Here is a 115343-nt window from a genome sequence, read left to right as displayed (position 1 = left end):
TATATTATAGTGGAAGAGTGCTTTCTTTATGAATATGAAACCATAACTCTGGAAAATCTGGCGGAAAGGCTTGGTTTAAGTGTACGACAGACGGAACGGTTTTTAAAGGATTATTACGGCAGAACCTTTCTTCAGAAAAAAACAGAAGCCAAGATGTCTATGGCGAAGATTTATTTAAATGATGAAACGATTAATATATCGGAGATTTCTGACAGGCTGAACTACTCTTCCATTCAGCACTTTTCCTATGCATTTAAGCAGTATTACGGGATCTCGCCGAGTAATTATAGGAAGAAGAACATGATAACTAAGTCTTGACAGATATAAACAGGAATGATATCCCAGAATCATAAAAGGAACAACCGTCCACAAGGTGGTTGACCATTACATGAGTAGCATACCCACCCCCGTAACCGCCAAGTTAACCAGGGTGGTTTTTGCTATGTATTACTACTTACGAATGTAGTAAGCAGGGTGCCTTTTCTTATAAATGTATATTCAAGTCCATCAGATATGTTTCCCCAGCCATAGTAAGATATCCGCAATAATCTCATCTCTACACGGTTCATTTAAAATTTCATGAAAGAGATTTGCATAGATATGCAGGCTCTTATCCTTAGAACTGATCTCTTCAAAGAGATCCAGGGAATCTTTTGCAGCAACCAGGCCGTCATTCGCTCCATGGAGAATCAAAACCGGTTCGGAAAAGCTTTTTATATTAGCCTTCAGCCACTGAACTCCCTCATAAATCTGATTAATCAGTCCGGTGCTGATCTGCTTTTCCACAAGAGGATCCGAAACATACGCTTCAATCACCTTCTTATCGCTGCACACACCATCTCCTAGTTCGTTGGGCAGATATGTATCATCTGGTGCCTCAATGGGGAACTGGTTTCCCATAACCGGATGGTTATAATGTGTCAGCGCACCAGAAGTAATAATACCATCTGCCATACCCGGATTCTTTGCACCAAACAGTGTTACTGTCTCCCCTCCCATACTGTGCCCGAAGAGAAAAACCTTCTTCCCGCCGCTTTCCTCTCTGGCAAGTGCAAGAATCTGTCCCAGATCATCAGGCATCTCATTAAAATCTTTAAAATAAACCTTTTTCCCCTCTGATTTTCCATGTCCCCTCTGATCATACCGGTAAACGCTGTAGCCGTTCTCGTTAAGCTTTTCCGTAAAGTAATCATACCGGTTTAAATGCTCACACAAGCCATGAGCAATGACAATCAGCGCTTTTGGATTCTCCACTTCATCTTTTTTAAATCTCAGTTTTGTTCCATCGAAGGATGAAATCATCCTTTCCTCCATTATTTTGTTTTCCCCATTCATAATGCCTTCTCCTTCCTTGTTTTAAATTCATCATACTACAGGAATCACTTTGTGGCAATTATGTTTAAAATCTAACGAAAAAACTGGTTTTCCCTTTCATGCTCTCCACTTGAATCTGTGCATGATGCCTGTCTGCTATCTGTTTTGCAATGGCAAGCCCCAGCCCGGTTCCGGAACGGTTTTGAGGGCTGTTGGTTTTATAGAACCGGTCAAACAGGAAGGGGATTGTTTCGGCAGGAATCTCTTCACCGCTGTTGGTCACAGTAATCAGGCAGCCTTGTGATTCCTTTGAAAGAATAAGTCCCACTTCCCCCTGATGCGGTGAAAATTTAACCCCATTGTCCAGAAGAATCAAAACAAGCTGGCGAAGCCGGCCATAATCCCCGGCCACAACGCACTCATCTTCCGGGCAGTTCACCAGAAGCTTAAGCTCTTTCTCCTCTGCTTTACGGCGTATTGCCCTCTGAGAATCCCGGACTACATCACATAGATTTACCTCCCCTATATCAAGGGAAAACTGGTCATCCTGAAGTCGTGATAAATCCAGCAGATCATTGACCAGTCTCTCCAGATGCCGGCTCTCTGCTAACATCTGATCATAATAATCCCTGATCTCCTCCGGAGTATCCACAGTCCCGTCCCAAAGCACCTCCAGGGAACCGCGAAGAACCGCCACCGGTGTACGAAGCTCATGAGAGACATTTGCCACAAAATCCTGTTTCATCTGATCCAGAGCAGCCTGCTGCTTTCTAGCCTCAGTCAGGCGTATGGATAGCAGATCAATGGTCTGAGCCAGCTGACCGATCTCATCTTCCTGGACAACACCGGTTTTAGCCGTATAATCACCATCTGCCAGGCAGTTTGCCGCATCCTTCATGCGCCGCAGAGGATTGGTAAAACGATAAGACAGCCACACTGCTGCCATACCTGCAAGAACCAGCGCTATGAAAGCTCCTGCTGCCAGCGCAGACATTCCCTGAAGCACAGCTTCATTGACTCCGCTCACCGGGGAGTGAAGAAGAACAGCGCCGGAAATTCCGTCAGCAGTACGGATTGGTACACCTACCGTCAGCGTCGGCGCATTTAACAGCCCTGAAAATTCTTCTCCATAAGTAATTTCTCCTTCCAGGACACGGCTGATGATTTTATCCGCATTCTCAGGAAGTTCTTCTCTGGTAGCAACCCCGTCATGACTTGCAGATATGAGAGTCCGGTCGTTATCCACGATCCACACCGTTGCCATGGCAATCTGATCTATAAAACGAAGATAGGAACCATATCCTCCCATACCATGACGCCCCATACCCATACCCATTCCCATACCTGTTTCCGGTCCCTGCTCCCCGCTTTCATACAGTGCCAGGGTTTCAGCAATGGAAACCGCCCGTTTTTCCATGGAAGACCGGTTAATTGCAATGGTATGCTGCCGGAACATAGACACAAACACCGTTCCCAATATGGCAGTAAACAAAAGGAGCACTGCGGCAAAAGAAGCAACCAGCTTCCATATTATTTTCTTATTCATGGCAGTACCTCAAATTTATAGCCCACATTCCGTATGGTACGGATCTCCCACGCAGGATGGGGGGCGTCTTCCAGTTTGGCCCTCAGCCGTTTCATATGAGAATCAACCGTGCGGGGATCACCGTAATAATCATAGCCCCACAAAAGATCCAGAAGCATCTCACGGGTATAGGCCCGGTTCTTTCCGCTTGCAAGGGTCCAGAGCATGTCTGTTTCCCGCTTTGTCAAAAATATGGGTTTATTATCAACTGCAACGCTGTAATTTTCAAGATTTATCATCAGATTCTCAATTTTAAGGATCTTCTCCGGTTCCCCGGCGCCTTTCTCTATACGCCGCATCACTGCCCTCACCCGTGCCATAACCTCACCTGGTGAAAATGGTTTTACAATATAATCATCGGCCCCGATGTCCAGCCCCATGATCTTTTCAAAATCCTCTCCTCTGGCAGTTACCATAATAACCGGAACATCGGACTGGCTGCGGATTTCCCTGCATACCTGGAAACCGTCCAGTTTCGGCATCATCACATCAAGCAGAACAACCTGTGGGTTTCTTGCATTGAATTCCTCCAGTGCCTGCTGCCCATCCTGTGCAAGTACCGTTTCGTAGCCTTCTTTCCTGGCTGCGCTGTTTAAAATATTTAATAACTGGGGACTGTCGTCCGCAATCAGCATAATAGACATATGACATACCTCCTGTGATCTTATTATAAATATAACAGCCAAATAAGGCAACTTCGTGGCACAAAAAATAAAATGACAAATAAAAAGACGATTTCTGACACATGAATGCCATATACAAAGGTTATTATGAACGTACCGAAAGGAAAATAACACAAACCGAAAGGAGTTAACAAACTATGAAAAACAACAAAAAAATGATGACTGGATTTGCAATTGCAATTGCACTTTCAGCCGCAACCATGACCTCATTTGCAGCTGCCGCTTACAAAACACCTGCCGAAGCAGTATCAGGTATTACTGGTAAAACAACAGATGAAGTGACTGCAGAACGCAGATCTGGAAAGACCTATGGATCAATGGCTGCTGAGGCAGGAAAATTAGATGAATTCCAGCAGGCAGTAGCTGATATCCACGAAGACAGGCTCAATCAGGCAGTTGCAGACGGCACACTTACCCAGGAACAGGCAGATGCACAGCTCGCCGCAATCCGGGAAAGGCAGGCAATCTGTGACGGAAACGGCACCGGCGCAGGTACCGGCTATGGTGCCGGCGGCTGTAACGGCACCGGTATGGGCTATAACCGCAGAGGAAACGGATTTGGATACCGGAATAATTAAGAGAACAATTTAAGATATTGACGCAGCCGCCCCCTTCCGGTCAAAACCCGGCAGGGGGCGGCTGCAGTTTCTTCTAACGCTGATTTTCTTCTCTGAACCATACACGCATTTCATTCTCGCCTCTGTTGGCCCAGCTGTAATAAGGAATCCATCTGATCTTTTTTCTGACTTTCTTTTCTGCTGCATTGCTCTGTCTGTAAAGCCATGAGTCTTCCCTGTCCGCTTCTGTCTTCCAGCCGGAAGCAGTCAAAACGCCCACGCCTCCCAGCAGATCTTCCTTAAATTCATATTCCAGTGGTTCCTGTTTTTCCACGGACATGAGATTCAGGTTCTTTCCATTATCCACTTCTTCCGCACAATAAACGAAAGGACCTCTGGAAACTGCAAATTTTCCATAATCGCTTTCCACCATGGGATTGGCATACCAGCGCTTTGGTTCCATATCCAATTCCAGTCGTATGGTATCCTCTTTGAAAACCTGATTAATATAGATAAAACCATGTTCTGCAACTAAATCAGTGCTTTTCCCGTTGATCTCCACACCAAAGGTATCAGACCAGGACGGTACCCGGATTCCCAGGCAGGCGCTTAAAGTTCCGCTGAAGTTTACCTTGATTTCCACAGATCCGGTCCATGGATATCCGGTCTTTAGTTCTATGTCCAGAATGCCATCCTCTATTTCAAAGCTCCCCTTACATTCCATAAAAAGATTCACCAGAAGCCTGTTTTTCTTTTGGACAAAAGCATACTGCTCCACTGAGGCTAAAAGCCTTGCAAGATTTGGAGGGCAGCACGCACAGCCAAGCCACTGGGGACGTACGCATTTTACATGACTCTTCCCCGGATCCTTCCTCGATTTTTCCGGAACTGCTTCCAGAGGATTTACATAAAAGAAATGTTTTCCGTCAAGTGCCACACCTCCCAGCACCGTGTTGTAGAGAGCACGCTCCATCACATCTCCATATTCCCCATTCTCCTCTGATAAAAGCATACGGTATGCAAAGAATACCAGTCCCACAGAGGCACAGGTCTCACAGTACATGGTATCATTCGGTAAATCGTAATCCAGGGTAAATGCTTCCCCTGATACAGTTGATCCGATTCCTCCGGTGATATACATACGCCGTTTTACAATGCTCTTCCATAACTGCCTGCACGCATTAAGAAGCTTCTCATCCCCTGACTCTGCCGCCACATCCGCCATGGCAGTGCAAAGATAAACCAGTCTTACTGCGTGTCCCTCGGCACTCTCCTGCTCCAGAACCGGAAGATGGGCCTGATAATAGGTCAGAGGAAGATGCTTAGAACCCATAACTGCCTGGTCTGTCCCCCGTATCAGTAAAAAGTACCGGGCCAGTTTTAAATACCTGTCCTCATGAGTCAGATGGTATAGACGCATCAGACCGATTTCAACCTCTTCATGACCATCATAGCCACGGTTCTTTCCTTCCTCTTGTCCAAATACGGAATCTATGTGGTCAGCCAGCTTACAGGCTGTCTTAAGAACCTTCTGATTACCTGTTGCTTCATAATAAGCCGCTGCCGCCTCAAAAAAGTGCCCTGCACAGTATAATTCGTGACTCTGCCACAGGCGTTTGTATTTCTCATCAGGTTCTTCAATGGTGAAATATGTATTCAGATATCCGTCGTCTTCCTGGGCTTCACTGATTAAGTCCACGGCGTCATCAGCCAGACGCTTCAATTCCTCATCCATCTGCTCCCCCAGGGTATAGGCAACCGCTTCCAGCCATTTATAAAGATCGCTGTCCTGGAACACCCAGCCATAATGTTTCCCTTTTTTTCTGCCGGCCGCAATCCGGAAATTTTCTATTACATGGCTCTTTTCGTTTGGGATGGAATCGTCGTTGCGCTCCCGTTCAATGATGATATCAATCTCATCGTTTAATACCTTCCACTGATAAGGAATCATCTCCTTTCTGATTAATTCTTTGTACCTGGTGAAAAATCTGTCACGTATTTCTACTTTGTTCATACTGCACCTCCTGATTGACTCTCAAAGTGACGTCGGCATAAACTGCCGGCGCCACTTCCTTTTAATTGTATGTATATCTATTTCTTAATAATACCATCAATAACGGCCTGTGCTTTCGCTGCGGCTTCCTCCGGTGTACCGGAGTCTGTCATTACCTCATTAAATGCTAACGATATGGCATCGGAAATATCCGGCCATTCCGGTAATGGCCCTCTTGCATTAGCATACTGCATTTCTTCCACAAATGCATCATAAACCGGATCTCCCTTAAATTGTTTTTTTGCAATGACAGAATCAGAAGAGATATATCCCATTGCATTCATCATATATAGACAGGTTTCCTCGCTGGTGGCATATTTAAGGAATTGAACAGCACCTTCCTCGTTGCCTCCCTTAATCACTGCGTAATTTTCTCCGCCAAGACCAGAGGCCTGTTTCTTGTCCATTGGAATCGGGGCAACGTTCCATTTTAAATCAGGCGCTTCCTGACGCATGGTGGGAACCTGCCATGTTCCGTTAATCATCATGGCTAAATTTCCGGAGATAAACTGATTCATGGTATCTCCCTGTGTCCAGTTAATTGCCTCTTTTGTCATGGCACCGGAATCAACCAGCTTTTTCACCATTGTAAGCGCTTTGATTCCGCCTTCGGAATTCATTTCGTATGCTGTGGCACCCGTTGACCATACCCATGGAAGGAAATTAAAGGTACCTTCTTCATTTTGCAGGCTGCAGTGTGCAAATCCCGATACCTGACCGGTTGTACAGGCTTTCGCTGTCGTAAGCAGTTCATCCCATGAGGTTGGGACTTCACAGCCTGCTGCCTTTAGCATATCTTCATTATAGAAAAGGAGCAGACAGTTGCTTCCAAACGGCACTCCATATAATTTACCGTCTAAGGTGCAGGAATTTACAGGGCCGGGATAATAGGTGCTGACATCGAATCTTCCGGTTAAATCTGCGAAGATACCCATGGCTGCATAGGAAGCATGGTCCGGATTATCAAGAATGACCAGATCCGGAAGTTCATCAGCAGAGGCCCCAATGGAAAGCTGTTTCTTAAAATCGGCAAATGGTACGTACTTTGCCTGTACTTTCACATCACTTTGTGATCCGTTAAATTCCTCGATAATATGATTCAGTGCTTTCTGATGACCTTCCGTCTCCCAGTAGTACCAGATTGTCACATCACCAGCGGTTTTGCTCTTCTCCGTCTCCGAATCCTTTTCACTTCCTGTTTCAGATGCATTCTCACTGTTTTTGACTGTTTGAGTCCCACTCTCCGTCGCTGACACAGCTCCGCTCCCAGAGCTGCAGCCAGTCACTGCTCCCCCAAGCATCGCTGCAAAAAGTAAGGCTGTCATTAACTTTTTCATGTTTTTCCTCCTTAAATTTTTCTTGTTTCAACGACTTTATTATAACGGTTATGCAGCCTGGAAAAAACTCAACAAATCTTAGAAAGGGTAAATTTTCTTAAGTGGGAATATGTAAAATCACCTCCGTTCCCCTCCCTTCTTCGCTGTTGATCTCGATTTTCACCTCTTCTCCGTAGTACATACGAAGTCTGTTAATGGCATTTTCCATCCCAATATGAGAACCGGCATCTGACTCTCCGAAGATTCCTTTTCTGATTAATTCCAGCTTTTCACGTTCCATTCCTATTCCATTATCCCGAATAAGAATCCGCAGTTTTTCTCCTTCCCGGCTCACCCCTACTTCCAGTACATGATTGGTCCTGGTCCCTTCAAATCCGTGAAGGATGGAATTCTCCACAAATGGCTGAAGCAGCAGTTTGTGTATCCTGCAGTCCATCAGATCCGGATCCACATTGATGCTGCAGGTAAAATTGTTCTTCAGCCGGAACTGCTGTAAATAAATGTACTTTTTCAGCCAGTCGATCTCATCCTGCACACAAACCTCCCCGCTGCTGTCCGCAATTGCATAACGCAGTATGGTCGCCAGGGAGTTAATTGCATTGCTGATATCAAATTCATCCTTGTCAATGGCCATCCAGTTTATAGTATCCAGTGTATTATAGAGAAAATGCGGATTAATCTGTGCTTCCATCGCCTTTAACTCTGCCTGCCGCTGCATCTGTCCTGCTCTCTTTTCTTTTTTCAGAGCAGTCTCCAGCTTCTCTAACATGTCATTGAACTGGACAGCTATGGTCTCTATTTCCACAGGCATTTTCCTGTCCGTATGAACGCGGACCTTTAAATTCCCCTCTCTTGCAGTCTGCATGGATGCCACTACCATCTTCACCGAATCCACGAGACGGTCAAGCACCCCATACGTCAGTAATACAGTGACTATAAGAAGGATAATACTTAAAGCGACAATCAGAAAAATCTGGGTGTTTAAATTCTTCATTAAACCGCCCTGATCCATCACATTCACCAGATCCCAGCCCAGGGTTTCATCATGATAAAGCCAGACAGAGGTATAGCGTTCCTCATATAACCCCTCCTCCCTGATAAACTTTTTGCATGCTTCCACCCTTGCCTCTAAAGGTGCCCCCTTACGGTAAAGCACTTTTCCGATTTTTTCCGGTTCCCGGTAAGCAATGATACGTCCTGCCTCGTCAAGAATAAAGTTAAAACTTTTGTCCCTGTCCTGACCGTGAACCTGACATACACTCTGAAGGAATTCCTTGTCAAGGCTGATAATCACAATCCCATTCTCTCTATTTAGATTTCTGTAGTCTATAATCCGGTGCGCCAGGTGCAGCAGATAGTAGTCCTCATTTGCAAATCTGGTTCCGTATTCCGTAGGAAAAATATGTGTCTCATTATCCGAGGAAACCTCCCCATAAAGCTGCTCCTGAGACAAACTGAAGTTATTCATCCATGAATTTTCATAGGTAGACGCAGACAGCTGGTTATATGTGATGCTTAAACCTTCCGGCGAAATGACCGTTATGGACTTGATGTATTCTTTGGTATTTAAAAGTCCTCTTAAATACCTTCGCAGCTGGTTCTTTGCGACAGAGGCATTCTGCTTCTGGTCCAGCCGGTCCACCCATACTACCACATCATCATTGGTATAAATCTGAAATAAAAGATCCTCATATGCTTTCAGGCGGATTAGTAAATTATTATCCATCTGCATCAGGCTGACACTGGTCAGCTCCTGGGTGTTCTTTTTTAAAGTAAACGAGATGTTATAAAAATAAAAAAAGCTTAATACAAGAATAGGAATTGTTGAAGTTGCCCAGAAAAGACGAATTAATTTTTTCTTTAAACTCACTTTTTTCATAAGGCTCCTTTTTCGGCACATTATCCCTTAACTGCACCGTTTGTCATTCCCGTAATGATATACTTCTGCATAAACAGAAAGATCAGTGCAACCGGAATAATGGTCACAATGGCAAAGGCAGTTAAATAACTCCATTTTGTTCCGTACTGCCCCATAAAATTAAAAATACCGGCTGTAATCGGCCTCTTCTGCTGATCCAGAATAAATGTCATGCCATAGGCTAAATCTCCCCAGCCATACAGGAAAGAAAATATGGCGCATACCACCACTCCTGGTTTGGCAACCGGAAGCAGAATCCTTAAAAATGCCAGAAAGCGGGTGCATCCGTCAATATAGGCTGCCTCTTCAAGCTCCCTGGGTACAGATGCAAAATAATTTTTCAGAATCAGCACCGAGAATGGAATGCCAAGTGTGGCATCGGATAATATGGCAGCCAGCCAGGTATTGTATATATGCATCCCCTTAAACATAATAAACATAGGTGTCAGAAGGACTGAAACCGGAAGCATCTGAGTGACCAGAAAGCACAGCAGCATACCGTTTCTCCCTTTGAAATGATATCTTGCCACTGCATAGGAAGCCGGAACTGCCAGGATAACGGCAATTGCCATGGCGCCGGAGGATATGATCAGGCTGTTTGCAAAGGAACGGAACATATTGAAATCGCCGTTATCAACCTGGACCGCATAAGACTTCGTATTTAATACATGGGGATAAAAAGTGGGCGGAATCTGGAAGATCTCCTTCTCTGTTTTCAGTGAAGTGATAAATATCCAAAACAGAGGAAACAGCAGCAGGCATAAGATCACCACCGAAATAATACATAATAAAAATTCTTTTTTTCCTGTTTTCCTTTCCTTTTCCATCACGCTTCCTCCCCTTTCATTGTAATTTTTAAATAAACAACGCCGACCAGCAGCAAAATTACAAGCAGTACATTGGCTGCTGAGGAGCCGAGGCTGTACTGGAACATCTCAAAGGACAGTTTGTAAGAATAGGTGGACAGCAGATGAGTGGAATTTACAGGCCCTCCCCCAGTCATTACATAGACCATGTCATAAACCTTGAACGTATAAATAAATCCCAGAACCAGAAGGGATTCAATTGTGGTTCTCATCAGAGGAAGGGTGATTTTAAAGAATTTCTGCCTTCCATTTGCGCCATCAATGGCTGCACTTTCATACAGTTCCAAAGGGATTGTGGTAAGTCCGGTTGATATGAGAATTGTATTAAAGGGAATTCCGATCCAGATATTGGCAATAATAACGGCTGTCATGGCAGTTGACGGACTGGTAAGCCACTGTATATTTTCGGAGATCAGCCCTGCGCTTTTTAAGAAATAATTGATAATACCCACATCGGTGGAAAACATAAACTTAAAAATCAAAGCCGTAACTGTCATGGGAATCATCCATGGTATCATAAGGAGACCTCTGACCGGTCTGGCAAACGGAAAATCTTTCTGGAACAGAAGTGCCAGCGCAAAGCCAATCAGAAACTGAACCACCAGACAGCTGACTGTAAACAGCAGTGTGTTAAAAAGCGCCCTTAAAAAAACTGCATCCTGCATCAGTTTTATGTAATTATCAAAGCCTATAAACTCTTTGGATCCACGGACTAAATTCCGGACCGTCACATTCTGAAGGCTTAAGATAATGTTACTGACAATGGGATAACCCGCAAAATACAGCATATAAAGAAATGCCGGCATCGCATACAAAAGCCCGACATTCTCATATCGGAAAAAACGTTTCATTTGTTTCACTGAATAAAATCCTCCTTTTCATTTATTTCCGCTGAAATCATCTTACACTGTATAACAGTTTCCATAAATGAGTGAAACCTTGAAAAGGAGGAAAAACCTAAGCGCTTTGCTCTATTTTAACATCTTTCTGTAATCAGCGGGAAGCTGTCCTGTCATCTCCTTAAACACCTTGCTGAAGTATTTGGGATCGGAATAGCCTACTTTTGCGGCTATTTCATACAGCTTCAGATGAGTTGTGCACAGCAATTCCTTAGCTTTACTGATCCTGAAATTTTTCATGTATGTACTGTAGGTCATTCCCATTTCCTTATGAAATTGTGTCCCCAGGTATTCCGGAGTAAGATTCAGTTTTGAGGAGATCTCGTCCAGTGTGATACCGCTCTGATAAAATTCCCGGATCAGGCTTCTGACCCGTTTTATAGTCAGATGGTTAATCTCCTTATCCTCCGGTCTTGATCTTATATATCCAAAAAGGTAATCTGCCGCATATGCCAGTTCTTCCCTCCGCTTTGCTTCCATAATCATCTCCAGAAGCTTCTGCTGTTTTAAAGATTCGAAATTGATACAGCCCAGTTCCTTGGCCATCCCCATGACCGCCCATAAAAAGCGCACATAACATTCCTTAATTTCCCTGGGTTCATAGATCCTGCCATCTACAAAGCTGTCGTGAAATTCCTTCATAAGCGCCTTTGCCTTCTCCCAATTGTCCGAGCAGATAGTCACTTTCATCCTGGTTTCCAGCTCAATGGGATAGATACAGGGCAACGTCTGAACGTGCATTATCTTGGGATAGGAGATTAAAATTTCTTCATCAAACGATATATTCCAGTCCATGCAGGGGCCAAGACAGTCCAGCCCAATCTTCAGCTCCTCTGGGCCTGTAACCTCCATCCAGCCAAAGGTCATACTCCTGGGTCTGGATGTTAAAATCTGCTGCTGCAGCCATCGCTCCAGATCATGGGCATCCTGATAATGGTAAAGAACCACAGCCAGGGATTTTTTATATAAAAGATCCAGAATGCAAAAAGAAAGATCCGGATACGTGGAAAACATATGGCGTAGATGTTTCACTGCTCCATTCCGTTCCTCCTTATAACGTCTTCCCAGATATACAGAAACAAATACTAATTTCTGAGCCCGCTCTATCTGGTAGCTATGATGCAGATAAGCGCTGATATCCTCGTCCATCTCCAGTCGTCCATTCAGGAAATCATAGAAAATCTGCTCCAACGTTCCGATCTTTGCAGGCTTTTCCTGCCTGTCTTTTTCCACCTGCAGCTCCACATGCTCCAGTGCTTTCGAAAACTCATTGAGGGAAATCGGCTTCAGCAGATATTCCGTCACTCCAAGCTTCATAGCCTGACGGGCATATTCAAATTCCGAATAGGCACTTAAAACGATGGCTTTTGCAGTAACTCCATCTTTTACCGCATTGGTCATCATCTCCAGGCCATCCATCTTTGGCATACGGATATCAGTAATCACGATATCGGGCTTTAACTCCCTGAGCATAAGAAGCCCGTCTTCTCCATTCTCCGCTTCCCCTGCTATCATGTAATCCTGCCTCATTTTGCCTAAAAGCTTCCGGATCCCTTCTCTGATCCGAATCTCGTCTTCTACAATCAGCAACCTCATGATTCATTCCCCTTTTATAGAATTGCTCTCCGGTCTTCCCCATATAACCGCTGTTTTCATATTACTTGAATCTGATTGAGCTGTCAATCCTATCCATGTCATAGCAGCAGGTCTTAATCTATCCTCATATTAAACAACTCTACGAAGCGTTTATTGAAAAGATCATAATCAGGAGCTACAATCATGTAGAAAAGACCGTAAACAGATTTTTTCAGAAAGATGGTGATAAAATGGAAAATCCAACCAGAAAAGCTTTAAAGGAACAGTACAAAAACAGAATTCTTACCGGGGGAATATACCGCATTCAATGCAGTGGTGATAAATCATACTGGTTACGTGCCAGTTTAGATATGCAGGGATCTTATAATCGATTTGCGTTTTCAAAAAAAACGGATTCCTGTCCTGAAATATGTATGCTAAAAGCCTGGAAACTATATGGGGCGGACGCCTTTTCCTTTGAGATTGTGGAGGAATTAGAAAAAAAGGAGACACAGACACAACGGCAGTTTTCAGATGACATAAACACACTCCTTGAACTGTGGGAAGAAAAATTAATGGAAGGGGGACAATAAACATGGAACGCACCATTGATATCAGTAACTTTCTTGATGATTCCGGAAAGATTACACAATTATCTCAAAAGAACCGTTTAAGAACAGAAATACTCTGCTATCTGGCTGAAAAATTCCACCCAGGACGCAGCTATACTGAGAAAGAAGTAAACTCTATCTGTGATGAATGGCATACATTCGGAGATTATTTCCTGCTCAGAAGAGAACTGATAGACAAAGGGCTTCTGTGCCGCGAAACAGATGGCTCGCGGTACTGGAAGCCTGAGTCTGAATAATAGAAAGGGGAACACAAATGCCGGATAACCCTGAGAAATAGGTCTATTAGCTGGAAGTTCCCTTACCTGATAGATTAATCAGGTATTGCCCCAGTTCTTTGTTCCACTCCCTGTACTTTAATTCACTGCGGTGATCCGTCAGGTTATAATGTGCAGCCAGATAACTGCCCAGATACCGGCTTACCTTTTCGGCTCCGCTGGTATTTAAGTGATCCCCTTCATCTCTGCTGTCTCTGCTCCAGTCCATCTTTAATTCCTTCGTAAAAAGATTTAGATCCAGATAGGGAATTTTATTTTTGAGGGCATAATCATTCACTGTATTATGACGGCTATAGTCCCAGTTTTTAGGCGCTGTGACTCCAACTAACAGAAGGTTAATGCGCTTATCCCTGCACAGCTTTACGATTTTGTCTGTCCAGAAGGTTACTGTATGGTTAAGGGGCTCTCTTCCATCTGATTTGTTCATGTATTCGCCTCCTTTATAAGCCGCAATCTTTTTACTGGGAAGAAATCCTTTCATACAATCTGTCTTGCTGAAGTCCCACTCCTGTTTCCAGTCCCGGGCTGTCAGCTTTTTCCACCTGTCATGATACCGGAAAACCGGCAGATAGTACTGGGAGGTTTTTTCAAGTGCATGAGTTAATTCTGTTTGTAAATCCCGGTGATGATAGAATAAATCCGTTTCAAGAATTACCAGTTTGGGATTTTGGCGTTTTAATGCTTTTTTAAGCATATAATATGCTTCTACAGAGCGTTGTCCCGACTGGCTGCAGACAAAGGATGTTATACCATGCTCTTTCCACATCACCATTGGAGAAATTGCTGAGAATCCTTCACTATCGCCCACAACAATCACATCCAGAGTATTGGAAGGTTCTTCCATCACGCCATTTGCATGAATGTCTCTGTCTGCCATTCCATCTTCCACAGTATTTTTTTTAGGCATAAACAAATAAGAACTCTGAATTAACAAAAGGAGAAAAATTCCCCAAAATCCAATTATTCTTCCAAATTTTCTCATTGTGACTCCACTTTTCTTTAACGTCTTAAACAGGCAGCTTCCTCTATCAGAATTCTGCCTGCTTAAAATCTTTCAGATACTTTTTTATTTTTTTTTAGTAGTGCTCATATCTGTCTTTTTATTATCTGCACTTTTAGCCGGCTCGGTTTTCTTAACGGCCTGTGTTGTTTCCTTCTCTTCCTTCTTCACTGCAGCACTTGTTTCCTTCTTCACTGCAGCACTTGTTTCCTTCTTCGGTTTTGGAGCCTTTTTCTTTTCTTTTGTAACCTTTGAAGAGAGGGTTGTCTCAGGCTGCTTTTTCCCATCCGCTTTCTTATCCTGATTACCACATGCTGCTATTGATACCGACATCACTGCAACCATCAAAAAAACTCCCATTTTTGTTAATAATTGTTTCATTATTATCCTCCTGTTTTATGTTTTGTCAAAGTTCTTTTGCTTTGATAATTCACATTCTATCAGTCTTTCCTTAATTATTTGTGATTCATATCTTAACAATTCTGAACTTATCTCAGGAACAAAAATGTGTCCTTCTTACTCTCCTACAATTGGTATGGAAACAGAAGCCGAAGCCTGTATATTTCTTCATCTATTTCTTCCAGGCATTCTCCATTCATTGCTTCCATCATATAGCGCACATTTTCCATGCCGATTTTTGAAGATTCCATAGGCTCTTGCTGATGCCGTATGGTGTTACAGATTTCTATTCCAGTTGCATTATTCTCATAAACAGTGCGGATCCTGATCATCTTTTCACGACTGGCATAGCGTACAAGATTCATGCTTAAATTATCTATAATTCGCGCTATATAATCCATTCTGACTACAACAGCAGCTTTCTTCCAATCCAACTCAGTCACTGTATGTAATCCCTGACTTTCCAGAAACAATACCATCTCTGATAAATAATCACTGAATACACTTTGGAATGTCCTGGTTTCTTCCAGATTTTCTTCTTTGCTTTTATCCATGACCTGACAGTATTCAAACAGGCGGTCTGATAATTCCTTCATCTGCACTGCTTTCAGCATAACTTTATCCAGATAATACTGATTCATATTTTTATCCTTACAGACATCAGTCATAAGTATCTGCACATACATGGTCAACGCAGTAAGCGGAGTTCTCAAATCATGGGCAACGCCTATGATCAGATTCTGATTTGCCTGCCGAAGTTCATTCTCTTTTTCAAAATTATACATAAGTGAAAGCCTGAGCTGATTTAAGTCATCTGCAAGTCCTGCCAACTCATCTTCACCTGTCACAGTAACCGGATGTTCCAGACAACCGCCCTGCATAATACCAACCTCATTCTGAAGGATCTGGATATAATATATCCGCTTTCTGACTCCCAGAATAAATAATATCATAAATACAAGAAAACTGATTAAAAGTTCCGTAACAAGAGCATACATATGGTACCGATAAGCAAAAGCACCCTGTAAAAAGACCTCTGCTTTTCCATCCGCAAATATGAGCTGATAATAACTATCTCTGTAATAGGGAACTTCCATTTCATTATAATCATCTTCGTCACCTAACAGATCTGATACATATAACAAAGTATCGTTCCGATATATTTCCATATATATCACAGATTGATTTTTCACCCATTCTGATAATTTACGGCTGTCAGAAGGTCTAAGATTATTTTGTATCACATAATCCTGCAATTTCTGAACAGTTTTTAATTCTACACTTTCAAGGTAAGATGTATTTGTAAAAAAACAATTAATAACTGCTCCCATAGCTATATTCAGTATGAAGAAAAGGAGGCATGCGGCAGCTGCGCTTACAAAAAGCAGAAGAACCAGTTCTCCAACAAGACTTTTTACAAAACAGCACACTTTTTCTTTTGCAGATATCCAAATTTTACCCAATCCGATACCCCTTTCCCCACACGGTACAAATCCGTTTCGGTTCCTGAGGATTTTTCTCGATTTTCAGTCTTAGCTTTCTTATATGCACCATAATGGTATTGTTGGAGCCGTAAAAATACGGTTCCTTCCACACACTCTCATATATATTCTGGGCAGAAAATATTTTGTTTGGATACTGCACCAACAGTTTTAAAATCTGATATTCAATCTCTGAAAGTTCCACATTTTGTCCTTCAATTAATACTTCATTATAAGCAGTGGAAACACGTATTCCCTTCCATTCCACAAAAGATAATTCTTCTGTTTTTTCATGGTTTTTCCCCTGATATACATGATACCTGCGCAGCAATGCCTTAACTCTTCCCAAAAGTTCTGCATAAGAAAATGGTTTGGGCAGATAATCATCTCCTCCTGCCATTAATCCCAACAATTTATCCGACTCTCTGGCTTTTGCTGTTAAAAAAAGGATAGGAACATTGGAAATTTTTCGGATTTCCTCGCATGTCCGGATTCCCGATATTCCCGGCATCATAATGTCTAAAATAATCAGGTCGTATTCCTCATTGAGCATATCCAATGCTTTGTTTCCTGATTCTGCCTCCGTAACCGTATATCCTTCACTCCCCAGCAGTACTCTTACGCCTTCCCTGATATCCGGGTCATCTTCCACCATTAAAATATTTCCGCTAATCATATTTTATCACCACCACTTTCATTATACTTTTTTTATCATAAAAATCTGCTAAATAATTCTTAAATTTTCTGAAGATCTATAATTTTACTTTCCGTCTACTTGATACGCTTCAGAATTGTTAAGAATCAGTTCAGAAATGATTAATATTTCCATGCAACAATATTTACAATGGAGTGAGGATAGAATGAATTCAAATATGATAAATAACTTTAAATACGACTTTATGACAAAAAGGAAAAAGATAGCAACTGCAGGGTTTCTACTGCTGTTGACCGCTGTTTTACTTTTCTTTATAAACGCATATGCACAGGGACAATTTCATTCCCTTGATTCTCTCAGGAATTTTATAAAAGGATTTGGAATTATGGCTCCTGCAGTACTGATATTATTGCAGGCGGCTCAGGTAGTGCTACCGGTTCTTCCGGGTTTTTTGGGTTGTGCAGTCGGCGCACTCCTCTTTGGCTCCTTCGGCGGTTTTTGGTATAACTACATTGGAATCAGCATCGGCTCCATTATTGCCTTTTTTCTGGCGAGACAATACGGCATCGGTCTGGTCAAGGCCTTGTTTACAAATAAACAATATGAAAAATGGTCCGCCAGGTTTGGTGACAGCAAGCGTTTTACCATTCTTTTATTCGCCTCAATCCTCCTACCGCTGTTCCCAGATGATTTTCTCTGCTATTTTTCCGGGCTGACCAATATAAGTTCAAAAAAATTTATCTGGATTATCATTTTAGCCAAACCCTGGTGTATTCTGGCCTACAGCCTGATTTTTGCAAAAATCTTATAAATGGAATGGAGAGGGAATCTTATGAACAAACATCTGTTAGGATTTTATAACTATACTGTTATATTGACGTATTCAGGAATGCTGATTGCATTCCTAGGAATAATTTTTTTAATAAACAGTATCCCAAAGCCAGCAATCCTATGCCTCATGATTTCCGGCCTTTGTGATATGTTTGACGGCAGCATCGCCGCAACAAAACAGCGAAACCAAATGGAGAAACAATTCGGTATTCAGATAGATTCCCTTAGTGATTTAATCGCTTTTGGAATCCTGCCTGCATTATTTGTATATTTTATTCATCCCGGAAGCTTTTTAAACATGCTTGCCTCCTGTACATATACATTGTGCGCTTTGATTCGTCTGGCATATTTTAACGTTGTGGAAGAAAAGCGCCAAAACTCCTGTACGGAAACACGAATTGAATATGATGGGCTTCCTGTCACCAGTATATCTCTGATTCTTCCGGCAGTGTATATACTTCAAAAAATATGGTCCGGGCTGACACCCGGTATCTTTACAGCTCTGTTGTTTATCATGGCTGTTTTATTTATTTCCCCTGTTAAAATAAAAAAACCAGAGATAAAGGGCAAAATTGGATTAATTGCTGCAGGTATCATTGTAATTATAAATATACTGCTGGAGGTACCAGGATGAAAGAATCATTCTATATACGATTTCTTTATGAAACAGCATTGGGACGTTGTTTTCTCAAATTGCTGATACAGCCTGGTTTTTCCAGAATGACAGCCAGCTATTTAAATTCACCCGCATCCAGATGGATGGTTCCACTGTATATCAAAAAATATCATATACCGTCAGAATCCTGTGAAAGTCAGAATTACACCAGCTTTAATAAATTTTTTACCAGAAAGAGAAACATTCAGCAACAGGATATTGAGCAGGCGGATTTCAAGTTAATCAGCCCGTGCGACGGCTTCCTCAGCGTTTATCCCATTCAGCCCGATATAACTTTCCGGATTAAGAATATATGCTATTCCATCGAACAATTACTTCAAAATCAGAAATTAGCAGCTGAATATCAGGATGGCACCTGTCTGATCTTTCGTCTGGCTCCTCATAATTATCATAGATACTGCTATATAGATAATGGTCTGGCAGTGAAACAGGCGTCGATACCGGGCATTCTTCACTGCGTGCGGCCCATAGCTTTAAATACCTACCCTGTCTATATTCAGAATTCAAGGGAATATACGATTATTAATACGAAGAACTTTGATACTGTTGTACAAATGGAAATCGGAGCGCTTATTGTCGGAAAAATTCACAATCACAATCACCATATATATACGGAACGCGGCGCTGAAAAAGGATATTTTGAATTTGGAGGATCTACAATTATAATTCTTCTTAAAAGCGGAATCATACAAATGGAGAAACGTATAATAGAAAATATGAAAAAAGGAATAGAAACAACTGTTAAATACGGTGAGTATATTGCAGTTAGACAACATTAAATCCACTTATCTTGATTCCATTTATTATAACCGGTGTTCCTTCTTATTAATAAATGTTTTGATATCATTATTTTTACAGCAGAAAAACTGCTGCACACGAGTGTTTCTCCGCCTGCAGCAGTTTTTCTTTTAGCTTATAAGACTCATTTACTCCAACGAGAAGGATAATAAACTGGCATTTCCGTTTCCCCGGTAAGTCAGATAAATGGCCTGCTTCCCATTTTCCATCTCCAGATCAGCCAGGTAGCTTTCCCACACATTGGTGTACTTTATCTGTATTTCAGCAAGTACTTTTCCGTCCCATGCATTTTTCACTTCAAAATATCCGCCTGCATAACCTCTTGTAGTAATCGTGATACGCCTGACATCCTCACATTCAAAATATTTAAATCCGGCAGTAACTCCATCTGTAATATTGGCAATATATCCCGGCTCTTCGTCACCATCTCTGCCATCCTGTGTGATCTTAGGGATGGGAACTTCCGGTTTTTGTTCTGTCTGAAACAAATTACACGCCAGATAAGCGCCATATTCTCCTTTTCCCGGCAGAACACCTCCCATTCCACCGGTTGTGATCTCCGCCTGCAAAATCTTCCCGTTCTCCAGAATGGTAACAGGCTCCGCACAGCCCTGACGGCTGTACCAGGTTCCATTGGTATGCCTGTGATAGAAAATATACCATTTCCCCAGAATCTCCACCAGACTTCCATGATTATTGGCTGCAAATGCCGTATGCATTCCTGCCGGCTTATATGTATCAATTCCCTCGTCACAATTGCTGACTATAACCCCTCCATAAGTAAATCCACCTGCCGGACTGTCACTGACTGCATAGCACAGCTCATGCATTGCTACTGAGGAATAGATGAAATAATAGGTACTGCCCTTTTTTCTGATGGAAGGAGCCTCAAAAAATTCGTGTCCTTCAAAGCCAGTTCCTGCGCTGTATGGCTTACTGGGCGCAATCACAACGGGATCCTCTAAAACAGTTACCATATCATCCGATAACACCGTCATAACAGCACCTTTTCTCGCAGCATCCTCAGGACCACAGAAACCACAGTAGAGATAAACTTTGTTCCCCTCTCTTAAAACCCCCGGATCAAACTGGGGCGGATCTCCCGGCCGTTCTCCCAGGCGTCCTCCTTTCTGATCCCTGACATAACCGTAAAACTCATAGGTACCTGCCGGGGTATCACAGACTGCAACCGATACTACCGGTACCTTGTCAAGAACATAGTAAAGATAATATCTTCCGTCTGATCCCACAACCACATCCGGTGCATACAGACACATCTTCCCCTCTTTGTTCATGGGGTCACTGGTTTTCGGATAAATCACACCTTCATACCGCCAGTTTCCAAGATCATCAACCGGTGCAGACCAGCAGACATAATCCCCCAGACAGAAAACATAGCCATTAAAAAAATCATGGGAACCATAGACATAAACTCTGTCCCCAAACACATAAGGTTCCCCGTCAGGGATATATTCCCAGGACGGGAGATATGGATTCATTGCATATTTTTTCATCTTATCTCCATTCTGACAGTCACCTGCTGTAATTAAAATTTCTCCTTCAGCCTGTTTAACAGAAATTCCATGACAGGCTGTACCTTTTGTTCCTGCATACCTGTTTTTTCAGTGGAAAACAGCATTCCCAATGGGGTTTCCTCTGTAAACGGCAGCCACTCAGGCATTGGCTTCCCATTTGCATCTTCTCCGTTTGGATCACCTGTTTTTACAAAATTCACCCAGTAATCAGCCATATGTCTTGCCAGATCATAATGCTTCCCTTCAAACGGCCTCCAGCATTTTGCCAGTGTCTCAAAAAAGAACCATAAATCTACGGAATGGAAGTTCCCCGGATTATCCCAGCCAGGAATATCTGCATCAAAGGTATAATAATAACAGGGAACCGGATTATTTTGCTGATAATTCCGATGAAACAGCCCTCTTACAGCAAATTCAATGCTGCTCACTGAGCCTGCATTTCCCTCCGAATCCCGTGGGTTATCTCCCAGCAGGCGAAGAAATTCTTCTTCCTGTCCGGGAAAGAGCATTTTAACCTTTTCCTTCAGTTCCTCATCAGAGTCCGCATGAATGGAATCAAAAAACTCGTCGGAGGTATTTCCCGCCATAACCGGAACCATTGCTCTTTTATTCTCCATAAAGCGCTGGTAAGAATTGCCAAAACAGAACTGTCCATCAATAACCGTCCCCATAAAACCGCCAAATTCCACATACTTTTCATACAACTCTTTCCCGTCCATGGCTCTGGCCTGGGCAAGGTCTTTTATTCCGATAAATTTAAAGAAATCTTCCCCTGTTTTTTCTGCATCAGCCAGTGTATGGCTGAAGGGATCCGGATTTTTGTCATATGGCTGACAGAAAACTCCGCTTAACACAATTGCTTTTTGAAACAGCCCCTCACTTCTCGGTGTGGTTAAATGTGTCATTACACTGCCGCCGCCTGCTGATTGCCCGGCTATTGTTATATTCTGGGGATCGCCGCCAAATGCCTCAATATTTCTGATCACCCATTTTAAACCTTCCAGCTGGTCCAGATGACCGAAATTGGCGGGAGCCTCAGGCTGACTGGCAGTCAGCTCCGGATGAGAGAGAAATCCAAACAAATTCACCCGGTAATTGACGGAAACAACAATGATTCCTCTCCGCGCCAGTCTCTCTCCGTCAAATTCCATCTCAGCGGTATATCCGCATTGCAGTCCGCCTCCAAAATACCATACCAGAACAGGACGCTTTTCATCCGTTTTTTTTGCTCCGGTCCATATATTCAGATAAAGACAATCTTCGCTCATTGCTATGTCCGGGTCGACATGCCATTCCCTGTCATAGATATTATCACTAAGCCCCGGCACTCCCTGCATGGATATAGGTGCAAACCGGAAGCAGTCACGGATTCCCTCCCAGTTTTCACATGGTTTGGGCTCACGCCATCTGTTTTCCCCCACAGGAGGTGCTGCAAAGGGAATTCCCTTAAACGCCGTAATCCTGGGATCGGCTGCTTCGATTCCTCTTACCAGCCCATTTTCAGTTTTTGCTACACGTATCATGATAACCTCCATTTCTGGCTTTACCGTTTTCTTGGATCAATATGAAAGACTTTGCCGGATTCCAGTTCTTTAAATGGACCAGGCCTGCAGGTGTCACTTCCCAGAGGCGTCCCAAAGAAATCATTGGAAACCAGCACATCTTTTCTGACTGATTGGATATCTTCTATTTTCATTACGTACTGATGATGTTCTCTTCCTCTCATGGTATCCCACGGGGTTTGATCCGCACTACGGAACACCAGTGTATAATCATTGGTATCCAGCTCAATGGAAAAGGCTGCCTCCTGCCCTTCTTTATCAAATCCATAAAATTCCTGCCATGCAGGAAGATCAAGACAACAGGGAGGTGCCGGATATAAAATTCTTAAATATCCACCGTTCATGGAAACGTAAAGATTCCCTTCTGCCTCATTCTTCTCCGTTGGCATCTTAATGGCTGCTTCTTCACATTCATAAAAAATATTGTTAATAAAATGGGCATCTCTCGATGTTCCGCCTCTTAAATTCCCATGCATACGGAATGCGACCGGTTTTGCAAAATATCCGGCACTCCGGCATCTGCCAATCAGGTTATTGGCGATATATAAGTGGTCGGTGCCTTCGGCGTAAATCGCATATCCATTTACAATTCCATCCTCTTCCATCTTATACCAGCCCGAAGAACCGGTCTCCTCCGGAACTTTTGCCGCATCAAATCTGCCTTCCACATTCCAGAATATATTATTGTCAATTAGATTAACGCCGTCTCTGGTGCATTCAATGAATACCGCTTCCCTCTGCTCTAAGCCGTCTAAAAACAGATTCTGTGTAATCCGGTTGTTTTCATTGTTACAATCCAGCCACAAATGACCTGCACGGAATGTCTTTGTGAAAATATTTCTTCTGATCAGACTGTTCCTGCAATTATGTATTTTCATACCTCCGGCTTCCCAGGATAGTTCCATCTTCTGCCAGCCTGTACCCTCGATCAGATTGTCTTCTATCAGAAGATTCTGGGCAAATAATCCGGCGATACCGCATACCCCTGTATTCTTAATCCGGCATCGGCGGATTATGGTATTGCCTATAATCTGGTCTTCCGGTACGCAGTGATGCCAGCACTCATTCCCAATATCGATTCCTACGCCATTGGCCCAGTCCACTTCACAGTCTTCAATGATCCAGTGATGTCCTCTGAAACAGGAGATAGAACCTCTCTGGGGAACCGGGGCTCCTGTAGCTGCCTGTGCACAGGTAAGTCCTTTTACCTTTATATAAGATAAGAAGGGAATCTCCGGAGCAAAGCATTGCTCCCGGCATGTAATCTCTATCAGATGTTCTCCCGGGTCATCATCATTGCTTAATCGAAAATGGACCTTCTGGCCATTGGCCTCCACCCAATACGTATTCTCCTGTGTACCCATCTGTTGGTAAAGCGATACCTGCATCAGAGGCTTTCCGTCGCAGAATACCATTCCCCGCCTGTTTAAATACGTGGTCATATCGGTTTTGTCATATTCCAGAAATAATCTGTCATGAAGTATATTCACGGCACAAAATGGATTATATCCTTTAAAGTCCTCTGGGTTCAGCTTTATCTCCCATATGGAAACACCTTCCTTAAGCGCATCTGAGGAAAAATGATTCAGTCTCCAACCCTGGCTTGGTGTGAAATTTCTTATCTCCTGGGAGGCTTTAATATATACCGGCTCGTTCTGCCATGCCTCATAGCAGATCATGCAGTCCGGTCCGGTTCCGCCCATGGCGGGGTGTACACATTCCCTGTACACCCCGCCATGAATCCAGACCCTGGTTCCAGGAACTGCTGCTGCCGCTGCTTCATTGATGGTCGGAAATGGGTTCTCAATACTTCCGTCATGCTCCTTTGACGTTCCGGCCAGATTGCAGTCCACATGCAGTTCCTGCTCATATTTTTGTTCCTGCTCCCAGAACGCGAAACTTCTGCCTTCCGGAAGAATTGACGTCAGATCCATAAAATCTCCTCTTATATGTGTCCTTATTTTTTATTGACAGCCAGCTTTGCTTCTAACTCAATCTGATATTTGTCTTTATCGAACTTAACCAGATCATCAAAGCCCATTCCCTGCATCTGTGTACACATCTCATCCCAAAGGGAATCAAATTCTGCGTCATCCTTGGCATAGATCATTCTCCATGAATAATCACAGAGCAAATCGTTGCACTGCTTGCGGATTATGGATATATCTGCAGGATCACTTGGCAGAGATACGCTTACGTTGGGGCTGATTAACAAAATTTTATTATCCTTCATATAATCAACCGGTTCCGCAGCTCCGAATTTAGCTGCCCAGTCCTTTTTCATCTGTGTCATTGTAGCTGCTTTATAGGTGCTCCAATAATCTTTGTTATAAGCCTCCCCTGTATCCGGGTCTGTGCTGATGGCATCCACCATCCATTGGTTGATTGCATTCATGCCATCATTATATCCACCGCCGCCCAGTTCTTCCGGTACCGGTATATTATCCATCAGTGCATTGTCATTGATTAATGTATACTTTCCGTCACTTCCCACGGTATAATTAAAATCTTTTAATCCATCATGCTGGTAGGTCAGACCTTCCGGACTTGCATACCAATCCAGGAAATCCATAATTCTCTTATACTTTGCATCATCCACCTGAGAACCTACTGCAAAAACACGGCCGCTGCCATAATACGTATCTGCATCTGCATAGTATGTCTGGTCTTTAATTGGTGTATAAATAAATGCCGTTCCATTTTTTAAACGGTCCTGTGTATTCCAGAAGCCTACCTGCCAGTTGTACCACATTAAATATACTCTGCCTGTTTTCATCTTATCACAGGCTGTGTTCCAGTCCTGTGTACCGGAATCGGGATCTACAATTCCTCTTTTGTTGGCTTCATTTAAGAAATGCAGCATCGTATAGTATGTACCGTCTTTACTGTTTACCGGTATAAAAGTATTATCCGGTTTTAAAAGAAGAGACCCTTTGATTTTTTCCCCATACCAGGTTGTTAACTGTGTCACATTGGCAATTCCCAGCATTCCGTCTCCGCCATCCCAGTCAGACCATAAGGATAATGGATAAGCCGGATCTCCAGCGTCGTTGGTAGGATGTGCCTTCATCATTTTTTCCAGTATATCTAAGAGATCATCCATATTCTTAATTTCCGGACGTCCCAGTTCCGAATACAGATCCCATCTTAAAAGCGGACTGGAAGCAATCACATCCTGAGAATAGGAGGTTGGTGATGTATTCGTCATCTGGCATGGAATTCCGTAGGTTTTTCCATCTTTATTTTCAGGAATGGCCTTGTTTAACACATCAATCTGATCCTGATACGACATTAAATTGGGATAATTTTTGATATCTGCCGTAATATCCTTAATTAAACCTGCCTTTACACAATCCGTAAAATCGGTGCGTTCCAGCACAACAATATCTCCCAGATTTCCTGTACTGCAGCGGGTCTGGTAGATCCCATCCCCAGCTACCTGGGGGGATATCATATTCAGTTCAATGTTGAACTTATCCTTTACCACCTTTGCAAACCAGCCTGACTGAGTCCCCTGATAATTCGCTGCTACATCGTAGATATCAAAGGTCATCGGTTCATCATAGCTGCCCGTTCCTGTTCCTGTGTCTGTGCCGGCAGCGGCGGCTGTTGTCTGTTTGGTTGCTGCAGGAGTGCCGCACCCTGCAACCATAACTGCGGCCATGGCTGCTGAAAGTATTTGTAAAGCTCTCTTTTTCATTTTCATATACTGCTCCCTTCTTTAATTTGCAATTTATTAACCTTTCACAGCACCGATCATAATCCCTTTTACAAAGAATCTCTGGAAAACCGGATAAACCAGTATAATCGGCGCTACTACTACAATGGTAACGGTCATACGTATGGAGGTTGCGGTCTGGGCGTGTGCCAGACTTGCCGCCATCTGTGCTGAGGAGGCGTTGTTATTGGCAAGAGCTTTTAAAGAGCTTGCCTGGTTGATATACTGATAAAGGGTAAACTGCAGGGTATACAGCCGTTTATCCGTTACCAGAAGCAGCGTATCCTGAAATGCATTCCACTGTGTCACAGCTGTAAATATCGCAACGGTGGCAAGGATGGGTTTTATTAAAGGAGTGATAATCTGAAAGAATATTTTCAGTGTGCCCGCTCCGTCAATTTCCGCCGCATCCTGCAATTCACGGGGAATGGATTCCACAAACGTCTTGCACAGGACAATATAAAACGGTGATACTGCAACCGGTAATATGTAGCCCCAGAAATTATTGGTTAAATGAAGATTCATCATGGTGATGTACCATGGAATAATACCGGCATTAAAATACATGGTTGCAACCACAAAACGATACCAGAATTTTCGCTTCCACATGGACTCTTTGGTAAACATATAACCAAGAAAAGCAGCAATAAATACAGTAACAACTGTCCCTACCACCGTCCTGGCTACAGAAACCTTAAGAGCTGAGAACAGTCCCTGAATCTTAAGAACAGAGGCATAATTATTAAAATGGATTCCGACCGGCCAGAAGAGAACCTTTCCTCTTTCGCTTAAATCATTGGCACTGATGGTATTTATGAATATATAGTAGAATGGATAAACACATATAAATGTAAAAAACAAATAGACAATGCAGGTAATTGAATCAATCATAATATCTTCAAAGCTCAGCTTTTTTTTATGCTTTCCAACCTTTACTCTCATTGCTTCTCCTTTCCGCCTCATTAAACAAACCCTTCCCCTCTGACCATTTTGGAAATCTGGTTTGTTGCACACAACAGCAATACGCTTACGATACTCTTAAACATGCTGATTGCAGTGGACAGAGAATATCCCCCGCTTCCCATTGCAATGTTGTAAACGTACAAATCCAGTACCTGTATGTAATCCTTATTGAAGGCGTTCTGAAAAACAAAATACTGTTCCATTCCGTTTGTCAGGAAATTAGCGAGATTTAACATCACCAGCACAAAAAAGGTAGGAAGTAATCCGGGGATGGTGATATGCCAGATCACCTGCAATCTTGAAGCACCATCTACTCTGGCAGCTTCTTTTAGCTGTTCATCAATTCCGGATATGGCCGCTATATACATAATTGCAGCCCACCCTGCATTCTTCCATGTAAGCCACAGCCACATCTTAAACCAGATATGATCTGCAGACTGAAGATAAAGCTGGGGCGTGGAAATAATTCCTAAATTCATCAGTAAGCTGTTTATTACACCGGTGCTGGAAAAGACGCAGTATGCGATGGAATACACCAGGACCCAGCTGATAAAATTAGGTAATGTGGTAGCTGTCTGGACAAATACTTTAAATGGTTTCCATTTAATTTCATTGAGAAAGACCGCAAAAATCATGGGAAACCAGGAAAAGAGAAGGCTCAGCCCGCTGATTGCAAAGGTATTCCTTAAAACAGCCAGCAGCTGCCTTACCTTTATATCGTTGGTAAACAGGGATATAAACCATTTGAATCCGACAAACTGTTCCATACGAAGTGGAAACGGGGGCTTATAGTCAAAAAACGCATAAACCCAGCCATATAGCGGATAATACGAAAACACAGCTACTAAAATCAGAAACGGTAACACATACATAAACTCTCTGAATGCCCTTGCCTTTTTTCTGTCAGAAAACATTCTCATGAAAACCATCCTTTCCTGTTCTTACAGTTTCACAACATTTTAAAGGATCCGTATCCTCTTTTGTAAATCGTTTTACCTATTAATTGGAATTATATTCCACTATGTGAATGTAGTCAACAAATATCGTCATTTAATTGTATCTTTTGTATATTTTTAACAAGTATTTTTTGAAAATATTATACTTAATTACTATGTTTTTTTCTTGTTTTTTATGTATGTATCGTTTTACTCTTTTCCATTTATGTTATTAAGATCACCAAAAAAAGCAGATGCATTTTGAATCTTTGGCATCTGCTTTTGTATTTATTTTTTATTTGAAATTATAACAATTTTTTCACTGATTTTCTGAATATCAGAGAACATGGCATGGCGATTTCGTTAATTTCCGGTCCCATTTCTTCTTCCTGGTCTAATGTCTGAATTAACAGCTCTGCTGCCTTTTTCCCAATCTTTTTTAAAGGAAGGGCTGCCGTAGTCAGAGAGGGACGGAAATATTCAGCCATTATCTGATCGTCAAATCCCACGACTGATATATCCTCAGGCGCTTCCAGTCCGTTCTCTTCCAGATAGTCATAAACTCCCCCTGCAATGATGTCAGAAAAGCAGAAAATTGCAGTAACGTTCTTTTTTATCAGGGCTTTTGCGCCTTCATAGCCGCATTCCCGGTCCCAGTTCCCATAGCACACCAGATCCGGATTGTAAAAAATCTTCCTGTTATACAATGCTCTCTGATATCCGGTGAGCCGTTTGTCCATATGTATGTTATCTTTTCTACCTCCGATAATTCCAATTCTGGTATGCCCCATATGAAGAAGATATTCCGTCATATCATAACCGCCCTTTTCATCATCAATCACAACGGAGGGAACTCGCGGCGTATGGGTATACCCGTATGTCATGACTGCAGGAATCTCCAGATCCTCTTGAAAACAGCTCATATTTCTCGCATGGCCAGGTACATAGATTATCCCATCCACCTGAATCGACAACAGTTCCTGGAGTGCCGGATTCATAACTGAATTGTACTCCTCCTCATCATGATACCATTGTTCATTCCATCTTGCATACAGACGTAGATTCACCATAATCGTCCTGTAATTTTTTGATTCACAATAAGACATAATGCTCTCAATAATAATTGGCGTGGAAAATAACGTGATATCTTCTGCGATGATCCCGATTAACTTTGTCTTCTTCTTGCGCAGACCCTGGGCTATATAGTTGGGCTGGTATCCGGTTTCCTTTATTACCTGTAGAACCCTCTGCCTTGTTTCCTCGCTTACTTTTGGTATACCATTTAAAATGTTTGATACCGTGGATACGGACACATCACATTTCTTTGCAATCTCCTTTAATGTCACCATAGGCACTCTACCCCTTCAACTTAGCTGGCATTGGACTCAATCAGACCCTTTAAGAAAACCCTGATATAACGGTCTCCGCACACCTTGTAATTGCGCTGCCCCTCTCTCCTTAACAGGGCACTTAATTCCCCGTTTGACAATTCCACTCCTCCAGCCTTAAAAGCCGCAAGCATGTCCTCGCCGGTAAAAGCCAGTGCTATCTTAACTTTTTTCAGAAAGACGTTGTTGACATTCCGGTCATCTTCTATCAGAAAATTTGGTTTGTCAGATTCCCCTGGTTTCACTTCCTTTCTCCCCCGTTTAAATATGATAAAACCATTTAAAAAGGATTCCAGCATATGATTATTACAAATATTTTTTAAGGAATCTGCTTCAACGCCGGCACTATATGCTAACAGTTTCTGCACATCTGCCTTTGTCACTATTATTCCGCCCAGTTTAAAAATCTCCACCATATCACTGTCTTTGATATCCAACGCATATCTTAATCTCTTTAATATATCTATGTTTTCCATAGGAACCTCTTTTACTTTTTAAATTTACATTCATTCTTTACTATAACACGTCTCTAATATTTATCCAATGCTTTTATTACCTTTAATTGTTTTCCATTTATTGTGGTATGGTTCATCGCTTCCAGTACCATGGGACCTTTTCCGTTTAATATTTCCACATAGGTAAGTGTATCCTGAATTGTTATAATTCCGATATCCTCTGGTGTCATGCCTTCTAAATTAGACAGCACCCCCACAAAACTGGCAGCTCTGAGTTTCTTTTTCTTACCGGCGTTAAACCGCAGTTTCATGATCCCTTTATTTAACTGATCGCTTTTTAACTGCTTAATCTCAGGTGCCTCATTTATTTTCTTGTCAAAAATAAGCCTGGCCTTTAATACCTCAGCCTTCTCATATACTGCCCGTTCCTTAATCTGAAATCCGACGAACTCTTCAATCTGCCTGATGAACCGGTCCTGTGTGGGAGTCACCAGCGAAACCGCCTTTCCTTTGTGCCCAGCCCGTCCGGTTCTTCCAGTCCGGTGAACATAGGTTTCCGCCTCCAGAGGTATATCGTAGTTTATAACAAGGGATATGTGATCCACATCTATGCCTCTGGCAGCGACATCCGTGGCAACCAGATACCGGTACTGCCCTCTTTTAAACCGTCGTATGACAGAATTCCTGTCCGCCTGTTCCATTCCTCCGTGCAGCTTTTCCGGGCGGTAATTCATCTTTTTCAGCTGTTCCCATAAAAGATCCACCCGGTCCTTTGTGCTGCAGAAGATGATACAGCTATCCGGATTCTCCATAACCGTAATATCTGTGAGCAGTCCGAATTTGTCTTCCTCTGACGTGATAAAAAGAGAATGGTCGATATCCGCTGCAAGACCGCTTTCCTCAAGTATATCGACCTGGACCGGCGTCCTGCGCTCATTTAATGATAAATCTTTAATTTCCTGAGGCATTGTGGCAGAAAACAGCATGGTAACCCTGTCCTCAGGCAGCTCTTTTATTATCTCCTTTACCTGGTCGATAAATCCCATGTCCAGCATCCGGTCAGCCTCATCAATGACCAGGAACCGGATCATGTTTAAAGGCAGAGTCCCTTTTCTTATATGGTCTATGACTCGTCCGGGAGTGCCAACTGCCACATGTGTTTTTTGCTTTAATTCCATTTTCTGAGCGGCAAATGGATGGCCGCCATAGATCGCCGCAGCCTTTATCCGTTTAAACCGTCCGATGTTGGTGAAATCCTCTTTCACCTGAACCGCCAGTTCCCTTGTAGGTGTAAGAATCAGTGCCTGGGGTTTATTTTCCAGCCAGTTGACCATCTCACAGATGGGAATTGCATAGGCAGCGGTTTTCCCGCTGCCTGTCTTTGCTTTTACGATAAGATCATTTTTTTCCAATGCCAGCGGCATGACACGTTCCTGAACTTCCGTGGGTATTTTATAATCCAAAACGCGAAGTGATTTTTGGATATCGTCGCTTAATGAAAAACTGCCGAAGGTTTTATGAATCATTATTGTTCCTCTCATTCCGTTTATACGGTGCAGCCACTTAATTTTAAGACTGCATGTGAACATTTTACCATTTCATTGAGTAACTAACAACCGTAACTTAATTTTCTTCTCTGATTGTATTTACATATACCCCTAGACTTGGCTTGGGGTATATCATTATTATATTTATCCCTTAGTAAAGGATATCATCTTTTTTATATCCCATGAATTCAACACATATTCACTATTGCTATAATTAAATCCTGTAGGCTCCCATAAATATTTTCCACCCTCTTGATACTTTCCATAATATTTTATCTTTCCTATAGAAGTATCCATAACATCATTTATAGATAATCCACTTACAGGCATATTCATATAAAATAAAAGACCATTAGGTCCTTCACTCTTTTTACCAATAGCTCTATAATATATTTGAAGTTCCCATTTATCCTTACTAATAGTATAATACGGCATATTCTCATTATAAAAATCATCTTCATCATCAAAAATGTTTATATTTAAATATTTAGTTTTTATATCAAATAATTTACCACTCATTATAAGCCTTCTTCATTAACCTTACTTACTATAATATTCTAAAATAGAGTATATTGTTAACATTATTTTTTCCTGTCACAGACGAATCCAAGCAGCTTTGTGTTCTGCGCCCGTACCTCCCGTTTCACATTTTACGATGTGTAAACATACATGCAAAAGCACCCTGTCCAGATTTCAGACAGGATGCCCAGTTTAAAACATTCCAATTATGGCGCTGTAATCTGCCACTGCTGATTATACCCGTTGTTGCTGCTCCACTGAATTACATTTCCTCCATCAGCCGTTGAGCCCTTTTCCACATCCAGAAGCTTACCGCTGTTTACATTTACAAGATTGTAATAACCATTTCCAAGATCAATTAAATTCCACCTCTGGTTATTCTGTCCATTGTCCGTCCACTGAATTACATCAGCTCCGTCCTCTTTGGAATTCTTATAAACATCCAGAACCTTTCCGCTCTTTATATTGCTCAGCTTATACCCATTCCCTGTATCTGTCAGGACCCATTTCTGATTATTCTGGCCGCTATAGCCCCACTGAATCACATCAGCACCGTCTTCGGCAGATCCATTGGTCACATCCAGAGCTTTGCCGCTGCCTCTGTTAATCAGTTTATAAGTCTCTCCGGAAACAATCCCCGTATTTGTTCCTGTTCCAGGAGTGATATAAATCCGGTAGCCGGAGCTGTTATTACATCCGGACAAATTTACGGAAATCTGCCCGTTTACCACGGGATAAGTGGAGGAAGACAGAACTACTGGTCCTCTGGATACGGTATCCTTGCTTACCCAGTCTATCTTTTCCACTTTTACAGATGCAGTGGAGCCAATAAAGGAAGGCAGGTTTTTAAAGGTTGTATTCACAGTTCCGTCATTGGGACCTCCAAAAATAAAGCTTACGTATTTTGCATTGGAATCAACGCAGGCTGCGCCATCCACCAGATCGCTGTCATCGTTAGGCGGAGTAACAAAAACCATGTTTCCGGTCATATCTCCATACCATTTATAAAAATACCAGCCTGCACCTTTTTCTGTATTGGTTGCAAGAAGACTGCCAAGCCTGCCTGGAGTCGGTACAAACCACCATGTGATACAGGCACTTTCAACCTTGTGACGCTCAAATTTTGCAATAAAACGTGCGGAAGAACCTGGCTGGCCTTCCAGATTATGATCCGGATCACAGTATTCATTGATGCTGATTGGCAGCGGACTAATTCCCAGAGAGGCTTCCAACGCCCGATAGGTTCTAAGGTTGGGAGCAATTGTCTTCGGTCCGCCTGACAGCTCATGCCAGCTCATAATATCAGGCATGCAGTGATTAGCTTTACAAAAAATCAGGAAATCCTTCATGCGGGAATTGTTGTAATAGCTCTCACAAGGGCCTATGATTTTGGCACCCGGGTCATTGGCGCGGATTACATCATAGGTCTGTTTCCACATATCATTAAAACTTCCGTTGGCTGAATTCCAGGTACCCCCTGGCTCATTCCAGATTTCATAACCATAATAATTATTGCGGCCTGATGCTTTTTTATCATTAATAAAAGACCTTACCTGATTCAGCCAGCTGGTCATTCCAGGCCAGCGGTACGGCCAGCCAGGCAGCATATCTGCTAAATCAATGGATACCCTCGCGCTGGGAACAGACGCCAGCTTCTGGGATACCAGAATTGCATCCCCAAACGGATGCTGATTTCCGTTTCCGCCCCTGGCAGGATTCCTCATAACATAGGGCTTTAAGGGCGCTACAAGTCCATTTACATCAGCTGGAATATTCTCTGTCATACCATACAGAGAACCACTGGCACAATGAGTCACTTCTCTTACTACATTGGCACAATCCACTGTCATCGTATTCGCTGCCAGTGCCGGAATCTCCGGAACCATTGATATCACCAGCAGAATACTCATCAGAAAGGCCAACACTCTTTTCACTTTTAACATACATATTCCTCCTGTTATTTTTATTGAATGCATTCATTTCATAAAAAGGAAAAAGGTCTGAATATGTAAACTGATACTGAAAAATTATTTTATCTCACTACAATACTTTTCTAAAGCCATAACAGATTCGTCACTGATAAAATGCTCTATTTTACAGGCATCCTTACTGGCTGTCTCCTCATTAACCTTACAGCAGGCTACCAAAAATTGTTTCAGCAGCTGATATTTGGAAGTAATTCTTTTCCCCTGTTTACGCCCTTCATCAGTAAGACAGATTTCACCGCCTAACGGCTTTATTACCAGTCCTCTCTCCTGAAGGATTGTTATGGTATTATTTACACTTGGCTTGGAAACTCCTAAATAAACGGCAAGATCTATGGAACGCACTGCATGCTCCTTTTCCGACAAAAGGAATATAGCCTTTAAATATTCCTCCTTTGACGGGCTGAGTTTTTTACCTGAACTATAATGCATATTTTGATACATCGTAAATCCTCCATAATGTGAAATGTGTATGGTTGCCATACTCTTTATTGAAAATTTTAGTCATCTTGTTCACTCAATTCATCATCTGATGCGTTAAACGGTATGGAAAATGTGAATTCATATGGATTAAAGTTTAAAAAAGGGCCATAAGAAGTAAATGCATGATAAATTGTTTGTATAGCTCTTTCTTCTGCTGCAAATTTTTGTTTATACTGCCTCTCATCCAATTTTTTGTCGCCAGCTATTCCAGATGGTTTTGATAAATATTTCTTTTTAATGTTAGTACCTCCTAACTAAGCGGCGTAAAATGTGTATGGCTACCATACACATTGTTAAAATTTTACTCCTCTAAATTATCGTTAAAAACTTTAACCTTGCTGATCAGGGCTGACAAAAAGTCTGATAAAAATTTCAGATCATGCTCTGAAGCATCTTCCAGTTGTTCTTCAACCATACTGTTTAAGACCATATGGTAATGCATATGATTACTATGAGCCTTTTTACCCTTGGCAGTCAGATGCAGCGTATATCTGGACAAGTTAAGTTCATCAACTTCCTTTATAATCAGAGCCTTTCTCTCCAACTTTTTAAGTATCTCAGAAACAGCCCCTTTCGTCACTCCCAGGATATCGGCTAATCCGCCTACATGGATGCCGGGATGCTCAGCAATCGCCATTATTACATGTATCTCAGAATGAAAAATAGGCACATCTGTTCCATAGTAACGAGTTTTCTTATCCAGCTCAATTAAGGCAAAAGCAAAATGAAGTGAATCATATGCAATTTGATGTTTGTTTGCTATTATTTTATCCATACCACAAGTATATGGCTGCTATACACTTTTGTCAAGCCGGAATCTGCGCGTTGTCCCTGTTATTAATTCCCTTCATACTTTGTACAGTTCCAAAACTGCTTTATCCAAAAAAGAAGATATCTTAACCCGGTCATTCTCTGAGCCAAAAAGGTTGACACTCAGTACAGGCCTATTATCGAAGGTATTAATACTACGTTTTTTCGGGACTTATATGAGTCCTTCTTTCCTTGCTTTTTCCACCGCAAGCATCCGGGAGGATACTCCAAGTTTGCCAAATATACTGAGCACATGGGTTTTCACCGTAGCCTGGGATATGCAAAGCTTCTCAGCAATCTCCCGGTTGGTAATACCTTGAGCAAGCTGGCTTAACACCTCATTTTCACGGGCTGACAGCAGCTCCGGCTTATTCTCCTTATAAGTCTGGCCTCCGCAAATCACAATGGTTTCACCTAAGAAAGCCGTTTCCGCAGCACTCAACAACTGGTTTCCAGCTGATTTTTGATATATTTCCCTCAGCATAGGCAGTAGTGTATTACGGTCAAGATAAAATGGCATAAGAATTCGGTTTTCCTGCGCATAATGAATGGCTTCAACCAGCAGATTTCTGATTTCCCGCTGGCTGGCAGACTTATCAGGCAAATGGAAAAGCATATAAATTTTCAAAATATCAGCTTCCACAAGTCGAAGCATATTATGGTTTAAGCGGGAGGAGGTCAGTATTTCTTCTGTTTCTTTCAATGCCTCAGCCGTACTGCCTAGCTTAAACAGAATCCGTCCACGCAGCAGTTTCATAAGCGGCTGCTTACTATATTTGTTTGTTGCATCCAGCTCTTTTAAGATATTATCAGAAAGGCTTTCCGGGAGTCTGTCAATACAGGCAAGCTCATAAAGCAGACGTCCCAGAGTAAGCACACTATAATTAGGATACTCAGTCAAAATACCTTCAACATAAGAAACTGCTGTGTCGTTATCACCGTGTAGAAACTTCATCTCAGCAAGATGGTAATCCAGCGTCATATCAGTGATATCCACATGAATATGACGTTCTTCCAACAGGCGTTTGGAATACTCCAGCTCTATTTCTGCCTGCTCCAGCTCCATTCTGCGCATATATACTCCAGCCAGACCAAAGTAATAATTAGTTTCTATCCCCATTAATCCATTGATTGGTTTCAGTACTTCTTTTGATTTGGCATAACAGGAAAAGCTGTCATTTAACCGTCCCATCTCTTCGTAAACCTGACCCAGCTGATTATAAGCAAAAAAGCCAATAAAAGGATTCAAACCGGCAGCAATTTTAATCCCCTTTATGATGCAGTTTTCCGCTTCCTCATATTGCATTTTTTCCAATAATGCGCCGGCATTTTCAATCAGCAGCACAGCTTTTACCACAGGTCCATAAGGAATCTTATCAATCTGTTTATCTGTCAGTGCCGGATATTGAGGCAAAATCCCATTTTCATTGGTAAAATAGATCTGCGCAAAGTCTACAATACTAAACAAATCAGAATCTTCATACAGTTCCTTAAACTTCTCATATATAACATGGCAGCGTTCCATATTTAAATTTCCCAAATTATAAATAAAACACTGGGCAGCAAGATCCGTATCCTGAAATAAAAGCTCAATCGGAACCTTATCAAGATAATTCCATGCTTCTATCCTGCCTTCCATTGATTTTGCCAGACGCATTACCTCATTATAATTACCAGCCTCACAATACTCTCCTAAAGCTTCCTCATAATCCCCCTTTTCTTCAAAAGCTCCTGCCGTTATCCGATAACATTCTGCCTTTTGTTCTTCAGAAAGGCAGAGAAACTGCTGTTTTAAATATTCCGATAAAATATTGTGATAGCGATATATTCCGTTTTGTTCGTCCAGGCAGATGACAAACAGATTTTTTTCCATGAGCCGTTCCATCATCTGATTGAAATCCGGTTTTGTAAATCCCACAAATAGCTTACTGCAGATATCTGCATCAAAATAAGACAGATAACCTGTTTTTATCAAAAAATCCCGTTCTTTTTCCGTAAGAGCATCAATAATTTCACGGGTCAGATATTGGGAAGCAATTCCGCCCCCGGCACGCAGCAGCTGACCAGAGTACTTTCCCGCCGCTTTGGCTGCCGCCGCAAGCTGAAGCCCTCCAATCCACCCCTCAGCATAGTGGTTCAATTGGTTTAATTCTTCCTCACTGTCTGCCAGCTTCATGGTGCCTCTGAGAAATTCCATTCCCTCTTCTTTCGTCAGCTGCAACTGTTTTCCGTCAATGAACAGCAAACGGCCGGATACTGCCATGGGGCCTAAATAAACAGGTGGGTCATCCCTGGAAAGCATAAAGAAATGAAAATTAGAAGGCATCGCCTCAATAAAAAATTCAAAAGTTCGAATAAGAGCTTCATCACGAATGTAGTGAACATCATCTAACACCATATAATATTCATCGTCGCCCCACAAACGGTTAATCAGCGTAATCAGCACATTCTCCATATATTTGGTGTCCGGATTCATTCTCATCAGATCCAGAAGGTTTCCTTCATCCTGTAAAAACTGGCTGACTGACGCAGTAAAATAGAGCCAGAAAGAATAAACATTGGTATTGGCAAAATCCAGTGACAGCCAGCATACATTTTTAAGCTCCTTCTCATGAATAAAGGATGAAAGAAGCGTTGTTTTACCAGTGCCGGCACCCCCGCTTAGAAAGATAATGCTCATATCCCTGCACTTGGAGAGCTGCTCAAACAACCCATGGCGCACAATGTAATTCTTGCGGGGTGCCGGTATTTTTAGTTTTGTAGTTAGAAGTAATATTTCTGTAGAATGCTCCATCATTTATTCACCTGTCGTTTATTTGTTACTGACATTGTAATGCAGGAAACCGGCTTTGACAAGAAATGTCTCGCTTTCATACCCTTTTCATATATTTCATTCGTAATACGGAGCAGGAAACCATAAACATGACAGCGGAAACCGCAATCACATATATAATGCTGAAACTGTGATGCCATGCCTCTCCCCGTTCCATGTACTCAACAAAATTCATTAACTGTTTTTGAGGCAGTATCTTAATAATCAGATCCAGTAAAATATTTTTTTTACTGAGCAAATAAAAGCTGCCTGCAAGCATTGATGTTAAAACAACAATGGATCTGCCAAGCATGGAAGCATTATCCGGTTTGTTAATCAGTGTATATAATAAGAGTGCGAAGGAAATTCCAAATAATTCCATTACGACTAACAGACCAGCATATTGTAAAAGCGTAAAGCCAATATCAAATCCCCAGAGTTTTAATATAATTAACAGGATATATTCCGGCAGAAACATGGACAGGCAGTAGGCACAATGTGCTGCAAGATAACCGCCAAAGGAAACCGGTGCTGCTGTAATCCGCCGCATTTGTTCCTGCTCCTTATCATCTGCAAATGCAAACAGACTGCCAAAAACCTGTATGAGAATAAACATCATCATGAAACCTATAATATTTGCGCCCACACCCCTGGGTATTTTACTATCCTTAAGAACGGCGTCCGGATTTTTCATCAGTGTAAGCACCATGTTTTTATAGTCGTCATCCCGAAGTGTCTGAATCTGATAATCACCGTTTGCTCCGATTGTTACATAAGCATCATACTTTTGTTCTACCAGTGCAGAATAAGGCGGTTTTTCTGCGGAGACAGCGATGTTAAGTCTTGAAGAGCTTTTAGGTAACATTTCAGCAGATTTATCCGTTACCAGAACAATCCGGCCTTTTACCTGCTGAACATCCGTCAAATGAACTGCAAGCACCATGGAGGCAAGGGTGAATACTGTTAATAAAATCATGGAAACAAGGCGGGGAATCGTCCGTTCATAAATGTTAATAAAGGTGGTTGTAAAAGTTCTCATATATAATCCTCCGTTCTGAAAAATAAACCACAGCCCATTGTCAGCAGCACAGAAAGTACTGCTGCAGTGATAAATACCGGCCAGAAATACTGGAAACTGTTGTCGCAGGATAGCGTAAAGAACGCTTCATTCATCCACCTTACAGGTGATATCTTTGTAGCAAAGGCCATTACACTGCCCATTCCATCGAGGGAAAAGAAGGTTCCTCCCAAAACACAAAGCAGACTGATCACCGTACTAAGCAATGTACTGGTGATCTCTTCACAATGGAATACACAGCAGAAGAAAATCCCAAGAGCCGATGCTGCAAATTCTACCGGTGCCATTAAAATAATAAAAAAGGCCGGATTGCTCCCAAGGCTGACATGGAGCAGCGGGCACAAAATTATAAGCAGCAGTGAATGCAGGATATAATTAAAAAGAAATGACGCAGTCATTTTGGAAAAATAAACCGAAAAACCTCCGGCCGGGGAATAAATAATCCGAAGATTTGCCCGTTTAATATCCCGTTCCATAAAACAGTTGGAGGCAGTCATTGCACCGTTTAACATACCATAGATGATAAGAGAAATTGTATAATACTGATATGCAGTGTTACTGTCAGCATAATCCCCTCCGCACAAATAGCCCAGGATTAATATTAATAAACCTGCAAATGCAGTATTATATCCAACAAGAACCGGATTTTTAAATAAATTGCCAAAATCCATTTTAAAAATTGTTATAAAACGACGCATATCTAACTCTCCTTTCTCAGTCACGCAGCTTGCGTCCCGTCAGCTTTAAGAAAACCATCTCAAGACTTGCAGCCTCGCTTGTAATATTTCGTATTTTTTCGCCATGATCACTTAACAGGGTGATGATACGGTCAAGATTTTCTATGCCTTTCAGAGATGTGATCTCGAAAATATTACCATCTATTTTTACCGACTTAACACCTTCAACCGAAAAAAATTCATCATGCCCCATTGTGCCATTTTCCTCAACCTCTATGATATACCTCTTTTCATTCTGAATATCCTCTTTCAAACTTTCCTTGGTTCCTTCTGCAATGACAGCGCCGTGATCCATAATAATGATCCGTGATGATATCACTTCCACCTCTTCCATGTAGTGAGTGGTATAAATAACTGTCATACCCTGATTTTGCAGCTTTTTAATGGAAGAAAGAATATGATTGCGGCTCTGTGGATCAATTCCCACCGTAGGCTCATCCATAATGACCAATTCCGGATGATGGGCTATGGCACATGCAATATTAAGGCGCCTCTTCATACCGCCTGAAAAGGTTTTTACCTTGTCCTTTCTGCGGTCTTTTAAGCCAGCAAACGTAAGTGCCTCCTCTACCGCTTCATTTAGCCTGCTGCCGTAAAGTCCGTATAGAGAAGCAAAAAATCTCAAATTACGTTCTGCGCTTAACTCTTCATATAGTGCTATATCCTGGGGAACAATGCCGATTGACTGCTTATAGTTGCGAAGAATTTTACTGATTTTTGTGCCTTTAAAAAAAATATCCCCCTCATCACTTCCCAGTACAGCGGTTAGAATATTAATGGTGGTACTCTTTCCTGCACCGTTGGGACCTAAGATACAAAGCACTTCCCCCCGGCGTATCCCAAAGCTGATTCCTTTCAGGACAATATTTTCTTTAAAACTCTTTTTTAAATTGCTGACTGTCATTAGATTATCCATAGATTTTATCTCTCCTTATTTGTTTGCTATGGATATCATACGGGATTTCATCAATAAAAAAATCAACCGTTTGGCTGATTGTAATGGTTGATTTTTTCAGCGTTTCTTTGCGTTACATCAGCATAACAAATAAACTCTGACATAAGAGTGTCAGAGTTTAAATAGTAATTTCACATTTAATGGTTAAAATTTGTGGAAATAAATTCTTTAGTCATTTCAGCTATTTTATCGGCATTTGTCCAGTGCAGATAATGTTCACCAGTGAGCGTTTCAATCTTTTGTATCGAGGAATTCGTAATTAACTGTTCATGAAGGGGAAGCCAGTCTTTATCCGTATCCACCGTATCCTTTGCCAGAAATGCAAGAACAGGCAGAGTGTCTGGATATTTTACATCATATAGTTCTTCTGTATTTGTATTTACCATATTAAATTCATTTATCACAGATACATTTACGCTGTTCCATGCTGTTGCCATTTTTTTAATTTTAACCTGCTCAGCGGAATAATAATTATTTTTGTTCATACCATCATCAGTCCCCGGCAAAAGATACGTGATATCCCTTATAATTCCAAAGGTGTTAAGCAGAGTCAGATTGTGAGACATATCGGGATCTTTATTGATTTTCGTTTGATTAGGTACTGACCCATCAATTCCAATTATTGCCTCCACTTCATCAGGGTATTTTATTGCATAGTACATAGAGTATATACTCGATATCGAGTGGGGCATTAATATATATGGTCCGCTTATTTCTAATTCTTTCAGTGCAGTTCTTATTTCATTTACAATATTTTCATTCGAACGTTCGTCTTTTGTCGTATCACTGAAGCCGTATCCAAAATATTCAAGAATAACAACTTTATAATTCTTACTTAATCGTTCTGCCAGGGGCATAAAATCCGTAATTGGTGAGGCAGTACCTAAGCCGCTCAGTAATACAATCGTCTTTTCTCCCGAGCCTGTCACATAAGCCTGCATATGCTTCCCATCTATATCTATGGTCTTTCCGATTTTATATTTGTTCTTTTCCACAGGCTTAAGAATATTGTGAGTTAGTGCTGAGATTATTACCAGGCCAACGATAATCACAAAGATCCAAAGTAATAACTTCCCGGTTATTCTAATTACTTTCTTCATCTAAATCTCCTCCGTGATTGCTTCAGGCAAGAATAAGACTATGTCCTGGATGGCATAGAACCAACTTACATATTTCATCTTTATAAGGGGTCCTGACAGTCAGATGCATCCTGCTTTCTATGGATTGTACCTCTGCATATTGGAGGTAGACATCATCTTTGATGATCCTGTAAACCATCTCCAAACTGCAGCTCTATAAGTGAAAAGCGCCTGGACTCTGTGGTGTTTCGCTCAGGATGGTAATAACTTAGCTGCAGATCGCTGGACTTCCACAACGCCTCTAATATGGGTTTTAAAACATCATCTGCGTAACCCTTGGGTATTATCCGCAATATGTCAAAATTTATGTGTGATATAACCTGAGCAGCCTTTTGCCTTTCTTCGTCCGGCATAACATTAAGTAACTTACTGCTTAGCAGGTTATAATCAGTAGCCATATTGGGAATGCGAAACTCTTCCCCTGCTTTTAACACCATCAAAAGCATTAATATTTCCTGCTCGCTAAGTTTAATACTTGGCAGAAAATAGGAAGAATCTATTTCGTAACCGCCACCCAGTCCCTCATAGGAAATAATGGGAACATGAAGCTGACTGAGTGCATCAATATCTCTGTATACAATATTGTATCACTTCAAACAGTATATAACAGATACAACAAATATCAAAGATATTTTTTACCACATAAGAATGGTAAACACATAATAATATTTTGTAGCATACTCATGACGGAGAAAGGCGAAAGCCTTATTCCCATCGTACTCGCCATGTGCCAATGGGGAAAATAGAATATGAAACTTTTGGAATGAATTGAAATAATTAATAAAAGATGGTATGCTACCAGAGGTAAATTCACACATGGAGGAATTACATGATAAAAATTGAAAATCTATCCTACTCATTTCCACAGAAGGATTTGTATCATAACATATCGTTCACATTAGAAGAAGGTCAGCATTGTGCTTTTATCGGCACAAGCGGCAGCGGAAAAAGTACGCTTGTCAATATCCTTATGGATCCCGAACAATATATGTTTGATGGAAAACTGGACATATCTCCCAATTGCAGAATTGGTTATGTAAGCCAATTCTCTAAGCTTGATGATACAAAGGAAATAACCGTATCCGAATATATCGGTGAGGAATTTATGAAACTGCAGAATGAAATAACATCGATCTGCACTGAGATGGAAACTTCGTCAGACATTGATACTCTTCTGGAAAAATATCAGCAGGCCCTGGATGCCTTTCAGGCGATTGACGGAGATAATTTTGAAAGCAATATGAATAAGCAGTTAAGTCTGGCTGACTTAGACAAACAGGAGAATCTGACTGTTTCCCAGCTCAGCGGCGGAGAATTCAAGCTGGTACAGGTAATAAAGGAAATGCTGACTCAGCCTGACTTAATCATTATGGACGAACCCGATGTGTTCCTGGATTTTGAGAATCTGAACTCACTTAAAAATCTGATCAATTCACACAAAGGCACCCTGCTGGTTATTACCCACAACCGGTATTTATTAAACCACTGTTTCAACAAAATCATCCACCTGGAAAATAAACTGCTGCAGGAATTTGACGGTCGGTATATTGATTATAACTTCACTTTGCTTCAAAAGAAAATTGAATTACAGGAACTGGCTGTGGCTGACACAGAAGAAATCAAAAGAAATGAAATTATCATTAACAATCTAAGATCTCTGGCTACCACACATACAGAAGCAGCCAGAGGAAAATCCTTAAAAGCTAGAAAGAAAATCCAGGAAAGGCTAATTGCCCGAAGAATTCAGGCTCCATTTGTGGATATCAAACAGCCGGATATCCATTTTACAGTTGGCAGTGAACTGAAAGATGAGACCGTTTTAAAAGTCAGCGATTACAGTGTGGCATTTGATGAAATGCTTTTAGAAAATGTTAACTTTGAGATCAAATCCAACGAAAAAGTTGCCCTGATCGGTCCAAACGGAACAGGAAAAACCACATTGCTGCGGGAAATCTATAAAAACGACCAGGACTCCATTGAGATTAAAGAAAACGTTAAAACGGCATTTTTATCCCAGCTTCAGGGTGAAATGCTAAACGAGTCAGAAACAGTTTTAGATGAGTTTTTTGGCCTGGGCTTCAAAACATATGAGGAAATCAGTTCCTATCTTTCAACTTTTGCATTTGACGAATCTGTCCTTCATCAGAAAATAGGTGCTCTGTCCGGCGGCGAAAAAAATATTCTGCAGCTAGCCAAAATTTCTGCAGGCAAAGCAGATTTGCTTCTTCTTGATGAACCGACCAGTCATTTAGACACCTATTCACAACTGGCGCTGGAAAAAGCAATTGGGGATTACAAGGGATCCGTTCTGATGATATCCCACGATTTTTATTCTATCGTTAACTGTGCGGATTATGTCTTAATTATTGACGATAAGACTATCCGTAAAATGAGCATGCGTAAATTCAGACAAATGATTTACGCCAGACATTTTGATAAAGACTATTTAGAATTAGAACAAAAGAAAAAAACAGTGGAAACAAAAATCGAATTAGCTTTAAAAAATACAGATTTTGAGCTGGCAAAAGTTTTATCCGAAGAATTGGAAACCATTATTCAGCTCCTTTAAATTCATGACATACCTCCTGCCATCTAACAAATAAGTTAGTATCTAACTAAAATGTGCATACTTTTCTAATTGAGCATAAGGATATATAATTTATCTATTAAATCAAGTTGGAGGACGTAACTATGAAAGTGATTGCAATCAACGGGAGCCCCCGTAAAAACCACAACACCGCTGCTCTGCTAAATAAAGCACTGGAGGGAGCGCAGGCAAATGGGGCCAAAACAGAGCTTATTCATTTATATGATTTAAACTATAAAGGCTGTACCAGCTGTTTTGCCTGTAAAAGAAAGAATGGACCGAGCTATGGAACATGTGCCTGGAAGGATGAATTAAGCCCCATTCTAAATAAAATCAAAGAGGCCGATGCCATTATTCTTGGTTCCCCTATTTATCTTTTTGATGTTACGGGACAGATGCATGCTTTTTTGGAGCGACTGGTTTTCCCTTATTTAACATATACAGAAGGCTACAAAAGTCTGTTTGAACGAAAAATTAAGACCGGACTTATTTATACCATGAACGTGACTGCCGAACAAATGGAAGGAAGGGGGCTGCGCCCGGCATTAGATGGTATTGAGGGCTTCCTGAAAAGAACTTTCGGCTATAGCGAATCATTGTTTTCCTGCGATACTTACCAGTTTGATGACTATGATAAATACGTTGCAACAATCTTCGATGAGCACCATAAGGCATTGGTCAGAGAAAACCAGTTCCCAGAAGACTGTCGCAAGGCTTATGATATGGGGCAGCGTTTTGCCGGGCAGGAATAATATAATCCTGCCAACTATACTGCTTTGACGGCATCGAACTTGATAAACTTCAGCTCTCCTGATTCGTGATATACTTACAACGATCTCATGGAGAGCTATGATCTAATATTTTAACCCATATCCTACTGGAAACAGGACCTGATCTGTTCTGATATCCTTAACCCTTGAGTAATATGGCATAGGCAGAGTTCCTTTAAAGTTTTTCTTTCCTGTCAGCACATTGGCTATACCATCCCCTTCACTTCCTGGAAGATAGCACATAACAGCACCGTCCCACTGTTTCATATAATCGCTGATAGAACCAATTACTTTTTTCTATCTGCATAAATAATTAATTTTTGAAAGGATTTTTCAAAACATTTATCATCGTCTTTTGTTCTTTTTGAGGGTCCTCTGAGATGATTTTTAGATTTTGCTCTTCTCGCTTCTTTTGCTATGTGCCGTTCCATCAGGAGCTGATCGATATTATCATCGGTATACCACTTTCCTGATTGATGAATTCCATACGCTCCTTTTCCCAGTGCCATCGCAGCTACACCATAATCCTGTGTTACCACAATATCACCTGATCTGCATAAATTGACTAATGCAAAATCCACGGCATCCGCTCCCGCACCAATAATTTTGATCTCACTGTAATCAGACTGCAGTACATGATTGGTATCACATAAAAGACACACCTTTATTTCATGTTCCTTTGCTGCTTTTTCTACGATACGAACCACCGGGCAGGCATCTGCATCCACATAAATTGTCATATATTTCACCTCATTTTCAATAGGTATTTTAAAAGTCATATTAATTATATATGTCCTGTCGTCTGTGGTCAATTTGAAGAGGGTCATGCAGGAATAATTTAAGAATGGGACGGCTGACTTCAACCACCCCATTCTTAGTTATTCTAACCTTTGCAGCCATTTTTAGTATATAGATAATTATATAAAATCCCGTGTCTGAGCTCATCTGTTATAATTTCAATCATCATATTAATATCCTCGCGAAACTGCATTGCGTAGAGAATTTTACGATATTTCGCCACAGCATTCTGTTCTCCTAACAGAGCGCGGGACAATCCGGCACAATAACTTTCCGGCGGTACAAACTGCTCACCAGGAAGCTGCTGGGGCACCGACCCGGTAATATTGCTGGACAGCTGTTTAAATAAATCATAATGGCCAATCTCATTGTCTCGAATTCCAGATATTATCTGTTTGTCTTCCTCTGATGGAGCATTATCAATCAGCCACGTATAAAACATTCTGTCTTCTGTTTCACCTGAAAGTGCCTGCTGAATTAAAGAAAGTGCGTTCGGCAGGTTTTGCGGAAAGGTAAATATATCATCTGTTTGCTGTCCTCCCAGCATCATTGATGCATTCATAGCAGAAATATATGGATTTGTATAACCATAATTATTATAGGGAACGTTACCTCCATATTCATTATAATTCATCATGTTTCTCCAGAGAATATACTCTAGTTATTATATGAAATATTATGGAACCGGTGTCTGTCAATGTACCTATGACATAATAACTGTCCCACAAATGTGTGATGCCCCTTTAATACCCCAATTTACAATGATATCCGCTGTCATACATGCCCTTTCATTAGAAAAAATCAGCCCATAATATCAATGGAAGCCGCAGAACTGCCATTCGCTGCCCCCAGATTCCCCTTGCTTGCTTTCGCCGCTTGACTCCATGCCTGATTATATATCCCCCACAGTTCAGATTCCCGGGCATCTTCCGCTTTTGTTCCATAGGATATCCATCTGCCGTTGGAATAAGAAGCCACCATTTCTCCGTTGCTGTCGTAAAATTCAGCGTAAGATACATCATCTGCTTCCTTGCTGTATTTTACAGAACCAAACAAATAATCCAGCAGATTAAAGGTTTTTGGTTCCTGTCTGGTATTTTTATATATTGCTCTTAAGCCCTGGGAAATAATACTTTTTCTATCAGGTGATACTGCTGAGACGTAGCTTTTTACCAGATTGCGAAATCCAGCGGAATCTGACTGGAATTTTCCAGCTGCCTGGTCCTTTTTCGCCTGCTCAATAATAGCTGTTTTATATTTATCATCACTCATGGCTGGTGCAGTCTTTGTGTTAAAATGAAAATCAGTATAATCTGGTGATATCACATTTTCCCGGCTTCCGGATTTTGTAAGCGGATGAAACTGTGCTATAGATTTCTCATTTCCTATGCGCATCTTATGTACTCCTTACCTGTTAATGATAGACTTTCATATGGGCTGGTCATATGAAAATCACTCTTACAATGTATTTTTTTATGATATCAGGAATTAAAAAGAATCATCCCAGTAAATAGTAATGTATGGACTGGAATATGTTTTAGAACCAATATCCAGTATCATACCGTGGGAAAGAGCACCGCTTATACAAGTAGCATTAAATGAAATAGTATACGTACCATTCGCTTTTGAAGCTAAGAATCCGCTTGTTCTCAAAGTCAAATTTTCTCTTCCGTTCCAAGCCACTTTCTCAGCTGAGCTTCTGTTACTGCTTGACACTGTCAGGTAATTGGTAAGCACAGCTCCTGAATAGCTTTTCAGTGAGCCGGGATTTACCTCCAGCTTCGTAATAACAGCATTGGCAGGCAGACCGGAAACCCGGAATGTAACTTCACTGGAATTACCGGTTTGTCCTTTTTTTAACGCCAGACCCATGGTTCTGGAAGAAGTCACCTTCTTAGTTCCTGTAGCGGCATATGCTGAAGTGGTTGTAGTAAATGCCATTGTCATGATTAACAAAGCGCTGAAAAGTAATTTTAAAAACTTATTTCTACTCATAAAAATACCCCCTGTTTCGGTTTTTTCAGTGACTGTCAGTAACCAGCCTGCTGCATCACATACTATATTTATCGGACTCTTTAAGGTATTTCTAATATTATTTATAATTTTCTATATTCCATTTCAGCATAATGGTCAAGAAACATCTCCTCCAGCACTCTGCCGTCACAAGGTCCAAACTCAACGCCAAGGATGGCTGCAATTGTCGGAGCAATATCAACCATATGGACTTCTCCCAGCTGGTATCCTTTTTTTATCCCTTTTCCTGACACAACAAAGCAACAGCCATATTCTGGCTTATCCGGAGAATATCCATGAGTCGCATATGTTTTATTCTCTTCCTTTAAATCCGACACCAGGGGGCCCGCAATACTGTCATCAAAGCTATAACCTAATTTTGCTTCCAGCATGCAGCCAGAAACCGGGAAGGCATGGAACTGTTTAAGTTCTTCACCAGTATAGATTTTCTCTATACCTAAGTTTTCCTCTTCTGCCGCTTTTTGAAGAATAACCAGCGCGTGTTTCTTCGCCTCCTCATCATTATCCTTTACGTGCAAATAGGCAGATCCGCCTGTGGACTGCAGATAAGCCCTCCAGTGCATGCTGCCCTTTTCTTCATAAATAAGGCCGTTTTCTTTGAGTAATTGATTCAGCCTTACTTTATATCTGACATTTTTCTGACCATGGTCACCTAACACCATGAAAACCGTTTCCTCTGAAATACCTGCCTCAGTAACTGCATCCACCATCTTTCCGATTCTTTCATCCATTCGGATCAACACCTTGTCAATCTCAGGACCGTCTGTCCCATGGTGATGCTTTGCATCATCCAGATCAATAAAATGAATCATCAAAAGCTCTGGTTTTTTTCTTAAAATGGTATCTCTTCCACACATGACCGTAAAATCATCCAGATACGGCTGTTCAATCCCTTTTCTTATTTTTCCATATTTAAGCTCAAGCCCTGCACAATAAAAAGGATTTCCGTTTTTTAATATCTTCAGAGCCTGATTCTCATTTCCAATTGCCTTTATCTCCGGCATGTTATAGCGAATGGCTGCCTTTCCGGTTACAGGCCACAGAATACCAGCTGATTTCATCTTGTGCTTCTTCAATGCATCATACACAGCAGGCACCCTGATATCTTTTCTAAACCAGAACCACGCCTGATCTTCTTCGCTGATAAATGGCTGAAATGGGTTATTATGATAGATACCGTGTTTATCAGGATAAACTCCGGTCACCATAGTGGTATGGACAACGTAGGTAAGAGTCGGATACACACTTTTTAACTTGTTGCTGAAAGCTCCGTTTTCTATTAATCGGGAAAGATTGGGAAGACGGCTTGCTTTTTCCCAGTTATCTTCAGAAAATGCATCATAAGAAATCACAATCAAATGCTTTGCTTTTCCCTTGCTCATTTTAATTCACCACTTTCATTTAATTTTTTCCACAGGAAGTCTTATAAAAATCAGGAATCCCACTAAAAAGAGGGGAATTATTCCAAGAATACTCCACCTTGCATTACCGGTAACAGCTGTCGTTAAGGACATCAGTGTTGGTCCCATAATAGCTGAGAATTTACCAAATATATTATAAAATCCAAAAAATTCATTGGATTTATCCTTTGGAATAATTTTCGCAAAATAAGACCGGCTGAGTGCCTGAATCCCGCCCTGTGCAGAACCGATCATAGCTCCAAGTATGAAAATATGCCATACGGTAGTCACAAAAAATGCCGCAATGCAGGAAATAATATAAGTAAAAATCCCTATGATGATCATGGTTCTCGCAGAAAAACGTTTTGCCATATTACCATACATAATAGCACAGGGAAAGGCGATGATCTGTATAATCAGTAAAATTGCCAGCAATGAAAACGTATCCAGTGCTCCATTTCCCATAACAGCAGTAGCATAGGGAATCACCATCTTAATGATAGTATCCACACCATCTATGTAAAAAAAATATGCGCCAAGGAAGCTGAAAACTATTTTATACTGTTTTATCTGCTTAAATGTATCTGCCAGTCTAATAAAACTGTTTTTCACCATATTCTGCCTGGGTTCCACATAATGAATCTGCTTCACATCTCTGATCATGGGTATGGTAAAGAGCCCCCACCATAAAGCAGTGATGATGAAACCAATCTGATAACCGGTTGATTTTTCCATTCCCAGAAGAAATATAAGCACCAGACTGATGCCAAAGGGGATTACGCTGGAGATATAGCCAAATGCAAAGCCAAGTGAAGATATCTTATCCATTCTTTCATCATTGGTGACATCGACGATAAAAGCATCATAAAAAATATTGGATCCTGCAAAACCAATTGCGGATAAGATAAAAAATAGAATTAAAAGCTGCCATTGTCCACTGGACGGTGGTATAAACGCCAGCGACGCAGTTGAAAGGACACCCAGACAGGTAAAGAATACAAAAAAACGTTTCTTTTTGTCTTTATAATCCGCAGCAGCACCTAAAACAGGGCTTAAAGCGGCCACCAGAATACTGGCAATGGAGTTGAAATATCCCAGGTCCATACTGCGTTTCACATTGTCAAACATTCCGAACATGATCGGCAGTAATGCGGTGGTGACTGCCATGGAATAAGCTGAATTACCGCAGTCAACCAGTATCCATGATTTCTCTTGCCTGCTTAACTTTATCATTGAACCCTCCTATTTCTGGTCCATACCGCCCTGCACTCTCCCTACAATGCCTCCTTCTAACATCACTTTAATGCCTCGCGGATGAGTGGGAGAATTGGTTAGTATTCTCTGGACCACACCTTCTGTCAGCTTGCCCGTTCTCTGATCCTGTTTTTGTACCACCATAACCCGGTCACCGATTTTAATATCTTTTCTTACTGTTCCGTCCATCTTTGTTCCTTTCAATACTGAAGTTTGTCAGGGGGCTCCTCATACCCCCTAATTTAATAACCGTTACATAATAATATCCAAATAAATCAATAATAAGCCCAAACTCAATATTTTGGAGAGGAGATCATGTAATGGATTATAGTTTAATCTGGAAAACAATTGTTATATTCTTTGCTGGAAAACTTATACTGCGGTTGGGAGGTCGTAAATCAATTTCACAGATGACAATCACTCAGACCATTGTTATGGTTGGCATCGGTTCTCTTTTAATACAACCTATCGCCGGAGATAAAATCTGGAGCACATTAATGATTGCATTTATTTTCACTATGCTAATGGTTTTTTCAGAGTATCTGGAAATAAAATTTGACATATTCGAATCTCTATTTTCTGGCAAAGCTGTCATTGTAATTGAAAATGGATCAATCATTATAAAAAATCTAAAAAAATTACGTCTTACTGTAGACAGACTTGAAACACGCCTGCGTCAAAACGGTGTAAGTTCTATAAAAGATGTAAAAACAGCTACTATAGAGGTAAGTGGTCAAATAGGCTATGAACTAAAAGATGATAAAAAACCACTGACAAAGGAAGATTTTATTACTATAATGGCAGAATTATCACAGCAGAACCAATTAATGGCAGGTTACCATAAAACTAAAAAAAACGATTCAGACAATATTTTCCGGGAGGTTGCGACTAAAGACAGTGAAGGCAAAAATGAACCTTAATATTTTTATATTTTAACATAATTAAGAGTCATTTCCTGCTGTGAAGTCAATTGCAGAACCATCCTTTTTCTATCCTCGCTAAACGTAAACTTGAGTTTTGTATTCAGTGGTGTCTCATAATGCCAGATACAGGCTGAAAACTCCTCATGATTCCACTCTCCATAGCAGACTGCTCTGAAAAAGGATTCTTCTTCCCAGTACGGTTTTGTGTTCTCCACCCATTTTTTTTCTGTAAAACGAACCACATATATGGGCTGAGAATTTTCTTCGTTATACAGGGCAAGCAGACACTCTCCGTTTTCAAAATTAAATCCGATCTTCTTTATTTTGAAATCTTTCTCCGACCCGGTATCACTAGAAAGCTTATAGGAAGCCCGAAATACGGGATAAGATACTGCATTTTCGTTCACCTTCATATGTGTCTGACATGCCACAAACTCAGCCAGTTTATGATAATCATCACACTGAGGCAGAGCAGCTTCCCCTTTAATCGCCGGAAGAAGATCACTCCAGATCAGTTTCATGAATTTACCCATGTCGGCATTGCTTGTTACAGCAATCACACAATTATATTCAGGCATAACAATACAGTATTGTCCATACATGCCATCTCCGCGGTACACTCCTTCAGGTACACATCTCCAGAACTGGTAACCATAGCCCTGAGCCCAATCATTGTCCGCCTCGTCTCCGTTGTCAATCTGTTTGGACGTTGCTTCCTCTATCCATGCAGCAGGTAACAGCTGCCGTCCGTTGTATTCTCCTTTTTGCAGAAGCATCTGCCCAAAAACGGCGATATCCTCTGTTTTTATGTTTAACCCAAAGCCACCGTAACTGATACCTGAATTATCTTCATCCCAGACGGGGTCAATTCCCAGCGGCTCAAACAGCCTGGGCATAAGATAGTCAACAAGTTTCTGGCCGGTTAATCTTGTAATAATTGCAGAACACATATAGGTAGCCATGGTATTGTAAAAAAATGCGCTCCCCGGCTCATTCTTCACATGGGAACTTAAGAATCCCAGGATGTTATTATAATTCTCATCATCCCAGTTCCAGTTCTCATATACCATTCCGGTTCCCATTGTCAGAAGGTTTTTCACGGTCATTTTCTTAATTTTCTCGTCAACCTTCTCCCCCAGTTCTTTCATTTCAGCCGTAAAAATGTCAGCAATCCGTGTTTCTGTCGTCAGCAGTCCCTCCTCAATTGCCAGGCCAATTGCCATGGATGTGAAGCTTTTGCTTAAGGAAAACAGTTGGTGTCTGTACTGGGGACCATACGGCTTCCACCAGCAGTCTGCAATATTTTTGCCGTTCTTAAGCAGCATAAATGAATGAAGTTCTAAATCCTGTCCGTTTACCTTGTTTAAAAATTCCAGAATCGCCTGGGAATGAACTCCCTGTGATTCTGGTGTCGCTTTTTCAAGTCTCATACATTACCTCCCAGATTATAATCAGATCCTTTTGTATTACCATTGTATGATAAATTGGGAATTAATACAATTAAAGATGTTTACATTTTCATATCAGTATTAAGACTGGTTTTTCCTAATCTTGATATTAATTAAATCATTAATGGCACTATCAGGTTATGACCAGTCAAAACTCCCATCTATTCTAATGAACCATCATAGGGAATCATCACCTTTTCATATTGATACTGCCCTGCCTCCACAGTCATCCGGCTCATCGTGATCTCTAAATTAAATCGCCTCTTACCGCAGCTGCCAGGATTAAGAAACAATATTCCTTCTATGACTTCAGCAAAATATTTGTGAGAATGTCCGTAGATCACTACATCCACTTCCGGCAAAGGTTTGGGAATATCTTTCCTGTTGTGAACAATAAAAAATCTTACCCCTTCAATGGTGACAGTAATACTGGCGGGCAGATCTTTGGCCCAGTCCATGTCATTATTGCCGCGCACCATATAGGTCTCCCCCAACCGCCGGACACAGTCAGCAATATAAGGGGTATTAATATCTCCAGCGTGTATGATACAATCTGCTGCATCCAGTTCAGCCATGGCCTGTTCTCTCAGGATGCCATGAGTATCCGATATGATCGCAATGCGTTTCATTGGCTTAACTCACCTCATCAGATCAGCAAATTGCATTATGCTATCTTCAGCAACCCGTGACTGGCTCTGTTCAGATCCTGTAATCTTTTTCATGATAAACTTCTCCAGAAAATTCATTTTGTCATAATTGCATTCCCCTCCAAAGAAACCTTTCGCAGCACATACTGCCAACAATTCTTTGGGGAAAGAGGAGCCAAGCTGCTTTTGTGCATCATCTTCCTTTGCCATTCCACATATAAAAAGCCCCAGTTTTTTCCCTTTAAGAGTACTAAGATTTTCTGAGCAAAAACGCATTACTGGTTTTCTTATCTTCCCTGCATAGACCGAGCCACCTATTATGACTTTATCATATTTTTTCAAATCAGGTATAGTTCTGTTTAAATCACAGATATCAATATTTTCCCCCAGCTTTTTTGCAAGTATCTCAGCGCACGTTTTTGTAAATCCATATTTCGTTGCATATGCTATTAATGTACTCATTTTAATACCTCCCATATAATCATATTGTCTCATTTCTCTATTTCATTCAATGCTTTATGACTCGCCGGCTGGCTGTTTCTTCAGGAAGCATCTTATCAATTTTCATTCATTTTTCCTTTTTAGTTATTCAAACAGATAGCTTGTCATGGATAAAGAACCAAGCATGCAACTATTGTTAAATACGGTTATCTTATCCTCTTCATCAGCTGCTCCAAGCAAATATAAGATGGGATTAAAATGGTCCGGCGCAGGTACAGCTGATTTTGCCGCCTCTCCCTGGCTCATATAGTGAATGACATTTTCATAATTTTTCTTTTTAATATTTTCTTTAACAAAATCATCAAACTGATATGCCCAGTCATACCCCTGGTCTTCCATCCCCCAGTCAATCATTCTTAAGTTGTGTACCTGCAAATATCATGGGCATTTTTGACATACCGTTAACTCCTTTCTCTTCTATATGTATCAATTTATATCCAATAATTTCTGAATATTCTTGCTGCATACGCATTCAATTTCATCTTTATTCATTCCGGCTTCACGCATTTGACTGATTGCAAGATTTATATTATCTATCCCATAAGGAGCATCGCTGCCAAGCAATATTCGTTCGGCGCCAAAGTTTTTCCATGCCCTTACCAACATTTTAGTCGAATGAAGTAATGGACACGAAATATCGAAATATACATTTTTTCCTATTGAGTCATCAAATTCTTCTATTCCGATTAAATGAGCCAGTATAAACGTCACTCCAGAAAACTTTTTTGTTAAAGATATAAACTTTTTCACCTGACTTTTTGATTTTAAATGAATGAATATAGGTTTCTGATTAGATTCCGCCCATTCACAAACCTTAAAAATCCGCTCATCTCCTATATCAAACTTAGTCCAGCACTGATGCATCTTTAACATGCAGATTGAGTATTTTTTTATAAATTTTTCTATTTTTTCTATACAGTCAACTTCAACAGGATTTATCCAATAAGTATTTAATATATAATCAGGAAATTTCTGCGCCATCAATGCAACTGTTTCATTTCCCTGATTTATATACCTGTTCATTTTACTGATTCCTATAATCTTAGCGGTCAAAGCATTATTCATATAAATCAGCCCGGATCCAGAAAAAATCCTCGCTAAATATGGTAGCTTATAAACCTTACTGCTATCAGGTTCACCTGCTGTAAGTACCATTTTATAAACATTATTTAATTTCATATAGCGCACAGTATCATCTGCATTTAAAAACATCCCGCATGCATGGGCATGTCCATCTATTATTTTCATACTCGTTCCTGTTCTCTAAACTAAAATATAGAAATTTACCATATGAAACCCCTATCATAATTTAGAATAAATTAATTCTGCAAATTGCCCATATTGTTTCACTTCTTGCAAGTCAAACCGCTTTAATGCTTCCTTTTGAGTAAACAAGGGAATCCCAGCGCCCAATATTACAGGTGCAATCTGTATTATCATATTGTCTATCATGTTATGATCTAACAATGGAGCTACAATTGTGCCGCCCCCAACAATCCAGATATTTTTATCCTTTTCTATCTGTTTAACAAATTCAACAACATCACTATCGACAGGAATAAAACCACGGATTGATAAATTCTTTGCGTGTGTAAATACATAGTTTTTAGTAGTTGGATAAAAAGTATCTATATTATCCATCTTTTCAATTTCATTAAATGTCCTTTTCCCCATAATAGTAATATCCATGCTGTTGTAAAAACTGTCATAATCTGTTTCTTCTGTATCTCCAGTCTGATAAAGCCATTCCAGGTTATGGTTTCTATCAGCCAGATATCCATCCAAAGTTATACAGCCATAAAAAAACACACTCATTTCACTACTCCTTTCAAGAACTATATTTTAACTCACGACAGATCAAAATATATATTATGATTCTACTACGAAAGCATTTTCTATTCAATTATTTAATTCAATTATCTGTGATGCACTAATAAATTAATATAAAATCACCCTATGCTTTGTCTTCTTTCATAGCATAGGGTGATCATTACAACAAAACTATAGTTATTTACTTTTTAAACTGACTGAGCAATTTCATATGCATCCCAAACAGCTCCCATTAAATTCGATACTTTTGATGAATCTCCAATTAAATGCACATCTGCACCACAATCTTTTATTGCTTCGTATAAAGATTGATCACTGACGTATCCAATACTTGTGATAATTGTGTCGGCTTCTAATTCAACAACACTGCCATTTTCTTCAAACTTAACGCCTCTCGATGTAACAGCAGTAACCTTTGCATTAGTATGAATACCAATTTTGTAAGATGATACAAGATTTTGGAGCATCGTTTTATTTGCAGCATTTAAACCCTGTACCTTTAAAATTTCAGGAAGCATCTCCAGTATTTCAACATGTTTTCCTTTATCTTTTGTCAGACTATAGCCAAGCTCAACGCCAGTAAGCCCTCCGCCTATAATAACCACTTTATCTCCAACAGGTTTTGTCTCCAATAATGCTTCCACGGCGGTAATAACTTTTTCTGAATCTGCTCCTTCTACATTTAGATTTCTTGCAGTAGAACCAGTTGCTACAAAAATAGAATCCGGCTTAGAAGCTTTAATCGTGTTTTCATCTACTTCTGTGTTCATATGAACAGTTACTCCAGTATCTTTCAGTTGTTTCACATACCATTGTATTAATTGCACATGAAGTATCTTTACCAGAGAAAAATCTCTCCAGACAGCCCGCATGACAGCCTATGCAGGGTCTTATATCATCATAATGCCGGGTTTGTACTTTATTTGCCCATTCCGGGTCAGCAAGAAGTGCACGCCCAACTGAAATGGCATCAATACTACCACTGGCTACCGCTTCCGCTGATATTTCAGGATCATCCATTTTACCTGCACAGATCACAGGAATATCAACAAATTTCTTTATATACTGAGCATCAGCCAGATTACAAGCTTTTGGCATATAGACTGGTGGATGTGCAAAATACCAGGATTCATATGTTCCATTGTCTGAATCTAAAGCATCATAACCAGCATCCTGAAGCATCTTTGCAATCTTAGCACTCTCTTCTAAATCGCGGCCAAATTCTTCAAAGTTCTCCCCGGGAAGTGCCCCGTTATCTATGCCAAATCCTTTCATATAGCTTTTAACACTGAATCTGATTAAAACCGGAAAATCTTTTCCGCATTTTTTCTTTATTGCCTGTACTGTTTCTGTAGCAAAACGAAGTCTGTTCTCTAAGCTTCCCCCATACTGATCTGTACGCCGGTTGGTACATTACATAGAAAACTGATCCATTAAGTATCCTTCATGAAGAGCATGAACTTCCACCCCATCAAAGCCTGCCTGTTTTGCAACAAAAGCACCATCGGCATAGGATTGTATAAGAAATTGAACCTCCTCTGTTGTTAAAGCACGATGCATAACCTCTGGGTGCCATACATTGGGATTTTCCGACGAGGAAATTGGATCATTGTCCAAAAAGAAACCGTCTTTACGATTTCTGCCGGCACCGTTTGCTATCTGAAGTACAATTTTGGCTCCATTCTTATGTACTTCGTCGGTAAGCTTTTTGTTGGACTCTATATAAGAATCACCAGCTGTCGCCAATGTAGCACGCATAGAATCCAACTTGTTCTGACATGCGATGCCCGTTGTTACAATAAGTCCTACTCCTCCTTTTGCACGTGCAACGTATAAATCTATGGCATCCTGATTAAAACTTCCGTCAGGATTCTTTGAATGTAACCCCATGGGAGCCATTGCTATTCTGTTTTTCACTTCCATTGTACCTATTTTCATTGGCTGGAATAATGCATTAATGTCACCTTTCATAAAAAACACCTCTCTCTAATAAGTAATATTTATTTTTGTTACCGTGGTATACCTCAATTGTATACCGCAGTATACCATTTGTCAATATTTTGACAAAGATTATTTTATTATTTTAAAAAGTATGATATAATTCTTCATTGACAACATAAATCAAAAACTGCCACAATGGCTTATTTAAACCGGAGGGATAAATTTGATAGAAAATATAAAACATACAATATTAGTGAATGCTATTGAACTTTTTAAGAAAAATGGGTTTGATAATGTAACTATTAATGAAATTTGTGAATCCTGTAATATTACAAAAAGAACATTCTATTATCATTATCATTCAAAGAATACTCTGCTTTTAGATTACTTTTCTTTAGTTGATGAGAATATAGAATCTGCACTGAAGGAGATCGATAAAGAAACAACTTGGCTTGATAAATGCTGGAAAGTGAAGGAAATTTTTTTAAGAGGTATTGCAAATCTGAATACTGATATATTAAAGAATTTGATTAAAATTGATATGGAACAGCAAAATGATATGTTCAGCTTCAAATTAAATAACTTTGACCCAAATCTCACAAGATTGCGGCAAATAGTTATTGAATATACACTTAAAGCACAAGAAGCAGGGGAAATTGACTCTCACTCCTCGGCTGAAGAATTATCCTATTGTTTTGCATCTGCATTTTTGGGTCTTGCTGTAAACTGGAGTTCAACAGGAGGACAATATGATCTGGTGGAAGCATCAAAAAAATACTTCTATCTAATATATAAATAAACTTCGGCTACTAAATCAGTTTTTAACGATACAAAAAGGGCTTCCATTGACTGGCAATTTAATTTAGAAAGGTCTATATTTAAACTTCAATTTCAGTTAAAACCATATTCTTTGCATTCCCTCCAACCCTGACTTCCTGGATTTCGTTTTCATTTACTGATAAGGAAACCAGAATTTCAGATGGCTTTTTCATGGAATATCCCTGTTCAAATACAATGTTGGATTCCTGCCCGCTGTTAATTTTGCCATAGTGGTAAAGATAGCACCCCAGTGCTCCGTTTGAGGTTCCTGTTGCCGATTCTTCCGGGATTTCATATAATGGAGCAAAATTTCTGCAACTGGCATTGGCTCCGTACAGGGATTGGAGGGTAAAAACATGGTAACCAACTGCATTATATTTTTGGCTGATCATTTTTATCTTTTCCATATCCGGTTTCATTGCATTTAAAATCTCAATACTTTTTACAGGTATCATAATATCCCGAAGTCCTGTAGATACGATCTGGGCCGGTAAATCTTCCAGCATTTGCGAGGAATCGATATTTAATGAATCCGCAAGTTCCTCTTTCTCTATTATTACTGAATATACGGGAACCGTTTGGTTCATCATAACGGAATGATCTTCTTTTATTTCAATGCCCAGAATTCCGGCTTTTGTCTCCTGCTTATACTTACCTGGCTTTAATAATCCCAGATGTGCCATTGTATGAAATACAGCAATTGTTGCATGACCACATAAATCAACCTCTTCCTTTGGTGTAAAGAATCTCACTCTAAAATCCGCCGCTTCTGATGGCAATATAAAAGCAGTTTCACTAAATCCCAGAATTGCAGCAATTTTTATCATATCCTTTTCCGATAATGAATCTGCATTTATCACAACCCCTGCAGCATTGCCGCCTTCTTTCGTTTTAGCAAATGAATTTAATTTATATACTTTAACATGCATGGTCATTTCTCCTTATATACTCTGCTATCCAATATGCTATTCACACCCATTTCCTAAAAGGGAAACATATTCTATTGTTTCCGGTTCTATTGTCAGCTTACTATAATAATGAATCAGGGATATCATTAATTTTTTGTTCAGGGGTGCTTATGGGTGAAGTGGTTCATGGAGATACGAAAAAAGATTCCTGCTTTAAAGTCAGGAACCTATAAACAAATATCCATCGAATATCAAAAGCCATTCATTTTCCAACGTGACCTGGGTGAAGAACATGTGATCGTTATGATTAACGTAACTCCCAATGATCACATCGTAGATCTGGAGCAATAATCGTTATATTTCCCTTTTAAAAAATCCGGTGGCATTATAAGCCCAGGTACCTTCTGATAATTCAATTGTTTTTGTTATATCAGAATTGCCAAAGGTTAGTTTCTGACCGTCTTCTGCCTGAAAGCTCCCGGACTGAACAACCACCCCGCTGCCATTGTTGCTGATTATAAAAGCCGGAGTCCCTGTCTGAGGGCATATTAAATCTGCCTCTGATTCTGACAAAGGCTTCTGTGATACACCGGGACCAGCATCAGCAAAGGATACCATATTTGTACGAATTAAGGTGCCTATCACAATCAGGCAAAGTGCGATTATTCACAGAAATTTTTTCCTTCTTCCAAGTTGTAATGTAATCATAAAATCCCCCTTTTTATCTGCAAATGCAGTATATTTATATCCTACACCTGCAGTTAACCTTCGTCAAGTTCATATCTTATCTTACAAGCCTTTCTTCTTGCCTTTCGTACCACTGAGCCTGTGCTGCCCACATATCAGCGTATTTGCCCGAACGGGAAAGCAGCTCTGCATGTGTCCCCATGTCAACGATTTTTCCATGATCCAGCACTACAATTCGGTCTGCAAGCTTTGCAGAGCCGAGACGGTGGGTCACCACAACTGCGCATTTCCCTTCTGCCAGCCGTTGAAATTGTTTATAAATCCTGGTCTCCTCAATCGGATCAATGGCAGATGTGGGTTCATCCAGAACAATAAAACCATTCACACGGTATAACCCTCTGGCAATGGCAATCCGCTGCCATTGTCCTCCGGATAAATCAATTCCGCCAAATTCAGGTGAAAGCATATCATCCATCCGGATACTGCCCTTTTCAAAACCGGCCTCACGAAGGGCATCTTCCGCCTGACCGGAACCGGCTCTTGCCAGGCTGTCACTGATAGCCACATTCTCTTCAAGCGTCATTTTGTACCGCTGATATTTCTGGAATACGCCAGATATGCCCTTAAATAAAGAAACAGGAGCAATCTTTGAGGTGTCAAGGCCACCGATTGTTACCCTGCCTTCCGTAGGGCGGTATATCCCAGTCAGCAAACGCACAAGTGTACTCTTCCCCGCTCCATTTTCTCCTACTATGGCGATGGTCTCCCCCTCTGCCATATTCAGTGACAAGTTCTTAACCGCCGGTTTCTCTCTGCCCGGATAGGTATAACTGACTGCATAAGCAACAACACCTTTCGTGAAATCCGGCACCCCGCCAGAACCTGTGCGTTCCTCCATGTCAAGCAGATGAAGAAAGTTGTTAACCTTTCCGATATCCCGATTCATACTGCTGATGTGCTTTCCCACGATTTCATCCATAATAGCGAAAATCTGTCCCAGCGCCGCAAACACAGCCGCAAACATCCCGATGGTAATTTCCCCGTCCATGGTTGCAGTAAAGAGCAGATAGGCCGACGTGCCCATACCTGTAAATGTTGTAATGTTCAGCATCAGCTTTAGCAATGCAGTTTTCCTTTCTGCCTGCCATATCTTACAGGTAAGTAATTCCATTGTGTCTGTAAACAGCTGATTAAAAAATGAAAACGCTCCTAATATACGGGTTTCTTTAAAATACTCTCTGTCACAGATTGCCTTCTGGTAATATTCATTCTCCCTGCGCAATGGCGCACTCTGTTCTTCCAGTCTTGTGAACACTCTGACATGAATGGTCTGCGCCAGTATGGCAGGGATAAAAGCCAATAATAAAGTAATTAACAGCAGTGGCTTTAACGTAAACAGATAGGCCCCGATCGACAGGAAATATACTCCATAAAAAGAGATACAAAGAAATAAAATCATACAGAATAAAGGGATTGCCAGGATTCCCTCCCTGGCCTTGTTTAAATCATCCAGAAAATCTGTGTTCTCAAATTGGGCGGGATCGATATTCTTAAGCTTCCGGTGAAGCAAAACAGTCAGTTTTCCGGTTGATTTCGGAAAAAGAATACCAGTTCCATGAAAGTTATGAACACCATTTAAAATCTGCTGTCCAAATGTTACACCAGACAATAGTAACAGAGAAACCAGACATTCCGGGAATCCCGCTTCATTAGCAGCTGCTTTGGAAATCGTATCAAAAAGATGCTGCGTTGCTATAACTGTCAGCGAAAATGACAGCCCATGCATAACAGCCAGCAGGTTTTCAAGGATGCAATTGAACGGTGCTGTCTGAAACTCTAATGGTATAATCCGGCCAATAACTTTAAAGAACGTGTAATTCTTCTTTTCTTCATTCACAGATACCACCCCCTCTGAGCCTCAAACATCCCGGCATACGCTCCGTTTGCTGCCATCAGCACTTCATGAGTTCCTCGTTCTATAATCCTCCCGCTGTCAATAACCAGTATCTCGTCAGCCAGCTTGGTCGATCCAAGACGGTGACTGACAAAAACTGTAGTCTTACCTAGCATCAGCTTCTCAAAATCTCTGTAAAGCAGGCTCTCACTGATGGGGTCCAGAGCAGAAGTGGGTTCATCCAGCATTTTAACAGGAGCTCTGCTGTTCAATGACCGTGCGATGGCCACACGCTGCCACTGACCACCGGAAAGATCCTGTCCGCCAGCCATTATCTTACCTAACGGAGTATCCAGCCCATGATTCAGCGAGCTAACCGTCTCATCTAAACCGGCCAGATGTGCCGCCTGCTGCTCATTTCCTTTTCTATGTACATCGCCAAGAGTTATATTATCTTTCAACCGTATATAGTATCTGGCAAAATCCTGATATACCACAGAGAACAGGGCCTTGACCGTGCTGGCCGGATATTCCCGAAGTTCCTTCCCATTTATCAGAATCTCACCCTCATATTGTGTAAACAATCCTGTTAACAGCTTGGTAATGGTGGTTTTGCCTGCACCATTTTTACCAACAAAGGCATAATGACGCCCTGCCTCCAGTTTAAAAGAAAGTCCGTCCAATACCAGCCGTTCACTGCCCGGGTATCGAAAGCTGACATTGCGAAATTCCAGTGAATCAAATGCCAGAGGATTGGCATCCGGTTCAGTCAATGCATCTTTTGTCTGACTCATTGCAGCAAATTCAGTTAAATCCTTCATATATTCTCCCACACGGGATATGTTTTCAAGGGCTTGTGTCATCTGATAACCCAGTTTCTGAATCATGCCAAATACTGCACTTACGATACCCATAAACCACCCCGCTGTCATATGACCGGACACCACCGGTCCGATCAGTGTCAATGCCACCAGCAGGGAAATCAGAACCATAAGCAGACTGGAGCACTTAATAGTCAGGAACATTCTGGCCGTCACTTTCAGCTGTAATTTCCGTCCTGCTTCATACTGGCTGCACCACTTATCATTGATCGCATCGCTATAGCCGAACAGGGTACGCTCGTCCACATTATCTCGCCCGGTCAGCACTTCTCCCAGATAATCTGTGCGCCGGTTGAATTTCTCAGCCTCGCGCCCTGCCTGATAGGTCTTTTTTCCGGCACGCACCGACAACCAGAACATGGGTGCTGAGAAGATTAAGATGATAAATGCCGCCCACCAGACCTGCGTTATTATTAAAATCAGAACAGAAGACAGGGAGATAATAATCTGCGTAAACTGTACATACGCATCCACACCTGCCATAACGGAATTAACCGGATCCCGGGATACACGTGAAATCAATTCCCAGCTGGTGTTATTCTCAATATGTCTGTAATCCAATGCAGCATAAATTCTCACCACAGACGGCATCAGTCTGCGTTTAAGGTTTAACCGGATACGGGAACCCGCCAGCTGGACCAGCGCACCAATCGTGGTGGTCACACCAAGCGTCACTAACAATAATATCAATGGCAGATAAATATCATCACGCGGGCGTGCTCCCCTTAATATATCAGACGCAGTATCCACAAAACCAGCTGTAGCCAGAGCCAGAGCCGCCGTCTGAATAATAGCTTGGATAACAGATAAGAGTATCACTGATACCATACAGACAGGGGACGCTTTAAATGCCAGCCTCACTGTGTCAAAAGAATGATAGCTTTTCTTATTTTCAATCATACCCACTCCCCTAGTTTTTTTGATTAATAACTTTATTGATATTATAAGTCATATGACACACAATGTCATTAACATATAAAAATGATTGTATCAGAAAATGCCCCCGGAGTTTATAACATCCAGGGGCCAACACACCTTTTAGAAGCTGGGAATAATTACAGCATCTTCTTAAATTTCCTGATTACCTTTTGTTCATATTCCGGATCGCTGCCACCCCTGCCAATCCGGTCACAAAGCCCAAGCAGTGCAACTTCACTGACATCGGTTTCCTGTTTCATCCTGCCGGCATCGCCAAAAGGAAGTCCTTCCGTTATATACATCACGTGCATATGATAACGGACCAGTTTTACAACTGACTGAATCCATAATGCATCACTGGAAAAACAGGACAGAAAATCTTCTGCCAGTTGTTCTCCTTCAGAATCATGATTATAAGCTGTGATTTTTTCTTTTTTTATTCTTGTCACCACTGGTTTACCAATATCATGAAGCAGCGCTGCCCACATCAGAGTTTTTTCTGACTTACTTTCCTGTTTCCGTTTTGCCGCCTCATCCACCACCATCATCGTATGCTTCCATACACTTCCTTCCGGGTGGTAACGTTTTGACTGAGGTGTATCCTTCATTCTTAACAGCATGGAAAAGGGATAATCAGAAAACCATGGTTCCATGCTGATCTGTTCAAGATAATCAGATGGAGATTTATCATGAAGCAGATGATATTCTATTTGCTGAAACTGAAGTTCCATAGTATTTTTCTCTGACATAAGCTCTGCCTTTCTTTATAATTCATTTACGTTGACATTCTTTTTTTGAATTAGCTTTTTCCCACCTAAAGTAAATGCATTCCGGGGGCAGTAATTGACACACCTCATGCAGTCGATGCACTGGTTATGGTGGATTTTCATACACTGATTATCCGTAAACTCAATGGCATGAACAGGACAGTGTTTTTCGCAAACCCGGCATCTGATACATAATGTATCGTCTATCCTGATAAACTGACTGGTTTTTTCCCAAATAAAATGACCTCTGGAAATAAGTCTCATCAGATCGGACAGTACTGGTATCCGCTTCCACTTAGCACTTCCATCTATCAGTGCCTGTACATATTCTTCTGCCTGAAGTAAGGCTGTTTCATTTTTCTTCTTTCCTGTATCTGCCTTTTTTTCTGTCATCTGCATGCTTGTCGCCATTTTAAACTCACGTGCACCTATACATTGATATCCTTTCGCTGTCAGGGCCTTTTTCATAGGTCCTACAATACCACCGGAAAAGCTTTCCATGGTATCTGCCAGAAAAACGTTTCTTTTCTTCCCTTCCGGTAATCTTTTTACAAAATTCCATACAATTGGAAAGGTAGACTCCATGGCTACCGGAACCACAATACCCAGATGACAGTCATTTTCCAGCTCTACCGATTCAGACGTGGATATATTTCTCAATGTGACAGAATATTTCTGCTTCTCAAATGCTTCTTTTATCTTTTTTGCAAGAAGAAGAGTGTTTCCTGTCCCTGAAAAATAATAAATTATTATTGGTTTTTCAAGCAGCATGGTCACACCCCCACTCCAATTACAGAAACAAATATAAATAGCAGCACAGCAAACGATGTATTTACAATTTCAAGAAGCATTAATGTCTTTGACATCTTATCAGGGGATTTAGGGAAAATTCTCCTAAATCAATCATATATACAATAAAATAAAGCACAGAAATTATTTTAGCCATTGGTAACGCATAGGAATTCTCCACTAAAAGTAAATAACTTGTTATATAGGAAGTAATTCCTAATGTAATAAGAAACACGTTAAACCCCCAAAATACAACGCCCTTCAATCCCCGAAAGTTTCTGTTTTCAATTGGTCCTCCCGGAACTAATATAGTCAGTAATGTCACATTAATAAACATCAGTATGCTTGCTAATATCTTAATACTTTGCATATCAACCATCCCTTTCTGTTTTAGATAATATAATCTTACCAATCAGGCGGTCCGGTTGTATTGTAAAAAATCGGCGTTACTACTATTAACAGCAATCATTCACTCCATTACTATTTAAAATATGCTGCAATGTTAATTCACTATTTACATGTTCTAATTCATTGGCCGTTTTGCCCGAAAACTTCTTTGCATTCTTTATCAGGTGAGATTGATCATAATAATAATTCTGCATATGTTTTCTACGATCTTCGTTCTCAATATTTTTTCTGAATTTGATAATGTTACCATATGTTTTCGGTGTCAATCCCACACTCTTTTTAAAAAAACGCTCCAGTGCACTGATTGAGAGGCGGAAGAACTCAGCCATCTCGTTAATATTTAAATCCTCGTAATTGGATTCAATATAATCGGTCATTTCACTAATTCGACGGGAATTCTTATCAATAATCATTTTAGCTTTAAGATATTCGTAAATCTTATCTACTTTTTTATCAATCCCATTTAATTTTTCTATTTGATGATATACTTTATGAAGTGTCAAATCAACTTCCTTCGCATCTATTATCCTGTCCGCAATGGAAGTTCCCGGGATATGAAAGAATGATATTAATCCTGCTGGTTTTAAGGAAATACCGATTTGTTCCAGCTTACTCCCGTATCGAACATGTCTGGCACTTTTTATCTGGCCTATGATTGCAGTATCTGGAATCAATATTTCCCTTTCCCGCTCAATCAGCTTATAATCTGATCCATAATTAAATATAAGATTGATGTGCCCCAGAGGCATAATAATATCTTCCCGCTCTTCCTCCTTAAGCAACTCCGATTCTACAACCCATATATAATCCACAAAGTTCTGCAGCATACCGGAAGGACCGAATTGTTTTATCTCCATATCCAGTTCTCCTTTTCTGTCGTAATTATTTTTAGCTTATAGGAAAGTTTTATTCATGACCATACACACCACTTCCTAATCCCGGTGGACTGGTACAGCTCTCGCATATTCTAATATAGGGCAAATTCTCAAGAATTATCTCTTCACGAATGGGTTCCAGGTTCTCATGTTCAATCTCCGCTATCAGTACATCTGCTATTCTTTTAATCCAGAATTCAAATGGCTGGTATACACTTGTTAATCTGGGTTTTATCTGCTGACCCAGAGGAATTCCATCATATCCAATGATCGATATCTCGTCAGGTACGGTAATCCCTCTCTGAAATAAAGCGGATATCATTCCAATTGCCAGTTCATCCGATACACAAAACAATGCACTTGGTCTGTCATCTGTTTTACTTATTTCATTTACAATATTCCAGCCATTATGCATTCTGATATCACTTTTATAAAAATAATTTTTATTAATGTTGATATTATGGTCTTTCAAAGCCTGTTTAAAACCGTCATATCTGGCATCCAGATAACAGTTTTTACCATAATACTCAAAAAAAACGCAGCCAATTTTTTTGTGTTCCAATGAGATTAAATACTCTCCAACCTTGTAGGAAGCATCGTAATTAATCTGATTGTAACTAACCCCTTTCACCAGAGGTTCTGAATGCAAAAAGGGAACTTTTGATAGACTTTTCAGACGCTTAGCGGATAATTCATCTAAATGAAACAAAGCAATGATACCTTCAACACGGCGGGCAGTAAGCTCATGAATGGCAGTTTCTTTTTGCTTCATGCTTGTACCAACAATATTGATGAGTGCCTGATATCCTGCCTGAGCAATATGCTGAGTGATCTGGGGTAAAATTTCAGAGTGAAATTGATTAATATGGTCTTCTATCAGGATACTAATCATAAACGTACGCTTAGAAGCATTAAAACGGTCCGATGACTTTGGATAATAGTTATATTTTATAACCGTATCAAGTACTTTCTCTTCCAGTTTCTTACTTACAGGTTTGGAATGATTGAGTACTCTTGATACCGTGGCAATGGATACACCTGCTTTCTGAGCTATAAATTTAATGTCAACCATGAAACCTCCTTAGCACTTAATACTCATAATTATATCGATAAGTACTTGCAATGTAAATGTTTTCCCGTATTATATTTGTAGTGTATCTAATTTTAACAAAATACCTACATATGAGGAGGACTATTCATGTCAGATACGAAAGAAGCATTCAAAAAAAAGAAAAAACTTCAAATTCTTGTTCCAATTCTTGGTTTAATAGTTGCAATTATTTTATTTCTAATTTCCATTCGCCCGGCAGCAGTCGTGGTCATTATTGGAGTTGTGATATTTTCAAAGATTAACTGGAGATGTCCAAAATGCAATCATTATCTGGGAAAAGGATCGAATCCGAAAATCTGCAGCAATTGCGGCGAAGAATTGCAATAAAATTAGTCTGGAAAAGGGGCACACCAGGTGCCCCTTTTCCAGACAGCCATTTGCTTTATACCATAACAAAATGCTTTTCTCCATCATCTTCCAGTGAAATTCTGTTCCCCTGAACCGCCCTTCCATCCACCGTAACTGTCTCTGTTGTCAGCATGCCCTTGCTTCTGCTCTCAACCCGGATTTCATATAGGGAACTCCCATACTTATATTCGACGGAAAAATCACCGAAATCAGCAGGAGTTGCCGGATCAATCACCAGTTCATTTCCTTCTTTTCTAATACCCAGGAACCAGCTTAACAGTCCCTGATACATCCAGCCTGCCGAACCGGTATACCAGCTCCATCCGCCTCTTCCTGTATAGGGTGGGCTTAAGGATATATCAGCGGTAATAACATAAGGTTCTTTCTCGTATCGGAGAACCTCCTTCTTTTTCTGCGTAATATAGATGGGGTTCAGTATGGTAAAAAGGGTCTGTGCCATGTCATAATTGTGCTGCATGGCTGTTGCAATTGCAAGCCAGACCGCTGCATGGGTGTACTGGCCTCCGTTTTCCCGGATTCCGGGGATATAATTCTTAATATATCCCGGATTTTTACTGGTTTTATCAAAAGGCGGCGCCAATAGCAGGGAAAGAGCATCCTCTTCCCTTACCAGATAACGCCACGCTGACTTCATTGCTGTTTCTGCACGTTCCGCCTGCGCTCCTTTTGAGATCACGCTCCAGGATTGGCTGATGGAATCAATCATGCATTCATCATTTTCTTTTGAGCCAAGCTTCGATCCATCGTCATAAAATGCCCGGAGGTACCACTCGCCATCCCAGGCGTTTTCTTCAATACTCTGCAGCAGCTTTTCCCGCTTCTGTTCCAGTTCCCGGCCATAAACGTTATCGCCTTCCTGATCGCAGAGAGGAATAAAATCACTTAATACGGTATAGAAAAACCAGGCAAGCCATACACTTTCCCCCTTCCCCAGCATTCCAACTTCATTCATACCATCATTCCAGTCACCTCCCCCCATGAGAGGAAGTCCATGTTCTCCAAATGAAGTCCGTTCTATGGCTTTTTTGCAATGTTCGTAGACACTTTCAACCCTAACGGACACTTCCGGTGTGAACATGATATCATGCTGGTTTTCCTCCAGTACCGGTCCTTTGATATAAGGCACCATTTCCTTTAGAATTGACAGATCCCCTGTACTTCGGATATAAGCCGCCGTGCAATAAGGCAGCCAGAGAAGATCATCCGATATCCTGGTTCTCACACCGACTCCCATAGGCGGATGCCACCAATGCTGGACATCCCCTTCTTCAAACTGCCTGCTGCAGGCAATTAAAATCTGCCCCCGCAGAATATCCGGAGCTGTAAACAGCAGGGAAAGGGTATCCTGAAGCTGATCCCGGAATCCATAAGCTCCCCCGCATTGATAAAATCCTGCTCTCGCCTGTATACGGCAGGAAACAGACTGATATAGCAGCCAGCCGTTTAAAAGGATATCAACAGCCCGGTCCTTTGTTTTTACCTGCATCGTACCTAATAACTTATCCCAGTATGCTCTGACTCTTTCAAGCTCTTTTTCTGCCGCAGCCAATTCCCGGTACTTATTTCTGATTTTGTTTATCTCATTCAGACTGCTGCTCTGTCCCAGTCCAAAGACTACTGTCTTGCTTTCCTGGGGCTGCAGCGCAACAGAAACCTGTATTGCGCCACAGGGATCATAGCATACTCCTGTATTGCAGGTAAGCTTGACCTCCGCTCCCCGCGGTTCCCGGATACTGCCTTTGTGCCCCAGAAACTCCTTCCTGTCTCCGGTATATCCTACAATTGTCTCATTGGAGAATAAATAGGATATATTGTTTTGGAAGTTCATGGTGTAAATGTTTTTTGCATAAAGAAATTCATGTTCATTATCATAGGAAGTAAGAATATAGGGATTTGTCTGTTCACTTTGTGTACCCAGAACCCATTCCACATAGTAGGTCAGGCTTAAATATTTTACTTTATCTGATTGATTTTTAAGCTTTAAGTTCCATAACTTTAACGATTCATCCAAAGGGCAGAAAACTGTCAGTTCCTGATCAATCAGTGATTCCTCATGAAGGAATCTGCTGTATCCAAAGCCATGCCTCACCCGGTATATTCCCCTGTCCGATCTGCCTAAGGACATGGGAGTCATCACCTCTCCGGTTATTTCATCCAGAATATAGACTGCCTCGGAGGCTTTGTCACTGACCGGATCATTGGACCAGGGTGTAATCTTATTTTCCCTGCTGTTAATGTTCCAGGTAAAGCCAGCACCCGACTCTGATATCTGGAAACCGAAGTTCTTGTTTGAGATAACATTAATCCAGGGTGCCGGCGGCCTGTTATTCCCGTCAAGGAGGATTTCATACTCTCTGCCCTCACAGACAAATCCCCCGAAACCATTAAAAAATTCGTAATTTTCCATAAGAACTAATATTCCTCCAGCAGCTCCGATTTGTTTTCTTTCCTGTTAGTAAAATAAATTCCAGTCTTTTCTGTGAATACCACCCGTGCAACCGTATACAGCAGATCTATCTCAGCCGGAAGCAGCTCATACGTATGAAGTGTGAAAAAGCTTGGCTTACCGGTTCCGGAATCATAGATACGAAGTGAACTTGTCAGATCATTAATTAACTGATCCACCTCCTGAAGATACCCATATTTGGAATCGATGAGAATGATTAGATCCACCATAACCAGATTGACTCTCAGATATTCGTATGCCTTTAATACATCCTTTAAAATTCGTTCCTCATCCATAGACCTGACCATGAAAAGCAGAATCGGGTTATCTCCGGATATACCAAATTTCCATAAAAAACTCTGATTCTTAAAATTGCGTCTGATATTTTCATGAGGCCCCCGGTAAATACCTGCAGGATAAAAGATGGGACTGATCATATTCTGAAACGAATTCAGCTGTGTTCTGGTAACTTCCAGATACTTTAATTCCAGGTTGCTCTGAAGCCGGAATTTCTCCAGAATATCATCAATCCGGTAGCTTACATTCAGCTCCTCCGCAATTTTTACAGCCTCTTTTTTACTGCTGCATACACCCGTAATAAAAGATATGCATGCAGATTCTCCTGCTCCAATACTCAGTTGTCCCCGCAGACTCATAATCGGATCGTTGCAAAAACCAGAATCATTAAAAAAGGCAATGCTGTTAACCACGGAATCAGGATTTTCCAGCGTATTATTTCTGCCTATAAACCGTTTTCTGTCATTTTCAAATTCGATTTTCTTACATAACCTGGCATCAGTTCTTGCCATATGCATTACATACGGATTGTTTTGCTCTTTCCTCTGCCGCCTTTTCGCCAGAATGATATCCTGATCCTTTAAATACTCCGTTTCAAGAAAAAGCTTATTAAACGCCGGATGGCTGATTTCAGCCATATGGGTGTCGTTTACCACTTCCATATAACTGGTCACTTCCAGTTGTCTTTCCTCATTTCCATGATTAGTTAAAGTGATTTTGCGAACTTCAAAATTGTGATCTGCATCCAGACTCACAATCATATGCGTTGTGATATCCCCATCCTTTCGTTTAAATTCCGCCTGGTGAGGACTGAATACCACCTGGTAATCCTCCGGCTCCGTACTGGTGGGATGATAGGCAGCGCTCCAGTATTTCCCCTGTTTCATATCCTTAATATAGATATAATGGCCTGTATTTGCATAAATATCTGATCTCCAGCGGTAAAGCATACGGTCCTCATATTTGCTGAAACCATCTCCATCTGAAGTAATCATCAGGGAATACTTCCCGTTTGAAAGATAATTTACAACTGGTGGGTTTACACCTGTATGACTGATATACCGGTTGCTGTAACGGTCTTCTGTAAAAAGAGTCTTCCCAATTTTAATCGTATATCCCTGTTTTGCAATGGAGATCAAATAAGACTGGCGTTTTTCTTCCAGTAAAACTTCAGCAGCCTTTATCATCATCTCCGCATGAAACCGTTCCCTGAGAATTCCTTCATTCAGGTAATTGTTAATGGCAGCCAGATTCATCCCCTGATGATGCGCCATATAAGATTTTACAATACAATAAGGTGTCAGTTCAACAGAATTCGGCACATTGAAATCAACCGACTCATAGAAACCGTAATCGCCAAAGGCTCCTAATTCTTTCAGCCTCCTTAAATTGCTCATACATTCCTTTTCTGCCGTATCCAGTGCCAGTATGGCTGCATAAGGAGCAACCACCAGGTAATTTTTGCGGACCGGCTGAAGTCTTATCTTTGGTACACCAAATGCTTTATACTGGTAATTCGCATTTAAATCAAAGCGGTAATATTGGGATTCTGATATCCCCCAGGGAATTCCTGCCTCTTTTGCATACTTCATCTGCTGTAGTACCGCTGCCCGAAAGGTCTCCTGATAGACAGAACCTTCATATTCTTTCAGTACAAGACATGGCATCAGATATTCAAACATTGTACCGCTCCAGGATACAAAGCAGGGAATTCCTTTCACGATAGTCAGCGGTCTTCCCAGTTTATACCAGTGCTTTAACGGCACCTCTCCCATGGCTATCGCAAGAAGGCTTGTAAGGGAAGACTCCGATGCCATCAGGTCATAGCAGCCGTCATCCAGTTTATGGGAGGATACGTGATATCCAATATGAAACAGCATTCTCTTTTCATTGAATAAGAACTTAAAATCAACATTGGCTAACATGCTGTCTATTTTACTGGATAATGTTTCAATCCGGTCAATCATACTGTTTGCATATTTATTATCTTCTGACGCTATGCGGCGTAATGTTGGATAAGAAGAAAAACTTTCATCTTTCAGCCTGAGAGCCGCAGTCTCATTTACAATACTGTCGATCAGGTTTATCAAATGTCTGGTCAGGCGGTAATGAGACGGGGGTTTGAGTTCTTTCTCGTTTAGATCTTCCCAGATATCTGCCAGATCTTCTGTCAGTTCTCCTATCTTCTGGTATCCGGTCCGAAGCCCATGCCCGCTTAAACTGCCTGTTTCACGCTTTATCTCCTCACTGCTGTTTACAATTGCTGCCCTGAGTTCCGACAAGAGGCAATCGGGATAGACCGGCTTTTCAATCTGTTCCAGAAGACCGTTTTTAAGGGCAATCATATGTCCCCAGAAATTACCGCTGTCCACCGTTGATATATAAGCGGGATTTAGCACCTCCAACGTCTGGATATGATACCAGTTATAGAGGTGTCCCTTCCATTTTTCCATTTTCTGAACTGTCTCCATCAGGTTTTCGGCTGACTCCACTGTAGAGCTTAAGGTTTCAAACCCAAGATCCCTGGCCGAAAGAATTGACAGAAACTGAAGCCCGATATTGGTGGGTGATGTTTTATCACTGACTTTTTCAGCCTTTGATACCTTATAATTATCCGGACAGAGCCAGTTGTTTTCCTTTGTGGAAAGTTCTTTAAAAAACTGCCAGGTTTTGCGTGCAGTATTTAAGAGCAGCTCTTTATCCTCTGCCTTATCTCTCTGATATAGTCTCTTTTCCGGCTGACTGATCTGATAAGCAATTTCAAAAGAGAAAAACCAGTCCGCCATGAGGAGTACTGTTAAAATCATTCCAGCCAGAGGCAGATTCCCCAATAATAAAGGAAATAAAAGGCAAAGCGCAGGGAGCAGAGAACTCCACATAGTAATAAAATAACCTTTCCGGGTATTAATGACAGAAGCATCCACTGCTTCTGCCGTATTCCATCGGAGCAGATTTTTTTTGCTGATCAAAATCCGGTACAGTGTTCTGATCATTGCATCAAGCGCAACATAAGCACGGTATGGGGTGATTGAAAACTCCAGAAAAGCTCTTGTAACCATCACAGCCAGTTCTTTTAAAAATCCTTTATACACAAATGCAAGCTTTGGGCGAATGAGCTTGCGGGTAATTACAGCACACAGCAGAATAACCAGGTGAAACAGATCATGAAAGAATACCAGAGGGAGCCAGAGATAAAACGCTTCTGGCATCCATATCAGATTCAGCAATACAAACAACGTCTTGCTGAATGGAACCAGGCTTCTTCTCAGATTATCAAAGATCTTCCATCTCGATAACGGACTTAAGCTTCTTCCATCTGATGTCTTTTTCATAAAAAGCCATGGCAGTAACTGCCAGTCTCCCCGCAGCCAGCGGTGCTCCCTTTTTGTAAAGGATAAAACACTGTTGGGGAAATTATCCATAATTTTGGCAGTACTGGAAAAAGCCGTCCGTGCATAGCAGCTCTCAAACAGATCATGGCTGAGTATCCGGTTTTCCGGCACCTTATTATGAAGCACTGTACTAAATGCCTTCCTATCGTAGATCCCCTTCCCTATATAGATTCCTTCATTAAAAATATCCTGGTAAATATCTGATATTACGGTACCGTAATGGGCAAGTCCCGATTCTCCCCCAAAGATTTTCGTAAATCTGCTGCTATTCCTGTCAGGGATATGATTTCGAACCGAAGGCTGAATAATGACATATCCCTCTTCCACTCTTTGACCGGTGGAATTAAGAACCGGTCTGTTAAGGGGATGATCTATTAACCCTACCAGTTTGGAGGCATTGTCACGAATCAGATTCGTATCTGCATCCAGTGTTATTACATAACGAAACGTAGTAAGAAACGCTTCGTCACAATAAATGGCGGAAAAGGTGGTATTTACTTTTCCAGTCCCGTCTAAGAGATTGTTAAACTCTTCCAGTTTTCCTCTCTTTCGCTCCCAGCCCATATAACAGTTCTCTGCCTTATTCCATTTACGGCAGCGAAAGAACAGGGAAAAGCGCTGGTGCTCTGACGGATAGAGTTCATTTAGTTCTTTCATGCGTATAGTAAGTGCATTTAAGATTGCTTCATCCTTTGGCATGAACTGTTCCTTTGAGTCTTCATAATCAAGAAGCAGTGCAAAGAAAAGGTTAGGCTGACGGTTAGCAAGATAATGCTTTTGCAGACGCTCCATGTATTCCAGTCCCTGTTCTTTTGAAGAAACGATAACCGGCATGACCACAAAGGTTCTGGCATCATCTGGTATTTCTGACAGATAGTCAAGTGCAGGAATTTTCCTGACTGTTATTCTTCTGGTAAATATAAAATTAATTATTTCCATTGCGATGCCGGTTAACAGCGGTAAGGCTGCAAGGAGGATAATAGCAGACCGTCCGTTTGACTGTATACCACCAAGCGTGCGAAACGCATAAAACAGGCAGGCCCCCAGTCCTATAAGCATAAGAAACAGGGACAGGAAGTAAACAAACCCTTTGACATTCCATTTTTTCTTAATCCTGCCTGGAATGGGTCTTCCCAATGCCTTTGCTTTCAGAAGAGGATAACCCTTTCCTAACAAATAGGCACCAACATGATGAGAACAATACAGATCGTCCCTCCCCTGAATTGCCAGCTCCAGACAGTCTTTCGCTATCTTTTCTTCCATCAGCCGGTAACGGAGCGATAATTTAACGATGATACCACGGTACATGCCTCTGGATTCCAGATCCATTTTTGTATAAACGCCTGCCGGATCCTGGGACAAAATCTGCTCCAGACAGGAATATTTCTCAAAAAACGTTTCCTCATCCACTTCATTGATGTCCCTTAAACTGACAATCAGAGTCCTGATATTTGTCTCAAGAAAAGACTGGATCTTTCCTTCTTCCTGAAACACGGAGGAAGTTTTTACCTGTCTGTCCCTGGAAGCAAAATGATATTCCAGATATTTTTGTATGGAAGCTTCATCAAAGGACATATTTCTCATCAGATAGATGACATGAGCGTGGAAGGAATAGTGAGACTTCAGACTGTCATCTATTTTGCAAAGCAGTGCAGATAAATCGGCCGTTCCCTGTCTGCGGTCCAGCTTCTCACGAAGAAACATCTCTGCCCTTGATTTTACTTCAATCATATGAAGTATCTCTTTTGCTACTACAATAATTTCTTCCAGGACACAAAAACCCAGCATTTCAGGCAGAACCCAGATCTCCTTGTCCGTAAGTGCTATCTTCTGCTGATAAGCTGACAGCATCACGGAAATATTTTCTTCACTTAAATGTCCGCCGGAAAGAGCCACCATCTTCTTAGCTACAACATAGATCCGTGGAAAGTTATGGTATTCCTTTCCCTTCAGAATCGGCAATACAGCATAGCTTGTGCCGGATGTACGGACTTTTTTAATTTCCCGGTACATCATCTGAAAGTTATCGTAAAGCCAGCGTGCAGCAGGGATCAGGGAGATGAGACCTGGAGACAACGCTGAAATAGTGTCTCTGATCTTATTAAGCTCTTTATAGGCAGCCTGATTATAATCATTCAGAACAAAGCTGTTCCCAGTCAGTCTGACCTGGCTGTGACCCTCTGCCAGATCAAGCATCTGCTTTTCCCATTCACTGGGTCCCGGTTTATCTCCTTTTCCCTGAAAACATGCCGGGAACCGCACCTTCTTATCAAAATGATATAACCGGTAATACAGGATAATCAGTACCAGACAAATTATTATACTTAGTATTAATAATATGACCGGAAGAAATGGTGAATTTATATTAAAATTAATTTTATCCAGCAGGATCTGCAAAGCAAGCCCCTCCTTATGCCTTTTTTCCATAAAAAATATCGCAATATTATATTGTGGCATTTTTCAAGGTTTTTATTAATATTCTGCCAGATTTATTAAATTCTTTTTGTAGCAGTCACAAGCAGCTGCCTGAAACTGGTACTCTAAAAAAGATAAAGAGCATTGACAGACAAGCATCTGACTAAAGAAAATGATATTATATAATCAGTAAAATTAACAAATACAGCACATGAAAAAGGAGATTCTAAAATGCATGCATGGGAAGCAATTCAGACAGCAGTTGATTACATTGAAGACCATTTAAAAGACGAAATTGATACAGCAACGCTGGCAGAAACTGTTGGTTTGTCACCATTCTATTTCCAGCGGCTTTTCGCCAGATTGGTAAACAAAACAGTGGGTGAATATGAGAAGATGCGCCGTTTAGCCAGGGCAGCAAAGGACTTGGAGATAACGGATAAAAGAATTCTGGAAATTGCATTGGATTACGGCTTCTCAAATCATGCTAATTTTACAAGGGCATTTAAAAAAGCCTATGGGATTACTCCTGATGAATACCGAAAAACATTACCACTTTTAAATACTGTTATAAAGCCTGAATTAGGCATGAATTATGTCGTGATAGATGAAGGTATTCCCTTGATTGTGGACGATATCGTGCTGGAAATCAACAGAAAACGACTAAATCAAAAAGAAATTTACTTTGGCTTGAAGGCGGAAGTTCCTGTCTCCCAACAAACACCTGTAGGAGAAAGCACAGGCGTTGATATTCCGGGGCAGCTTTGGAAACAGTTCCATAATAAAAAAAAATTGATAGAAAACTATCTTGTGCCAGAAGCAGAACTGGGGATGTCTTATGCAGGTAATACCCAGAATGGAACATTTTCTTATTTTACAGGGTGTTTAGCTAAAACTGTTACTGAAATTTTTCATCACAGCTTTGTACGGCAGGAACTGTCACCAGGTGAATATATTGTCTGCTCCATAGAAGCAGAATCTCATGAAAAACTGGTGACCGTTGCGCTGGATCAGGCTCTCAGATATCTTTTTAATATATGGCTGCCCCGTCACAATCTGATAACACAGCCTTTCTCAGCAGAAAAATACTATCCTGTATCTGAAAACATCTATCGGATGGAAATTTGGCTGATGCTTTGATTTCCTAATTAAGACTCTGGACGTGTATAATAGAGGGCCCTCTATGATTGAATATATATCATAGAAGGCTCTCTTCTCTGGCTTCTTCTTCAAAACTCCTCCACGGAAAATACGGTAAGGCCCATATGTTTTCTCATCATATAAATCCCAGCACCATTCCCAGGAGTTTCCAAGCATATCGTACAATCCCAATTTATTTGGCTTTTTTAGTCCCGCCTCATGAATCCTGTCCTCTGAATTGTCACTATACCAGGCAATATCGCTCATTTTAACTCCTATTTATCAGTATAAACCTTATCTTTGTAAAATTACACACGACTTAAAATCTCAATCGCGTCATTCACAGACGGGGAAAAGAATATATCTTTTCCTTTGTTGCTTTCATACATAAAATCCCTGAGAGACTTACTTGTATAGGTTGTAAAATCACCAATAATAGCAACTTTAATATTATAATTAACAAATTTCTGCAATATTTCCCCGGCAAGGCGTGTTTTTAAAACTAATTTGTGTTTCATTTGTGCTAAATTCAACAATCTGCTCTTTGTCTGTATATTCCTTATTTTTATCCATAAAGGAGCGCAAATCATCATGAGAAATTCTCCATTGTTTTCCAACTTTAACAGCTCTTAGTTTACCTTCAGTTATGAAATTCCTTATAGTTTTATGATGCATGTCCAGAATTTCTGCAACTTGGTTAATAAGTTAATAAGGGGCGAATCTTCGCCCCTCTCCGGTAAATCCATTATTCGCAGGCATATCAGACCTGACTATAAACACTCTGTTTCTTAAAAAATCCCCCCATTTTCCATATCAGTCTTATTTACAAAATCCATGTGGTATAATTTTTCCCAATGGTTAATATTTAATGTTCCCTTTGTAAGATGGATTGCTAAATAGCAGCAATTTTCGTCTTTTTCATTATTGGCCATGTCATACCACTCTGCAAAAGCTGTGCGCAGTTTTGTTCTTATTTCAGCATTTTTCGGGTCAAGTACCCATCCAAGATTTTCAGCGACTCCATTAGCAGTAAACATCTCTAAACATCCTGCAACCGAAACCTCCTGGTTTTCAGCAATTTGCTGCATTTTGTTTGATTTGGCATTTGTAACAACATAGAATGTACAATCTTCATAATAGGCATCTACACTGCGGACAACAGGGCGGGGTTTCCCGTCTATACCCGGCTCACGTGCAATTGTGGCAAGCGATATCACATTGTCCTTACCATTTCCAAATTGTTCTTCCAGTAATTTCAATCCTTCCTGGTACATACTCATATTCTTTTCCTCCATTATTCATGATATATCAACCTCGTTTCTTAAACGGAATCCATAACTCCGTATAAACGACGTCAGATTTGCTTTTATAATATATTTCGGGAAAAAATCCGTCAGCTGTTAAACCATGTTTTTTCAACCAAAACCGGGTGTATTTCATTGCCTTCCCCATACCAACTACCATATGCTGGTTGTTTTCTGATTCAAATCCGCAGACCACATATTCCCTTGCAGGCAGCTGCCAATTAAATAAGTTATGATCTTTCTCATCCTTTTCAATTTCAGTACCAACAAAATAACTGGAATAACCTTCTGGCGCATCCCCTTTATAAGAAACGCCAATACGACGCCCTTCCGGAATATACGGGATACCTGAAAGCTCCCTGTAAAATCTGTCCCAGATATCACCAATCGTATCAACCCCGGTTTTTTCTCCAAGCATTTTGCCGGAACGGAACGGATAATACCCTAATACACCAAGAAAGTTAATTGGCTTTTCCAGATATTTACGGTTCATTTCCAGAACTAATCCATCAATAATCAGAGGTGCCCCTTCATTAATAACAATATAGCTGAGCAATAAATCAGGCTTTTCAAAATTTTGCAGACTGATATTCCTGTTCCGGTACTCAGATGGTGTAATCCCGTAAGTTTTCGTGAAAGAACGTGTATAAGATACGTGACTTCCAAAACCGTAATTCATCGCAATGTCAATAATACGGTTTTCTTTATCACGCAGCATTTCTGTTGATTTTGCCAAACGGCGCAGCTTAATATAATCCCGGACCGAAGTTTTTACCAACCGTGTGAATAATCTCTGATAATAAAACGTTGACAGCCCTGCAATTTCTGCCAGTGTGCCGATTTCAATTTCTTCACCAAGATTTTCTTCAATATGATTCAAAGTTTTTTGTATGGATTCCCATGCGTGCATATTGATTACCTCACTCCAAACAATTTACCACAGACGGAGGAAAAATGCTTAACCGTATCTGCTCTTTTTATCCAATCAATGTTTATTTTAATTTATCAAAAGGCTGTTAATATTGCAATAATTATTGTACTACAAGATTGGCAACTTACATCAACGTATGATATGCTAATCTTTAAGATATAAAGTTTAGGAGGATTTAAAATGCAATACGGACCAGACCCCAATGCCATATATCCAAATGAGGCAATTAAAAGTCTATGTTATATTAAAAATGTCGTAACACGCCCCAATATAATGATTGGAGATTACACATATTACGATGACATAAACGGAGCTGAGAAATTTGAAGAACACGTGACACATCACTATGAATTTATTGGTGACAAGCTCATCATCGGAAAATTTTGTGCCATAGCAAAGGGAATTGAATTTATAATGAATGGTGCAAATCATAGAATGCACAGCGTTACTACCTATCCCTTTAATATTATGGGAAACGGCTGGGAAAAAGCAGCACCAGCATTGGCAGACCTGCCCCTGAAAGGGGATACAGTCGTTGGCAATGATGTATGGATAGGCCAGAATGTTACCATAATGCCGGGTGTTCATATTGGAGACGGAGCTATTATCGCTGCCAATTCTGTTGTAACAAAAGATATACCTGCTTACCATATTGCAGGCGGAAACCCGTGCAGAACACTGAAAAAAAGGTTTGATGATGACCTTATTGAACATCTTCTCACGATTAAATGGTGGGATTGGCCTGTAAAGAAAATATTTGATCATCTTGATGTTCTATGCAGCGGAGACCTGAAAGAAATCACTGAAATAAAACCAATTCAAGAATGAGTGTAACTTAGAGGCTTAAACGAACAGCCCCGACTTCTTTATAACCGGGGCTGTTCGTTAATCAAAGCCATAAATTAGCGTTTGTATGTATTATAAAAAATGGTATGCTCAACAGGATACTTTTCATAGTGCATCTTACTGGGCTCCACTTCATCGTCCGGATAACCTACAGGCATGATGCCAAGTATTTCGTAATGATCAGGGATATCAAAATTCTTTCTTAGCAATTCAGGATTAAACAGTCCCACCCATACACTGCCAAGCCCCAAATTATACGCTTCCAGCATCATTTGGGTTAATGCGATGCTGGCATCCACCTCACCATATGGCCGTTGATCTCCATAATGATTGTGATGTTCGGCTTGTTTGTCATAGCAAACCAGAAATAACAGCTTTGCTTGAAAATGGCAAGGTGTACATTCCTGCATTTTTGCAATCCCTTCATCACTGTTTACAACTAAAATTCTTTGTGGCTGGTGATTTCCTGCTGTAGGTGCTAACCTTCCTGCTTCCAGGATCTTATTCAATTTTTCTTTCTCAACCAACTGATCCTTATACTTGCGTACAGAATATCTCTTTCTAAGTACATCTTCATAATCCATAATAATTCCTCCAGGTTGATTTCAATTTTATAAAAATATGATACAATATCTGAATACCAAATATAAGTACGCACTTTTTTGTGCCCTAATATAGGAAAGGAATAATCATGAAAGATCAGGATAATAATATGAAACCTTATTTTTATGAAAAATGTCCGGTTATCCGCGCTTTAGATATTTTAGGGGGGAAATGGCGATTAGCTATCATATGGGAACTCTCTCGTTATGACAGCATGCGCTACAATGAGCTTAAACGTCACTTGTGTGGAATTACAAACATTATGCTGACACGGTCTCTTCAGGCACTTGAACAGCATGATCTGATTACCAGAAAAGAAATATGCCAGATTCCACCACATGTTGAATATTCTATTACTAAAAGATGTGAAGCGCTTCTTCCTGCTTTAGAAATAATTAATGAATGGGGTAAACTTCCTGATTGGCTGTTACCATCAATATTGGAATATTCTCTCCCACCCCGCGTAATTGCTCACAAAATTTATAACCATCCATACGAGGCATCATTAAATCCAGAATAATTAAATCAAATCGCTGCGTTTCCATCCTGTCCAGTGCATCAAGACCATCTTTCGCAGTATATGGGTTGTAGCCGCCGCGCTTTAGTACGGCGCACATTAGTTTTTGGGTATTAATATCATCTTCGACAATTAAAATATCAAACACAATAGCTCACCTCCGTTATAAGTATTATATCATCTCCAAAGTAAACTGAACATCAACTAAATCCTGAATAAAGTTGATGTTTAGTTGATGTTTTCAATTTATAGTTCATTATAGCGTTAATTTAAATAAAAACGCAAAAAGAAATTCACAAAAGGAGTGTATAAAATGGAAAAATTAAGTGGTGACGGCTCCGCTGCAATACAGTTGGAGAATCTCTCAAAAAATTTTGGTGATTACCATGCCGTCAGTAATCTTTCACTTGAGGTAAAGGGCGGTGAAATATTCGGTTTTCTTGGATTGAACGGAGCAGGCAAATCAACCACAATTAAAATGATGCTGTCATTGCTCAGACCTTCCTCCGGAAGTATCTATATGCTGGGGAATAAAGTTGATTCGGGAGCTCACAAGCTGTGGGAACAAGTTGGATATCTGGAGGAAGCCACTTATTATCCAGGTCTTACTGTAATGGAAAATTTAGATATTGCCCGCAGACTGCAAATGATATCGGACCGTCAATCCGTAACCCGGGTAATACAAAAGCTGGGATTAGAAGTCCATAAAAATAAGAAAGCGAAAAATCTTTCTCTGGGAAACAAACAGCGGTTAGCGTTAGCGAAAGCAATGATTCACAATCCAAAGATTCTTATTTTGGATGAACCGATCAACGGCCTTGATCCTGCTGGCGTTGTGGAAATCCGGTCTATGCTTCTCGAATTATCAAGAAGTTTCGGAGTTACTGTTTTTATATCCAGTCATCAGCTGGAAGAACTTTCAAAACTGGTAGACCGAATTGGAATCATACAGGAAGGGCGGTTAATCCAGGAAATTAAAATGGCACATCTGGAGCAGTCATTACAAAAACACCTGGTTCTCAATGGACACAATAAGAGCGCAATGGAACGTATACTTAATGAACACGGATACCTTTTTGAGAAAACCAAAGACGGACGCCTGCTTCTTTCGGAAGACTCTGCAATTGAAAAACCGGAAAGACTGGCTGAACTGTTGGTTCGTTCTGGACAGCCCCCAACACAGCTGAACATCGTTACCGAAGATCTGGAAGGTTATTTTTTACGGATGATTCAAAATACAAGGAGGATACAAAAATGAAACTATTGTCAATTTTACATTGCGAAGCCCTTAAAGTATTGCGTTCAAGTGTTTTTTGGATTGTTGTCATCTCTTTTGCAGCGATGCCGATTATGATTGGTTTCGTATCATATAACAATGTTCCTGATACCGGCTGGGAACCTTATCTGACAGATTTGCTTGGTTCAATCACTGCTATTTTAATGATCGGATTCTCTTTTACCTCATGTTGGGTATTCGGACGGGAATATGCAGATAAAACAATCAGTGAATTGCTGGTGAAACCAGTATCCAGACTTTATGCAGTACTTTCAAAATTCATCATAATTTTTCTCTGGGATATCATGATGGCCTTTTTCATGTTTACGGTTGTATTTATTTTGGGGATCTTTATCGGACTAAAAGGCGGTTCATGGCCGCTGATCGTGAATAGCTTCCTTACTTATTTGGCAGCATCACTGGCGACTATGGTTGTCAGTACAATAAGTGCCCTGCTGGCAAATGTCAGTAAGGGATATTTAGCACCGATCGGACTTGCATTCCTTACTGTAATCATTTCCAATGTGGTCGCAACGGCTGGGTTTTCCTCTTACTTTCCCTGGACAATTCCGTCATTATTACTATCCGGTATTCCGCTTGGTACCGCCAGCATCACTATACTCGCTGTCACAGGAATAATAGGTTTTGCCGGAACGATCGCATGGTGGAGGTTCGCTGAACAGCAATAGGTTTAATCAACGGTTTGATTATAGAAAATAGAACCTGACAACATCGTGTCAGGTTCTATTTTCACTCCGGCAGAACTGATTTATTAAGTTATGCTCAATTAATTATTTCGCCTTTGTTTTTTGCTAAATTTTCCTGCCATTTATTTAATTGCGCAGTTGTCAGCTTGTTCCAATCTGTTTCCTCACCAATAATTCTTAAAGGTTCTTTCGAACGGTATGAACGTGTTAAATTACCCGGGAATTTTTTGTCAGTAACATTGGGATCGTTTTCATATTCACCAGTTGGTTCTATAATATAAACGCGTTCTCTTCCTTCTCCTTTTGCTAATGATGCTGCGAGCCCCGCACCATTGATATTGGCCGTAAAATAAATGTGATTCATTTGAAGTTCAGGTTTGTAATTTGAAATCCCACCCGCTGTCAGTAAATCACCAACCTTTAAATCTGCTTTCGTACCATGATAAAACGGCCCTTTATCAGAAATATTTCCTTTATATAATTCAGATAATTCATAATATCTGTTTGCATTTTCAGAGTCATGCAGCTCCTCATAGCATTCGGAAATGTTTGCGCATAATGTTGAGTATGCACTCTTTACATTATCATCATCTATATTTTGCACACACTGTAAGGATATTTTCAGCCACTTCAATTTGTCTGTAATATCCTTTTGTTGACGAGAGTAATGATAAGCTGCAATAAACTTTTCATAATCATCAGCTGCTTCAATCCATGCTTTCTGAAATATTGCTTTTGCATCATCTGCATCACCACTATCTTCTAAACTCATCCCCATCATACAGAGTTTAATAATATTGTTATTGGAATCAAATTTTATATTCATTTAATCCTACCTCCAAATTAATAAAAATACGCACAGAATGGTTAAACACACTTTAAATCCCGATAGACTTCGTTGGTCCAGCCACCAATAATTTAACTAACTGCTCTGCCATAAAATTTGGTGAGTATTTCATATCATTATTCAGCCACCATTTTATGGCTGACATATACAGCGAAGTGATCATTTCTAAAAATAAATCTTTCGAAATTAAAATATGATCTGGAAAACAAATGTCAAGCTTTTCAATCAATGCATTCTCAAATTTTTCGCTTATTCCTGACATTTCTTTATTATTTAATATTATTTTATAAAGCGTAGCATCACGTTCAATTATCTTGAGAATTGAGGTTATATTTTGTACAAAGCTGTCATATTCTAGTTTCCCCTCAATAATATGCATCTCAGGAGTCACCAGCTGCAATATATTTTTCAAAGCTTCCTCCATTGTTTGCTGCAATAGATCATATTTATCGGTATAATGAAGGTAAAAGGTTGATCGGTTTATCATTGCCCTGTCTGCAATATTATTTATTGTTATTCCGTTAAAACCCTTTATTTCCAGCAATTCTATGAACGCATCCCTTATCAGCCTGCGAGTTTTTATAATCCGTAAATCATTTTCATTAGACATTTTTACCCCCACCTTTCTATTATTTCCCACATAATCAACAATTAAAGCAGCTTCGTTGCATAAACCCCGAAATCTATTTTATCCATCATTGAACATGAAATTCGGCTCTATTATACTACTAATTGTTAAAACAAGAAAGGAGTTTTCAATATGACAAAAAAATGGACAACAAGCGATTTTCCGGTAGGACTTTATCATTTGCATAAAGACCCAAGCGTCAATTTTCAAATGAACCGATTTTACAATTGGACAAATGATAAATCTATGCTGGCTGAAATGCAAAATACCTGTAATGCAATTCATTCTTATAGTGACCTAATTAAATCGTTTATTGAGCTTGGGGAAATTTCTCTCAAAAAAAACGAAAAGTTAAAAGCGGCCTATTATTTCCGTGGTGCTGAGTTTTATATGCCTGATTCTAATCCGGACAAACAAAAGCTACGCAAACGTTTTATATCTCTTACCTGTGATTTTTATGGAATCCAGGAAAACCAGCACTCTATGATTCCTTATCAGAATGGTTATCTCTCAGCTTACCGTATATCACCTGAAAATCCGAAAAGCACCATTGTTTTTTTCGGCGGTTTCGACAGCTATATTGAAGAGTTTTTTCTGATGACTATGATTTTAAAAGATGCCGGATATGATGTTATCTGTTTTGACGGGCCAGGTCAGGGCAGTGCTTTGGAAGATTATAATTTACCAATGACACATGAATGGGAAAAACCTGTAAAATCAATTCTTGATTATTTCCGTTTGAATGATGTCACATTGATCGGTATATCACTTGGCGGCTATTTATCTTTAAGGGCTGCAGCGTATGAAAAAAGAGTGAAAAAAGTGATTGCATATGATATATTAACGGACTTTTTCGATGTATTGACTCATCAAATCAACCCTGTTTACAGAGATACCTTCAAAGACTTGATGGTACATGAAAAAATGGAAGAGATCAACACTGAACTTAAAAAGCTGGCAGAACAGAATTTAATGTTACAATGGGGTATTATGCAGGGAATGCATATAACCGGAAGTAAGTCTCCTTATGAATTTTTCCATAAAACACTTTCTTATAAAACTGAGACCTTTTCACCTCTGATAACACAGGATGTACTTCTTCTTGCCGGACAGAATGATCATTATGTCCCGATCAAACAGTTTACAGATCAGATTTTAACATTGACAAAAGTACGCTCTCTTACCGCGCGTATGTTTACTCCGGAGGAATCAGCCGATACTCATTGCCAGATTGGGAATCTGGGACTGGCGGCAGATGTAATGCTTAACTGGATTGATCAGATCCCATGAAAATTTAATTTATAAAAAACCAGAGGGATCGGGATTTATAATCTCAATGCCCCTGGTTTTTGTAACCTCTTTTAATAACATTAAACATCAGCATCTTTTGCAAATGCCTCGGTACCCATTGGCGAAATTGTGACATAAAGGCGCAAGACATTTTCGCCGCTATTTATAACCTGCAGGCTTTCCTTCCCGTCAACCTGCATTAACTCCCCCACATGCAGCAGAGTTTCATTGCCATCCGTTACCACTCTGGCTTCCCCTTCCATGACCTGCAGTAGAAGGGTAGATTCCAGATGTGTGTGTCCTGGCAGTATTTCCCCTTTTGCAATGTTCAGTACAAAAGCAATTACATTATCACTTTTAAAGATCATCCGTTTAGCGATCTTTCCCTGGGGCATATGAAAATAATCACTAAAAATAAACTTATTCATAGATAAATTCTCCTTTCAATTATGCTTAAACTTTAATATACCCCGATTGTACAAATAATAAATAATACTAAACTGTTAAAAGAATACAATATGAAAATAGTTCTATCTATCATTGGAAAAAGTGTGGATTAGTTTTCGAAGGTAACGGATGAAAATATTGGATATTCTCATGTTACATGGGATGAAGTAAAAGAAATGCAGGAATCCGGACTGATTGAAATGCAAAACCACTCCTATGGTTTGCATAAAATTTCAAAAATACGTTATGGATGCGGTCAAATAGCAAATGAGACTCAGGAGCACTATGAAGAATTTATAGCAAATGATCTGAATATGCTGCAGGAAAAATTAATGGAAGTAACAGGAAGTAATACGCAGGGCACATAATCATAGTATTGGAAAAATGATAAAAGAGGGAATGGCTACCGTGAAAGTCCCTCATAACTAAAAATCCTCCCCCTATAACAGAAGGAGGATTTTTATTGTCACATGTTATATTGAAGTGTTGGATAACAGAAACCTTTGTCCATGATCAGGAGTCCTGCTCCTCTTTGGTCTGTTTCTCTGATGAAGTTAACACAGATTCCAGAGCTTGCTGGTATTCCTTCATTTTTGACAATTGTTCCTTCAATATCCCCAGTACAAGCTCCTCTGTCTGTTTCTGTTTTTCAGGATCAGCATGCATAGCTTCTGCTTGGGCAATCAGGTCTCTTTTTGCCTCAATCTCTTTTCTGATCTTATCAGCTAAATTATCCATACTTGTGACCACCTTTCCTAATATTGTATCAATTGCGCCGGTTTTGATCTTATTCAGGCGTATAACCATTATATGCCGGGGCTTATCCAACGGTGAAATGCAAGCCGTCTCATTGTTTCTACTTGTCAATTATGCTATAATCAAAAACAGATTTATAACTATGTTGAATTAGGTACACTACCAAGAAAATATGAATTTCAAAGAGGGGTAAAAGAGGAAGCTTATGAATTGGGAGCCGTGGACAGGTTGTTATAAAGCAAGTGATGGTTGTACAAATTGTTATTTTTACGGACCATATGGGAAACGCTATGGTCAAAATACCATACAAAAAACAGATGAATTCGATTGGCCCATAAGAAGAAATGCGAAAGGAGAATATAACATCAAAGGGAATAAAATCCTTGCAACCTGTTTTGCAACTGATTTTTTTCTTCCAGAAGCAGATGAATGGCGTAAAGCTGTTTGGGCTTTCATCAAAGTAAGAACTGATATAGAATTTTTAATTTTGACAAAGCGGATTGACCGTTTCCCTGTATCTCTTCCATCTGATTGGGGCACAGGGTATGACAATGTGAATATCGGTTGTACTGTGGAAAATCAGGAATTAGCTGATTACCGGCTTCCGTTATTTTTGTCCTATCCGATAAAGCGGCGCTTTATCGCATGTGCTCCGCTTTTAGAACCGATAGATCTAATGCCATATCTTCACGGAGTGGAGCATGTGACCGTTGGTGGTGAATCCGGGCGGGAAGCTCGTGAATGTGACTATGAGTGGGTTCTTAATATCCGTGAACAATGCGTGAAAGCGAATAAAACATTCTGGTTCAAAAATACTGGCTCACTTTTTAAGCGTGAGGGCATAGTAGAAAAAATAAATCCGTTTAAACAAACGGCGAAAGCGAAAGAATTTAGTATTAATATTTTAAATGGTCAAAAATTATTTTAACCACCGCCTGTGTAATATAGCAGATGGCAGCCAGCCAAAAAAACTGGTTGGCTGCTGTGAAACTACTAAACTTAATTTACATCTTCTTTTTCAACGTTATGCATAGTAAGGAATCCGCAAATCAGGGAAACACCAAATAAAAATACCGGAAGAATTGTATTTGCCCTTAAAGTCAGGTCTCCTATGTTCCCATTCATAACTGAAAACAATAAAAATGAAGTGATAATAACTGCTCTCGATGACTTCATTAATTTTCCTATATATAAAGGGATAAATGCCAGAGTCACAGTAAGTACCGTCTTTAAAATGATCTGTAAATAAAAATTCGCGCTTAGCAGATCATAGCCCAACGGTAAGGAGGTCCCTACCCCCGAGGACAATACCAGGAGCAGACAAATAAACAGTTTTCCCAGGAAAAGAGCCGCCGCACAGAAGATCCATACTGCCATCATCTGAGACAGTATTATTTTTTTTCTTGAAATAGGATAGCAAAACATAAGGCTCTGAGTTTTATTTTTATACGCTTTGATAATAAAAGAAGACAGCATAGAGGAAGTAATAACCAAAAATACGATATTGGTAAGCAAATCTATTTGCACCTGCATATTTTCTATCTCCGGAACAGATTCTGAAATCCCCAGTTCAGCATCAATCGGAATGTAATAGCACATTGCAAAAAAGAATACTGGATGCTGCGCCGCAGATTTGCCTTCACTCTCGCAAGCACCTCTGTAAGTGAAAATGGTTTTGTAATATAATCATCTGCTCCCAGTCCCAATCCAAAAATCTTGTCCGATTCGGTATCCTTAGCAGACAGAATTATAATAGGAACCACACTTTCCTTTCTAATTCGTTTCATGACCTCCAGCCCGCTGATTATGGGCAGCATCAGATCTAATATAACCAGATCATAGGTACCGCTGAAAAATGTCTTTACCGCTTCTTCTCCGTCAAATGAGCCCTGAACTTCAAAGCCTTCCATCTGGAGAAAATCAATTAGCATTTCACTGATTTCCTTGTCATCTTCCACCAATAATATCTTCATATTTCAATTTTCCTCTCGTATATCAATTGTACCCCCCCTAGTATACCCTGCAACATCAATTGGTGCAATATATTACAATAGTAGCATCAAGTATACATACAAACCCAGGGCGGTACCCCCCAATGGCATAAAACCTCATTATATGAAGGACTGATTCCACGCATTGAGGGGAGCAGAAATTGAACGATATACGGCAAAAGCTCCTAAAGCAGCATTCCCGCTTACCTGACCGCCTGTAGGATGTTCATGGTACATAGCCTGTGGTGCAAGAATACATTCATGCAATTGAACTAATTTTTATTTAGTATTGATCATATTTCTCCGTCTTTCTAATTCAACATCCATGTATTTACGTTCATCATCTAATTTATAAAAACTCATAATAATGACAATCAAAATGCAAAGTCCCATGGGGATCCAGATGAAGCTGGCTTCTATATAATTAAGAGCTTTTGTGGTCTGTGTTTCATTGGCAGCATAACCACCGAAATTTAACAGCCATCCAATCACTGCACTGGCAAGACCCATGCTGGCCTTTACAAAAAATCCCTGAAATGCAGCAATGAGTCCCGAAACACTCATGTTCTTTTTATATTCTGAATAGTCAATCACGTCCGGTTGAATAGAAAATGTGGTTCCGAAGATACCATAGATTCCCAAACCGGTAACGGCTAAACCTATAACCAGTAAAACAGCTGAATTCTGCCCAAAGTAAATCAGCAAATCTCCTATAGCATAAATTGCAGCACTTAAAAACATAACATATTTCTTTTTAAGCTTTTTTTCTAATAATGGTAATACCAGGAGCATGGGAAGTCCTGACAAAATGCCGAATATTCCCACAAAAGTAAGCCATTCTGTTTTTTGCAGATTATAGGTGAAATAATAAATAACGGTAGTATTACGAACTACATATAATGCAAAATACAGAAAATTTACCAGAAAGAATAGGACACTTTGGCCAGTAAGACCTTTTAAATCCTGTTTCAGTGAAGATTTTTCTCTTTTAACAGATGGCGGAACAACTTCTTTTGTATTCAAAAATGTAATGAAAAAAATAATCATGGCTGCAATACCATAAATTGTCATGGTAATCAAATATCCTTTTCCAGCATCACCTCTTCCCCAAAAACTCACCATAGGCGCAGTGATTGTCATAATAATTGCTGTTCCGATCATGGCGCAGACCATACGGCTGGATACCAGGCAGTTTCTTTCATGAATGTCCGAAGTCAGTCTTGGTACAATCGTATTTAAGGGAATATTCACAACTGTATAAGCCGTACAAAGAAGACAGTACGTTACATACGCCCAGACTATTTTTCCGTTAATAGAAAAATCAGGGACAGTAAAAGTTAATGTAGTAAATACAGCAAAAGGAATGGCACCAATAACAAAATACGGTCTTCCCTGCCCCCATCTGGTATGGGTCCGATCCACTAAGACCCCCATACCAGTATCCGTCAGCGCGTCAATAAATTTAGTAACAAGCATTAAAGTTCCTGCTACTGCTGCGGAAATCCCAAATACATCTGTATAAAAAATCATCAAATAAGAGGCCATCGTACTAAAAACCAGATTGCAGCCCAAATCTCCGATTCCATAACCAACTCTTTTTTTCCACTTTTCTTTTCCTGAAACCTTCTCCATAAAATTTGCCCTTCCCCCTAAGCTTCCAAATCCGACAGCTGTTTCATGTTCTCTTTCAGATTCCGGTACATTGATTTATAAATGTTAAAATACTTTGTATATGTTTCATGATTTTTTGCATCCGGCATAATTTTTTCACCCAGGACCTGCCATTTTTTCACCTCTTCATATGTAAGTGTTCCGGTTCCGATTCCTGCCAGAATCACATCTCCCATATTTGCTTCTGCATCATGAATCGGACAAACCACCGGATAGCCGGTCACATCCGCGAAAATCTGCCTCCACACAGCTGATTTAGTCACGCCTCCTGCAATCAGAATATACTCCCCTAACTCTTCACCGGCAGCTTCCATGGCATCTCTTAGGGAATAAGCCACGGCTTCTAAAAATGCCCGGTACAAATGCCCTTTTGTGTGAGTAAGGGACAGTCCCATGATCGTACCTTTCGCATCAGAGTCCCATACAGGACTGCGCTCACCCATGAAATACGGCAATACCACCAGCCCCTCACTTCCCGCCGGTATCTCTGCTGCCTGTTCATTTAGAATGTCATAAGCATTCTTTCCGCCTGCTGACTCTATTTCATATTCTCTGTCACCGATGGTATTACGGAACCATTTCACAATGGCACCGGCCGTATTTCCGCCGGCAAAATTGTAGGAAAGCTTCTTCGCATGATAAAGATAAGGCCAGACAATCAATCCTTTTCCTTTTACTGGTCTATCTGAAATCAAAGCTGCACACATGGATGTTCCAATGGCTGCCGCAAATACTCCGGAGTCCAGAATCCCCAACCCTATATTAGCCGCTCCACAGTCAATTCCGCCTGCGATTACCGGCATACCTGGCAAAAGTCCCAGTTTTTCTGCCATTTCATCTGTCAATCCTCCCACGATGTCTGTGGATTCCACGATTTTCTGAGGCATCATATTCATTGGAATACCCATTTGATCCATCAGTTCCCTGGACCATTTTCTCTCATTCATATCAAATATCCCGCCGATATTCCCTGCAGATGAGTAATCAATTACAACTTCCCCTGTAAGTTTATAGATGACATAATCATTGGGCGGCAGGAATAAAGCGGTTTTCTTCCAGTTTTCCGGCTCATGATTTTTTATCCACAGTATTTTGGTATAGCCATAATATGGATCTGCTCCGTTCTGGGTAATCTCCAGAAGCTTCTCTTCCCCGACTGTTCTTTTTACCCATTCGGTTTCTTCCTGAGCTCTTCTGTCCATCCAGATGAGACATGGCCTCACTGGCTTCATATCCTTATCTAACGGTATCCCGGAGCCTCCGTAAAGACCGCTGATGGCAATTCCTTTGATATCTTCCTTCTTTACCCCTGATTTTTTTACGGTCTCCTGAATCGACAAAAATGCAGCGTCACACCAAACCTGCGGCCATTGCTCTGCCCATAAAGCCTTTGGAGTCAGCACATCATATTCCACAAGATGCTTTGCGATAAGATTTCCTTTTGTATCCATTAATATGGTCTTTGTCCCGGATGTTCCGATATCTGTTCCAAGTAAATATTTCATATTCTCTCCTTTTCTGCCAGACAGACGCGTTGCTTTTTCATTACTTAGAAACACGTAAAAGCTCCATCTATAATAAAGTCAGATCCTGTGGTAAAGCTGCTGGTATCTCCTGCCAGATAAACGGCAATAGACTGCAGTTCCTCAGGTTTTCCCATACGTCCCATTGGAGCCATGGCATTCCATTGCTCAATCAATGGTTTTAAGCTTGGAGAATTCAACGTCAATTCTGTTCCGATATATCCAGGGCTGATGCAGTTTACCCTTACTCCCCGTTTTGCCAATTCAATCGCCATGGATTTGGTCAATTGAATTACTCCGGCTTTTGATGCGTTGTAAGAGCACTGTGGCTGGGGAACATTGACAATATGTGCGGACATGGAAGCGGTATTGATAATGGAACCGTATCCCTGTTTTACCATCTGCTTTGCTGCTGCCTGTGCCGTAAGAAATACACCGCTTAAATTAATATCAATTACTTTTTTCCATTGCTCGTAAGTCATTTCTTCACAAGGGACATTCATACAAATTCCTGCATTGCAGAACGCTGCATCCAATTTTCCAAAGGTATCCTGGATTTCTTTCATCATTGCCGCCACTTCCTCGGGTTTTGTTACATCCGTTTTAATCGCGATCGTTTTTCTCCCATTCCTCTGTGCGATGTCTGATGCAGTCTTTTGGGCTTCCTCAATATCTACATCCACAATTGCCACATCACTACCTGCCTCTGCCAAAGCAACAGCAATCTGTTTTCCTATTCCTCTTGCCCCTCCTGTTACAAATGCTGCTTTTCCATCCAGTCTCATTTTTTCAATAATTCCCATCTGATTGTTCTCCTTTCATTTTCATTTAATTAATATATTTTGTAAAATAATTTTGTAAATATATTTTATATAATAGATCATGATTTTATATTCGTCAATCTGTATAATACAACAAATTAATTTAACTTTTTTTGTGCATTTTTTCCAAATGCATTTTCTTCTATTTTATGTTATTCTATATTTATATAAACTTTATTTATAAATTGTATTTGTGTATTGTATTTGCAGAAACCTTTGAATGGGATTGCAATGTTGAAGTACACAATAATAAAGCATAAAAACAAGATTACAGACGAAATATGGGGAAGTTATGAATAACATTACTTTATCAGATATTAAGAAAAATAATACCTCACTGATTTACCATCTCTTATATGAAAAAGAAAAATTATCAAAGCAGGAAATTGCCCATCAGCTGCATTTAAGCCTGCCTACGGTAACACAGAATCTTGTCTTTCTTGAAGAAGAGGGGTTAATCATGAAAGAAGGACTCTTTGAGTCACAAGTAGGCAGAAAAGCAGTTGCTTATACCATCTGCCCCACGGCAAGGATCGGCATCGGCGTAGAGATACAAAAGAAAAAAATCCAGATACTGAGTCTGGATTTGAAAGGGAATATTGGTGACTGGACTGAACATTCACTGAATTATGAGAATACTGATGGCTATTACAAAGAAACTGCATATCTGGTAAAGGATTTTATCCTGGAGCATGGCATTAGCACCGAGAAGATATTAGGAATCGGTTTCGCCGTACAGGGGCTGACCAGTACCGATGGAACTGAGATCATTTACGGGAAAACGTTAGGCTATACCGGGCTGAACATTGACGTATTTTCTCAGCATCTGAATTTCCCATGTTCATTTTTCCATGACGCCAAATGTGCTGCCCGGACAGAACTATGGTTTGGTAACACCTTAAACCATGCACTTTATCTTTCCATCGGAAAGCATCTTGGAGGTGCTCTGATTATGGACGGACAGATTGTTATGGGAAAAGCCGGTCACTGCGGCGCAGCAGAACATATGCAGTTGATTCCAAACGGCAGGAAATGCTACTGCGGAAAATCCGGCTGCATGGAGACCTACTGTTCAATGGATGCCCTTTTAAATGATGAGGAAACGCAGGAAATTTTCTTTACAGCTCTGCGCAATCACTCCAAAGCTGAAGTTCTGCGGTGGCAGGAATATCTGGAAATGCTCTCATCAGCCATTAACAACCTGCATATGTTACTCGACTGTGATATTATTATCGGCGGACAGATTTCGTCGTATCTTACTGCGGAAGACATTCATACATTACAGGCACTATGCAATGAAAAAGATGCCTTTCCTTACAGTGAACCTTTCCTCTTCCAAAGTAAGTATCCGGAACACACCGTTGCTGTTGGAGCTGTATTACCTTATATCCAGAAATTTTTGGAACAAATCAGGGAGTCTGAAATTTTTTAACAGCTCTAATTTCATTGATGGATCAACGGTCTAATATTAGATTATTCCAGAATAGACATCCCATAAATGTGACTTATCCTGGGCTTCTTCCCAGGATATCCCTTTGTCCGGCCAGCCTGGGTCCCTTTCCATCCGCTCCTTTTTTACCACTAATCTGTTGGATTCAAAAGCTCTATTTCATCATAAATTTCTTTCACTGTTTTCATTATTATATGCCTCCTTGTTCTTGATAAAATAACTATATCCTATTTCTAGTCATTGCAAAGAAATATAAAAGATGATAAAATATACTTAACCCGCTCATATAATAACCGCATCATATAAATGGCAGAGAGGTAAAAGTATGTCTGATAATTATATTAAGGTATCAGGTGCAAGGGAACGAAATCTAAAAAATATAAATGTCCTGATACCCAAAAAAGAAATTACGGTTTTCACAGGTGTTTCCGGTTCAGGAAAATCATCTTTAGTATTTGATACAATAGCAGCAGAATCGCAAAGGCAATTAAATGAAACCTACAGCAGTTTTATCCGTAACCGTATGCCACATTATGGAAAGCCCGATGTAGACAGTATCGAAAATTTGTCCGTGGCATTTATTATAAATCAAAAACGGTTAGGCGGCAATTCCCGTTCAACAGTTGGAACAATTACAGATATTTATTCTGTATTACGTTTATTATTTTCCCGAATTGGAAAACCATTTGTAGGTTATTCAGATGTTTTTTCATTCAACAATCCAGCCGGAATGTGTGAACATTGTGAGGGCCTGGGAAAAATTGAAACTATTGATATTGAAAAGCTGTTAGATAAAAATAAATCATTAAATGAGGGAGCTATCCGTTTTCCAACTTTTGAACCTGGCGGTTGGCGAATAACCCGCTATATTCATTCGGGCTTTTTTGATAACAATAAAAAATTGAAAGACTATACTGCCGGGGAATTGGAACTGTTACTCTATCCTGATGAAATCAAGATTAAAAATCCCACTCCCGAATGGCATAAAACCTCATTATATGAAGGACTGATACCTCGCATTGAGCGGAGCTTTCTTAAAAAAGAAGATGGAGAGAAAGCCAGATATGGAAAAGAAATTGAACCATTTATTGTAAAACAGGTCTGTCCCCACTGTCACGGAACACGTTTAAATGATACAGTGTTGTCTTGTAAAGTGAACGGTAAAAATATTGCAGAATGTACAGATATGCAAATTAATGAGCTTTTGGATTTTGTGGGTTCCATTCATATGTAACCGGAGTTGCAGGTTCAGGAAAAAGTACACTTGTTAACGGGATACTACCGAGATTATACCCAGAAACTGTATTTATTGACCAGAAAGGGATTCAGGCATCAAAACGTTCTAACATTGCAACCTTTACAGGTATCTTTGACATTATCAGAAAATTATTTGCAAAAAGGAACGGTATAAGCGCCTCCCTATTCAGTTTCAATTCACATGGTGCTTGTCCTGCCTGCAAAGGTCTGGGCGTTAATTATACAGATTTGGCGTTTATGGATACCATTGTTACGGTATGTGAAGAATGCCACGGTAACCGTTATACGGACGAAGTGCTTGCTTATCGGTTAAGAGGCAAAAGTATTGCCGATGTTCTTAAAATGACAGTTGAAGAAGCCTTAGATTTTTTTCAGGAAAAAGAAATCGTTACTGTACTAAAACGTCTTTCAGACGTTGGTATCACTTACATTTCTTTAGGACAACCATTAAGCACGCTTTCAGGTGGTGAATTACAGCGAATTAAGCTTGCTTCCCAACTGGAAAACGGTGGTCAGATTTATGTTTTGGACGAACCGTCAACAGGTTTGCATATGACTGATATCAAACAGTTGATCCGTGTAATGAATCGCCTTGTAGAACAAAATTCCACTCTTATTGTTATAGAACACAATCTGGATATTATTTGTCAGGCAGATTGGATTATTGACATTGGCCCCTATGCAGGACAGAATGGTGGTAAGATTATGTTTACAGGATTACCGAAAGATTTAATCAACTGTCCAGATTCTTTAACTGGAAAGCACCTAAAAAAGTATATTAATGAAAAACAGGAGGATGACTAAATGGCTTTAAAAGAATTAGAGGAAAGTTATGTTCCCTTTCAATGCATGATAGTATCAGATTCAAACCGGTTCAATGTTGAGGGTGTTTCAACCGCACAATACTATATACTTGATACTTTGGATAAGCAGGGGGCCAAAACTACGAAAGAACTTGCTGAAATGAAAGGTATCTCACAATCTGGCATATCCAAATTAACAAAGCGTCTGCTGGAAAAAAAGTATATTATTCAGGAAAGGCAAACGAATGACCGCCGCTCTTACAATATTGTTCTTACCAAAGACGGGAAAGCCTTTTTAAATCGCGTTGAAGACTTTGGAAATGAAATTATGAACCTGATTGAAAAAGCGTTAACAAAAGAAGAAGTACATGCGTTTTCAATGATGTGCAAAAGGATTACAAACTTATACTCAAAGAAGCAATAGACAACTGGATGAAGTACAAATTTGATTATAGCGATATAAACTATAATATCAGGAGGATTATTACATGGGCAGAGCAACAACAAAGTCAGATATGATAACAGCGGCAAATAGCAATTTCGAAAAACTGAACATGCTTATTTCCGGATTGACAGAGGAAGAATTGTCAACTCCATTTGATTTTACTGCAGACATAAAAAAGAAAGAAGCGCATTGGGGCAGGGATAAAAATCTTCGAGATGTTCTGATTCATCTCTATGAATGGCATCAACTGCTGCTTAATTGGGTTAAGTCAAATAAAAATGGAGAGGACAAACCGTTTATTCCAGAGCCTTATAACTGGAAATCTTACGGTATTATGAATGTGGAGTTTTGGAAAAAGCATCAAGATACATCATTAGACGATGCAAAGAATATGTTAAAAAAATCCCATGCCGAAGTGATAGAGTTAGCTGAAACATTTTCAAATGATGAGTTGTTTTCTAAAGATATTTATAAATGGGTTGGCGGAAGCACTTTAGGCTCGTATTTTGTCAGCGCTACAGCAAGTCATTACGATTGGGCCATGAAAAAACTAAAGGCGCACATAAAAGTGGTTAAATATGCAGGGGAAACGTAAATGTGGTTGCTTACTGGTGCTATAGGAGTACCCCTTTCACCCAAAGCACGGCGAAAACTCTTCATCTTATACCCAAAAATCATCCGTCAAAAATCAAAAAAAATTGCAAAAGCCAGCCCTCGTTAAAAGGGCTGACCTTTTGGTAGATTTCTTTAAAATTATAATAACTACATTCAACGTTTTCAATTTTTTGTTTTTCCCTGATTTGCTACCTTCTTCATCTTTGCGGCAATCACATCAGGATTTCCTAAAAACTGCTTTTTTATAACCGAAAGTGTATCATCCAGCTCATATACCAATGGAATGCCCGTAGCCAGATTAAGCTCCACGATTTCCTCCTGGGAAAGATGCTCCAAATACATTACCAGTGCCCTCAGGGAATTTCCATGAGCTGTAATCAGTACCCTTTTTCCTGATATAAGCTGTGGTCTGATTTGCGATTCAAAGTAAGGAATAACCCGTGCAATGGTATCTTCCAGACTTTCTGCTAACGGTAATTCGTTTTCTGCTACATTATGATATGCTTTCTGATGTGCCGGATTTCTTTGATCCCGGGGTTCTAAAGACGGTGGCTTTATATCAAAAGAACGCCGCCAGATTCTCACCTGTTCTTCTCCATATTTTTCAGCCGTCTGAGACTTATTTAATCCTTGTAATGCCCCATAATGGCGCTCATTAAGCTGCCATGCCTTTATCACAGGAAGCCATTCTGCATCCATTTCCTCTAAAGCAAAATTCAGTGTATGGATTGCACGTTTCAGATAGGAGGTATAGCAGAGGTCAAATTCATATCCTTGCTCCTTAAACAACCGTCCAGCTTCTCTTGCTTCCTCTATACCGGCTTCTGACAGGTTAACATCCGTCCAACCAGTAAACAAATTTTCTAAATTCCAAATGCTTTCTCCATGACGAAGTAATACTAATTGATGACTCATATTCAATCCCTCCTATAAGGATACTTGTAAATCACTCCTTTATCTTCTACACTATTTCACTTCCTTTAAGCTGTTAGTCATTGCTAACCACTTATATATATCAAGTATGCATCTTTTTTATTTGTATGTCAAGAATACAGTTGATATAAATTGTATTACTGACAATTCTCCCATTTATCATAAACGCAATTCAGTTCGTTTTCCATAGTTTCTCTTTTCAAGAAAAGTTCCTGTAAATACGCAAAATTGGTACTATTATCATTTATTTCTTGTTCCAGCGCTTTTAATCCAGCTTCTATCGCTTCAATTTCACTCTCAAGAATATCTGACTTTTTCGTATTCAACTTTCTTGTTCTGTTTTCCGTTCTGCTGTCTTGATTCACTACCGTTCCAATGGATGGCTTTTTTTCATTAGAGAGAACTTTGGTCTTTTCGTTTGACAGGTCCTCACATTTTCCCGCTTTTTGCAATTCTTCCTGATAATAAGTATAGTCTCCCGGGTAAGTGATAAGACGGTTATTTTCAAATGACATGATTTTATCTGCAACTTTATTGATAAAATACCGGTCATGAGATACGAATAACAGGGTACCTTCAAATGCGGATAAGGTTTCCTCCAGCACTTCTCTGGAATCAATATCCAGGTGATTGGTTGGCTCATCCAGAATCATAAAATTCACTTTCTCAAAGGTTAAGGAACATAACCTTAACCGGCTCTTCTCCCCACCGGACAAGAATTTTATTTTCTTATGAACATCGTCTTTAAAGAATAACACTCTTGCCAGCTGGTTTCTCGCAGCTTCATAAGTAATATTGTGAAAACCTGAAAAGTACTCAAGTATGGTCTGGTCCTCATCTTCAAAAACAACCTGTTGGGGCAGATAACCGATTTTCACCTGCGCGCCGATTTTTACTGTACCGTAATCTGGTTTTAATTCTCCTAATATCAGCTTAAGTAAGGTGGATTTGCCGCATCCGTTTTTCCCGATAATACAGGCACTGTCCTGATGATAAACTTTCATATCAATATAATGACTGCAGTGTGGGGGATTTAGATGGGGATGGACAGTATGAAATTATATTGAAGTGGGACCCCTCTAATTCAAAAGACAATTCTCAAAAAGGATATACAGGCAACGTTTACTTAGATGCCTATAAGATGAACGGAACCCGCCTTTGGCGTATCGATTTAGGCAGAAATATACGGGCAGGTGCCCACTATACCCAGTTTATGGTATATGATTTAGACGGCGACGGAAAAGCCGAAATTGCATGTAAAACAGCAGATGGAAGCAGAGACGGCTTTGGTACCGTTATCGGAAATCCCAATGCTGATTACAGAAATTCTTCCGGCTATATATTATCCGGGCCTGAGTATTTAACTGTATTTCAGGGACTTACGGGAAAGGCTCTTTATACGACAAATTATGAACCGGCCAGAGGAAACGTATCCGATTGGGGAGATTCCTACGGAAACCGGGTAGACCGTTTTCTTGCATGTATTGCTTATCTGGACGGTGAGCACCCAAGTCTGGTCATGTGCCGCGGATATTACACAAGAACGGTTCTTACAGCCTATGACTGGGATGGTTTAAGGCTTATAAAACGCTGGACTTTTGACAGCAACAGCTGGGGCAACTCCGGCTATGCCGGACAGGGTAACCACAATCTCAGCGTTGCTGATATAGATGGGGATGGAATGGATGAAATTGTCTATGGCGCCTGCACCATTGACCACAATGGAAAAGGATTATATACAACTGGCTTACAGCACGGGGACGCCATGCATTTAGGAGACTTAAATCCCAATCATCCCGGTTTGGAAATCTGGAGTTCTTTTGAGTCCACGAAGACGAACGGCGGAGTGGGAGCAGCTATGCGTGATGCCAAAACAGGCCGTATACTGTTTCAATATAATGCCTCACGGGATGTGGGCAGGGCCTGCTCTGCCGATCTGACAGCCAGCTACCCCGGAGAGGAAGTATGGGCTTCCGGATCCCCCTTATACAGCAGTACTGGTCAGATCACAGGCACTGCACCTTCTCAGGTTAATTTTGCCATCTGGTGGGATGGTGATGAACTCAGAGAACTGTTAGACGGAACAACCATTACTAAGTATGGCGGCACAACCTTACTGCGTGCTGACGGCTGTGAATCTAACAACGGGACCAAAGCAACCCCATGTTTACAGGCCGATCTGTTTGGTGACTGGAGAGAAGAAGTTGTGTTAAGAACATCCGACAGCCGTTACCTGAATATCTATACAACGACTGATCTCACCACCCGGCGTATTCATACACTCATGCATGATCCAGTATACCGTATGGGAATTGCCTGGCAGAATGTAGCCTACAATCAGCCGCCACACACCAGCTTTTTCATTGGGCATGGAATGTCTGAACCACCAATTCCGGCAATTCGATTAACTTCAGCTTCTACTCATTAAAAGTAACAAAGAACCCTGTTATGATGTTCTGCGTCTATCATAACAGGGCTCTTTTGATTACTATCATTACAAAGTCTTTGACTTGCTTTCTATAAATTGAATCATCTGCCTGGTGATTTTTGTTGTATACCGGTCCTTTTTTTTCGCATAACCAAGTGTCACAGGATCAATATTTTGTATTGGTATAATGGAAATATCATCTGCTTGGGGAATACAGCCTTCAATTAATAAGGATGCGGCTAAATTTTCATGGATAAATCTGGTAATTGTATTAATCTGGCTTGTTTCCAGTATAATATTAGGATTTATTCCTTCCTTCCGAAATGCATTCTGGGTAACATTACTAACATAAAATTCTGAATTAAATGTAATTAATGGAAGCTCTTTTAGATCCGTAATTTTAACAAAATCAGAATTAGCCAATGGGTGTTTTTTATTGATATGAAGTTTGATATCACGTTTTCTGATCGGGGTAAATTCAATCTCACTGTTTAGCTGGCTCTCCCCAAGTAAAAATGTCAAATCCAGCTTTTCCTCTAATAATAATTCTTGTAATTTCAGCGCACCATGTTCCACAATTTCCAGCCTTATATCTGCGTTTTTCGTTACAATATCTGTAAATATTAAAGAAAATAAAAAGGAACCAATCATTGGTGGTATTCCCACCTTCAGCACATTATAATGAGAACCTATGGACAGCATCTCTCTCTCTAAATCATCTAGTTCCTGTATGATTGGATTCAGACGATTTCTGAAATATTCTCCTTCATTCGTCAGACAAAGCTTATTCTTTTCCCTTAGGAATAATGTAACGCCCAGCTCCTGCTCCAATGACTTTAATGCAACCGTCAGAGAAGGCTGTGAAATATGAAGTTCTTTTGCAGCCTGAGTAATGTTTAATGTATTGCAGACTTTGAGAAAATAATTTATTTGATTTAATTTCATAGTACACCTCGTAATTACCAAACTATTGACTTTTATACACCATTTAGTGTAAAGCCAAACGCTTCAATACACAATAGTTTTTATCTATGGATTGATAATATTTTAGTATTTCACAGTACATGGCATAAATGTTAGGCTGTAACTGATTGGATAACAATTAATTTTCGGAGGTATTATATTTTGAAAAAGATTGGCTTTACAGAAACAGCTTTAAGAGACGCTCATCAAAGCCTTATGGCAACCCGCCTCACTACCGATGAGATTCTGGCTGGCATAGAAAAACTAGATTCGGCAGGGTTACATGCTATTGAATGCTGGGGCGGTGCAACTTTTGATGCCTGTATCCGCTATTTAAATGAAGATCCATGGGAGCGTTTACGCAAAATTAAAGAAAAAGCAAAAAACACAAAACTTCAAATGCTGCTTAGAGGGCAGAATCTATTGGGCTATCGTCACTATGCAGATGATGTTGTAGAAAAATTCGTTGAAAAATCAATACAAAATGGCATTGATATCATTCGTGTTTTTGATGCCCTCAATGATTTACGTAACGTGGAGACATCAATCAAATCCATAAAAAAGTACGGAGGACATGCACAGCTGGCACTTAGTTACACAGTAAGTCCTGTACACACAATACAATATTACTGTGATTTAGTCGAACAAGTAGAAAAGTTAGGTGTTGATTCTATCTGTATCAAAGACATGGCCGGTGTTCTTACCCCTTATCATGCAAAGAAACTAATTACAGAATTAAGAAAAAGAACTGACCTGATCCTGGAATTACATACCCATGCCACAAGCGGCATTTCCGAAATGACTTATCTTTATGCAGTGGAAAGCGGAATTGATATTATCGACACAGCAATTTCCCCACTCTCAGGAGGTACCAGTCAGCCTGCGACAGAATCCCTCCATACTGCTCTGACTGAACTTGGCTATACAACTGGTCTGGACCTCGAAGTCTTAGATAAAGCAGCAGATTATTTTAAGCCGATTAAGGAAAAATATCTGGCGAACGGGGTATTAAATCCTAAAATGCTTAGTGTAGACCCAAAAGCTTTGCTTTACCAGGTACCAGGTGGCATGTTATCAAATCTATATTCTCAGTTAAAACAGGGGAAATCGGAAGATCGATACGAGGAAGTGCTGCGAGAAGTTCCGAAAGTAAGAAAAGACTTGGGTTACCCTCCTTTAGTAACTCCTTTAAGCCAAATGGTAGGAACTCAGGCGGTCTTTAACGTTCTCACTCAAGAACGTTACAAAATGGTTCCTAAGGAAATAAAAGATTATGTGGCAGGTGCTTATGGAAAACCTCCTGTTGCTATTTCAGAAGAGATCGTCAAAAAGATTATTGAAGATCGGGAAATCACCTCTGTAAGACCTGCTGATCTTCTTCCTCCAGAATGGAATAACATAGTAATTGAGGCTTCTGATTTTGCAAAAAGCGATGAAGATTATCTTACCTATGCGATGTTTCCAGAAGTAGCCAAACAATTTTTAACAAAGAAATATGAAACAGCTTCTCCCGATAGTGGAAATGAAGAAACTATTAAAATTCATGCTATTATATAACAATCTGGTGCAATTATGGAGGTGAAAACCATGACTTACATTAACTTTATGGATGGATTAACGATTTCTGTCATAAGTATGGCTATCGTATTTGTTTTATTATCCATACTAAGTTTAATCATTCACACATTTCAATTTATTTTTAAACAAGAATTACCTCTAATATCCGATTCACCCATATTAGAGGATGAAGAACTTAAGACTGTTGCAGCTTTAACAGCTTTAATTATGATAAATGAAGATAACAAAAATAAAACCTATAAAATTGAATCAATAGAGAGAGTAAATTAAGGAGAATAACGTATGAAAACTTATGAAATAACTTTAAATGATAAAACTTATATTGTAAAAGCAAGAGAAATAGATTCTGCAGAGATCCCGAAGCGGGCCATGCCCTCCACGCCTGTCTCAGCCACAGCATCCACATCTGGTCAGGGATGCAAAGTTACAGCTCCGGTAGCAGGTTTAGTACTGGATATTAAAGTATCTATTGGAATGCCTGTAAAAAAAGGACAGATTTTATGTATACTGGAAGCTATGAAAATGGAAAATGAAATCATAGCTCCGCAGGATGGTACCGTTACTGCAATTCATGTATCTAAAAATCAACAAATAGAATCTGGTATAGTAATGATTGAAATGTAAAAGAAGGAGTTCAACTTTATGATGGATATAATAATGGGTCTGTTTTTAGATTCTGGATTTGCCGCATTAACTTACAAACATGTTATTATGCTCTTGATAGCCTGCATATTTTTATATCTTGCAATCAAAAAAGGATATGAACCTTATTTGCTTATCCCCATATCCTTCGGTATGTTATTAGTCAACCTGCCAATAACCGGATTGATGGATCATGCTACGGAAACTCTGCCTGGTGGTCTGCTTTATTACTTATATCAAGGAACCAATTTAGGAATTTACCCTCCGCTTATCTTCCTGTGCCTGGGTGCCTCCACGGACTTTGGACCTCTTATTGCAAACCCAAAAACACTTTTACTTGGAGGGGCTGCACAAGTTGGTATTTTTGTTGCTTTTTTAGGAGCTATAAAATTGGGATTTTCCGCACAGGAAGCCGCTTCTATCGGAATTATCGGTGGAGCCGATGGCCCTACTGCTATTTATTTAACAACAAAACTAGCGCCACATTTACTATCTACGATTGCACTGGCTGCCTACTCTTACATGGCACTGGTTCCAATTATACAGCCACCTATTATCAAACTATTGACTACACAAAAAGAACGCGAAATTAAAATGGAACAGCTAAGAGATGTTAGTAAAACTGAAAAAATAATATTTCCTATCATTACTACGATTCTCGTCATTTTATTACTGCCCTCTGCTGCTCCTTTAATTGGTATGCTGATGCTAGGTAATCTGGCAAAAGAATGTGGCCGTATTCCAAAGATTGTTGATACATTACAAAACTCACTCATGTACATAATAACAATTATCCTGGGTCTTACGGTTGGTGCTAAAGCGGAAGCAGACGTCTTATTATCACTTAGCACATTAAAAATAGTAGTATTAGGCTTAATTGCTTTTGCATCCGGTACAGCTTTTGGTGTGCTAATGGGAAAACTCATGTGTGTCTTAACAAAGGGTAAAATTAATCCTATGATAGGCGCTGCTGGTGTATCTGCAGTTCCTATGGCAGCAAGAGTTGTTCAAAAAGAAGGAGTAAAAGCAAACCCATCTAATTTCCTCTTAATGCACGCTATGGGTCCTAACGTAGCTGGTGTGATAGGTTCTGCAGTGGCAGCTGGTATATTACTACGCTTTTTTGGATAAAAATCAGGCAGGTGAATCAATCACCTGCCTGATTTTATTCCTGACGAAAACATCTGGAACCAACCGCTGCAATCACACAGATTACAGCTAAAAACAAATATGCAGCAGTCATGGAGAAAGCACCTGCTATTTTTCCGCAGATAATTGGAAAAACGGTCATTCCAAACGCATAGATTGCCTGAAAACAGCCCATGGCTGTAGATTTTTTTTCTGCCGGAATACTCTTCATCGCTTCGGCGGTCAGAAAAGAGAATAGAATTCCAGTTGCCATTCCAGGAAGTATCTGAAGAAGACAGATCACTGGAATGCTGGTGCTCATCGGTATGAGGATACAGTAACCTGCAGTGGTGCAGAATACAAGAAATATCCAGTTCTTTGATGAGAGTACGCTGCAGGCCTTTGTTGAGGCAAATTTTGCCCATATAACAGCAGATAACATGTAAATAATACAGGAAAGTCCAAGTATTATCGTATCTGCACCGAGATTTTTAATAATCTGTGTGGTGAATGACATAGTCGTGGACATCTGCACGCCCTGCTGTACCAGAGCCAGAACAGCAAAAAAAAGAAGTCGGCGGTTTAAGCATACACAAAGCATATTTCCCGGTATTGCAGCCGATCCATCCGGGTTGCAGCTTTTATGGTATTCCGTCTTCTTAAGTCCACAGGCTGTAAACGCACAGCAAATACCTGCTATTACACTAAACATACAGATCACAGGCATCCCCAGCTTTTGGTAAAACAGTGTACTGGTTACAAAACCTGCCAGCATCCCCAGATTATTCGCCACAACCAGCTGGCAGGTTGCTTTTTGCTGTTCTGAAGGATAAAAACTCATATACAAAACCATAAAGGAAATCCACATGGCACTGGCAAGACCAGAGAACAGGTTGGCAATAAAAAATCCGGTTCCATTCTGCATGATAATACGAAAGATGGAGGCAATCCCTGAGGATAGACCTCCAATTATAATAAACCTCTTATGTCGGTTCCTGCAGTCTGCGAGAACTCCGACTGGAAGGCGCAGCAGCATCTGCGATATACCGTAAGCACCGATAATCATTCCCACCATACCAGCCGAGGTGCCTATCCCCGTCAGGTATGGAGTCTGGAATGGTATATAAACATACTGGGCGAACCAGAAAAAGATAACAGCTGCAAATAAATTTCTACTATTTTTCTTATATACATTCATTATAAATCCTTTTTATTTGTGCGGATTTTCCTCCAGCACTCTGTGAATATGAATAGACAGATACAATTTTTCCTGTTCTGTCAACTGGAATTCAAAATTCTGCCTGATATAATCGGTGATTTTGCCAGAGCATTCCCATTCAAGCCGGCATTTTTCGATAATACCACTCCCCAGCAGATCATTGATATCTCCTGAAAGCTGTTTCGCCTGAACGACTCTCTGGGCCAGTGCCTGAAGATGAGTCATAAACCGGCTGTAAGCAACTGTATCGGTATCATAAGAAATTCCAAATGTATATTTTACAATTTCTTTCACGTCTCTCACAATTTTCATCATAGAGCGGTTTTCATTGTTGAAATGAAAGCCCTTCTGCGCATTGATAAAATGAAAGGCAATGTTGCCAATCTCGCTTTCCGGAAGCGAAATCGACAGATCCCTTTTAATCTGTTTCAATGCAAAGCAGCCCACATCATATTCATTGGGGTTAAAACGCTTCACTTCCTGAGAATAGAAGCCAGGAAAGCTTAAGCTCTCCTGAAATCTTCGTACAGCAAATGCAAGGTGGTCCGTCAGAGCCAGCCAGATGTGATCCATAAGGTTCATCTGGTATTTGTTTTTTGCATAGTCAATGGTATCCTGGGCAACTCCAAAGATGACAGCGTCAGTTTCTGCTGCCAGACGAATAATATCTCTGGAAATATTTCTGTTTCGAAGAACAAAAATCTTATCCTTTTCATTCATTTGCAGAGTTTCGCCAATGGATTTGCGAAAACCAATTCCTTTTCCCATAAGGATGACTTCTGCTCCATTGTCATCCAGTGCCAGAACGACAGAAGTATTTAATACTTTCACCACCCGCATTTATAGTATTCTCCTTTGTTTCTATATTTCATCCCCGTTTGTTTTAATAACATTCTGATACCAGTAATAGCTGTCTTTCTTAATTCTCTTTAATTCCTTTAAGTCATGATCCTGGCGGTCAATGTAGATAAAGCCATAACGTTTCTTAAAGCCCTGGTGTGAGCTTAAAAGATCCATGACGGACCATGGGCTGTAGCCCATTAACTCTACACCGTCGCCTATGGCATCGGAACAGGCCTGTAAATGACTGCGGATATAGTCGATACGGTAATCATCATGGATTTTACCGTCTTCTGCCACAACGTCTGCAGTACCGAGACCATTTTCCGTAATAATAAGCGGCAGATGATAACGCTGGTAATATTCGTTTAATACAATTCTCAGACCCATTGGATCTATCTGTGCACCATATTCACTGGCTTCCAGATTTGTGTTTTTTTCATCGCGGCAGTAACCATACTGATCAAAATCGACTTCATTTCCACGGTAAGCACGTTCCCCTGCGGGGTGCTCTTTCGTGGCAGGAAGGTAACTGCTGCAAAGAGTACGATAATAATTTAAAGCAATGTAATCAATCTTCGCACTCTTTAAAATCGCTTTATCTTCCGGCATCATAACCGGTACAATGTTGCGTTCTTCCAGATATCTCATATAATAACCCGGATATTCACCATACATATGCATGTCCAGACAGTAGTTTGTCTTCATCCAGTCATTCATTTTGGCAGACCATACATCAGCTGGTTTATTGGTCAGCGGATAAGTACAGGTAGAGGATACTGCAGGTGCAATTTTCCCATCTTTTACCAGTTCATGGCAGGCATTCACTGCCATAGCATGTCCGAGGAACATATGATAATCCATCTGTGCGCGGATCTTATCTGCCTTCCAGAGATCTGTTTCATCAATATTCATACGTTCATTTACACGGATCATCAGATTCTGCTCATTAATAGCCTGCCAGTATTTTACGCGGTCACCAAAGGCTTCAAAACAGATTTTTGAATAACGTTCAAAAGCAAATGCGCAGTCTCTGCATTCCCAGCCATTGTATTTTTCAACCAGAGCATAAGGAAGATCAAAGTGATATAAAGTAACAAATGGCTGAATACCATTTTCAAGCAGGCAGTTGAGTACATTGTTATAAAAATCAATGCCCTTCTGATTTACTTCGCCGTCACCGTCTGGAATAATTCTTGCCCAGGATAAAGAGAAACGGTAAATATTCATACCCATTTCCTTCATCAGAGCGATATCTTCTTTCCAGTGATGGTAAAAATCGCTGGCAACCTTGCTGTCGGCCTGTTTTTCGGAACGTTTAAAGGAGTTAAAGTCAGCAACAGTCATGCCTTTGCCATCTTCATCCCATCCACCTTCGATCTGAAATGCGGAAGAAGAAGCTCCCCACAAAAAGTTTTTCGGAAATTTTGCAGTTTTCATTTATATTCTCCTGTTATTTTTCTACTGAAATTACATTTCGGTTTACATCAGCATTTCCACTGGAAATGACGTTAACTTTTTTATAGGCAGCGCCATTGGACACGATCACACATACAGTAGTGTCATAGCCATTTTCTTTCAGTTTATCCACATCAAAGCTTACCAGCTTCGTTCCCTTCGTAACTTTCTGACCACTTTCAACAAAGCTTTCGAAGTACTTTCCATTTAATTCAACGGTATTGATACCTACGTGAATCAGAAGCTCTACATTATCATCCAGTTGTAATCCAATGGCATGTTTTGTTTCATATACTAAAGCTACGGTACAGTCAGCCGGAGCAACAACTTCACCAGTTTGCGGGATGATTCCGATACCTTTGCCCAGAACCCCGGAAGCAAATACTTCGTCATTGATTGTGCTCATTGGAATAACTTTACCAGCAACAGGAGCACCGATCATAATGTCAGCTGATGGAACCTCCATGAATGTTTCTGTGTTTTCAGAAGAATGAGCTGCGTCACCATCGATCTGTTTAGAAGCTGATTTAGGAAGATCGTCTTCAAAACCTACAATATAAGTAAGGATAGCAGCACCAAAAAATGCAACTGCGATACCAAGCAGATAAGCGATGAAACGGCTGAGGCTTACACCTTCGCCCCAGTAAGACATAATGGTAAGGACACCATTGTTCGCAAAGCCAGTATTAACAGCACGGCCAATCCCCATAACAGCGCCACCTGCGGCACCTGCGATAACAGCACAGATCATAGGTTTTTTCAGACGAAGATTGCAGCCGTAGATTGCAGGTTCTGTAACACCTACCAGCCATGCAGAAAGTGAACTGGAAGCAGCAACCTGTTTTAAATTAGGGCTCTTTGTTTTAAACATAACACCAAGTGCAGCACCTGCCTGGGCAAAGTTTGCAGAACCAGCGAAACACATCAGAGTATTCGTACCTGTCAGGGCGACATCATTTAAGCCGATTGGAAGCAATGCTCTGTGAGCACCAAAGATAACACATACCCCCCATAAACCTCCGACGATAATACCGCCAAGGATTGGGCTGAAGCTGTATAATGCTGTATAGAGCCATTGTACTACATAACCAACATAGATGCCAACAGGACCTACAACAACAAGCATAACAGGAACCATAACGATCAGTGAAATACCTGGAATCAAAATCAGCTGCAGCATATCAGGAACGATCTTTTTCAGCAGCTTCTCCAGAAAGTACAGTGCCAGAACACCGAGGAGAATCGGAATTACCGACTCAGTATAAGCAAATACTTTGGTAGATTCACCAACGGTAAATGCCATCTTAACTACAGGAAGGCCAAAGATGGTAGATCTGGTGGCAACGTCCTGTATCAGTGCATCAATAGTCGGGTGGCATAAAAGTCCTCCTAACACCATAGCGATAACCTGGCTGCACTTTAATGCTTTTGCTGCTGTATATGCCAGGAAAACCGGCATAAAGAAAAAGATGATATTACTTGCAGTATTCATAATGATGTATGTACTGTTTGTGGTATCAAAACCTGGCATCTTACCAGCAGCGGCAAGGAGACCCTTAATTAAACCTGCAGCAGCAATTGCTGGAACAAGCGGAGTGAAGATTTCTGATATTTTCTGAAGAACGGTATTTAAAAAGCTCTGCTTTTCTTCCGGAATCTCAATATCAGAAGCTTCTTCGGCTGCAATTTCACTGCCAAGTATCTCAACAGCAGCATCAAAAATCTTTGTTACCTTGTTTCCGCATACAACCTGGAATTGCCCACCTGCTACTACAACAGAGATAACACCTTCCAGACGCTCAACAACTGCCTTATCAGCAAGAGAGCTGTTCTTTAATACGAAACGCAGTCTTGTAAAACAATGGGTCATACCTTTAATATTGGCTTTACCGCCGACATTTTCAATAATGTCACTGGCGATTTTATTATAATCCATACACTACCTCCTGAATATTGTTGTTAATTTATAACTGCTATTTGTTAATCATTGGCCAATGATCTGTTATAAACATAAAAAAAGACCTAACAAAATAAACTACTATGCGATCCACCTCCGCATAAAAGAAAATTTGTCAGATCTTGCCTGCATTACCAGTAACAGTCTTCCTATGTTTATTAACTTGTATTTCATTCTACAATAATACTTGTAAAAAATCAAGAGCGAATTTGCCCTTATTAAGCGTACTATCTCACTTACAGGTCCATAGCCAGGGCGTGCCCCATTTTTACGGCATTATACAGGGTCCCTCCCTTCACAGAACAGTCTCCCAGAATATAGGTTTCCTCCACAAGATGGGAAAGAGCCTCCACTTCCTTTTCATCCGTGTGAACTCCCAGAGAAAGAACTACTGTATCACAAGTAAGCAATTCCCGGCTTATGTCTTTCCGGCTGATTATCGCCCCTTCCGCCGTTACATCTTCAAGTTTTACTTCACAGATAAATGTAACGCCTGCTTTCAGAAGCAGTTTTTTAAGTCCGATAATGCTGATATGAACGCCATCTGCGCCAATCCTGCTCTCCGGAATCATATCAATAATTCTTACTTTCTTTCCCTCTCTGGCCAGAGCAAGGGCTGCTTCCATTCCGGTAAAACCAGCTCCCACCACAATCACGTCGCTGCCGGTTTCAGCTTTTTTCAACTCGACATCTCCTACCCATACCACCTTGCCGCTTTTACCGGCTGTAAACGCCGGAATAACCGGTTTTGAACCAATTCCAAGAAATACTGCATCGGGATTTTCCCCACGGATCACGTTTGCAGTGGCATTGGTATTCAGGCAGACACGGATATTCTTATGATTCATAACCGTATTAACCGACCAATCCAGATATTTTTTTAAATCGGCTTTAAATTCAGCTGCACTTGCCATGCGCAAAGCTCCGCCTAATTCCTTCTCTTTTTCCAGTATCACTACCTGATGTCCGCGGTCAGCCGCCGTTCGCGCTGCTTCCAGATTCCCGGGTCCTCCGCCCACCATAACCACCTTTTTTTTGCCTGTTTTGGATTGTATCCCTGAATACCAGGTTTCCCTGCCTATTTCCGGATTCACTGCACAGCAGATTCCAAGCATTTTTGAATGAGTTTGGTTAATACAAGTGTTGCAACGAACGCAGGGCCGGATATCTGCAGAATTTCCAGCCTTAGCCTTCCTAATGCTAAGAGGGTCGGCAAGCATATTCCTCATCATGGCAACCATATCCACATCTCCCTGTTCAACGACTTCAGCAGCCAGATCCAGATTGAAACCTCCCACTACACTTACAGGTATCGAAAGTTCTTTTTTAAATACTTTGGCAGCCTCCAGGTTTAAGCCTCTGGGAAAGTATACAGGCGAAAAAATATAAGGAAGCAGTGAATCTTCTTCCAACAATCCTCTGGAAATATGAAGAAGATCAATTTTGTCCTGGATTTTTTTTGCATAATTAAGTGTTTCTTCTATTCCCATGCCGTCAGCCGTCAGTTCTTCCGCGCTGATACGGTATTCAATGGCAAGCTTGTCTCCCACTTCCCTGCGTACTGCATTCAGGAGTTCTTCTCCAAAACGGCACCGGTTTTCAAAAGACCCGCCATATTCATCGTTTCGTTTGTTGTACTTTTCCGAAAAAAACATACCAGGCACATTTCCATGTCCTCCATGAATCATGATCATATCAAACCCTGCTTTTAAGCAAAAATCAGCTGCCTTTGCGTATTCGTCAATCAGCTCCCGGATCTCTTCCTTAGACGATTGGGTGGCTACAGCAAATCCAGGGCTGAGCATCTGTCTTACGGGAACTAGTTCGATGCTGGCCAGGCAGCCGTATAGATGAATGATTTCCGTTATTTCTGCATATTCGGATATCAGTCCTGGGTTCGCCAGCCAGGGGACTTTCCCTCCCAAAGGCTGTTTATTAATATCGGATACGCCTACCGTGACTATTCCCGCACCGGAACGCGATATGTCCTTCATATATGCTCTGAATTTTTCATTTCCTGATCCGTCCGGATTGTTTAAGAATGCTCCTGCTGGTGCAATCTCAATTCTGTTTTGCGCTTTATGCCTGCCGATCTGAATGGGTTGAAACAATTTTTTATGATAATCCATCATTCTCCTCTTACGCCTCCGTCTTTATGAAATAGTCCTGCTACAAATCTACTATATCATAAAATCGTCTTATGGCTGATCGGAAAAACAGATACTGCAATCCTATTTGCTTATGTTAATATAATCAAGAAAATTTCTCAGGCATGGATTCTGGTTCTCCTTTAAATAGATCAGTCCCGTTTCTATTTTATGATCCGGTACCGGTGTTTCCTTTAAAACAAGTTCCCGGTTCAATTGGAGACCCAGTCTGGGAACCACGGATATTCCCTGATTCATTTCCACCATCATCCGTAATACGGAAGCATTCTGTACCCGGATTATGTGTTCCGGATAGTCCGCCTGTCTGAAGAAATGTAAATAATGATCGTAGAGTCTGGTATTCTCAAGAGGCGATATGAGGATATGAGTCTGTATAGACAATTCCTCAATGGTTATGTTTTTCCTCTCTGCGAGATAATGTTCCCGGCTTAAGATAATCCCTGTCTCTGATTCCATCAGTTTCCTATAGCCGATTTCTGCATGATTTTCAAAATCATAAGGCCATGAAAATATCAAATCATAACGGCAGGAATTAAGACCTTTCTCATAGCCCTCATAGTTTGCTGGCAAAAACTTTAGTTGGATGTCTGGCTTTGCTTTATGAAAACGCCTGATCCTGTCTATAAAAATACTCTCTTCTTCGTATCCGCATATTCCAATGGTAAGCGTTCCCTTCTCTCCTCTTGCAATGCGCCTCATCTTTTCTACGGACAAAGCATTTCTCTCAATAATAGCCTTTGCATCTTCATAATATACCTGCCCTGCAGCAGTCAGCTCCACCTTGTGACTATCCCGGTAGAACAGTTCAACCCCCAGCTCCCTTTCCAGCAAATTAATCTGCTGGCTAATTGCAGACTGGGCTATATGGCACTCCCTCGCTGCCTTCGTAAAGCTTTT

113 protein-coding genes and 3 pseudogenes (2 of these 116 cut by a window edge) are annotated in these 115343 nt (G+C 40.5%); 31 read left to right on the top strand and 85 right to left on the bottom strand.

What is annotated here, in order from left to right; genetic code table 11:
* On the top strand, positions 1 to 318 hold the 3' portion of the coding sequence (locus tag CRO04_RS11890; protein WP_097004458.1) for an AraC family transcriptional regulator. The gene continues 555 nt to the left of window position 1, outside the view; the window shows 318 of its 873 coding nt (coding positions 556-873); its start codon lies off the left edge, out of view; the stop codon is at positions 316 to 318.
* A 189-nt stretch (positions 319 to 507) separates the two neighbouring features.
* On the opposite strand, the gene CRO04_RS11885 is transcribed toward CRO04_RS11890, so the two are convergent.
* From CRO04_RS11885 to CRO04_RS11875, 3 genes are all read right to left on the bottom strand, one after another.
* Positions 508 to 1335 carry an alpha/beta hydrolase gene (locus CRO04_RS11885; protein WP_242974446.1) on the bottom strand — a complete coding sequence of 276 codons (828 nt, stop codon included), beginning with the start codon at positions 1333 to 1335 and terminating at the stop codon, positions 508 to 510.
* Positions 1336 to 1399: 64 nt separating this feature from the next.
* Positions 1400 to 2860, bottom strand: coding sequence for a sensor histidine kinase (locus CRO04_RS11880; protein WP_097004457.1), 1461 nt, complete (start codon positions 2858 to 2860; stop codon positions 1400 to 1402).
* Positions 2857 to 3543, bottom strand: coding sequence for a response regulator transcription factor (locus CRO04_RS11875; RefSeq protein ID WP_097004456.1), 687 nt, complete (start codon positions 3541 to 3543; stop codon positions 2857 to 2859). Before CRO04_RS11875 ends, CRO04_RS11880 begins: the two co-directional genes overlap by 4 nt.
* Before the next feature lie 176 nt (positions 3544 to 3719).
* Between CRO04_RS11875 and CRO04_RS11870 the strand changes: the two genes are divergently transcribed.
* Positions 3720 to 4160: a hypothetical protein gene (locus CRO04_RS11870; RefSeq protein WP_097004455.1), complete on the top strand. Its 441-nt coding sequence runs from the start codon at positions 3720 to 3722 to the stop codon at positions 4158 to 4160.
* A 73-nt stretch (positions 4161 to 4233) separates the two neighbouring features.
* Here CRO04_RS11870 and CRO04_RS11865 read toward each other — a convergent pair whose 3' ends face one another.
* The 6 genes from CRO04_RS11865 to CRO04_RS11840 all read right to left on the bottom strand — a co-directional run bounded on the left by CRO04_RS11865 (position 4234) and on the right by CRO04_RS11840 (position 12808).
* The gene (locus CRO04_RS11865) at positions 4234 to 6153 is read right to left on the bottom strand and encodes a glycoside hydrolase family 127 protein (RefSeq protein WP_097004454.1); all 1920 of its coding nucleotides are present in this window, start codon (positions 6151 to 6153) and stop codon (positions 4234 to 4236) included.
* Between the two features lie 77 nt (positions 6154 to 6230).
* On the bottom strand, positions 6231 to 7529 hold the full coding sequence (locus tag CRO04_RS11860; RefSeq protein ID WP_242974444.1) for a sugar ABC transporter substrate-binding protein: 1299 nt from the start codon (positions 7527 to 7529) through the stop codon (positions 6231 to 6233).
* A 97-nt stretch (positions 7530 to 7626) separates the two neighbouring features.
* On the bottom strand, positions 7627 to 9408 hold the full coding sequence (locus CRO04_RS11855) for a cache domain-containing sensor histidine kinase (protein ID WP_166432541.1): 1782 nt from the start codon (positions 9406 to 9408) through the stop codon (positions 7627 to 7629).
* Between the two features lie 20 nt (positions 9409 to 9428).
* Positions 9429 to 10274 (bottom strand): carbohydrate ABC transporter permease, encoded by an 846-nt coding sequence (locus CRO04_RS11850; protein WP_097004452.1) that lies wholly within the window; start codon positions 10272 to 10274, stop codon positions 9429 to 9431.
* Entirely contained in the window at positions 10274 to 11164 is an 891-nt protein-coding gene (locus CRO04_RS11845) for a carbohydrate ABC transporter permease (protein WP_097004451.1), read from the bottom strand. Before CRO04_RS11845 ends, CRO04_RS11850 begins: the two co-directional genes overlap by 1 nt.
* Positions 11165 to 11284: 120 nt before the next feature.
* Positions 11285 to 12808, bottom strand: a complete 1524-nt coding sequence (locus CRO04_RS11840) for a response regulator transcription factor (protein ID WP_097004450.1) — start codon at positions 12806 to 12808, stop codon at positions 11285 to 11287.
* A gap of 230 nt (positions 12809 to 13038) precedes the next feature.
* On the opposite strand from CRO04_RS11840, the gene CRO04_RS11835 reads away from it, so the two are divergent.
* Together CRO04_RS11835 and CRO04_RS11830 are read left to right on the top strand one after the other, a co-directional pair.
* Positions 13039 to 13380, top strand: a complete 342-nt coding sequence (locus CRO04_RS11835) for a GIY-YIG nuclease family protein (protein WP_097004449.1) — start codon at positions 13039 to 13041, stop codon at positions 13378 to 13380.
* 2 nt (positions 13381 to 13382) lie between these two features.
* Positions 13383 to 13655: a DUF2087 domain-containing protein gene (locus CRO04_RS11830; protein ID WP_097004448.1), complete on the top strand. Its 273-nt coding sequence runs from the start codon at positions 13383 to 13385 to the stop codon at positions 13653 to 13655.
* Between the two features lie 46 nt (positions 13656 to 13701).
* Here the strand turns inward: CRO04_RS11830 and CRO04_RS11825 are convergent, their stop codons facing one another.
* From CRO04_RS11825 to CRO04_RS11810, 4 genes are all read right to left on the bottom strand, one after another.
* Positions 13702 to 14676: a hypothetical protein gene (locus tag CRO04_RS11825; RefSeq protein WP_097004447.1), complete on the bottom strand. Its 975-nt coding sequence runs from the start codon at positions 14674 to 14676 to the stop codon at positions 13702 to 13704.
* 84 nt (positions 14677 to 14760) lie between these two features.
* Entirely contained in the window at positions 14761 to 15075 is a 315-nt protein-coding gene (locus CRO04_RS11820) for a hypothetical protein (RefSeq protein ID WP_097004446.1), read from the bottom strand.
* A gap of 143 nt (positions 15076 to 15218) precedes the next feature.
* Complete coding sequence (locus tag CRO04_RS11815) at positions 15219 to 16556, bottom strand: sensor histidine kinase (RefSeq protein WP_097004445.1); 1338 nt, start codon at positions 16554 to 16556, stop codon at positions 15219 to 15221.
* A complete protein-coding gene (locus CRO04_RS11810) occupies positions 16549 to 17250 on the bottom strand; it encodes a response regulator transcription factor (protein WP_097004444.1) in 702 nt (233 codons plus the stop codon). Before CRO04_RS11810 ends, CRO04_RS11815 begins: the two co-directional genes overlap by 8 nt.
* A gap of 184 nt (positions 17251 to 17434) precedes the next feature.
* On the opposite strand from CRO04_RS11810, the gene CRO04_RS11805 reads away from it, so the two are divergent.
* The 3 genes from CRO04_RS11805 to CRO04_RS11795 are packed head-to-tail and all read left to right on the top strand — an operon-like array spanning position 17435 to position 19515.
* The gene (locus CRO04_RS11805) at positions 17435 to 18040 is read left to right on the top strand and encodes a TVP38/TMEM64 family protein (RefSeq protein ID WP_242974442.1); all 606 of its coding nucleotides are present in this window, start codon (positions 17435 to 17437) and stop codon (positions 18038 to 18040) included.
* A 21-nt stretch (positions 18041 to 18061) separates the two neighbouring features.
* Entirely contained in the window at positions 18062 to 18694 is a 633-nt protein-coding gene (locus CRO04_RS11800; RefSeq protein WP_097004443.1) for a CDP-alcohol phosphatidyltransferase family protein, read from the top strand.
* Positions 18691 to 19515, top strand: a complete 825-nt coding sequence (locus tag CRO04_RS11795) for a phosphatidylserine decarboxylase (RefSeq protein WP_097004442.1) — start codon at positions 18691 to 18693, stop codon at positions 19513 to 19515. Before CRO04_RS11800 ends, CRO04_RS11795 begins: the two co-directional genes overlap by 4 nt.
* A gap of 147 nt (positions 19516 to 19662) precedes the next feature.
* Here the strand turns inward: CRO04_RS11795 and CRO04_RS11790 are convergent, their stop codons facing one another.
* From CRO04_RS11790 to CRO04_RS11700, 20 genes are all read right to left on the bottom strand, one after another.
* The gene (locus CRO04_RS11790) at positions 19663 to 21048 is read right to left on the bottom strand and encodes a family 43 glycosylhydrolase (RefSeq protein WP_097004441.1); all 1386 of its coding nucleotides are present in this window, start codon (positions 21046 to 21048) and stop codon (positions 19663 to 19665) included.
* A gap of 32 nt (positions 21049 to 21080) precedes the next feature.
* On the bottom strand, positions 21081 to 22592 hold the full coding sequence (locus CRO04_RS11785) for a carboxylesterase/lipase family protein (RefSeq protein ID WP_097004440.1): 1512 nt from the start codon (positions 22590 to 22592) through the stop codon (positions 21081 to 21083).
* 20 nt (positions 22593 to 22612) lie between these two features.
* Positions 22613 to 24565, bottom strand: coding sequence for a right-handed parallel beta-helix repeat-containing protein (locus CRO04_RS11780; RefSeq protein WP_097004439.1), 1953 nt, complete (start codon positions 24563 to 24565; stop codon positions 22613 to 22615).
* Between the two features lie 23 nt (positions 24566 to 24588).
* A complete protein-coding gene (locus tag CRO04_RS11775) occupies positions 24589 to 26337 on the bottom strand; it encodes a sugar ABC transporter substrate-binding protein (protein WP_097004438.1) in 1749 nt (582 codons plus the stop codon).
* Positions 26338 to 26367: 30 nt separating this feature from the next.
* Positions 26368 to 27291, bottom strand: coding sequence for a carbohydrate ABC transporter permease (locus CRO04_RS11770; protein WP_097004521.1), 924 nt, complete (start codon positions 27289 to 27291; stop codon positions 26368 to 26370).
* 20 nt (positions 27292 to 27311) lie between these two features.
* The gene (locus tag CRO04_RS11765; protein ID WP_097004437.1) at positions 27312 to 28232 is read right to left on the bottom strand and encodes an ABC transporter permease subunit; all 921 of its coding nucleotides are present in this window, start codon (positions 28230 to 28232) and stop codon (positions 27312 to 27314) included.
* A gap of 320 nt (positions 28233 to 28552) precedes the next feature.
* Positions 28553 to 29596, bottom strand: a complete 1044-nt coding sequence (locus tag CRO04_RS11760) for a LacI family DNA-binding transcriptional regulator (protein ID WP_097004436.1) — start codon at positions 29594 to 29596, stop codon at positions 28553 to 28555.
* A 20-nt stretch (positions 29597 to 29616) separates the two neighbouring features.
* Positions 29617 to 30111, bottom strand: coding sequence for a DUF1456 family protein (locus CRO04_RS11755; protein ID WP_097004435.1), 495 nt, complete (start codon positions 30109 to 30111; stop codon positions 29617 to 29619).
* Positions 30112 to 30164: 53 nt separating this feature from the next.
* A complete protein-coding gene (locus CRO04_RS11750) occupies positions 30165 to 31616 on the bottom strand; it encodes a DEAD/DEAH box helicase (protein ID WP_097004434.1) in 1452 nt (483 codons plus the stop codon).
* A 165-nt stretch (positions 31617 to 31781) separates the two neighbouring features.
* The gene (locus tag CRO04_RS11745) at positions 31782 to 32156 is read right to left on the bottom strand and encodes a hypothetical protein (RefSeq protein WP_097004433.1); all 375 of its coding nucleotides are present in this window, start codon (positions 32154 to 32156) and stop codon (positions 31782 to 31784) included.
* Between the two features lie 206 nt (positions 32157 to 32362).
* On the bottom strand, positions 32363 to 34099 hold the full coding sequence (locus CRO04_RS11740; protein ID WP_166432540.1) for an RICIN domain-containing protein: 1737 nt from the start codon (positions 34097 to 34099) through the stop codon (positions 32363 to 32365).
* Between the two features lie 84 nt (positions 34100 to 34183).
* Positions 34184 to 34585 (bottom strand): metal-dependent transcriptional regulator, encoded by a 402-nt coding sequence (locus tag CRO04_RS11735; RefSeq protein ID WP_097004432.1) that lies wholly within the window; start codon positions 34583 to 34585, stop codon positions 34184 to 34186.
* 56 nt (positions 34586 to 34641) lie between these two features.
* Positions 34642 to 34812 carry a hypothetical protein gene (locus tag CRO04_RS26250; protein WP_166432539.1) on the bottom strand — a complete coding sequence of 57 codons (171 nt, stop codon included), beginning with the start codon at positions 34810 to 34812 and terminating at the stop codon, positions 34642 to 34644.
* 113 nt (positions 34813 to 34925) lie between these two features.
* Positions 34926 to 35399: a MarR family winged helix-turn-helix transcriptional regulator gene (locus CRO04_RS11730; RefSeq protein ID WP_097004431.1), complete on the bottom strand. Its 474-nt coding sequence runs from the start codon at positions 35397 to 35399 to the stop codon at positions 34926 to 34928.
* Positions 35400 to 35606: 207 nt separating this feature from the next.
* Positions 35607 to 38231 (bottom strand): LuxR C-terminal-related transcriptional regulator, encoded by a 2625-nt coding sequence (locus CRO04_RS27040; protein WP_097004430.1) that lies wholly within the window; start codon positions 38229 to 38231, stop codon positions 35607 to 35609.
* Positions 38232 to 38304: 73 nt separating this feature from the next.
* Positions 38305 to 39285 (bottom strand): ABC transporter permease, encoded by a 981-nt coding sequence (locus CRO04_RS11720; protein WP_097004429.1) that lies wholly within the window; start codon positions 39283 to 39285, stop codon positions 38305 to 38307.
* Positions 39282 to 40022 (bottom strand): ABC transporter permease, encoded by a 741-nt coding sequence (locus tag CRO04_RS11715; RefSeq protein ID WP_097004428.1) that lies wholly within the window; start codon positions 40020 to 40022, stop codon positions 39282 to 39284. Before CRO04_RS11715 ends, CRO04_RS11720 begins: the two co-directional genes overlap by 4 nt.
* Positions 40023 to 40038: 16 nt before the next feature.
* Positions 40039 to 40977 carry an ABC transporter ATP-binding protein gene (locus CRO04_RS11710; protein ID WP_097004427.1) on the bottom strand — a complete coding sequence of 313 codons (939 nt, stop codon included), beginning with the start codon at positions 40975 to 40977 and terminating at the stop codon, positions 40039 to 40041.
* A 176-nt stretch (positions 40978 to 41153) separates the two neighbouring features.
* Positions 41154 to 42116: an alpha/beta hydrolase gene (locus tag CRO04_RS11705; RefSeq protein WP_097004426.1), complete on the bottom strand. Its 963-nt coding sequence runs from the start codon at positions 42114 to 42116 to the stop codon at positions 41154 to 41156.
* A gap of 152 nt (positions 42117 to 42268) precedes the next feature.
* Entirely contained in the window at positions 42269 to 42601 is a 333-nt protein-coding gene (locus CRO04_RS11700) for a hypothetical protein (protein WP_097004425.1), read from the bottom strand.
* Between the two features lie 383 nt (positions 42602 to 42984).
* Here CRO04_RS11700 and CRO04_RS11695 point away from each other — a divergent pair, with 383 nt between their 5' ends.
* Both CRO04_RS11695 and CRO04_RS11690 read left to right on the top strand, forming a co-directional pair.
* Complete coding sequence (locus CRO04_RS11695; protein WP_097004424.1) at positions 42985 to 44724, top strand: ABC-F family ATP-binding cassette domain-containing protein; 1740 nt, start codon at positions 42985 to 42987, stop codon at positions 44722 to 44724.
* Between the two features lie 122 nt (positions 44725 to 44846).
* Positions 44847 to 45494, top strand: coding sequence for a flavodoxin family protein (locus tag CRO04_RS11690; protein WP_097004423.1), 648 nt, complete (start codon positions 44847 to 44849; stop codon positions 45492 to 45494).
* 102 nt (positions 45495 to 45596) lie between these two features.
* Here CRO04_RS11690 and CRO04_RS11685 read toward each other — a convergent pair whose 3' ends face one another.
* The 8 genes from CRO04_RS11685 to CRO04_RS11650 all read right to left on the bottom strand — a co-directional run bounded on the left by CRO04_RS11685 (position 45597) and on the right by CRO04_RS11650 (position 51187).
* Positions 45597 to 45779 (bottom strand): glycoside hydrolase family 3 C-terminal domain-containing protein, encoded by a 183-nt coding sequence (locus tag CRO04_RS11685; RefSeq protein ID WP_097004422.1) that lies wholly within the window; start codon positions 45777 to 45779, stop codon positions 45597 to 45599.
* A gap of 20 nt (positions 45780 to 45799) precedes the next feature.
* Entirely contained in the window at positions 45800 to 46252 is a 453-nt protein-coding gene (locus tag CRO04_RS11680) for a YaiI/YqxD family protein (protein ID WP_097004421.1), read from the bottom strand.
* Positions 46253 to 46395: 143 nt separating this feature from the next.
* The gene (locus tag CRO04_RS11675; RefSeq protein WP_141400975.1) at positions 46396 to 46947 is read right to left on the bottom strand and encodes a ferritin-like domain-containing protein; all 552 of its coding nucleotides are present in this window, start codon (positions 46945 to 46947) and stop codon (positions 46396 to 46398) included.
* A 164-nt stretch (positions 46948 to 47111) separates the two neighbouring features.
* The gene (locus tag CRO04_RS11670; protein ID WP_097004419.1) at positions 47112 to 47705 is read right to left on the bottom strand and encodes a hypothetical protein; all 594 of its coding nucleotides are present in this window, start codon (positions 47703 to 47705) and stop codon (positions 47112 to 47114) included.
* Between the two features lie 93 nt (positions 47706 to 47798).
* Entirely contained in the window at positions 47799 to 48305 is a 507-nt protein-coding gene (locus tag CRO04_RS11665) for a hypothetical protein (protein WP_097004418.1), read from the bottom strand.
* Positions 48306 to 48406: 101 nt separating this feature from the next.
* Positions 48407 to 49726 (bottom strand): alkaline phosphatase family protein, encoded by a 1320-nt coding sequence (locus tag CRO04_RS11660; RefSeq protein WP_097004417.1) that lies wholly within the window; start codon positions 49724 to 49726, stop codon positions 48407 to 48409.
* A gap of 15 nt (positions 49727 to 49741) precedes the next feature.
* Positions 49742 to 50977 (bottom strand): MFS transporter, encoded by a 1236-nt coding sequence (locus CRO04_RS11655; RefSeq protein WP_097004416.1) that lies wholly within the window; start codon positions 50975 to 50977, stop codon positions 49742 to 49744.
* A 9-nt stretch (positions 50978 to 50986) separates the two neighbouring features.
* Positions 50987 to 51187, bottom strand: coding sequence for a YwbE family protein (locus tag CRO04_RS11650; protein WP_097004415.1), 201 nt, complete (start codon positions 51185 to 51187; stop codon positions 50987 to 50989).
* Positions 51188 to 51318: 131 nt separating this feature from the next.
* Here CRO04_RS11650 and CRO04_RS11645 point away from each other — a divergent pair, with 131 nt between their 5' ends.
* Positions 51319 to 51918: a DUF421 domain-containing protein gene (locus CRO04_RS11645; RefSeq protein ID WP_097004414.1), complete on the top strand. Its 600-nt coding sequence runs from the start codon at positions 51319 to 51321 to the stop codon at positions 51916 to 51918.
* A gap of 5 nt (positions 51919 to 51923) precedes the next feature.
* On the opposite strand, the gene CRO04_RS11640 is transcribed toward CRO04_RS11645, so the two are convergent.
* From CRO04_RS11640 to CRO04_RS26830, 8 genes and pseudogenes are all read right to left on the bottom strand, one after another.
* The gene (locus CRO04_RS11640; RefSeq protein WP_097004413.1) at positions 51924 to 53351 is read right to left on the bottom strand and encodes a serine hydrolase domain-containing protein; all 1428 of its coding nucleotides are present in this window, start codon (positions 53349 to 53351) and stop codon (positions 51924 to 51926) included.
* A gap of 179 nt (positions 53352 to 53530) precedes the next feature.
* Entirely contained in the window at positions 53531 to 53998 is a 468-nt protein-coding gene (locus CRO04_RS11635) for a metallophosphoesterase family protein (RefSeq protein WP_097004412.1), read from the bottom strand.
* 9 nt (positions 53999 to 54007) lie between these two features.
* Positions 54008 to 54478, bottom strand: coding sequence for a flavodoxin domain-containing protein (locus CRO04_RS11630; RefSeq protein ID WP_097004411.1), 471 nt, complete (start codon positions 54476 to 54478; stop codon positions 54008 to 54010).
* A gap of 123 nt (positions 54479 to 54601) precedes the next feature.
* On the bottom strand, positions 54602 to 54871 hold the full coding sequence (locus tag CRO04_RS11625) for a dioxygenase (RefSeq protein WP_097004410.1): 270 nt from the start codon (positions 54869 to 54871) through the stop codon (positions 54602 to 54604).
* A gap of 72 nt (positions 54872 to 54943) precedes the next feature.
* Positions 54944 to 55765, bottom strand: coding sequence for an amidohydrolase family protein (locus CRO04_RS11620; RefSeq protein WP_097004409.1), 822 nt, complete (start codon positions 55763 to 55765; stop codon positions 54944 to 54946).
* A 54-nt stretch (positions 55766 to 55819) separates the two neighbouring features.
* Positions 55820 to 56332 carry a dihydrofolate reductase family protein gene (locus CRO04_RS11615; RefSeq protein ID WP_097004408.1) on the bottom strand — a complete coding sequence of 171 codons (513 nt, stop codon included), beginning with the start codon at positions 56330 to 56332 and terminating at the stop codon, positions 55820 to 55822.
* A 203-nt stretch (positions 56333 to 56535) separates the two neighbouring features.
* The gene (locus CRO04_RS26835) at positions 56536 to 57117 is read right to left on the bottom strand and encodes an FAD-dependent oxidoreductase (RefSeq protein WP_242974440.1); all 582 of its coding nucleotides are present in this window, start codon (positions 57115 to 57117) and stop codon (positions 56536 to 56538) included.
* A pseudogene (locus CRO04_RS26830) lies at positions 57098 to 58285 on the bottom strand (hypothetical protein). The gene CRO04_RS26835 and the pseudogene CRO04_RS26830 overlap by 20 nt, the downstream one beginning before the upstream one ends.
* A 226-nt stretch (positions 58286 to 58511) precedes the next feature.
* Here CRO04_RS26830 and CRO04_RS11605 point away from each other — a divergent pair.
* Positions 58512 to 59087: a TetR/AcrR family transcriptional regulator gene (locus CRO04_RS11605; protein WP_166432538.1), complete on the top strand. Its 576-nt coding sequence runs from the start codon at positions 58512 to 58514 to the stop codon at positions 59085 to 59087.
* Positions 59088 to 59166: 79 nt separating this feature from the next.
* On the opposite strand, the gene CRO04_RS11600 is transcribed toward CRO04_RS11605, so the two are convergent.
* On the bottom strand, positions 59167 to 60036 hold the full coding sequence (locus CRO04_RS11600; protein WP_097004406.1) for a PhzF family phenazine biosynthesis protein: 870 nt from the start codon (positions 60034 to 60036) through the stop codon (positions 59167 to 59169).
* A gap of 165 nt (positions 60037 to 60201) precedes the next feature.
* On the opposite strand from CRO04_RS11600, the gene CRO04_RS26240 reads away from it, so the two are divergent.
* Positions 60202 to 60366: a hypothetical protein gene (locus CRO04_RS26240; RefSeq protein WP_166432537.1), complete on the top strand. Its 165-nt coding sequence runs from the start codon at positions 60202 to 60204 to the stop codon at positions 60364 to 60366.
* 3 nt (positions 60367 to 60369) lie between these two features.
* On the opposite strand, the gene CRO04_RS11595 is transcribed toward CRO04_RS26240, so the two are convergent.
* From CRO04_RS11595 to CRO04_RS11560, 8 genes are all read right to left on the bottom strand, one after another.
* Positions 60370 to 60588: a hypothetical protein gene (locus CRO04_RS11595; protein ID WP_166432536.1), complete on the bottom strand. Its 219-nt coding sequence runs from the start codon at positions 60586 to 60588 to the stop codon at positions 60370 to 60372.
* A 211-nt stretch (positions 60589 to 60799) separates the two neighbouring features.
* Complete coding sequence (locus CRO04_RS11590) at positions 60800 to 62599, bottom strand: ABC transporter ATP-binding protein (protein ID WP_097004404.1); 1800 nt, start codon at positions 62597 to 62599, stop codon at positions 60800 to 60802.
* Positions 62596 to 64377, bottom strand: a complete 1782-nt coding sequence (locus tag CRO04_RS11585) for an ABC transporter ATP-binding protein (protein ID WP_097004403.1) — start codon at positions 64375 to 64377, stop codon at positions 62596 to 62598. Before CRO04_RS11585 ends, CRO04_RS11590 begins: the two co-directional genes overlap by 4 nt.
* Before the next feature lie 155 nt (positions 64378 to 64532).
* Complete coding sequence (locus CRO04_RS11580; protein WP_097004402.1) at positions 64533 to 65144, bottom strand: HD domain-containing protein; 612 nt, start codon at positions 65142 to 65144, stop codon at positions 64533 to 64535.
* 15 nt (positions 65145 to 65159) lie between these two features.
* A complete protein-coding gene (locus CRO04_RS11575; protein WP_097004401.1) occupies positions 65160 to 65933 on the bottom strand; it encodes an EFR1 family ferrodoxin in 774 nt (257 codons plus the stop codon).
* A 79-nt stretch (positions 65934 to 66012) separates the two neighbouring features.
* Positions 66013 to 66321 carry a hypothetical protein gene (locus tag CRO04_RS26235; protein ID WP_097004400.1) on the bottom strand — a complete coding sequence of 103 codons (309 nt, stop codon included), beginning with the start codon at positions 66319 to 66321 and terminating at the stop codon, positions 66013 to 66015.
* A gap of 85 nt (positions 66322 to 66406) precedes the next feature.
* On the bottom strand, positions 66407 to 67216 hold the full coding sequence (locus tag CRO04_RS11565) for a DUF6597 domain-containing transcriptional factor (protein WP_097004399.1): 810 nt from the start codon (positions 67214 to 67216) through the stop codon (positions 66407 to 66409).
* Between the two features lie 49 nt (positions 67217 to 67265).
* The gene (locus CRO04_RS11560) at positions 67266 to 68306 is read right to left on the bottom strand and encodes a LacI family DNA-binding transcriptional regulator (RefSeq protein WP_097004398.1); all 1041 of its coding nucleotides are present in this window, start codon (positions 68304 to 68306) and stop codon (positions 67266 to 67268) included.
* 126 nt (positions 68307 to 68432) lie between these two features.
* Between CRO04_RS11560 and CRO04_RS11555 the strand changes: the two genes are divergently transcribed.
* Positions 68433 to 68672, top strand: a complete 240-nt coding sequence (locus CRO04_RS11555) for a DUF2614 family zinc ribbon-containing protein (RefSeq protein ID WP_097004397.1) — start codon at positions 68433 to 68435, stop codon at positions 68670 to 68672.
* Between the two features lie 55 nt (positions 68673 to 68727).
* Here CRO04_RS11555 and CRO04_RS11550 read toward each other — a convergent pair whose 3' ends face one another.
* Positions 68728 to 71121 carry a GH36-type glycosyl hydrolase domain-containing protein gene (locus CRO04_RS11550; RefSeq protein ID WP_097004396.1) on the bottom strand — a complete coding sequence of 798 codons (2394 nt, stop codon included), beginning with the start codon at positions 71119 to 71121 and terminating at the stop codon, positions 68728 to 68730.
* Positions 71122 to 71126: 5 nt separating this feature from the next.
* A complete protein-coding gene (locus CRO04_RS11545; protein ID WP_166432535.1) occupies positions 71127 to 77246 on the bottom strand; it encodes a glucoamylase family protein in 6120 nt (2039 codons plus the stop codon).
* Between the two features lie 249 nt (positions 77247 to 77495).
* Here CRO04_RS11545 and CRO04_RS11540 point away from each other — a divergent pair, with 249 nt between their 5' ends.
* Positions 77496 to 78404, top strand: a complete 909-nt coding sequence (locus CRO04_RS11540; RefSeq protein ID WP_097004394.1) for an AraC family transcriptional regulator — start codon at positions 77496 to 77498, stop codon at positions 78402 to 78404.
* On the opposite strand, the gene CRO04_RS11535 is transcribed toward CRO04_RS11540, so the two are convergent.
* The 5 genes from CRO04_RS11535 to CRO04_RS11515 form a co-directional block, all read right to left on the bottom strand.
* Complete coding sequence (locus tag CRO04_RS11535) at positions 78339 to 78671, bottom strand: formylglycine-generating enzyme family protein (protein WP_097004393.1); 333 nt, start codon at positions 78669 to 78671, stop codon at positions 78339 to 78341. The two genes, CRO04_RS11540 and CRO04_RS11535, sit on opposite strands and share 66 nt — an antisense overlap.
* Positions 78672 to 78712: 41 nt before the next feature.
* On the bottom strand, positions 78713 to 78967 hold the full coding sequence (locus CRO04_RS11530; RefSeq protein ID WP_242974460.1) for a DUF4180 domain-containing protein: 255 nt from the start codon (positions 78965 to 78967) through the stop codon (positions 78713 to 78715).
* Entirely contained in the window at positions 78861 to 79079 is a 219-nt protein-coding gene (locus CRO04_RS27310; protein WP_097004391.1) for a helix-turn-helix domain-containing protein, read from the bottom strand. Before CRO04_RS27310 ends, CRO04_RS11530 begins: the two co-directional genes overlap by 107 nt.
* A gap of 113 nt (positions 79080 to 79192) precedes the next feature.
* Complete coding sequence (locus tag CRO04_RS11520; protein WP_097004390.1) at positions 79193 to 79684, bottom strand: pyridoxamine 5'-phosphate oxidase family protein; 492 nt, start codon at positions 79682 to 79684, stop codon at positions 79193 to 79195.
* A 28-nt stretch (positions 79685 to 79712) separates the two neighbouring features.
* The gene (locus CRO04_RS11515; RefSeq protein ID WP_097004389.1) at positions 79713 to 80618 is read right to left on the bottom strand and encodes an AraC family transcriptional regulator; all 906 of its coding nucleotides are present in this window, start codon (positions 80616 to 80618) and stop codon (positions 79713 to 79715) included.
* Between the two features lie 201 nt (positions 80619 to 80819).
* Here CRO04_RS11515 and CRO04_RS11510 point away from each other — a divergent pair, with 201 nt between their 5' ends.
* Complete coding sequence (locus CRO04_RS11510) at positions 80820 to 81467, top strand: Vat family streptogramin A O-acetyltransferase (RefSeq protein WP_097004388.1); 648 nt, start codon at positions 80820 to 80822, stop codon at positions 81465 to 81467.
* A gap of 74 nt (positions 81468 to 81541) precedes the next feature.
* Here the strand turns inward: CRO04_RS11510 and CRO04_RS11505 are convergent, their stop codons facing one another.
* Positions 81542 to 82069, bottom strand: coding sequence for a nitroreductase family protein (locus CRO04_RS11505; protein ID WP_097004387.1), 528 nt, complete (start codon positions 82067 to 82069; stop codon positions 81542 to 81544).
* Between the two features lie 107 nt (positions 82070 to 82176).
* Between CRO04_RS11505 and CRO04_RS11500 the strand changes: the two genes are divergently transcribed.
* Positions 82177 to 82608: a winged helix-turn-helix transcriptional regulator gene (locus CRO04_RS11500; RefSeq protein ID WP_097004386.1), complete on the top strand. Its 432-nt coding sequence runs from the start codon at positions 82177 to 82179 to the stop codon at positions 82606 to 82608.
* On the opposite strand, the pseudogene CRO04_RS27465 reads toward CRO04_RS11500, so the two are convergent.
* Positions 82562 to 82705 (bottom strand): annotated as a pseudogene (locus CRO04_RS27465) (response regulator); the annotation flags it as partial. The gene CRO04_RS11500 and the pseudogene CRO04_RS27465 sit on opposite strands and share 47 nt — an antisense overlap.
* A gap of 213 nt (positions 82706 to 82918) precedes the next feature.
* Here CRO04_RS27465 and CRO04_RS11490 point away from each other — a divergent pair.
* Positions 82919 to 83863 carry an ABC transporter ATP-binding protein gene (locus CRO04_RS11490; RefSeq protein ID WP_097004384.1) on the top strand — a complete coding sequence of 315 codons (945 nt, stop codon included), beginning with the start codon at positions 82919 to 82921 and terminating at the stop codon, positions 83861 to 83863.
* On the top strand, positions 83860 to 84570 hold the full coding sequence (locus CRO04_RS11485; RefSeq protein WP_097004383.1) for an ABC transporter permease: 711 nt from the start codon (positions 83860 to 83862) through the stop codon (positions 84568 to 84570). Before CRO04_RS11490 ends, CRO04_RS11485 begins: the two co-directional genes overlap by 4 nt.
* 94 nt (positions 84571 to 84664) lie before the next feature.
* On the opposite strand, the gene arr is transcribed toward CRO04_RS11485, so the two are convergent.
* Entirely contained in the window at positions 84665 to 85414 is a 750-nt protein-coding gene (arr, locus tag CRO04_RS27460) for an NAD(+)--rifampin ADP-ribosyltransferase (RefSeq protein WP_097004382.1), read from the bottom strand.
* 52 nt (positions 85415 to 85466) lie between these two features.
* The gene (locus CRO04_RS11475) at positions 85467 to 86045 is read right to left on the bottom strand and encodes a TetR/AcrR family transcriptional regulator (protein ID WP_097004381.1); all 579 of its coding nucleotides are present in this window, start codon (positions 86043 to 86045) and stop codon (positions 85467 to 85469) included.
* A 150-nt stretch (positions 86046 to 86195) separates the two neighbouring features.
* Here CRO04_RS11475 and CRO04_RS11470 point away from each other — a divergent pair, with 150 nt between their 5' ends.
* On the top strand, positions 86196 to 87353 hold the full coding sequence (locus CRO04_RS11470) for an alpha/beta hydrolase family protein (protein WP_097004380.1): 1158 nt from the start codon (positions 86196 to 86198) through the stop codon (positions 87351 to 87353).
* An 80-nt stretch (positions 87354 to 87433) separates the two neighbouring features.
* Here the strand turns inward: CRO04_RS11470 and CRO04_RS11465 are convergent, their stop codons facing one another.
* Complete coding sequence (locus tag CRO04_RS11465) at positions 87434 to 87781, bottom strand: cupin domain-containing protein (protein ID WP_097004379.1); 348 nt, start codon at positions 87779 to 87781, stop codon at positions 87434 to 87436.
* Positions 87782 to 87937: 156 nt separating this feature from the next.
* On the opposite strand from CRO04_RS11465, the gene CRO04_RS11460 reads away from it, so the two are divergent.
* Positions 87938 to 88168 carry a polysaccharide deacetylase family protein gene (locus CRO04_RS11460; RefSeq protein ID WP_278321364.1) on the top strand — a complete coding sequence of 77 codons (231 nt, stop codon included), beginning with the start codon at positions 87938 to 87940 and terminating at the stop codon, positions 88166 to 88168.
* A gap of 145 nt (positions 88169 to 88313) precedes the next feature.
* Here the strand turns inward: CRO04_RS11460 and CRO04_RS11455 are convergent, their stop codons facing one another.
* Positions 88314 to 88538 carry a hypothetical protein gene (locus CRO04_RS11455; protein ID WP_097004377.1) on the bottom strand — a complete coding sequence of 75 codons (225 nt, stop codon included), beginning with the start codon at positions 88536 to 88538 and terminating at the stop codon, positions 88314 to 88316.
* Between the two features lie 223 nt (positions 88539 to 88761).
* Between CRO04_RS11455 and CRO04_RS11450 the strand changes: the two genes are divergently transcribed.
* Entirely contained in the window at positions 88762 to 89484 is a 723-nt protein-coding gene (locus CRO04_RS11450) for a DUF5131 family protein (RefSeq protein ID WP_097004376.1), read from the top strand.
* A 71-nt stretch (positions 89485 to 89555) separates the two neighbouring features.
* Here CRO04_RS11450 and CRO04_RS11445 read toward each other — a convergent pair whose 3' ends face one another.
* The 5 genes and pseudogenes from CRO04_RS11445 to CRO04_RS11425 form a co-directional block, all read right to left on the bottom strand.
* A complete protein-coding gene (locus CRO04_RS11445; RefSeq protein ID WP_097004375.1) occupies positions 89556 to 90089 on the bottom strand; it encodes an ABC transporter permease in 534 nt (177 codons plus the stop codon).
* Positions 90090 to 90163: 74 nt separating this feature from the next.
* Positions 90164 to 90529: pseudogene (locus CRO04_RS11440) on the bottom strand (response regulator transcription factor); the annotation flags it as partial.
* A 297-nt stretch (positions 90530 to 90826) separates the two neighbouring features.
* A complete protein-coding gene (locus CRO04_RS11435; protein ID WP_097004373.1) occupies positions 90827 to 92179 on the bottom strand; it encodes an MFS transporter in 1353 nt (450 codons plus the stop codon).
* Positions 92180 to 92196: 17 nt separating this feature from the next.
* Positions 92197 to 93723 (bottom strand): FGGY-family carbohydrate kinase, encoded by a 1527-nt coding sequence (locus CRO04_RS11430; protein ID WP_097004520.1) that lies wholly within the window; start codon positions 93721 to 93723, stop codon positions 92197 to 92199.
* Positions 93724 to 93767: 44 nt separating this feature from the next.
* On the bottom strand, positions 93768 to 94544 hold the full coding sequence (locus tag CRO04_RS11425) for an SDR family oxidoreductase (RefSeq protein ID WP_097004372.1): 777 nt from the start codon (positions 94542 to 94544) through the stop codon (positions 93768 to 93770).
* A 310-nt stretch (positions 94545 to 94854) separates the two neighbouring features.
* Here CRO04_RS11425 and CRO04_RS11420 point away from each other — a divergent pair, with 310 nt between their 5' ends.
* The 5 genes from CRO04_RS11420 (at position 94855) to CRO04_RS11405 (ending at position 99112) form a co-directional block, all read left to right on the top strand.
* The gene (locus tag CRO04_RS11420) at positions 94855 to 95994 is read left to right on the top strand and encodes an ROK family transcriptional regulator (RefSeq protein WP_097004371.1); all 1140 of its coding nucleotides are present in this window, start codon (positions 94855 to 94857) and stop codon (positions 95992 to 95994) included.
* A 343-nt stretch (positions 95995 to 96337) separates the two neighbouring features.
* Positions 96338 to 97246 carry a hypothetical protein gene (locus CRO04_RS27455; protein ID WP_330400839.1) on the top strand — a complete coding sequence of 303 codons (909 nt, stop codon included), beginning with the start codon at positions 96338 to 96340 and terminating at the stop codon, positions 97244 to 97246.
* A gap of 41 nt (positions 97247 to 97287) precedes the next feature.
* Positions 97288 to 98073, top strand: a complete 786-nt coding sequence (locus CRO04_RS27450) for an ATP-binding cassette domain-containing protein (RefSeq protein ID WP_330400843.1) — start codon at positions 97288 to 97290, stop codon at positions 98071 to 98073.
* Positions 98074 to 98496, top strand: coding sequence for a MarR family winged helix-turn-helix transcriptional regulator (locus CRO04_RS11410; RefSeq protein WP_097004370.1), 423 nt, complete (start codon positions 98074 to 98076; stop codon positions 98494 to 98496).
* Positions 98497 to 98560: 64 nt separating this feature from the next.
* Entirely contained in the window at positions 98561 to 99112 is a 552-nt protein-coding gene (locus tag CRO04_RS11405; RefSeq protein ID WP_097004369.1) for a ClbS/DfsB family four-helix bundle protein, read from the top strand.
* Positions 99113 to 99294: 182 nt separating this feature from the next.
* On the opposite strand, the gene gpmA is transcribed toward CRO04_RS11405, so the two are convergent.
* Together gpmA and CRO04_RS11395 are read right to left on the bottom strand one after the other, a co-directional pair.
* Complete coding sequence (gene gpmA, locus CRO04_RS11400) at positions 99295 to 100047, bottom strand: 2,3-diphosphoglycerate-dependent phosphoglycerate mutase (protein ID WP_097004368.1); 753 nt, start codon at positions 100045 to 100047, stop codon at positions 99295 to 99297.
* 155 nt (positions 100048 to 100202) lie between these two features.
* Entirely contained in the window at positions 100203 to 101069 is an 867-nt protein-coding gene (locus tag CRO04_RS11395) for an ATP-binding cassette domain-containing protein (RefSeq protein ID WP_097004367.1), read from the bottom strand.
* A gap of 20 nt (positions 101070 to 101089) precedes the next feature.
* On the opposite strand from CRO04_RS11395, the gene CRO04_RS11390 reads away from it, so the two are divergent.
* The gene (locus CRO04_RS11390) at positions 101090 to 102493 is read left to right on the top strand and encodes a rhamnogalacturonan lyase (RefSeq protein ID WP_330400838.1); all 1404 of its coding nucleotides are present in this window, start codon (positions 101090 to 101092) and stop codon (positions 102491 to 102493) included.
* Between the two features lie 66 nt (positions 102494 to 102559).
* On the opposite strand, the gene CRO04_RS11385 is transcribed toward CRO04_RS11390, so the two are convergent.
* The gene (locus tag CRO04_RS11385) at positions 102560 to 103438 is read right to left on the bottom strand and encodes a LysR family transcriptional regulator (protein ID WP_097004366.1); all 879 of its coding nucleotides are present in this window, start codon (positions 103436 to 103438) and stop codon (positions 102560 to 102562) included.
* A 177-nt stretch (positions 103439 to 103615) separates the two neighbouring features.
* Between CRO04_RS11385 and CRO04_RS11380 the strand changes: the two genes are divergently transcribed.
* From CRO04_RS11380 to CRO04_RS11365, 4 genes are read left to right on the top strand one after another with little or no spacing between them, the layout of a single operon-like run.
* The gene (locus CRO04_RS11380; RefSeq protein WP_420323212.1) at positions 103616 to 105013 is read left to right on the top strand and encodes an oxaloacetate decarboxylase subunit alpha; all 1398 of its coding nucleotides are present in this window, start codon (positions 103616 to 103618) and stop codon (positions 105011 to 105013) included.
* Positions 105014 to 105043: 30 nt separating this feature from the next.
* Positions 105044 to 105304 (top strand): OadG family protein, encoded by a 261-nt coding sequence (locus CRO04_RS11375; protein WP_097004364.1) that lies wholly within the window; start codon positions 105044 to 105046, stop codon positions 105302 to 105304.
* 12 nt (positions 105305 to 105316) lie between these two features.
* Positions 105317 to 105658, top strand: a complete 342-nt coding sequence (locus CRO04_RS11370; RefSeq protein WP_097004363.1) for a biotin/lipoyl-containing protein — start codon at positions 105317 to 105319, stop codon at positions 105656 to 105658.
* A 21-nt stretch (positions 105659 to 105679) separates the two neighbouring features.
* Positions 105680 to 106807, top strand: a complete 1128-nt coding sequence (locus tag CRO04_RS11365) for a sodium ion-translocating decarboxylase subunit beta (protein WP_420323211.1) — start codon at positions 105680 to 105682, stop codon at positions 106805 to 106807.
* A 34-nt stretch (positions 106808 to 106841) separates the two neighbouring features.
* Here CRO04_RS11365 and CRO04_RS11360 read toward each other — a convergent pair whose 3' ends face one another.
* From CRO04_RS11360 to CRO04_RS11335, 6 genes are all read right to left on the bottom strand, one after another.
* Positions 106842 to 108002, bottom strand: coding sequence for an MFS transporter (locus CRO04_RS11360; RefSeq protein ID WP_097004361.1), 1161 nt, complete (start codon positions 108000 to 108002; stop codon positions 106842 to 106844).
* A 12-nt stretch (positions 108003 to 108014) separates the two neighbouring features.
* Complete coding sequence (locus CRO04_RS11355; RefSeq protein ID WP_097004360.1) at positions 108015 to 108863, bottom strand: PRD domain-containing protein; 849 nt, start codon at positions 108861 to 108863, stop codon at positions 108015 to 108017.
* A gap of 21 nt (positions 108864 to 108884) precedes the next feature.
* The gene (locus CRO04_RS11350) at positions 108885 to 110303 is read right to left on the bottom strand and encodes a glycoside hydrolase family 1 protein (protein ID WP_097004359.1); all 1419 of its coding nucleotides are present in this window, start codon (positions 110301 to 110303) and stop codon (positions 108885 to 108887) included.
* A 13-nt stretch (positions 110304 to 110316) separates the two neighbouring features.
* Entirely contained in the window at positions 110317 to 112257 is a 1941-nt protein-coding gene (locus CRO04_RS11345) for a beta-glucoside-specific PTS transporter subunit IIABC (RefSeq protein WP_097004358.1), read from the bottom strand.
* Between the two features lie 257 nt (positions 112258 to 112514).
* Complete coding sequence (locus CRO04_RS11340; RefSeq protein WP_242974438.1) at positions 112515 to 114410, bottom strand: FAD-dependent oxidoreductase; 1896 nt, start codon at positions 114408 to 114410, stop codon at positions 112515 to 112517.
* A 99-nt stretch (positions 114411 to 114509) separates the two neighbouring features.
* On the bottom strand, positions 114510 to 115343 hold the 3' portion of the coding sequence (locus CRO04_RS11335; RefSeq protein WP_097004356.1) for a LysR family transcriptional regulator. The gene runs 45 nt beyond the window's last position; only the last 834 of its 879 coding nucleotides appear in the window; its start codon lies beyond the right edge, outside the window; its stop codon occupies positions 114510 to 114512.

Origin of the sequence: Lacrimispora amygdalina, assembly GCF_900205965.1 — a bacterium.
GTDB lineage: Bacteria > Bacillota > Clostridia > Lachnospirales > Lachnospiraceae > Lacrimispora > Lacrimispora amygdalina_A.
Note: the sequence above shows the minus strand (reverse complement) of the source record. Positions and strands in the feature narration are given on the sequence as shown.

Excerpts from the sequence above, each read along its gene's own strand:
- CRO04_RS11885 (WP_242974446.1), bottom strand. The coding sequence starts at position 1,335 with ATGAATGGGGAAAACAAAATAATGGAGGAAAGGATGATTTCATCCTTC.
- CRO04_RS11880 (WP_097004457.1), bottom strand. The coding sequence starts at position 2,860 with ATGAATAAGAAAATAATATGGAAGCTGGTTGCTTCTTTTGCCGCAGTG.
- CRO04_RS11875 (WP_097004456.1), bottom strand. The coding sequence starts at position 3,543 with ATGTCTATTATGCTGATTGCGGACGACAGTCCCCAGTTATTAAATATT.
- CRO04_RS11870 (WP_097004455.1), top strand. The coding sequence starts at position 3,720 with ATGAAAAACAACAAAAAAATGATGACTGGATTTGCAATTGCAATTGCA.
- CRO04_RS11865 (WP_097004454.1), bottom strand. The coding sequence starts at position 6,153 with ATGAACAAAGTAGAAATACGTGACAGATTTTTCACCAGGTACAAAGAA.
- CRO04_RS11860 (WP_242974444.1), bottom strand. The coding sequence starts at position 7,529 with ATGAAAAAGTTAATGACAGCCTTACTTTTTGCAGCGATGCTTGGGGGA.
- CRO04_RS11855 (WP_166432541.1), bottom strand. The coding sequence starts at position 9,408 with ATGAAAAAAGTGAGTTTAAAGAAAAAATTAATTCGTCTTTTCTGGGCA.
- CRO04_RS11850 (WP_097004452.1), bottom strand. The coding sequence starts at position 10,274 with ATGGAAAAGGAAAGGAAAACAGGAAAAAAAGAATTTTTATTATGTATT.
- CRO04_RS11845 (WP_097004451.1), bottom strand. The coding sequence starts at position 11,164 with ATGAAACGTTTTTTCCGATATGAGAATGTCGGGCTTTTGTATGCGATG.
- CRO04_RS11840 (WP_097004450.1), bottom strand. The coding sequence starts at position 12,808 with ATGAGGTTGCTGATTGTAGAAGACGAGATTCGGATCAGAGAAGGGATC.
- CRO04_RS11835 (WP_097004449.1), top strand. The coding sequence starts at position 13,039 with ATGGAAAATCCAACCAGAAAAGCTTTAAAGGAACAGTACAAAAACAGA.
- CRO04_RS11830 (WP_097004448.1), top strand. The coding sequence starts at position 13,383 with ATGGAACGCACCATTGATATCAGTAACTTTCTTGATGATTCCGGAAAG.
- CRO04_RS11825 (WP_097004447.1), bottom strand. The coding sequence starts at position 14,676 with ATGAGAAAATTTGGAAGAATAATTGGATTTTGGGGAATTTTTCTCCTT.
- CRO04_RS11820 (WP_097004446.1), bottom strand. The coding sequence starts at position 15,075 with ATGAAACAATTATTAACAAAAATGGGAGTTTTTTTGATGGTTGCAGTG.
- CRO04_RS11810 (WP_097004444.1), bottom strand. The coding sequence starts at position 17,250 with ATGATTAGCGGAAATATTTTAATGGTGGAAGATGACCCGGATATCAGG.
- CRO04_RS11805 (WP_242974442.1), top strand. The coding sequence starts at position 17,435 with ATGAATTCAAATATGATAAATAACTTTAAATACGACTTTATGACAAAA.
- CRO04_RS11800 (WP_097004443.1), top strand. The coding sequence starts at position 18,062 with ATGAACAAACATCTGTTAGGATTTTATAACTATACTGTTATATTGACG.
- CRO04_RS11795 (WP_097004442.1), top strand. The coding sequence starts at position 18,691 with ATGAAAGAATCATTCTATATACGATTTCTTTATGAAACAGCATTGGGA.
- CRO04_RS11790 (WP_097004441.1), bottom strand. The coding sequence starts at position 21,048 with ATGAAAAAATATGCAATGAATCCATATCTCCCGTCCTGGGAATATATC.
- CRO04_RS11785 (WP_097004440.1), bottom strand. The coding sequence starts at position 22,592 with ATGATACGTGTAGCAAAAACTGAAAATGGGCTGGTAAGAGGAATCGAA.
- CRO04_RS11780 (WP_097004439.1), bottom strand. The coding sequence starts at position 24,565 with ATGGATCTGACGTCAATTCTTCCGGAAGGCAGAAGTTTCGCGTTCTGG.
- CRO04_RS11775 (WP_097004438.1), bottom strand. The coding sequence starts at position 26,337 with ATGAAAATGAAAAAGAGAGCTTTACAAATACTTTCAGCAGCCATGGCC.
- CRO04_RS11770 (WP_097004521.1), bottom strand. The coding sequence starts at position 27,291 with ATGAGAGTAAAGGTTGGAAAGCATAAAAAAAAGCTGAGCTTTGAAGAT.
- CRO04_RS11765 (WP_097004437.1), bottom strand. The coding sequence starts at position 28,232 with ATGAGAATGTTTTCTGACAGAAAAAAGGCAAGGGCATTCAGAGAGTTT.
- CRO04_RS11760 (WP_097004436.1), bottom strand. The coding sequence starts at position 29,596 with ATGGTGACATTAAAGGAGATTGCAAAGAAATGTGATGTGTCCGTATCC.
- CRO04_RS11755 (WP_097004435.1), bottom strand. The coding sequence starts at position 30,111 with ATGGAAAACATAGATATATTAAAGAGATTAAGATATGCGTTGGATATC.
- CRO04_RS11750 (WP_097004434.1), bottom strand. The coding sequence starts at position 31,616 with ATGATTCATAAAACCTTCGGCAGTTTTTCATTAAGCGACGATATCCAA.
- CRO04_RS11745 (WP_097004433.1), bottom strand. The coding sequence starts at position 32,156 with ATGAGTGGTAAATTATTTGATATAAAAACTAAATATTTAAATATAAAC.
- CRO04_RS11740 (WP_166432540.1), bottom strand. The coding sequence starts at position 34,099 with ATGTTAAAAGTGAAAAGAGTGTTGGCCTTTCTGATGAGTATTCTGCTG.
- CRO04_RS11735 (WP_097004432.1), bottom strand. The coding sequence starts at position 34,585 with ATGTATCAAAATATGCATTATAGTTCAGGTAAAAAACTCAGCCCGTCA.
- CRO04_RS11730 (WP_097004431.1), bottom strand. The coding sequence starts at position 35,399 with ATGGATAAAATAATAGCAAACAAACATCAAATTGCATATGATTCACTT.
- CRO04_RS27040 (WP_097004430.1), bottom strand. The coding sequence starts at position 38,231 with ATGATGGAGCATTCTACAGAAATATTACTTCTAACTACAAAACTAAAA.
- CRO04_RS11720 (WP_097004429.1), bottom strand. The coding sequence starts at position 39,285 with ATGAGAACTTTTACAACCACCTTTATTAACATTTATGAACGGACGATT.
- CRO04_RS11715 (WP_097004428.1), bottom strand. The coding sequence starts at position 40,022 with ATGCGTCGTTTTATAACAATTTTTAAAATGGATTTTGGCAATTTATTT.
- CRO04_RS11710 (WP_097004427.1), bottom strand. The coding sequence starts at position 40,977 with ATGGATAATCTAATGACAGTCAGCAATTTAAAAAAGAGTTTTAAAGAA.
- CRO04_RS11705 (WP_097004426.1), bottom strand. The coding sequence starts at position 42,116 with ATGAAGAAAGTAATTAGAATAACCGGGAAGTTATTACTTTGGATCTTT.
- CRO04_RS11700 (WP_097004425.1), bottom strand. The coding sequence starts at position 42,601 with ATGCTTTTGATGGTGTTAAAAGCAGGGGAAGAGTTTCGCATTCCCAAT.
- CRO04_RS11695 (WP_097004424.1), top strand. The coding sequence starts at position 42,985 with ATGATAAAAATTGAAAATCTATCCTACTCATTTCCACAGAAGGATTTG.
- CRO04_RS11690 (WP_097004423.1), top strand. The coding sequence starts at position 44,847 with ATGAAAGTGATTGCAATCAACGGGAGCCCCCGTAAAAACCACAACACC.
- CRO04_RS11685 (WP_097004422.1), bottom strand. The coding sequence starts at position 45,779 with ATGAAACAGTGGGACGGTGCTGTTATGTGCTATCTTCCAGGAAGTGAA.
- CRO04_RS11680 (WP_097004421.1), bottom strand. The coding sequence starts at position 46,252 with ATGACAATTTATGTGGATGCAGATGCCTGCCCGGTGGTTCGTATCGTA.
- CRO04_RS11675 (WP_141400975.1), bottom strand. The coding sequence starts at position 46,947 with ATGATGAATTATAATGAATATGGAGGTAACGTTCCCTATAATAATTAT.
- CRO04_RS11670 (WP_097004419.1), bottom strand. The coding sequence starts at position 47,705 with ATGCGCATAGGAAATGAGAAATCTATAGCACAGTTTCATCCGCTTACA.
- CRO04_RS11665 (WP_097004418.1), bottom strand. The coding sequence starts at position 48,305 with ATGAGTAGAAATAAGTTTTTAAAATTACTTTTCAGCGCTTTGTTAATC.
- CRO04_RS11660 (WP_097004417.1), bottom strand. The coding sequence starts at position 49,726 with ATGAGCAAGGGAAAAGCAAAGCATTTGATTGTGATTTCTTATGATGCA.
- CRO04_RS11655 (WP_097004416.1), bottom strand. The coding sequence starts at position 50,977 with ATGATAAAGTTAAGCAGGCAAGAGAAATCATGGATACTGGTTGACTGC.
- CRO04_RS11650 (WP_097004415.1), bottom strand. The coding sequence starts at position 51,187 with ATGGACGGAACAGTAAGAAAAGATATTAAAATCGGTGACCGGGTTATG.
- CRO04_RS11645 (WP_097004414.1), top strand. The coding sequence starts at position 51,319 with ATGGATTATAGTTTAATCTGGAAAACAATTGTTATATTCTTTGCTGGA.
- CRO04_RS11640 (WP_097004413.1), bottom strand. The coding sequence starts at position 53,351 with ATGAGACTTGAAAAAGCGACACCAGAATCACAGGGAGTTCATTCCCAG.
- CRO04_RS11635 (WP_097004412.1), bottom strand. The coding sequence starts at position 53,998 with ATGAAACGCATTGCGATCATATCGGATACTCATGGCATCCTGAGAGAA.
- CRO04_RS11630 (WP_097004411.1), bottom strand. The coding sequence starts at position 54,478 with ATGAGTACATTAATAGCATATGCAACGAAATATGGATTTACAAAAACG.
- CRO04_RS11625 (WP_097004410.1), bottom strand. The coding sequence starts at position 54,871 with ATGATTGACTGGGGGATGGAAGACCAGGGGTATGACTGGGCATATCAG.
- CRO04_RS11620 (WP_097004409.1), bottom strand. The coding sequence starts at position 55,765 with ATGAAAATAATAGATGGACATGCCCATGCATGCGGGATGTTTTTAAAT.
- CRO04_RS11615 (WP_097004408.1), bottom strand. The coding sequence starts at position 56,332 with ATGAGTGTGTTTTTTTATGGCTGTATAACTTTGGATGGATATCTGGCT.
- CRO04_RS26835 (WP_242974440.1), bottom strand. The coding sequence starts at position 57,117 with ATGAACACAGAAGTAGATGAAAACACGATTAAAGCTTCTAAGCCGGAT.
- CRO04_RS11600 (WP_097004406.1), bottom strand. The coding sequence starts at position 60,036 with ATGCATGTTAAAGTATATAAATTAAATTCATTTGCTAAAACGAAAGAA.
- CRO04_RS26240 (WP_166432537.1), top strand. The coding sequence starts at position 60,202 with ATGGAGATACGAAAAAAGATTCCTGCTTTAAAGTCAGGAACCTATAAA.
- CRO04_RS11585 (WP_097004403.1), bottom strand. The coding sequence starts at position 64,377 with ATGATTGAAAATAAGAAAAGCTATCATTCTTTTGACACAGTGAGGCTG.
- CRO04_RS11580 (WP_097004402.1), bottom strand. The coding sequence starts at position 65,144 with ATGTCAGAGAAAAATACTATGGAACTTCAGTTTCAGCAAATAGAATAT.
- CRO04_RS11575 (WP_097004401.1), bottom strand. The coding sequence starts at position 65,933 with ATGCTGCTTGAAAAACCAATAATAATTTATTATTTTTCAGGGACAGGA.
- CRO04_RS26235 (WP_097004400.1), bottom strand. The coding sequence starts at position 66,321 with ATGCAAAGTATTAAGATATTAGCAAGCATACTGATGTTTATTAATGTG.
- CRO04_RS11565 (WP_097004399.1), bottom strand. The coding sequence starts at position 67,216 with ATGGAGATAAAACAATTCGGTCCTTCCGGTATGCTGCAGAACTTTGTG.
- CRO04_RS11560 (WP_097004398.1), bottom strand. The coding sequence starts at position 68,306 with ATGGTTGACATTAAATTTATAGCTCAGAAAGCAGGTGTATCCATTGCC.
- CRO04_RS11555 (WP_097004397.1), top strand. The coding sequence starts at position 68,433 with ATGTCAGATACGAAAGAAGCATTCAAAAAAAAGAAAAAACTTCAAATT.
- CRO04_RS11550 (WP_097004396.1), bottom strand. The coding sequence starts at position 71,121 with ATGGAAAATTACGAATTTTTTAATGGTTTCGGGGGATTTGTCTGTGAG.
- CRO04_RS11540 (WP_097004394.1), top strand. The coding sequence starts at position 77,496 with ATGCATGCATGGGAAGCAATTCAGACAGCAGTTGATTACATTGAAGAC.
- CRO04_RS11535 (WP_097004393.1), bottom strand. The coding sequence starts at position 78,671 with ATGAGCGATATTGCCTGGTATAGTGACAATTCAGAGGACAGGATTCAT.
- CRO04_RS27310 (WP_097004391.1), bottom strand. The coding sequence starts at position 79,079 with ATGCATCATAAAACTATAAGGAATTTCATAACTGAAGGTAAACTAAGA.
- CRO04_RS11520 (WP_097004390.1), bottom strand. The coding sequence starts at position 79,684 with ATGAGTATGTACCAGGAAGGATTGAAATTACTGGAAGAACAATTTGGA.
- CRO04_RS11515 (WP_097004389.1), bottom strand. The coding sequence starts at position 80,618 with ATGCACGCATGGGAATCCATACAAAAAACTTTGAATCATATTGAAGAA.
- CRO04_RS11510 (WP_097004388.1), top strand. The coding sequence starts at position 80,820 with ATGCAATACGGACCAGACCCCAATGCCATATATCCAAATGAGGCAATT.
- CRO04_RS11505 (WP_097004387.1), bottom strand. The coding sequence starts at position 82,069 with ATGGATTATGAAGATGTACTTAGAAAGAGATATTCTGTACGCAAGTAT.
- CRO04_RS11500 (WP_097004386.1), top strand. The coding sequence starts at position 82,177 with ATGAAAGATCAGGATAATAATATGAAACCTTATTTTTATGAAAAATGT.
- CRO04_RS11490 (WP_097004384.1), top strand. The coding sequence starts at position 82,919 with ATGGAAAAATTAAGTGGTGACGGCTCCGCTGCAATACAGTTGGAGAAT.
- CRO04_RS11485 (WP_097004383.1), top strand. The coding sequence starts at position 83,860 with ATGAAACTATTGTCAATTTTACATTGCGAAGCCCTTAAAGTATTGCGT.
- arr (WP_097004382.1), bottom strand. The coding sequence starts at position 85,414 with ATGAATATAAAATTTGATTCCAATAACAATATTATTAAACTCTGTATG.
- CRO04_RS11475 (WP_097004381.1), bottom strand. The coding sequence starts at position 86,045 with ATGTCTAATGAAAATGATTTACGGATTATAAAAACTCGCAGGCTGATA.
- CRO04_RS11470 (WP_097004380.1), top strand. The coding sequence starts at position 86,196 with ATGACAAAAAAATGGACAACAAGCGATTTTCCGGTAGGACTTTATCAT.
- CRO04_RS11465 (WP_097004379.1), bottom strand. The coding sequence starts at position 87,781 with ATGAATAAGTTTATTTTTAGTGATTATTTTCATATGCCCCAGGGAAAG.
- CRO04_RS11455 (WP_097004377.1), bottom strand. The coding sequence starts at position 88,538 with ATGGATAATTTAGCTGATAAGATCAGAAAAGAGATTGAGGCAAAAAGA.
- CRO04_RS11450 (WP_097004376.1), top strand. The coding sequence starts at position 88,762 with ATGAATTGGGAGCCGTGGACAGGTTGTTATAAAGCAAGTGATGGTTGT.
- CRO04_RS11445 (WP_097004375.1), bottom strand. The coding sequence starts at position 90,089 with ATGCAGGTGCAAATAGATTTGCTTACCAATATCGTATTTTTGGTTATT.
- CRO04_RS11435 (WP_097004373.1), bottom strand. The coding sequence starts at position 92,179 with ATGGAGAAGGTTTCAGGAAAAGAAAAGTGGAAAAAAAGAGTTGGTTAT.
- CRO04_RS11430 (WP_097004520.1), bottom strand. The coding sequence starts at position 93,723 with ATGAAATATTTACTTGGAACAGATATCGGAACATCCGGGACAAAGACC.
- CRO04_RS11425 (WP_097004372.1), bottom strand. The coding sequence starts at position 94,544 with ATGGGAATTATTGAAAAAATGAGACTGGATGGAAAAGCAGCATTTGTA.
- CRO04_RS11420 (WP_097004371.1), top strand. The coding sequence starts at position 94,855 with ATGAATAACATTACTTTATCAGATATTAAGAAAAATAATACCTCACTG.
- CRO04_RS27455 (WP_330400839.1), top strand. The coding sequence starts at position 96,338 with ATGTCTGATAATTATATTAAGGTATCAGGTGCAAGGGAACGAAATCTA.
- CRO04_RS11410 (WP_097004370.1), top strand. The coding sequence starts at position 98,074 with ATGGCTTTAAAAGAATTAGAGGAAAGTTATGTTCCCTTTCAATGCATG.
- CRO04_RS11405 (WP_097004369.1), top strand. The coding sequence starts at position 98,561 with ATGGGCAGAGCAACAACAAAGTCAGATATGATAACAGCGGCAAATAGC.
- gpmA (WP_097004368.1), bottom strand. The coding sequence starts at position 100,047 with ATGAGTCATCAATTAGTATTACTTCGTCATGGAGAAAGCATTTGGAAT.
- CRO04_RS11395 (WP_097004367.1), bottom strand. The coding sequence starts at position 101,069 with ATGAAAGTTTATCATCAGGACAGTGCCTGTATTATCGGGAAAAACGGA.
- CRO04_RS11385 (WP_097004366.1), bottom strand. The coding sequence starts at position 103,438 with ATGAAATTAAATCAAATAAATTATTTTCTCAAAGTCTGCAATACATTA.
- CRO04_RS11375 (WP_097004364.1), top strand. The coding sequence starts at position 105,044 with ATGACTTACATTAACTTTATGGATGGATTAACGATTTCTGTCATAAGT.
- CRO04_RS11370 (WP_097004363.1), top strand. The coding sequence starts at position 105,317 with ATGAAAACTTATGAAATAACTTTAAATGATAAAACTTATATTGTAAAA.
- CRO04_RS11365 (WP_420323211.1), top strand. The coding sequence starts at position 105,680 with ATGGATATAATAATGGGTCTGTTTTTAGATTCTGGATTTGCCGCATTA.
- CRO04_RS11360 (WP_097004361.1), bottom strand. The coding sequence starts at position 108,002 with ATGAATGTATATAAGAAAAATAGTAGAAATTTATTTGCAGCTGTTATC.
- CRO04_RS11355 (WP_097004360.1), bottom strand. The coding sequence starts at position 108,863 with ATGCGGGTGGTGAAAGTATTAAATACTTCTGTCGTTCTGGCACTGGAT.
- CRO04_RS11350 (WP_097004359.1), bottom strand. The coding sequence starts at position 110,303 with ATGAAAACTGCAAAATTTCCGAAAAACTTTTTGTGGGGAGCTTCTTCT.
- CRO04_RS11345 (WP_097004358.1), bottom strand. The coding sequence starts at position 112,257 with ATGGATTATAATAAAATCGCCAGTGACATTATTGAAAATGTCGGCGGT.
- CRO04_RS11340 (WP_242974438.1), bottom strand. The coding sequence starts at position 114,410 with ATGATGGATTATCATAAAAAATTGTTTCAACCCATTCAGATCGGCAGG.